Annotated in this window: 105 protein-coding genes, 1 tRNA gene and 1 pseudogene (1 of these 107 cut by a window edge); 65 read left to right on the top strand and 42 right to left on the bottom strand. The window is 68.2% G+C overall.

The window, feature by feature from the left end; genetic code table 11:
- Together FWJ24_RS00535 and hisB are read right to left on the bottom strand one after the other, a co-directional pair.
- Positions 1-270, bottom strand: the 5' portion of a protein-coding gene (locus FWJ24_RS00535) for a DUF2628 domain-containing protein (protein ID WP_150285835.1). It extends 213 nt beyond the left edge of the window; 270 of the gene's 483 nt are visible here — the first part of the coding sequence; the start codon lies at positions 268-270; its stop codon lies off the left edge, out of view.
- A complete protein-coding gene (gene hisB / locus FWJ24_RS00530) occupies positions 270-863 on the bottom strand; it encodes an imidazoleglycerol-phosphate dehydratase HisB (protein WP_150285834.1) in 594 nt (197 codons plus the stop codon). Before hisB ends, FWJ24_RS00535 begins: the two co-directional genes overlap by 1 nt.
- Before the next feature lie 155 nt (positions 864-1,018).
- Here hisB and hslV point away from each other — a divergent pair, with 155 nt between their 5' ends.
- From hslV to pnp, 29 genes and pseudogenes are all read left to right on the top strand, one after another.
- Positions 1,019-1,573 (top strand): ATP-dependent protease subunit HslV, encoded by a 555-nt coding sequence (gene hslV / locus FWJ24_RS00525; RefSeq protein WP_150285833.1) that lies wholly within the window; start codon positions 1,019-1,021, stop codon positions 1,571-1,573.
- The gene (locus tag FWJ24_RS00520; RefSeq protein WP_150285832.1) at positions 1,570-2,652 is read left to right on the top strand and encodes a hypothetical protein; all 1,083 of its coding nucleotides are present in this window, start codon (positions 1,570-1,572) and stop codon (positions 2,650-2,652) included. The genes hslV and FWJ24_RS00520 overlap by 4 nt, the downstream gene beginning before the upstream one ends.
- The gene (gene hslU / locus FWJ24_RS00515; protein WP_150285831.1) at positions 2,649-3,956 is read left to right on the top strand and encodes an ATP-dependent protease ATPase subunit HslU; all 1,308 of its coding nucleotides are present in this window, start codon (positions 2,649-2,651) and stop codon (positions 3,954-3,956) included. The genes FWJ24_RS00520 and hslU overlap by 4 nt, the downstream gene beginning before the upstream one ends.
- A 58-nt stretch (positions 3,957-4,014) precedes the next feature.
- Entirely contained in the window at positions 4,015-5,580 is a 1,566-nt protein-coding gene (murJ, locus tag FWJ24_RS00510) for a murein biosynthesis integral membrane protein MurJ (RefSeq protein WP_150285830.1), read from the top strand.
- Positions 5,581-5,642: 62 nt separating this feature from the next.
- The gene (gene trpS / locus FWJ24_RS00505) at positions 5,643-6,716 is read left to right on the top strand and encodes a tryptophan--tRNA ligase (protein ID WP_246155449.1); all 1,074 of its coding nucleotides are present in this window, start codon (positions 5,643-5,645) and stop codon (positions 6,714-6,716) included.
- A 92-nt stretch (positions 6,717-6,808) separates the two neighbouring features.
- Positions 6,809-7,303: a universal stress protein gene (locus FWJ24_RS00500; RefSeq protein WP_150285829.1), complete on the top strand. Its 495-nt coding sequence runs from the start codon at positions 6,809-6,811 to the stop codon at positions 7,301-7,303.
- Positions 7,304-7,395: 92 nt separating this feature from the next.
- On the top strand, positions 7,396-7,953 hold the full coding sequence (locus FWJ24_RS00495; protein ID WP_150285828.1) for a NifU family protein: 558 nt from the start codon (positions 7,396-7,398) through the stop codon (positions 7,951-7,953).
- A 24-nt stretch (positions 7,954-7,977) separates the two neighbouring features.
- The gene (tsaB, locus tag FWJ24_RS00490; protein WP_150285827.1) at positions 7,978-8,670 is read left to right on the top strand and encodes a tRNA (adenosine(37)-N6)-threonylcarbamoyltransferase complex dimerization subunit type 1 TsaB; all 693 of its coding nucleotides are present in this window, start codon (positions 7,978-7,980) and stop codon (positions 8,668-8,670) included.
- A 10-nt stretch (positions 8,671-8,680) separates the two neighbouring features.
- Positions 8,681-9,217, top strand: coding sequence for a GNAT family N-acetyltransferase (locus tag FWJ24_RS00485; protein WP_150285826.1), 537 nt, complete (start codon positions 8,681-8,683; stop codon positions 9,215-9,217).
- Positions 9,218-9,294: 77 nt separating this feature from the next.
- On the top strand, positions 9,295-9,777 hold the full coding sequence (locus FWJ24_RS00480; protein WP_150285825.1) for a Fur family transcriptional regulator: 483 nt from the start codon (positions 9,295-9,297) through the stop codon (positions 9,775-9,777).
- Positions 9,774-10,637, top strand: a complete 864-nt coding sequence (gene olsA, locus FWJ24_RS00475; protein ID WP_246155447.1) for a lyso-ornithine lipid O-acyltransferase — start codon at positions 9,774-9,776, stop codon at positions 10,635-10,637. Before FWJ24_RS00480 ends, olsA begins: the two co-directional genes overlap by 4 nt.
- A 10-nt stretch (positions 10,638-10,647) precedes the next feature.
- Complete coding sequence (gene miaB, locus FWJ24_RS00470; RefSeq protein WP_150285824.1) at positions 10,648-12,075, top strand: tRNA (N6-isopentenyl adenosine(37)-C2)-methylthiotransferase MiaB; 1,428 nt, start codon at positions 10,648-10,650, stop codon at positions 12,073-12,075.
- Between the two features lie 2 nt (positions 12,076-12,077).
- Positions 12,078-13,127, top strand: coding sequence for a PhoH family protein (locus FWJ24_RS00465; RefSeq protein ID WP_206110782.1), 1,050 nt, complete (start codon positions 12,078-12,080; stop codon positions 13,125-13,127).
- Positions 13,120-13,593 (top strand): rRNA maturation RNase YbeY, encoded by a 474-nt coding sequence (ybeY, locus tag FWJ24_RS00460; RefSeq protein ID WP_150285822.1) that lies wholly within the window; start codon positions 13,120-13,122, stop codon positions 13,591-13,593. Before FWJ24_RS00465 ends, ybeY begins: the two co-directional genes overlap by 8 nt.
- Positions 13,590-14,495: a hemolysin family protein gene (locus FWJ24_RS00455; RefSeq protein WP_150285821.1), complete on the top strand. Its 906-nt coding sequence runs from the start codon at positions 13,590-13,592 to the stop codon at positions 14,493-14,495. Before ybeY ends, FWJ24_RS00455 begins: the two co-directional genes overlap by 4 nt.
- A 198-nt stretch (positions 14,496-14,693) precedes the next feature.
- Entirely contained in the window at positions 14,694-16,334 is a 1,641-nt protein-coding gene (gene lnt, locus FWJ24_RS00450) for an apolipoprotein N-acyltransferase (RefSeq protein WP_166443533.1), read from the top strand.
- Positions 16,335-16,438: 104 nt separating this feature from the next.
- Positions 16,439-16,852, top strand: coding sequence for a helix-turn-helix domain-containing protein (locus tag FWJ24_RS00445; protein ID WP_150285819.1), 414 nt, complete (start codon positions 16,439-16,441; stop codon positions 16,850-16,852).
- A 186-nt stretch (positions 16,853-17,038) separates the two neighbouring features.
- A complete protein-coding gene (metK, locus tag FWJ24_RS00440; protein WP_150285818.1) occupies positions 17,039-18,250 on the top strand; it encodes a methionine adenosyltransferase in 1,212 nt (403 codons plus the stop codon).
- Positions 18,251-18,283: 33 nt separating this feature from the next.
- The gene (gene trmB / locus FWJ24_RS00435) at positions 18,284-18,997 is read left to right on the top strand and encodes a tRNA (guanosine(46)-N7)-methyltransferase TrmB (RefSeq protein WP_150285817.1); all 714 of its coding nucleotides are present in this window, start codon (positions 18,284-18,286) and stop codon (positions 18,995-18,997) included.
- A gap of 184 nt (positions 18,998-19,181) precedes the next feature.
- The gene (locus tag FWJ24_RS00430) at positions 19,182-19,661 is read left to right on the top strand and encodes a carboxymuconolactone decarboxylase family protein (RefSeq protein ID WP_150285816.1); all 480 of its coding nucleotides are present in this window, start codon (positions 19,182-19,184) and stop codon (positions 19,659-19,661) included.
- The gene (locus FWJ24_RS00425) at positions 19,661-20,149 is read left to right on the top strand and encodes an RrF2 family transcriptional regulator (protein WP_150285815.1); all 489 of its coding nucleotides are present in this window, start codon (positions 19,661-19,663) and stop codon (positions 20,147-20,149) included. The genes FWJ24_RS00430 and FWJ24_RS00425 overlap by 1 nt, the downstream gene beginning before the upstream one ends.
- Positions 20,150-20,300: 151 nt before the next feature.
- Positions 20,301-20,985 (top strand): annotated as a pseudogene (gene rimP / locus FWJ24_RS00420) (ribosome maturation factor RimP).
- A 54-nt stretch (positions 20,986-21,039) separates the two neighbouring features.
- Positions 21,040-22,632, top strand: a complete 1,593-nt coding sequence (gene nusA / locus FWJ24_RS00415; RefSeq protein WP_150285813.1) for a transcription termination factor NusA — start codon at positions 21,040-21,042, stop codon at positions 22,630-22,632.
- Between the two features lie 3 nt (positions 22,633-22,635).
- Positions 22,636-23,349 (top strand): RNA-binding protein, encoded by a 714-nt coding sequence (locus FWJ24_RS00410; protein ID WP_150285812.1) that lies wholly within the window; start codon positions 22,636-22,638, stop codon positions 23,347-23,349.
- 93 nt (positions 23,350-23,442) lie between these two features.
- Entirely contained in the window at positions 23,443-26,532 is a 3,090-nt protein-coding gene (gene infB, locus FWJ24_RS00405; protein WP_150285811.1) for a translation initiation factor IF-2, read from the top strand.
- Positions 26,533-26,598: 66 nt separating this feature from the next.
- Complete coding sequence (gene rbfA / locus FWJ24_RS00400; protein ID WP_150285810.1) at positions 26,599-27,027, top strand: 30S ribosome-binding factor RbfA; 429 nt, start codon at positions 26,599-26,601, stop codon at positions 27,025-27,027.
- Entirely contained in the window at positions 27,024-27,986 is a 963-nt protein-coding gene (gene truB, locus FWJ24_RS00395; RefSeq protein ID WP_150285809.1) for a tRNA pseudouridine(55) synthase TruB, read from the top strand. The genes rbfA and truB overlap by 4 nt, the downstream gene beginning before the upstream one ends.
- A 141-nt stretch (positions 27,987-28,127) precedes the next feature.
- Positions 28,128-28,397: a 30S ribosomal protein S15 gene (rpsO, locus tag FWJ24_RS00390; RefSeq protein WP_150285808.1), complete on the top strand. Its 270-nt coding sequence runs from the start codon at positions 28,128-28,130 to the stop codon at positions 28,395-28,397.
- Between the two features lie 322 nt (positions 28,398-28,719).
- Complete coding sequence (pnp, locus tag FWJ24_RS00385; protein WP_150285807.1) at positions 28,720-30,876, top strand: polyribonucleotide nucleotidyltransferase; 2,157 nt, start codon at positions 28,720-28,722, stop codon at positions 30,874-30,876.
- A 98-nt stretch (positions 30,877-30,974) separates the two neighbouring features.
- Here the strand turns inward: pnp and pgi are convergent, their stop codons facing one another.
- A complete protein-coding gene (gene pgi / locus FWJ24_RS00380; RefSeq protein WP_150285806.1) occupies positions 30,975-32,573 on the bottom strand; it encodes a glucose-6-phosphate isomerase in 1,599 nt (532 codons plus the stop codon).
- Positions 32,574-32,795: 222 nt separating this feature from the next.
- Here pgi and pcaC point away from each other — a divergent pair, with 222 nt between their 5' ends.
- The 11 genes from pcaC to ptsN all read left to right on the top strand — a co-directional run bounded on the left by pcaC (position 32,796) and on the right by ptsN (position 42,188).
- On the top strand, positions 32,796-33,182 hold the full coding sequence (pcaC, locus tag FWJ24_RS00375; protein WP_150285805.1) for a 4-carboxymuconolactone decarboxylase: 387 nt from the start codon (positions 32,796-32,798) through the stop codon (positions 33,180-33,182).
- A gap of 82 nt (positions 33,183-33,264) precedes the next feature.
- Positions 33,265-34,044 carry a protocatechuate 3,4-dioxygenase subunit beta gene (gene pcaH, locus FWJ24_RS00370; protein WP_150285804.1) on the top strand — a complete coding sequence of 260 codons (780 nt, stop codon included), beginning with the start codon at positions 33,265-33,267 and terminating at the stop codon, positions 34,042-34,044.
- Positions 34,044-34,610, top strand: coding sequence for a protocatechuate 3,4-dioxygenase subunit alpha (gene pcaG / locus FWJ24_RS00365; protein ID WP_150285803.1), 567 nt, complete (start codon positions 34,044-34,046; stop codon positions 34,608-34,610). Before pcaH ends, pcaG begins: the two co-directional genes overlap by 1 nt.
- A 43-nt stretch (positions 34,611-34,653) precedes the next feature.
- Complete coding sequence (locus FWJ24_RS00360; protein ID WP_150285802.1) at positions 34,654-35,997, top strand: lyase family protein; 1,344 nt, start codon at positions 34,654-34,656, stop codon at positions 35,995-35,997.
- Positions 35,998-36,107: 110 nt separating this feature from the next.
- Positions 36,108-36,722, top strand: a complete 615-nt coding sequence (locus FWJ24_RS00355) for a ribonuclease D (protein ID WP_150285801.1) — start codon at positions 36,108-36,110, stop codon at positions 36,720-36,722.
- A gap of 96 nt (positions 36,723-36,818) precedes the next feature.
- Positions 36,819-37,571 carry an LPS export ABC transporter periplasmic protein LptC gene (gene lptC / locus FWJ24_RS00350; protein ID WP_150285800.1) on the top strand — a complete coding sequence of 251 codons (753 nt, stop codon included), beginning with the start codon at positions 36,819-36,821 and terminating at the stop codon, positions 37,569-37,571.
- A gap of 23 nt (positions 37,572-37,594) precedes the next feature.
- Positions 37,595-38,242 (top strand): LptA/OstA family protein, encoded by a 648-nt coding sequence (locus FWJ24_RS00345; protein WP_206110761.1) that lies wholly within the window; start codon positions 37,595-37,597, stop codon positions 38,240-38,242.
- 136 nt (positions 38,243-38,378) lie between these two features.
- A complete protein-coding gene (gene lptB / locus FWJ24_RS00340; protein WP_150286598.1) occupies positions 38,379-39,173 on the top strand; it encodes an LPS export ABC transporter ATP-binding protein in 795 nt (264 codons plus the stop codon).
- Between the two features lie 179 nt (positions 39,174-39,352).
- Positions 39,353-40,903, top strand: coding sequence for an RNA polymerase factor sigma-54 (gene rpoN, locus FWJ24_RS00335; protein ID WP_150285798.1), 1,551 nt, complete (start codon positions 39,353-39,355; stop codon positions 40,901-40,903).
- 208 nt (positions 40,904-41,111) lie between these two features.
- Positions 41,112-41,672 (top strand): ribosome hibernation-promoting factor, HPF/YfiA family, encoded by a 561-nt coding sequence (gene hpf, locus FWJ24_RS00330; RefSeq protein ID WP_150285797.1) that lies wholly within the window; start codon positions 41,112-41,114, stop codon positions 41,670-41,672.
- A 51-nt stretch (positions 41,673-41,723) separates the two neighbouring features.
- Complete coding sequence (gene ptsN, locus FWJ24_RS00325) at positions 41,724-42,188, top strand: PTS IIA-like nitrogen regulatory protein PtsN (RefSeq protein ID WP_150285796.1); 465 nt, start codon at positions 41,724-41,726, stop codon at positions 42,186-42,188.
- An 8-nt stretch (positions 42,189-42,196) separates the two neighbouring features.
- On the opposite strand, the gene FWJ24_RS00320 is transcribed toward ptsN, so the two are convergent.
- Positions 42,197-42,697: a TIGR00645 family protein gene (locus FWJ24_RS00320; RefSeq protein ID WP_150285795.1), complete on the bottom strand. Its 501-nt coding sequence runs from the start codon at positions 42,695-42,697 to the stop codon at positions 42,197-42,199.
- A 278-nt stretch (positions 42,698-42,975) separates the two neighbouring features.
- Between FWJ24_RS00320 and FWJ24_RS00315 the strand changes: the two genes are divergently transcribed.
- The 3 genes from FWJ24_RS00315 (at position 42,976) to FWJ24_RS00305 (ending at position 46,331) form a co-directional block, all read left to right on the top strand.
- Complete coding sequence (locus tag FWJ24_RS00315) at positions 42,976-44,256, top strand: polyhydroxyalkanoate depolymerase (protein WP_150285794.1); 1,281 nt, start codon at positions 42,976-42,978, stop codon at positions 44,254-44,256.
- Between the two features lie 127 nt (positions 44,257-44,383).
- Positions 44,384-45,097 (top strand): M48 family metallopeptidase, encoded by a 714-nt coding sequence (locus FWJ24_RS00310; protein ID WP_166443531.1) that lies wholly within the window; start codon positions 44,384-44,386, stop codon positions 45,095-45,097.
- Positions 45,098-45,122: 25 nt separating this feature from the next.
- Positions 45,123-46,331 carry a multidrug effflux MFS transporter gene (locus FWJ24_RS00305; RefSeq protein ID WP_166443530.1) on the top strand — a complete coding sequence of 403 codons (1,209 nt, stop codon included), beginning with the start codon at positions 45,123-45,125 and terminating at the stop codon, positions 46,329-46,331.
- Positions 46,332-46,351: 20 nt separating this feature from the next.
- Here the strand turns inward: FWJ24_RS00305 and FWJ24_RS00300 are convergent, their stop codons facing one another.
- From FWJ24_RS00300 to FWJ24_RS00290, 3 genes are all read right to left on the bottom strand, one after another.
- The gene (locus tag FWJ24_RS00300; RefSeq protein WP_150285791.1) at positions 46,352-48,457 is read right to left on the bottom strand and encodes a transglycosylase domain-containing protein; all 2,106 of its coding nucleotides are present in this window, start codon (positions 48,455-48,457) and stop codon (positions 46,352-46,354) included.
- A 122-nt stretch (positions 48,458-48,579) separates the two neighbouring features.
- Complete coding sequence (locus FWJ24_RS00295) at positions 48,580-50,256, bottom strand: thiamine pyrophosphate-binding protein (protein ID WP_150285790.1); 1,677 nt, start codon at positions 50,254-50,256, stop codon at positions 48,580-48,582.
- A gap of 2 nt (positions 50,257-50,258) precedes the next feature.
- The gene (locus FWJ24_RS00290) at positions 50,259-51,470 is read right to left on the bottom strand and encodes a CaiB/BaiF CoA transferase family protein (protein WP_246155512.1); all 1,212 of its coding nucleotides are present in this window, start codon (positions 51,468-51,470) and stop codon (positions 50,259-50,261) included.
- Positions 51,471-51,634: 164 nt separating this feature from the next.
- Between FWJ24_RS00290 and FWJ24_RS00285 the strand changes: the two genes are divergently transcribed.
- The gene (locus FWJ24_RS00285) at positions 51,635-52,276 is read left to right on the top strand and encodes a hypothetical protein (protein ID WP_150285789.1); all 642 of its coding nucleotides are present in this window, start codon (positions 51,635-51,637) and stop codon (positions 52,274-52,276) included.
- Between the two features lie 54 nt (positions 52,277-52,330).
- Here the strand turns inward: FWJ24_RS00285 and amaB are convergent, their stop codons facing one another.
- Positions 52,331-53,899 (bottom strand): L-piperidine-6-carboxylate dehydrogenase, encoded by a 1,569-nt coding sequence (amaB, locus tag FWJ24_RS00280; protein ID WP_166443529.1) that lies wholly within the window; start codon positions 53,897-53,899, stop codon positions 52,331-52,333.
- Positions 53,900-54,074: 175 nt separating this feature from the next.
- Between amaB and FWJ24_RS00275 the strand changes: the two genes are divergently transcribed.
- Entirely contained in the window at positions 54,075-55,274 is a 1,200-nt protein-coding gene (locus FWJ24_RS00275; RefSeq protein ID WP_150285788.1) for an NAD(P)/FAD-dependent oxidoreductase, read from the top strand.
- 26 nt (positions 55,275-55,300) lie between these two features.
- Here the strand turns inward: FWJ24_RS00275 and glpK are convergent, their stop codons facing one another.
- From glpK to FWJ24_RS00240, 7 genes are all read right to left on the bottom strand, one after another.
- Positions 55,301-56,800 (bottom strand): glycerol kinase GlpK, encoded by a 1,500-nt coding sequence (glpK, locus tag FWJ24_RS00270; protein WP_150285787.1) that lies wholly within the window; start codon positions 56,798-56,800, stop codon positions 55,301-55,303.
- A 45-nt stretch (positions 56,801-56,845) separates the two neighbouring features.
- Positions 56,846-57,760: an NAD(P)-dependent oxidoreductase gene (locus FWJ24_RS00265; RefSeq protein ID WP_150285786.1), complete on the bottom strand. Its 915-nt coding sequence runs from the start codon at positions 57,758-57,760 to the stop codon at positions 56,846-56,848.
- Positions 57,761-57,784: 24 nt separating this feature from the next.
- The gene (locus FWJ24_RS00260; RefSeq protein WP_150285785.1) at positions 57,785-58,666 is read right to left on the bottom strand and encodes an NAD(P)-dependent oxidoreductase; all 882 of its coding nucleotides are present in this window, start codon (positions 58,664-58,666) and stop codon (positions 57,785-57,787) included.
- A complete protein-coding gene (locus tag FWJ24_RS00255; RefSeq protein WP_150285784.1) occupies positions 58,663-59,550 on the bottom strand; it encodes a carbohydrate ABC transporter permease in 888 nt (295 codons plus the stop codon). Before FWJ24_RS00255 ends, FWJ24_RS00260 begins: the two co-directional genes overlap by 4 nt.
- A gap of 28 nt (positions 59,551-59,578) precedes the next feature.
- On the bottom strand, positions 59,579-60,505 hold the full coding sequence (locus FWJ24_RS00250) for a carbohydrate ABC transporter permease (RefSeq protein ID WP_425468893.1): 927 nt from the start codon (positions 60,503-60,505) through the stop codon (positions 59,579-59,581).
- Positions 60,506-60,671: 166 nt separating this feature from the next.
- Entirely contained in the window at positions 60,672-62,000 is a 1,329-nt protein-coding gene (locus tag FWJ24_RS00245) for an ABC transporter substrate-binding protein (protein WP_150285782.1), read from the bottom strand.
- Between the two features lie 107 nt (positions 62,001-62,107).
- Positions 62,108-63,166 carry an ABC transporter ATP-binding protein gene (locus FWJ24_RS00240; RefSeq protein ID WP_150285781.1) on the bottom strand — a complete coding sequence of 353 codons (1,059 nt, stop codon included), beginning with the start codon at positions 63,164-63,166 and terminating at the stop codon, positions 62,108-62,110.
- Between the two features lie 182 nt (positions 63,167-63,348).
- On the opposite strand from FWJ24_RS00240, the gene FWJ24_RS00235 reads away from it, so the two are divergent.
- The 5 genes from FWJ24_RS00235 (at position 63,349) to FWJ24_RS00215 (ending at position 70,801) form a co-directional block, all read left to right on the top strand.
- Complete coding sequence (locus FWJ24_RS00235; RefSeq protein ID WP_166443528.1) at positions 63,349-64,131, top strand: FadR/GntR family transcriptional regulator; 783 nt, start codon at positions 63,349-63,351, stop codon at positions 64,129-64,131.
- Between the two features lie 70 nt (positions 64,132-64,201).
- On the top strand, positions 64,202-64,954 hold the full coding sequence (locus FWJ24_RS00230) for an SDR family NAD(P)-dependent oxidoreductase (protein ID WP_150285779.1): 753 nt from the start codon (positions 64,202-64,204) through the stop codon (positions 64,952-64,954).
- A 146-nt stretch (positions 64,955-65,100) separates the two neighbouring features.
- Positions 65,101-68,586, top strand: a complete 3,486-nt coding sequence (pyc, locus tag FWJ24_RS00225) for a pyruvate carboxylase (protein ID WP_150285778.1) — start codon at positions 65,101-65,103, stop codon at positions 68,584-68,586.
- A 78-nt stretch (positions 68,587-68,664) separates the two neighbouring features.
- Positions 68,665-69,996 carry a homoserine dehydrogenase gene (locus FWJ24_RS00220; RefSeq protein ID WP_150285777.1) on the top strand — a complete coding sequence of 444 codons (1,332 nt, stop codon included), beginning with the start codon at positions 68,665-68,667 and terminating at the stop codon, positions 69,994-69,996.
- Between the two features lie 43 nt (positions 69,997-70,039).
- A complete protein-coding gene (locus FWJ24_RS00215) occupies positions 70,040-70,801 on the top strand; it encodes a sulfite exporter TauE/SafE family protein (protein ID WP_150285776.1) in 762 nt (253 codons plus the stop codon).
- Here the strand turns inward: FWJ24_RS00215 and FWJ24_RS00210 are convergent, their stop codons facing one another.
- The 5 genes from FWJ24_RS00210 to fabA all read right to left on the bottom strand — a co-directional run bounded on the left by FWJ24_RS00210 (position 70,802) and on the right by fabA (position 74,446).
- Positions 70,802-71,440, bottom strand: coding sequence for a DsbA family protein (locus tag FWJ24_RS00210; RefSeq protein WP_150285775.1), 639 nt, complete (start codon positions 71,438-71,440; stop codon positions 70,802-70,804).
- Positions 71,437-72,243: an enoyl-ACP reductase FabI gene (gene fabI / locus FWJ24_RS00205; RefSeq protein WP_150285774.1), complete on the bottom strand. Its 807-nt coding sequence runs from the start codon at positions 72,241-72,243 to the stop codon at positions 71,437-71,439. The genes FWJ24_RS00210 and fabI overlap by 4 nt, the downstream gene beginning before the upstream one ends.
- Positions 72,240-72,545, bottom strand: coding sequence for a hypothetical protein (locus FWJ24_RS00200; RefSeq protein WP_150285773.1), 306 nt, complete (start codon positions 72,543-72,545; stop codon positions 72,240-72,242). Before FWJ24_RS00200 ends, fabI begins: the two co-directional genes overlap by 4 nt.
- A gap of 97 nt (positions 72,546-72,642) precedes the next feature.
- Positions 72,643-73,863, bottom strand: a complete 1,221-nt coding sequence (gene fabB / locus FWJ24_RS00195) for a beta-ketoacyl-ACP synthase I (protein ID WP_150285772.1) — start codon at positions 73,861-73,863, stop codon at positions 72,643-72,645.
- A gap of 64 nt (positions 73,864-73,927) precedes the next feature.
- Positions 73,928-74,446, bottom strand: coding sequence for a 3-hydroxyacyl-[acyl-carrier-protein] dehydratase FabA (gene fabA / locus FWJ24_RS00190; RefSeq protein WP_150285771.1), 519 nt, complete (start codon positions 74,444-74,446; stop codon positions 73,928-73,930).
- Between the two features lie 263 nt (positions 74,447-74,709).
- Between fabA and irrA the strand changes: the two genes are divergently transcribed.
- Positions 74,710-75,183, top strand: coding sequence for an iron response transcriptional regulator IrrA (gene irrA / locus FWJ24_RS00185; protein ID WP_281291924.1), 474 nt, complete (start codon positions 74,710-74,712; stop codon positions 75,181-75,183).
- A 27-nt stretch (positions 75,184-75,210) separates the two neighbouring features.
- Here the strand turns inward: irrA and FWJ24_RS00180 are convergent, their stop codons facing one another.
- Positions 75,211-75,789 (bottom strand): SH3 domain-containing protein, encoded by a 579-nt coding sequence (locus tag FWJ24_RS00180; RefSeq protein ID WP_246155446.1) that lies wholly within the window; start codon positions 75,787-75,789, stop codon positions 75,211-75,213.
- Positions 75,790-76,059: 270 nt separating this feature from the next.
- Between FWJ24_RS00180 and FWJ24_RS00175 the strand changes: the two genes are divergently transcribed.
- Positions 76,060-77,055 (top strand): 2-hydroxyacid dehydrogenase, encoded by a 996-nt coding sequence (locus FWJ24_RS00175; protein WP_150285770.1) that lies wholly within the window; start codon positions 76,060-76,062, stop codon positions 77,053-77,055.
- Between the two features lie 3 nt (positions 77,056-77,058).
- Here FWJ24_RS00175 and FWJ24_RS00170 read toward each other — a convergent pair whose 3' ends face one another.
- The gene (locus FWJ24_RS00170) at positions 77,059-78,021 is read right to left on the bottom strand and encodes a complex I NDUFA9 subunit family protein (RefSeq protein WP_246155444.1); all 963 of its coding nucleotides are present in this window, start codon (positions 78,019-78,021) and stop codon (positions 77,059-77,061) included.
- A gap of 60 nt (positions 78,022-78,081) precedes the next feature.
- On the bottom strand, positions 78,082-78,444 hold the full coding sequence (locus FWJ24_RS14680) for a hypothetical protein (RefSeq protein ID WP_206110760.1): 363 nt from the start codon (positions 78,442-78,444) through the stop codon (positions 78,082-78,084).
- 162 nt (positions 78,445-78,606) lie between these two features.
- Here FWJ24_RS14680 and FWJ24_RS00160 point away from each other — a divergent pair.
- A tRNA-Leu gene (locus FWJ24_RS00160) sits at positions 78,607-78,691 on the top strand.
- Positions 78,692-78,758: 67 nt separating this feature from the next.
- Here FWJ24_RS00160 and FWJ24_RS00155 read toward each other — a convergent pair.
- The 5 genes from FWJ24_RS00155 to FWJ24_RS00135 form a co-directional block, all read right to left on the bottom strand.
- On the bottom strand, positions 78,759-79,508 hold the full coding sequence (locus FWJ24_RS00155; RefSeq protein ID WP_150286593.1) for an ABC transporter ATP-binding protein: 750 nt from the start codon (positions 79,506-79,508) through the stop codon (positions 78,759-78,761).
- A gap of 55 nt (positions 79,509-79,563) precedes the next feature.
- Positions 79,564-80,412, bottom strand: coding sequence for an ABC transporter ATP-binding protein (locus FWJ24_RS00150; RefSeq protein ID WP_150285768.1), 849 nt, complete (start codon positions 80,410-80,412; stop codon positions 79,564-79,566).
- A 59-nt stretch (positions 80,413-80,471) separates the two neighbouring features.
- Positions 80,472-81,389, bottom strand: coding sequence for a nickel transporter permease (gene nikC, locus FWJ24_RS00145; RefSeq protein ID WP_150285767.1), 918 nt, complete (start codon positions 81,387-81,389; stop codon positions 80,472-80,474).
- 7 nt (positions 81,390-81,396) lie between these two features.
- Positions 81,397-82,425 carry an ABC transporter permease gene (locus FWJ24_RS00140; protein WP_246155508.1) on the bottom strand — a complete coding sequence of 343 codons (1,029 nt, stop codon included), beginning with the start codon at positions 82,423-82,425 and terminating at the stop codon, positions 81,397-81,399.
- A 75-nt stretch (positions 82,426-82,500) separates the two neighbouring features.
- Positions 82,501-84,114, bottom strand: a complete 1,614-nt coding sequence (locus FWJ24_RS00135) for an ABC transporter substrate-binding protein (protein ID WP_150285765.1) — start codon at positions 84,112-84,114, stop codon at positions 82,501-82,503.
- Positions 84,115-84,346: 232 nt separating this feature from the next.
- Between FWJ24_RS00135 and FWJ24_RS00130 the strand changes: the two genes are divergently transcribed.
- A complete protein-coding gene (locus FWJ24_RS00130) occupies positions 84,347-84,937 on the top strand; it encodes an ActR/PrrA/RegA family redox response regulator transcription factor (protein ID WP_150285764.1) in 591 nt (196 codons plus the stop codon).
- Positions 84,938-84,944: 7 nt separating this feature from the next.
- On the opposite strand, the gene FWJ24_RS00125 is transcribed toward FWJ24_RS00130, so the two are convergent.
- The 6 genes from FWJ24_RS00125 to FWJ24_RS00100 form a co-directional block, all read right to left on the bottom strand.
- Positions 84,945-85,595: a hypothetical protein gene (locus FWJ24_RS00125; RefSeq protein WP_150285763.1), complete on the bottom strand. Its 651-nt coding sequence runs from the start codon at positions 85,593-85,595 to the stop codon at positions 84,945-84,947.
- Positions 85,596-85,704: 109 nt separating this feature from the next.
- Positions 85,705-86,172 (bottom strand): MmcB family DNA repair protein, encoded by a 468-nt coding sequence (locus FWJ24_RS00120; protein WP_150285762.1) that lies wholly within the window; start codon positions 86,170-86,172, stop codon positions 85,705-85,707.
- On the bottom strand, positions 86,169-87,779 hold the full coding sequence (locus FWJ24_RS00115) for a GMC family oxidoreductase (protein ID WP_150285761.1): 1,611 nt from the start codon (positions 87,777-87,779) through the stop codon (positions 86,169-86,171). The genes FWJ24_RS00120 and FWJ24_RS00115 overlap by 4 nt, the downstream gene beginning before the upstream one ends.
- A gap of 167 nt (positions 87,780-87,946) precedes the next feature.
- Positions 87,947-91,102, bottom strand: coding sequence for an efflux RND transporter permease subunit (locus FWJ24_RS00110; RefSeq protein ID WP_150285760.1), 3,156 nt, complete (start codon positions 91,100-91,102; stop codon positions 87,947-87,949).
- Positions 91,103-91,115: 13 nt separating this feature from the next.
- The gene (locus FWJ24_RS00105; RefSeq protein ID WP_150285759.1) at positions 91,116-92,306 is read right to left on the bottom strand and encodes an efflux RND transporter periplasmic adaptor subunit; all 1,191 of its coding nucleotides are present in this window, start codon (positions 92,304-92,306) and stop codon (positions 91,116-91,118) included.
- A gap of 18 nt (positions 92,307-92,324) precedes the next feature.
- Entirely contained in the window at positions 92,325-92,933 is a 609-nt protein-coding gene (locus tag FWJ24_RS00100) for a TetR/AcrR family transcriptional regulator (protein WP_246155443.1), read from the bottom strand.
- 235 nt (positions 92,934-93,168) lie between these two features.
- Between FWJ24_RS00100 and FWJ24_RS00095 the strand changes: the two genes are divergently transcribed.
- Positions 93,169-94,326, top strand: coding sequence for an aminotransferase (locus tag FWJ24_RS00095; RefSeq protein WP_150285758.1), 1,158 nt, complete (start codon positions 93,169-93,171; stop codon positions 94,324-94,326).
- Positions 94,327-94,346: 20 nt separating this feature from the next.
- Here FWJ24_RS00095 and mepA read toward each other — a convergent pair whose 3' ends face one another.
- Positions 94,347-95,333, bottom strand: coding sequence for a penicillin-insensitive murein endopeptidase (gene mepA / locus FWJ24_RS00090; RefSeq protein WP_246155442.1), 987 nt, complete (start codon positions 95,331-95,333; stop codon positions 94,347-94,349).
- A 179-nt stretch (positions 95,334-95,512) separates the two neighbouring features.
- On the opposite strand from mepA, the gene FWJ24_RS00085 reads away from it, so the two are divergent.
- A complete protein-coding gene (locus FWJ24_RS00085) occupies positions 95,513-96,526 on the top strand; it encodes a Bug family tripartite tricarboxylate transporter substrate binding protein (RefSeq protein WP_166443527.1) in 1,014 nt (337 codons plus the stop codon).
- Positions 96,527-96,718: 192 nt separating this feature from the next.
- On the opposite strand, the gene lepA is transcribed toward FWJ24_RS00085, so the two are convergent.
- Positions 96,719-98,524 carry a translation elongation factor 4 gene (lepA, locus tag FWJ24_RS00080; protein ID WP_150285756.1) on the bottom strand — a complete coding sequence of 602 codons (1,806 nt, stop codon included), beginning with the start codon at positions 98,522-98,524 and terminating at the stop codon, positions 96,719-96,721.
- Between the two features lie 230 nt (positions 98,525-98,754).
- On the opposite strand from lepA, the gene FWJ24_RS00075 reads away from it, so the two are divergent.
- Positions 98,755-100,386: a caspase family protein gene (locus tag FWJ24_RS00075; RefSeq protein ID WP_150285755.1), complete on the top strand. Its 1,632-nt coding sequence runs from the start codon at positions 98,755-98,757 to the stop codon at positions 100,384-100,386.
- An 82-nt stretch (positions 100,387-100,468) separates the two neighbouring features.
- Here FWJ24_RS00075 and tal read toward each other — a convergent pair whose 3' ends face one another.
- Both tal and FWJ24_RS00065 read right to left on the bottom strand, forming a co-directional pair.
- Positions 100,469-101,434 carry a transaldolase gene (tal, locus tag FWJ24_RS00070; RefSeq protein WP_150285754.1) on the bottom strand — a complete coding sequence of 322 codons (966 nt, stop codon included), beginning with the start codon at positions 101,432-101,434 and terminating at the stop codon, positions 100,469-100,471.
- Positions 101,435-101,508: 74 nt separating this feature from the next.
- A complete protein-coding gene (locus FWJ24_RS00065; RefSeq protein WP_150285753.1) occupies positions 101,509-102,930 on the bottom strand; it encodes a helix-turn-helix domain-containing protein in 1,422 nt (473 codons plus the stop codon).
- Between the two features lie 212 nt (positions 102,931-103,142).
- On the opposite strand from FWJ24_RS00065, the gene aceA reads away from it, so the two are divergent.
- Both aceA and FWJ24_RS00055 read left to right on the top strand, forming a co-directional pair.
- Positions 103,143-104,432 (top strand): isocitrate lyase, encoded by a 1,290-nt coding sequence (gene aceA, locus FWJ24_RS00060; protein ID WP_150285752.1) that lies wholly within the window; start codon positions 103,143-103,145, stop codon positions 104,430-104,432.
- Between the two features lie 68 nt (positions 104,433-104,500).
- Positions 104,501-104,719: a DUF4170 domain-containing protein gene (locus tag FWJ24_RS00055; protein WP_150285751.1), complete on the top strand. Its 219-nt coding sequence runs from the start codon at positions 104,501-104,503 to the stop codon at positions 104,717-104,719.
- A gap of 51 nt (positions 104,720-104,770) precedes the next feature.
- Here FWJ24_RS00055 and FWJ24_RS14765 read toward each other — a convergent pair whose 3' ends face one another.
- Entirely contained in the window at positions 104,771-105,040 is a 270-nt protein-coding gene (locus FWJ24_RS14765; RefSeq protein WP_246155440.1) for an usg protein, read from the bottom strand.
- 25 nt (positions 105,041-105,065) lie between these two features.
- Positions 105,066-105,200, bottom strand: coding sequence for a hypothetical protein (locus FWJ24_RS14890; RefSeq protein ID WP_281291923.1), 135 nt, complete (start codon positions 105,198-105,200; stop codon positions 105,066-105,068).
- On the opposite strand from FWJ24_RS14890, the gene FWJ24_RS14555 reads away from it, so the two are divergent.
- The 5 genes from FWJ24_RS14555 to mmsB all read left to right on the top strand — a co-directional run bounded on the left by FWJ24_RS14555 (position 105,199) and on the right by mmsB (position 109,227).
- Positions 105,199-105,537, top strand: a complete 339-nt coding sequence (locus FWJ24_RS14555) for a hypothetical protein (RefSeq protein ID WP_166443525.1) — start codon at positions 105,199-105,201, stop codon at positions 105,535-105,537. The two genes, FWJ24_RS14890 and FWJ24_RS14555, sit on opposite strands and share 2 nt — an antisense overlap.
- 92 nt (positions 105,538-105,629) lie before the next feature.
- Positions 105,630-106,541: a cation diffusion facilitator family transporter gene (locus FWJ24_RS00040; RefSeq protein ID WP_150285748.1), complete on the top strand. Its 912-nt coding sequence runs from the start codon at positions 105,630-105,632 to the stop codon at positions 106,539-106,541.
- Between the two features lie 14 nt (positions 106,542-106,555).
- Positions 106,556-107,731 (top strand): acyl-CoA dehydrogenase family protein, encoded by a 1,176-nt coding sequence (locus FWJ24_RS00035; RefSeq protein WP_150285747.1) that lies wholly within the window; start codon positions 106,556-106,558, stop codon positions 107,729-107,731.
- A 3-nt stretch (positions 107,732-107,734) separates the two neighbouring features.
- On the top strand, positions 107,735-108,337 hold the full coding sequence (locus FWJ24_RS00030; RefSeq protein ID WP_150285746.1) for a hypothetical protein: 603 nt from the start codon (positions 107,735-107,737) through the stop codon (positions 108,335-108,337).
- Entirely contained in the window at positions 108,334-109,227 is an 894-nt protein-coding gene (gene mmsB / locus FWJ24_RS00025; protein WP_150285745.1) for a 3-hydroxyisobutyrate dehydrogenase, read from the top strand. Before FWJ24_RS00030 ends, mmsB begins: the two co-directional genes overlap by 4 nt.
- 21 nt (positions 109,228-109,248) lie before the next feature.
- On the opposite strand, the gene hemN is transcribed toward mmsB, so the two are convergent.
- Positions 109,249-110,610, bottom strand: coding sequence for an oxygen-independent coproporphyrinogen III oxidase (gene hemN / locus FWJ24_RS00020; protein ID WP_150285744.1), 1,362 nt, complete (start codon positions 110,608-110,610; stop codon positions 109,249-109,251).
- 101 nt (positions 110,611-110,711) lie between these two features.
- Positions 110,712-111,299 carry a nitroreductase family protein gene (locus FWJ24_RS00015; protein WP_166443526.1) on the bottom strand — a complete coding sequence of 196 codons (588 nt, stop codon included), beginning with the start codon at positions 111,297-111,299 and terminating at the stop codon, positions 110,712-110,714.
- A 180-nt stretch (positions 111,300-111,479) separates the two neighbouring features.
- Here FWJ24_RS00015 and FWJ24_RS00010 point away from each other — a divergent pair, with 180 nt between their 5' ends.
- Positions 111,480-112,766 carry a hypothetical protein gene (locus tag FWJ24_RS00010; RefSeq protein WP_150285742.1) on the top strand — a complete coding sequence of 429 codons (1,287 nt, stop codon included), beginning with the start codon at positions 111,480-111,482 and terminating at the stop codon, positions 112,764-112,766.
- Positions 112,767-112,939: the final 173 nt, after the last annotated feature.

Here is a 112,939-nt window from a genome sequence, read left to right as displayed (position 1 = left end):
GCTCGAACCTTCGAGCGCGAACAGAACCTGCAATGCGAGGACGGCCAGCAGACGCGCCCCGGCAGGGATCGGGAGCAGCGCAATTCCGGCGAGCAGCGCCAGCGTCGCGATTAGCGCCAGCATGCCCCCGCCCCAGTGGCGATGCCGGAAGAGCCAGAACGGTCCGAGCAGAAACGCGCCCCAGCTCCAGCCGTCGCGCACGAAGACGGCGCGTTCGAGCGCCGCCTCGCGCGTGGCCATCGCCGGAAGATGAACCGTGTAGCGTGCCATCAGACCGACAGGGTCCCCTTGGTCGAGGGCACGCGGTCTGCGGCGCGGGGATCGCGCTCCGTCGCGAGCCGCAACACGCGGGCGAGGCCCTTGAACAGGCTCTCGGCGATGTGGTGGCTGTTTGCGCCGTAGAGACACTCGGCATGCAGCGTCACGCCGGCATTGGAGGCGAAGGCCTGGAAGAACTCGCGCACCAGTTCCGAATCGAAGGTGCCGATCTTCTCCGAGGGGAAATCGGCGCGGAAGACGAGGAGGGGCCGGCCGGAAATGTCGAGCGCGACGCGGGCGAGCGCCTCGTCCATCGGCATCAGGCAATCCGCGTAGCGGGTGATGCCGGCCTTGTCGCCGAGCGACTGCCGGACGGCCTGGCCCAGCGCGATGCCGACATCCTCGGTCGTGTGGTGGTCGTCGACATGGGTATCGCCCTCGGCGCGGATAAGGAGATCGATCAGCGCGTGCCGGGCGAGCAGGTGCAGCATGTGATCGAGAAAGCCCACGCCGGTCTCGATATCGGCGCGGCCGGTTCCGTCGAGATCGAGCGCAAGCTGGATCTTCGTTTCGCCGGTCTCCCGCTTCACCTCGGCGCGGCGCATGGCAGGTCCCCTCTCGCGCGGCGGGATCGCCGCAGGCCCCGCGCTTTAGCGAAAAAGCGGGGCAGCGGCAATCGAGGATCGTCGTGTCGCCCGCTTTGCAAACCCGGCGCCGAGCCCCTACATAGCCGGAGCGACCGCCAGATCCGGAGCAGCCCTTGTCCGAACCGCACGCGCCGCCGAGCTGGCACGCCACCACCATCCTTATGGTCCGCAAGGCGGGCCGCGTCGTCATCGGCGGCGACGGTCAGGTCAGCCTCGGCGCCACGATCATCAAGGGCAACGCGAAGAAGGTTCGCCGGCTCGGTAAGGGCGATGTCATCGCCGGTTTCGCCGGCGCCACGGCGGATGCCTTCACCCTGTTCGAGCGCCTCGAAGGCAAGCTCGAACAATTTCCCGGACAATTGACCCGCGCCTGCGTGGAACTCGCCAAGGATTGGCGCACCGACCGTTATCTGCGCCGCCTCGAGGCGATGATGCTGGTCGCGGATGGCAAGACCGGCCTCGTCCTGTCCGGTACCGGCGACGTGCTCGAGCCCGAGGGCGGCGTGATGGGCATCGGCTCGGGGGGCATGTATGCGCTTGCCGCCGCGCGCGCGCTGATCGACACCGAGGCGGATGCCGAGGCGATCGTGCGCAAGGCCATGCGGATCGCCGGCGAGATCTGCGTCTACACGAATGCAAACCTGGTGATCGAGAGCATCGAGGCATGATTTCCGAGGACAGTCTCCGTCTTGCCGTCGCGCGTGGCATTCTGAGCCATGAGCAGGCCGAGGGATTGCGCGCGCTTGCGCGTGAGCAGATGGCCCGCGAATTCGAGCCGGTGCCGGATCACGAGAAGCTGCGCTTCATTTCCGGCTTCGGCGATATCTTCGTCGTCATCGGCATCGGCCTGTTCCTCGGCGCCTCGGGTTATTTTCTCGCCGAGCATGCCGGGGTGATGGCGCTCTGGACCGGGCTCGTGGCGTTGAGCTGGGGGCTCGCGGAGCTGTTCACCCGGCGGCGCCGGATGGCGCTGCCGAGCATCGTGCTGCTGGTCCTGTTCTCGGCCTTCAGCTTCGGCATGCTCAATGCCGGCCTCTCGGAACTGTGGGGCCCGGCCCTGGCCGGAGGGGTGGTGCGCTCCGATCTCGGGATCGACATCGACCGGCCGGGAATCGTCGCGCTCGCCGCCCTGCTCACCTGCCCGCTGGTCGGGCTGCATTACTGGCGCTTCCGCGTGCCGATCACCATCGCCGCCGGCATCGCGGCGCTCGCGCTGTCGGCCTTCGCCTTCCTGTCGGCGCTGGCGCCCGCTTTCATGCTCCGCTCCGGCGGCTGGGTCATCCTGCTGTTCGGCTGCGGCGTCTTCTGGCTCGCGATGCGCTTCGATCAGGCGGATCTGCGCCGCGAGACGCGCAGAACGGACATCGCCTTCTGGCTGCATCTGCTCGCGGCGCCGATGCTGGTGCATTCCTTCATCTCGGTGGTGTTCGGGGGCGTCTCGGAGGTCACGATGGCCAAGGCGCTGGGGCTGATCCTGCTTTTCCTGGTGCTGGCGCTCCTGGCGCTGCTGATCGATCGCCGCGCGATCCTCGTCTCCGCCCTCGCCTATGCCGGCATCGCCTTCGGCACCCTGTTCAGAGAAACCGCGCTGACCAACGCGACGGTTCCCGCCTCGCTGCTGGTTCTGGGCGCCTTCATCCTCGGGCTGAGCTCCGGCTGGCAGCCGCTGCGCCGTGCCGCCCTCGGCCTCGCGCCGCCCGCGCTGCGCGCCCGCCTCCCCGTCGCCGCGAGCATTGCAAATCCATGACCGCCTTTTCCCCCCGCGAGATCGTCTCGGAACTCGACCGCTTCATCGTCGGCCAGAAGGAGGCGAAGCGCGCCGTCGCCATCGCGCTCAGGAACCGCTGGCGCCGCCAGCAGCTCGAGGGGCCGATGCGCGAGGAAGTGCTGCCCAAGAACATCCTGATGATCGGGCCTACCGGCTGCGGCAAGACCGAGATCGCGCGGCGCCTGGCGCGGCTCGCCGGCGCGCCGTTTCTCAAGGTCGAGGCCACCAAGTTCACCGAGGTCGGCTATGTCGGCCGCGACGTGGAGCAGATCGTGCGCGATCTCGTCGAGGTGGGGATCGGCCTGCAGCGCGAGGCGCGACGCAGGGAGGTGCGGGCCAAGGCGCATCTTGCCGCTGAGAACCGCGTGCTCGATGCGCTCGTCGGCCCCACGGCCTCGCCCGGCACCCGCGAGGCCTTCCGCAAGAAGCTGCATGCCGGCGAACTCGCCGACAAGGAGATCGAGGTCGAATTGCAGGGCCAGGCCGGCGGCATGCCGATGTTCGAGATTCCCGGCATGCCCGGCGGGCAGATCGGCGCGATCTCGCTCGGGGACATGCTCGGAAAGGCGCTCGGGCAGCGCGGCCGGCCGCGTCGGCTGACCGTGCAGGAGGCCTATGAGCCGCTTCTCGCCGAGGAAAGCGACAAGCTGATCGATCAGGAGCGCATCGTCGCGGATGCCATCCGGTCGGTTGAGGAGAACGGCATCGTCTTCCTCGACGAGATCGACAAGATCTCGGTGCGCGAGGGCCGGGCTGGCGGCGACGTTTCCCGCGAGGGCGTGCAGCGCGACCTGCTGCCGCTGATCGAGGGCACCACGGTGGCGACCAAGCACGGCCCGGTGAAGACCGACCATATCCTCTTCATCGCCTCCGGCGCCTTCCATGTCGCCAAGCCGTCGGATCTTCTGCCCGAATTGCAGGGCCGATTGCCGATCCGGGTCGAACTGAAGCCGCTCGGCGAGGAGGATTTCCGCCGCATCCTCACCGACACCGAGGCGTCGCTGATCAAGCAATATGTCGCGCTGATGGGCACGGAAGGCGTGACCCTGACCTTCGCCGAGGATGCGATCGCCGCGATCGCGCGCGCGGCCGTCGAGGTCAACACCAATGTCGAGAATATCGGCGCCCGCCGGCTCCAGACGGTGCTGGAGCGCGTTCTCGACGAGGTGAGCTTCACCGCAACCGACCGCGCGGGCGAGACGATCGTCATCGATGCGGCCTGGGTCGAGCGCGAGGTGGGCGAACTCGCCCGCAACGCCGATCTCTCGCGCTTCATCCTTTAGGCCGGTGCCCGCGCAAGCCCCTTGACGGGAGCCGGAGTGCTCCGCAAGGTCCGGTCCGATGTCGCTCGCGCTGCCCTTCACCATTGTCGGTTCGGCGACGCTGGCCTCGCGGGTGACCGGCTTCCTGCGCGATATCCTCATCGCCGCGACCCTGGGCACGAGCGCCATCGCCGATGTCTATGTCGCCGCCTTCCTGATCCCCAACCTCATCCGGCGCATGATGAGCGAGGGCGCGCTCAACGCCGCCATCGTGCCCCGCCTCGCGCGGCTTGAGCAGGAGGGCGGCCAGCAGGCGGCGCGCGGCTTTTCCGATGACGTGCTCTCGCTGCTCAGCGTGGTGGTAGTGGTGCTCGTCATCGTGGCGGAATTCGCGATGCCGCAGATCATGGCGGTGCTCGCGCATGGCTTCCGCGGCGATGGCGCGAAATTCGCCGATGCGGTGCTGTTCGGCCGCATCGCCTTCCCCTTCGTCGGCTTCATCCTGATCGTCGCGCTGATGTCGGCGCTGCTCAATGCGGTGGAGCGCTACGCGATTGCCGCGCTGGTGCCGGTGGTGCTCAACCTGCTGCTGATCGGCGTGCTGCTGGGGCTGCTGGTGATCGTGCCGGCGAGCCAGCGGCAGGCGGGGCTTGTTCTGGTCTCGACCGTGCTGGCGGCCGGCTTCGTGCAGTTCGTCCTGCTCTGGTGGGCGGCGGCGCGCGCCGGCTTCGACATGCGGCTGCGGCCCTGGGATGCGCTCAGGGGGCGGATCGACCCCGCGGCGCGCACCCTGCTGCTGATGGCCCTTCCCGGCATGGTGATCGCGGGTTCCGGTCATGTCCACATGATCGTCGCGAGCCAGTTCGCCTCCTTCGAGCCGCGCGCGATCTCCTGGCTCTATTTCGCCGACCGGCTGTTCCAGCTTCCGCTCGGCTTCGTCGCCTCGGCGGTCGGCGTGGTGCTGCTGCCGCGCGTCGCGCGCGCCCTTCAGCAGGGCGACGCGGCGGCGATCGCGGATGCGCAGAGCGATTCGCTGATCTTCGGCCTGCTGCTGATCCTGCCCGCGGGCATCGGCCTCTATGTCCTGGCCGACCCGATCGTGACGACGCTGTTCCAGCGCGCGGCCTTCACCAGCGCCGACGCCGAAGCAACGGCCGCCATCCTGCGCGTGCTGGCGATCGCGCTGCCGGGATTCGTGCTCGTCAAGATCATCCTGCCGACCTTCCTCGCGCGCGAGCGGATGCAGCTGCCGCTCGCGGCGGTGGCGGCGGCGATCGCCGCCAATGTCGCGGGGGTCTGGCTGCTACGCGACTCTGCGCCCCGCCTCGCTCCGGCCTATGGCGTCGCGATCGGCGCCTGGGCGAACGCCATCCTGCTGATGCTGGCCGTCAACGGCCGATTCGTCGTCCGGCGCGCGACCTATTGGCGCCTCGCCGGCGGGTTTGCGGCCGCGATCGCGATGGGCATCGCCACCGCCTGGCTGGCCGGGTTGTGCGCGCCGCTGCTCGACCCTGCGCGTAGTTTCGCCGTCAAGGGCGCAGCGCTTGCCGGGCTCTGCCTTGCCGGGGTCGCGATCTATCTCGGGCTCGCGCGCGGGCTCGGCGTCATCGACAGGGCGATGCTGCGCCCGCGCCGCGCGGGGTGACGCCGCTTGCCGCCGGGCGGCGAGGTTGCTAAGCCGCGCTCCGCAACAGGACAGGATTTGCCGTGAGCGCCAAGCCGATCTCGCTTCAGCCCTTCGCCCCGCGCGTCTTTTCCGGCGTGCAGCCGACAGGCAATCTCCATCTCGGCAATTATCTCGGCGCCATCAAGCGCTTCGCCGAGCTCCAGCATCGGCATGATTGCGTCTATTGCATCGTCGATCTGCACGCGATCACGCAGGCGCCGGAGGTCTGGGGCGGGCCGGAAGGGCTGATGCGCGCGACCCGCGAGGTGGCTGCCGCTTATATCGCCGCCGGAATCGACACCAAGAAACACATCGTCTTCAACCAGAGCCAGGTCGCGGAGCATGCGGAACTGGCCTGGGTGTTCAATTGCGTCGCCCGCATGGGCTGGGCGAACCGCATGACGCAGTTCAAGGAAAAGGCAGGAAAGGACCGCGAGAACGCCTCCGTCGGCCTGTTCGCCTATCCGATGCTGATGGCGGCCGATATTCTCGTCTACCGCGCGACGCATGTGCCGGTGGGCGAGGACCAGAAGCAGCATCTCGAATTGACGCGCGACATCGCGCAGAAGTTCAACAACGATTTCGGCGACCGGATCCGGGCGCTCGGCCTCGCCTCGGGTGAATATTTCCCGCTCGCCGAGCCGCTGATCGCCGGTCCCGCGCCACGGGTGATGTCGCTGCGCGACGGCACGAAGAAGATGTCGAAATCGGACCCTTCCGATTATTCCCGCCTCAACCTCACCGACGATGCCGATGCGATCGTCCAGAAGATCCGCAAGGCCAAGACCGATCCCGAACCGCTGCCCTCCGAGCCGGAGGGGCTCAAGGGCCGGCCGGAAGCCGAGAATCTCGTCACCATCTACGCCGCGCTCGAAGGCAGCGATCCGGCGGCGGTGCTGCGGCAATTCGGCGGCGGCCAGTTCTCGGCCTTCAAGAGCGCGCTGGCGGACAGGGCCGTGGCGTCCCTGGCGCCGATCGGCGCCGAGATGCGCCGGCTGACCGCGGATCCCGCCGCCATCGATGCCGTCCTGGCCGAGGGGGCAGCTCGCGCCCGCGCCATTGCCGGGCCGGTCATGGCCGAGGTGCGCGAGATCATCGGCTTCATTCGAAGCTAGGATACGCAGCGGAGTATTGCTGCCGGCCGCCTTGCCTCCGGCGCCCGGCTTTGGCACTGTGCCGGCGGCGGGGCGGTGCGACGGGGACTTGCATGGCATTCAGGCGGCGCGCCTATGAGCCGGGTCACCGGCCGAAGATCCTGATCATTATCGACGACACGCCGGAATGCGCGCGCGCGGCCCTGTTCGCCGCCCGGCGCGCCCGCCGGTCCGGCGCCAATATCGTGATGCTCGCGGTGATCGAGCCGCCGGATGGCCAGCCCTGGCTCGGGATCGGCGATCTCATGCAGGCCGAGGCCGAGGTCGAGGCCGGGGAGCGGCTCGACCGGGCGGCGGAGCTGGTCCGCCGCGAGGCCGGCTTTGAGCCGGAGCGCGTCATCCGCACCGGCGCCGCCTCCGAGGAGGTGATGGCGCTGATCGAGGCGGACGAGGACATCGCCATCCTCGTGCTCGCAGCCGGCACGGGCAAGGAGGGGCCCGGCCCGCTCGTCTCGCTGATTGCCGGCAAGGTGGCGGCGAGCTTCCCCGTTCCGGTGACCATCGTCCCCGGCGGGCTGGCGGAGGCGGATTTCGAGGCCCTGGCCTGAGGACATCCATCTTTTCGCCGCCGCAAAGCGGGCCTATGTAGAAATGGCGGCCATGCGGCGATCCTGCATGCGAAGCCGCGCAAGAGGCCGAAATGTTCATCCAGACCGAAGCGACACCCAATCCCGCGACGCTGAAATTCCTGCCCGGACGCGAGGTGCTCGGGGAGGGCACGCGCGAGTTCCGCACCGAGGCCGAGGCCGACGCCTCGCCGCTCGCCCGCGCCCTGTTCTCTATTCCGGGGGTGAGCGGCGTGCTGTTCGGGGCCGATTTCGTGACGGTGACGAAATCGGGCGGTGAATGGCAGCATCTCAAGCCAGCGATCCTCGGCGCGATCATGGAGCATTATCTCGCCGGCGCGCCGATCCTCGCCGAGGGCGCGGCACCGGAGGAGGGGGGCGAGGAATTCTTCGCCCCGGAAGACGCAGAGACGGTGGCGACGATCAAGGAGCTGCTGGAGACGCGCGTGCGGCCGGCGGTGGCGGGCGATGGCGGCGACATCACCTTCCGCGGATTCCGCGACGGTGTCGTCTATCTGACGATGAAGGGCTCGTGCTCAGGCTGCCCGAGCTCCACCGCGACGCTGAAGCACGGCATCCAGAACCTGCTGCGCCATTTCCTGCCGGACGTGCAATCGGTCGAGGCGGCGTGACGCTGCCCGGCCGGGATTGACGCGGTGCGAATCCTCGCCCTCGACACGGCCCTCGGCGCGACCTCCGTCGCGCTCTACGACGCGGCCGCCGATTCGGTGCTCGCGGCCGAGAGCGAGGCGATGGAGCGCGGGCATGCCGAGGCACTGATCCCCATGGTGGCCCGCGCGCTCGCACAGGCTGGCCTCGCCTTCGCAGAGATCGATCGCATCGCGGTGACGATCGGGCCGGGCAGTTTCACCGGCATCCGGATCGGCATCGCGGCGGCGCGCGGCTTCGCGCTCGTCCATCGCCGCCCGGCGGTGGGAATCTCGACGCTTTCCGCCTATGCCGCGCCGCTGATCTTCGGCGCCGAGCGGCATCCCGTTGCCGCGGCGATCGATGCGCGTCACGGCATGGTGTTCTTCCAGGCGCTTAATGTCGCCGGCCGCACCATCGCCGGTCCGGGCCTTTATACGCTCGAGGATGCCGCGCGCCGGACCGGCGACGGCGTGATCGCGTTTGCCGGCAACGCTGCCATGCGGCTTGCGGCCGCCCGCAAGGATGGCGCGGCCGATCCGCGTGCCGGCGCGCTCGTCCAGGCGGCCGCCGCGCCGGATATCGTCTGGGTGGCGCGGCTCGGTGCGGCCGCCGATCCGGCCACCGCACCAGCGCGGCCGCTCTATCTGCGCGAGGCGAGCGTCACGACCTCCGATGGCGCGCGCCTCCGGCGGGCCTGAGGCGCAGCGGATGATCTGGCGCTGGGCCCTGCCCTGGTTCTGGCTCTTTCTTGCGGGAAGCGGCGGTGCCCGTTTCCGCGCCGCGACCATGCTCGATGCGCCGCGCCTCGCGGAGATCCATGCCGAGAGCTTCGCGATCGGCTGGGAACGGCACGAATTCGAGGCGATGCTCGCCGGCGGGCATGTCGCCGATGTCCTGGTGCTGCACGGCCTTCTGGGCGATGTGCTGGCAGGCTTTGCGATCTCCCGGCCTGCGGCGGACGAGGCCGAGCTGCTGACCATCGCGCTCGATCCCGAGATCCGCGGCCGGGGCCTCGCGCGGGATCTGCTGGCCCGGCATCTCGCGCGGGTCCGCCGTGCCGGCGTCGAGCGGCTGTTCCTGGAGGTCGCGGCGGATAACGCGCCCGCCTTGCGGCTCTATCGCGGCGCCGGTTTCGTCGAGATAGGCCGGCGGCGGGGCTATTATGCCGGGCCCGGAGGCCGGAGGGACGCGCTTACCTTCCGGCGCGATCTCGGCGATCTCGATCCCGTGCCGCGCCTCGCGTGAGCGATTGCGCGGCGCTTGCCTTCCCAAGCCGCGCGCCGCTTGCTATGGGCGCCCGGATGACGGGAGGATGACGGCGCATGGCGGAGGCCGAATCCAGCATCGCGGCGCGCTGCCAGGCGCGCGGGCTCCGGATGACGGGCCCGCGCCGCATCATCACGCAGGTGCTCGAATCCGCCGATGATCACCCTGATGTCGAGGAGCTGCACCGGCGCGTTTCGGCAATCGCCCCGAAAATCGCGCTTTCGACCGTTTATCGCACGGTGCGTCTGCTCGTCGATGCCGGGATCCTCGAACGCCACCAGTTCGATGACGGCCGCGCCCGCTACGAGAACGCCAGCCATGAGCACCACGACCACCTGATCGACGTCGCGAGCGGCACGGTGATCGAGTTCCGCTCGCCGGAAATCGAGGAATTGCAGGCCCGGATCGCGCGTGATCTCGGCTACCGGATCACCGGGCACCGGCTCCAGCTCTTCTGCCTTCCACTCGAATCGCCGCCGCCGCGCGGCCGCCGCGCCCCTGCGCGCAAACCTTCGCGAACGCCGTCCCGAAAGCCATGATCGAGACCGCGCCGCTCCCCCGCCGGCTGATGATCGGCCTCAAGCTCGCCGCGCTCGCGCCGGCCTTCCTGCTCGGGCTGCCGGCGCAATGGCTTGCCCTGCGCGTGGCGCCGCCGCTCGCGCGCTGGATGCCGGTGATCTTCCATCGCTACCTGCTGTTCGTGCTCGGCGTGCGGATCGAGCGGCACGGCCGGCTTGACCCGCGCAAGCCGCTGCTGATCGCGGCCAACCATCTGTCCTGGCTCGATATCGTGGTGATCTCGGCGGTTGCGCCGGTCTCCTTCATCGCCAAGAGCGAGGTCGCGACCTGGCCGCTGTTCGGCACGCTGGCGCGACTCCAGCGCTCGGTCTTCGTCGAGCGGCAGCGCCGCGGCAAGACCGGCGAGGTCAACCGCGAGATCGCGGCGCGGCTGCGCGGGGGCGACGCGCTCGTGCTCTTCGCGGAAGGAACCACGAGCGACGGCACCCGCATCCTGCCGTTCCGGACCGCGCTGATCGGCGCGGCGCAGGCGGCGATCGGCGGCGAGGGCGGCGCCTCCCATGTGCAATCGCTGAATATCGCCTATCCGCGGATCGGCGGGTTGCCGGCCGGTCGGGCCGGGCAGCCGCTGATCGCCTGGTATGGCGACATGGATCTCGTGCCGCATCTCAAGGACGTGCTGACCCTGCCGGGGATCGATGTCCGCGTGACCTTCGGTGCGGCCCGGGCGGTCGGGCCGGGCTGCGACCGCAAGGCCCTTGCGCGGGAGATGGAGCAGGAGGTCCGTCAGGCGCATGTCCGGGCGCTGACGGGCCGCGACCCGGCACAAAACCGCATGGCGGGGGCTTCGCCTCTTTCCGAAGCGGGAGCGGCCGGGTAAAGAGGGGCAAATGGTCGATCGCTCCTCCAAAGCCGGAAATGCTGCCCTGCGCGGGACTGCCGCGCCGCGCCGCGTGCATATCAAGTCCTATGGCTGCCAGATGAATGTGCACGACGCCGAGCGGATGGCTGATCTGCTCGCCGGCGAGGGCTATGCCGAGGTGGATGCGCCGGACGAGGCGGATCTCGTCATTCTCAACACCTGCCATATCCGCGAGAAGGCGGCCGAGAAGGTCTATTCCGAACTCGGCCGGCTGAGCGCGATGAAGCGCGCCGGTCGGCCGGACATGCGGATCGCGGTTGCGGGTTGCGTCGCCCAGGCGGAGGGCGCGGAGATCATCCGCCGCCAGCGCGATGTCGATATCGTCGTCGGGCCGCAGAGCTATCATCGCCTGCCGGCGCTTCTGGCCGCTTCGCGTGCCGGCAAGGCGATCGATACCGAATTTCCCGAGGAGGACAAGTTCGCGCATCTGCCGGCGCCGGACCGCCGGCGCCTCGCGACGCGCGGCCCCACGGCCTTCCTCACCGTGCAGGAGGGGTGCGACAAGTTCTGCGCCTTCTGTGTCGTGCCCTTCACGCGCGGCGCCGAGATGTCGCGGCCGGTGGCGGCGCTTCGCGACGAGGCGCGGGCGATGGCGGCCGCGGGCATCCGCGAGATCACGCTGATCGGCCAGAACGTCAACGCCTATCACGGCGATGACGGACAGGGCGGCGCGGCCGGCCTTGCGCGCCTCATCGCGGAGCTGGCGGAAATCGACGGACTCGACCGGCTTCGCTACGCCACCAGCCACCCGCGCGACATGGATGCCGCGCTGATCGCCGCGCATCGCGACAATCCGAAGCTGATGCCCTACCTGCACCTGCCGGTGCAGAGCGGCTCCGACCGGATCCTCAAGGCGATGAACCGCCGGCACGACCGCGATTTCTACCGTCGCATCATCGACGAGACGCGCGCCGCCCGGCCCGATATCGCGCTCTCCTCGGATTTCATCGTCGGCTTTCCCGGCGAAACCGAGGCGGATTTCGAGGATACCATGGCGCTCGTGCGCGAGATCGGCTTCGCTTCGGCCTTCTCGTTCAAATATTCGCCGCGCCCCGGCACCAAATCCGCCGAGGGGCCGGATGACGTGCCGGAGGCGGAGAAATCCGCACGGCTAGCGGCGCTCCAGGCGCTGCTGGCCCAGCAGCAGGGGGCCTTCAACCGCGCCACGCTCGGGCGCGTTGTCGAGGTGCTGTTCGAGAAGCCCGGCCGGCATCCCGGCCAGGTTGCCGGCAAGTCGCCCTATCTCCAGGCGGTGCATGTCGAGGTCGGGCCGGAGGCCGTCCCGGATCATCTCGGCCGTATCCTGCCGGTGGAGATCACGGCCCTGGCATCGAATTCGCTGCATGGCCGCATCGCCGGGCCCGGACTCGGCCGCATCGGAGGAAAAGCCGCGTGACCCTGCGCCTCAGCGAGCCGTCGCGCCTCGCGGCCTCCGTCCAGGCCTCCCTCGAAGGGGTCGAGGAGGCGATCACGCTCGACGACAACCGCGCGGCGAGCCTACTCGTCGGCAATTATGACCAGAACATCGCGCATCTGGAGCGGCGGCTCTCGGTGGTGGCGCATGTCAACGGCAACCGCATCGTGCTCCAGGGCGCGCGCGAGCAGGTCGATCACGCGCGCCGCGTGCTCGAGAGCCTCTATGCCGGCGTTCGGAAGGGGCGGGTGGTCGGGCCCGGCGATATCGACGGCGCGATCGAGGAGACGGCGCTCCAGCGCGGCCTGTTCCCCGATTCGCGGCCGGCGGCGGAGCCCCGCGGCCGCGAGGCCTATGCCGGGTTCGGGCAGGTGGTGACGCGCAAGCGCGGCCCGGTCAAGGCGCGCAACGCCGCGCAGGATCTCTATCTCCGTGTTCTGGCGCGGCACGAGCTTGTTTTCGCCGAGGGGCCGGCCGGCACCGGCAAGACCTGGCTCGCCGTGGGCCATGCGGTGCAGCTTCTCGAGGCCGGCCATGTCGAACGGCTGATCCTGTCGCGCCCCGCGGTCGAGGCGGGCGAGAAGATCGGCTTCCTGCCCGGCGACATGCGCGACAAGGTGGACCCCTATCTGCGGCCGATCTACGACGCGCTCTATGATTTCATGGAGGGGCGCCTCGTCGAGCGCGCGCTCCAGACCAATGTGATCGAGGTCGCGCCGCTGGCCTTCATGCGCGGCCGCACGCTCTCGAACGCGCTGATCCTGCTCGACGAGGCGCAGAACGCGTCCTCGATGCAGATGAAGATGTTCCTCACCCGTCTCGGCGAGGGCTCGCGGATGATCATCACGGGGGATCCGACGCAGGTCGACCTGCCCTCCGGCCAGCGCTCGGGCTTCGCGGAGGCGATCGCGCTGCTTAAGGAGGTCGAGGGCATCGGGCATGTGAAATTCGGCCATCAGCACGTCGTCCGCCATGATCTGGTGCGCCGGATCGTGCAGGCCTATGAGGAGGCTTCGGGCGCGGGCGATGGCTGAGATCGAGATCCTCGTCGAGGCCGCGGGCTGGCGCGACCATGCCGGCGCCGAGGCGCTCGTCGAACGGGCGGCGCTCGCCGCGCTCGCCGGATCGGCGCGGCGCGGCGGCGTATCGGTCCTGCTCGCCGATGATGCAGCCCTGCGCGGGCTGAACCATGCGTTCCGCGGCAAGGACCAGCCGACCAACGTGCTCTCCTTCCCCGCCGCGCCGGTGCCGGGCGATCCGGCGCCGGCGCTCGGCGATATCGCGCTCGCCTACGAGACCTGCGCCCGCGAGGCTGCGGCCGAGGGCAAGAGCCTCGACGCGCATCTCGCGCATCTCGTCGTGCACGGCGTCCTGCATCTGCTCGGCCATGATCATATGACGGAGGCGGAGGCCGACGCGATGGAGGCGGCGGAAATCCGCATCCTGGCCGGGCTCGGCTATGCCGATCCCTATGCCGATGCCGGGCGGAGCACGCCATGAGCCAGGAGGACGGCCCCGAACGCGCATCGGCTTCGCTCCGCGAACGCGAATCCTGGCTCGATCGGTTCAAGACCGCGCTCGGGCTGCGCCCCGCGGCCTCGATCCGCGACGATCTCGAGGATGCGCTCGACGAGAGCGAGGCCGGGGACACCACGGAATTCTCCGCCGAGGAGAAGCGCATCCTGCGCAACATCCTCGACGCGCGCGGCCAGCGCGTACAGGATGTGATGGTGCCGCGCGGTTCGATCATCGCGATCTCCGAGATGGCGACGCTCGCTGAGCTGCGGGCGCGCTTCACCTCCGCCGGGCATTCGCGCCTGCCCGTCTACGGGGAGACGCTCGACGATCCGAAAGGCATGGTGCATCTGCGCGACATGTTCGCGCGCCTCGACGAACTGGACCCGGCCGCGCGTATCGGCGAAATCGGCCTCGTGCGGCCGGTGCTGTTCGCGCCGGGTTCCATGCCGGCGCTCGATCTGCTGCTCGAGATGCAGCGCAAGCGCATCCATATGGCGCTGGTGATCGACGAATACGGCGCGACCGACGGGCTGATCTCGATCGAGGATATTCTCGAGATCATCGTCGGCGACATCGAGGACGAACACGACGTGGTCGAGGATCTCGCGATCGAGATGCTTCCGGGCGGCGGGATTGCGATCAACGCCCAGGCGCCCCTCGACGAGGTGGAGCAACGGCTCGGCATTTCCCTTGCGGTCGAGGGCGAGGATGTGGATATCGGCACGATCGGCGGCTATGTCACCGCCTTTCTCGGCCGCGTGCCCGAGCCCGGCGAAACCGTGACCGCGCCGAACGGGCTGCAATTCGTGATTCTCGAGGGCGATCAGCGACGGATCCGTCGCCTTCAGGTCCTCGATTCCCGCATCGCCGGCGAAGGCGTGTGACGGCGCAATAGTCTAGAATCATTCTCGTTTTTACCGTCACGACCGAAAAGGGGTTTGCAAGCGCGGCCGCGGGCGGTAGCAGTTCTGTTCCATTACGGTTCGAACGGTGGGCGACCGCGCGCGCGGAGCATGCGCGCGAGTTCCGGTGCGGCGTCGATCGGCGGCTGCCAGCGGGGGCAAATGGTTTATTGGCCTGCTATGGCGAGCGGAAATGTCCTGTCGTCGCGGCTGCGCGAGCGGGTTGACGCCGTGCTGCTGCTTGCGGGCTGGAGGCGACTGGCGTTGGCGGTGCTCGCCGGCGCGCTGGCTGCGGCTGCACTGCCGCCGGTGGATGCGTTTCCGGTCTATGCGCTGAGTTTTCCGGTTCTCGTGCTGCTCCTCGATTCGGTTTACGGCGAGGGGCGGCGGCTTCTGCTGTCGTTGCGCGATGCGGCGCTGGTGGGCTGGGGGTTCGGCTTCGGCTATTTCGTCGCCGGCCTGTGGTGGCTCGGCGCGGCCTTCATCGCCGGAGGCGACCAGTTCCTGTGGCTGATGCCGCTCGGCGTGCTCGGTCTGCCGGCCGTGCTGGCGCTGTTCCCGGCGGCCGGGCTCGCGCTCGCGCGGCTCGGCTGGCATGCCGGCCCGACGCGGATCCTGCTGCTTGCGGCTGGGCTCGGCGCCGCGGAATGGCTGCGCGGCACCCTGTTCACGGGGTTCCCATGGAACGGGTTCGGGCAGGCTTTCGCGAATCATCTGCTTCTGGCGCAGATCGTTTCCGTCATCGGCACGGAGGCGCTGGGCCCGGTTCTGGTGGCGATCTTCGCCGCGCCGGTCCTGCTCGTGAGCGGCGGCGGGCTGGCGGCACGCTTTCTGCTGTCGGGCCTTGCCGCGGTAGCCCTGGTCGGGATCGCGCTGTTCGGTGCAGTCCGGCTCGACCCCGTGGGCGGAACACGGGTCGATTTCGAACGGCTGCCCCTGGTCTCGGGCGTCAAGATCAGGATCATGCAGCCGAATATTCCGCAGGATGCCCGCCTCGCGCTGCCGGACGGCGATGCGCTTCTCGCCCGGTTCTTCACGCTGAGCGATCGCGCCAAGGGCGCGCATGCCGCGGGCATCGCGGATGTGACGCATCTGATCTGGCCCGAATCGCCGTTTCCCTTCGTGCTCGAGCGGAATCCGCGCGCTATCGAGGCGATCCGCCGCTTCCTGTCCGCCGGCACGGTGCTGGTGACCGGCGCGGTGCGGGCGGAAGCGACCGGCGATGATTCTCGGCCCATCCGCTTCTTCAATGCGCTGCAGGTTCTCGACCGCACCGGGATCGTGGCGGGATACGACAAGGTCCATCTCGTGCCCTTCGGCGAGTTCCTGCCGGCGGAGGGGCTTCTGCGCCGGCTCGGCCTGCGTGAATTCGTCCGGGAGATCGGCGGTTTCACGCCCGGCGCCGGGCGTCGCGCGCTCGCCGTTCCGGGCCTGCCGGGCGTGACGCCGCTCATCTGCTACGAGGTGATTTTCCCGGCGGAGATCGCCGGGGATACCGGAGACGGCCCGTTTATCAATGTGACAAACGATGCCTGGTTCGGCTATACGTTCGGCCCGTTCCAGCATGTGGCCCAGGCGCGATTGCGGGCGATCGAATTCGGACGTCCGCTGATCCGCGCCGCCAATAGCGGTATTTCGGCCGTGTTCGATCCCTATGGACGAACCATCGCGCAATTGCCGCTCGGAATCGCGGATGTCCTGGACGCGCCGCTTCCGGCTAGCCTTTCCGGCACGGTTCAGCGGCGATTGTCCGGATTTGGTTTCGCTACCGTTATGATTCTTCTTGCCGTTCTCGGGCTTTCTGGCAGAAAATGGCGATGACAGCGTGGAACCGATTCGTGAGCAGGTCAGGGCCGGATCCGATCCGGTCGCTCGCCACGACAGGACGAGGGAGCCTCTGACCGATGGCAGCGGAAGATAACCTGATGAAGAAAGCCCCCAGCCCCGTCGACAGGCATGTCGGGAGCCGCGTGCGCATGCGGCGCATCACCGTCGGCATGAGCCAGGAAAAGCTGGGCGAGGCGCTGGGCGTCACCTTCCAGCAGATCCAGAAATACGAAAAGGGCACGAACCGGATCAGCGCCAGCCGCATGCAGAACATCGCGCAGGTGCTTGGCGTGCCGGTCTCGTTCTTTTTTGACGGCGCCCCGCGCGACGAGGGGCTTGCGATGGCCTCCGGCTTCGCCGAGAACAGCCAGGCGGATTACACGGCCGACATCTTCTCGACCCCCGAGGGCGTGGCGCTGGCGCGCGCCTTCGCCTCGATCGAGGATCCCAAGGTGCGCCGGCGCGTGGTCGATCTGGTGACGACTCTGGTTGAGGGTCAGCGCAAGGCCTGATCGGCGAATCAGGGCCTTTCCGCCACGCATGCGTTTGTTTTCGCGCATTTTGCGTTCTTTTTGTCGAACTTGTTCGATGAAACGCTTGACCGCGCCGACCCGCTGCGCTTAGAGACGCGCCCGGCGATCAGGGCCGCGCCGAATCCGGCGGCGGTCGCGGTTCGCATATCATCCAAGGAGCAGCACGTGGCGCGCACCTCGTATCTCTTCACGTCCGAATCCGTCTCGGAAGGTCATCCGGACAAGGTCTGCGACCGCATTTCGGACGAGGTGGTCGATCTCTTCTTCCGCGAAGCCGCGAAGGCCGGCATGGATCCGGCCCAGGTGCGCGTCGCCTGCGAGACGCTGGCCACGACCAATCGCGTCGTGATAGCCGGCGAGGTCCGCACCTCGCTCGACGACAAGGCGATGAAGTCGAAGGTCAAGTCCGCCGCCCGCAAGGCGATCCGCGCCATCGGCTACGAGCAGGACGGCTTCCACTGGAAGAAGGCCAAGATCGAGGTGCTGCTGCATCCGCAATCCGCGCATATCGCGCAAGGTGTCGATGCAAGCGGCAACAAGGACGAGGGCGCCGGCGACCAGGGCATCATGTTCGGCTATGCCTGCCGCGAGACGCCGGAATTGATGCCGGCGCCGATCTATTACTCCCACAAGATTCTCGAGAACCTCACCGCCGCGCGCAAGGCCGGCGAGAAGGGCTGCGGCGTCCTCGGCCCCGATGCCAAGAGCCAGGTCACGGTGAAATACGAGAACGGCCGCCCGGTCGGCGTGACGCAGATCGTGCTCTCGACCCAGCACCTCGACAGCACGCTGACCTCCGCCGATATCCGCAAGATCGTCGAGCCGGTGATCCGCGAGACGCTGCCGGAAGGCTGGATCGGCAAGGACACGGTCTGGCACGTCAACCCGACCGGCGCCTTCGTGATCGGCGGGCCGGACGGCGATGCCGGCCTCACCGGCCGCAAGATCATCGTGGACACCTATGGCGGCGCGGCGCCGCATGGCGGCGGCGCCTTCTCGGGCAAGGATCCGACCAAGGTCGACCGCTCGGCGGCCTATGCCGCGCGCTATCTCGCGAAGAATGTCGTCGCCGCCGGCCTCGCCGATCGCTGCACGATCCAGCTCTCCTATGCGATCGGCGTCGCCAAGCCGCTCTCGGTCTATGTCGACCTGCATGGCACCGGCAAGGGCAAGGCGGACGAGGCGAAGCTGGAGGCCGTGCTGCCGCAGATCATGGATCTCTCGCCGCGCGGCATCCGCACGCATCTCGGCCTCAACAAGCCGATCTATGCCCGCACCTCGGCCTATGGCCATTTCGGCCGCAAGCCGGCGCGCGACGGCGGCTTCTCCTGGGAGCGCACGGATCTCGCGCAGGCGATCAAGAAGGCGGTTGCGTGACGCGCGGCGGGCGGCTCGGCGGGTTTTCTCGCCATGGGCGCTGACGGACAGGACGGCGGGGATCCGGAACGGGCGCCCCGCCGCCAGCTTTACGGGCGATCGAAGGGCAAGGCGCTGCGCGCGGCGCAGGCAGCGCGGATCGACACGCTGCTGCCGCAGGTCTCGCTCGACCTCGCGGCCCTGACGCCCGATCCCGCCGCCCTCTTCCCGATACGGCCGGAACGCCTGGTGCTGGAGATCGGCTTCGGCGGCGGCGAGCATCTCGCCGCCCGTGCCGAGGCCGAGCCGGATACCGGCTTTCTCGGCGTCGAACCTTTTCTCAACGGCGTCGCCAAGCTGCTTGCCGCCATCGAGACGCGCGGATTGACGAATGTCCGGCTGCTGCGCGGCGATGGCCGCGACGTGCTCGCCGCCCTGCCCGACGGTGCCCTCGACCGGGTCTATCTTCTCTATCCCGATCCCTGGCCGAAGCGGCGGCAGCGCAAGCGCCGGATCGTTGACGAGGCTTTCCTCGCCGCGCTGGCGCGGGTGCTGAAGCCCGGCGGCGAATTCCGGTTCGCCACCGATATCGACGATTATGCCGGCTGGACCCTGGCCCGAATCGCGCGGCAGGACGGGCTCGTCTGGACGGCGCGGACCGCCGAGGATTGGCGCCGGCCATGGCCGGATTTGCACCGCACGCGCTACGAGGAAAAAGCGCTGCGTGAGGGCCGCGTGCCCGGCTATTTCCGCTTCCGCCGCGTCTGACCGGGCCGGCCGCCCCGCCTCCCCCCTCCCGAGATCATCCGCTGTCCGCCCGCTTCCGCGCGCCCTGCCAGGCCGCGGGGAGGTAATGACGCGAGAGGAGCGTTGACTCGTGCTCTTAATTCGGATATCAAACATCCTTGTAGATACTAATTATCCGAATTAAGCCCCGATCCAGGAAATCGCCATGTCCAACCGCCTCGATTACCTCACCGTCGCGCCGAAACTGACCCAGGCCTTCTACCAGTTCACCCTGGCGGCGCATGGCGCCTCCATCGAGGCTGAACTGCGCCATCTCGTCGATATCCGCGCTTCGCAGCTCAATGGCTGCGCATTCTGGGTCGACATGCATATCAAGGAGGCCAAGATCTCGGGCGAGCGCGAACTGCGCCTGCACCACATCGCGGTCTGGCGGGAATCGCCCCTGTTCTCCGCCCGCGAGCGCGCGGCGCTGGAATGGACCGAAGCCGTGACCCAGCTGCCGCCGGGCGGGATCCCGGACGATCTCTATGCCCGCGCGCGCGAGGCCTTCTCCGAGGCGGAAATCGTGGACTTGACGTTCTCGATCATCGCCATCAACGGTTGGAACCGCGGCGCCGTCGCCTTCCGGATGGTGCCGGGCTCGAAGGACGAAACCTTCGGATTGAAAAAGGCAGGCTTGAGCTGATGCAATTGCGCAATCAGGTGGAATGGGCGCTGCACTGCGCGTCGATCCTCGCGATGCTGCCGCCGGGGCACTTCCTTTCCACCCGCGATCTCGCCGAATTGCACGGCGTTCCCAAGGAATATTTGTCGAAGGCGCTCCAGAGCCTGTCGCAGGCCGGCATCGTGGAGAGCACGCTCGGACCCTCCGGCGGCTATCGCCTCGCGCGGCCGCCGGCGGAGATCAGCTTCTTGGATATCGTGACGGCGGTGGAGGGCCGTGTCTCGGCCTTCGTCTGCACCGAGATCCGCCGGAACAATCCCTGCCGGCCGGCCGGGTTCTGCGATGCGCGCCCCTGCATCATCGCGCGTGCGATGTGGGCGGCGGACGAGGCGTGGCGTGCAAGCCTGCGCGGCGTGACGATTGCCGATATCGGCCCGGCGCTTCAGCGCGAGGTTCCGGAAGCCCAGCTGCAAGAGACGATGCGCTGGGTGCTCGAGCGGGCGCGGTGAGCGCGCCGCGCGTCCGGGCGAGGCTTGCCTTCCGGCAAAAAAGCGCTTATGGGAGCGCATCAATCTCGATTTTACGCGGGGTCATACGCGAAAAGGAGAGTGGGCCGGAGACGGACCCGCTTTTTTCATATTGGCCCGGCGAAGGACCGGCATGGACAATCTCGACGAGCCCCGCCTGATCACGGAGACCGGTGTCGCGAGCCGCGTGGCGCGGATCGTCGAGCCGATGATCCGCGGTCTCGGCTTCCGGCTGGTGCGGGTGAAGATCTCGGGGCTCAACGGCTGCACGGTGCAGATCATGGCCGAGCGGCCGGACGGCACCATGGGCGTCGACGATTGCGAGGCCGTGAGCCGCGCCGTCTCGCCGCTCCTCGATGTCGAGGATCCGATCGCCACCGCCTACAATCTCGAACTCTCCTCGCCGGGCATCGATCGGCCGCTGGTCCGTGCCGGCGATTTCTCCCGCTGGATCGGTTATGATTGCCGCATCGAGATGGCGGTCCCGGTCGAGGGACGGAAACGCTTCCGCGGCGCTATCTCCGGTGTCGAGGGCGAGATCGTGATCCTCGACCTGCCGGATGCGCCCGAGGGCGCACCAGACAGCGCCCGACTCGCGATGCGGGAGATGGCGGAGGCGCGGCTCGTCCTGACCGATGCCGTGATTGAGGAATCGCTCCGCCGCGGCAAGGCGGCGGAGCGCACCCTCGCCGCCGGGGAGGAACCCGACCCCGAAGCCGCGATTCTCCCGCCGGTGCCGGCGCCGGCACCGCGCGCGGCGCGGCCGCCCAAACCGCGGCGGATCGATAATCCCGCGCGCAAGCCGCGCAGATAGATAACAGGCTGAACGACAGGAGCCGGCGCCCCGCGGCGCCCGCCCGACGGAGGAAAAGATGAGTGTCAGCGCCAACAGGCTCGAACTTCTCCAGATTGCCGACGCGGTCGCGCGCGAGAAATCGATCGAGCGCGAGATCGTCCTTTCGGCGATGGAGGATGCTTACGCCAAGATCGCGCGCTCCCGCTACGGTTCGGAAACCGATATCCGCGCCGAGATCCATCCCAAGACCGGCGAACTGCGGCTCACCCGGCTGATGCATGTCGTCGAGCAGGTCGAGAACGACAGCCGCGAGATCAGTCTCGCCGATGCCAAGCGCAAGAACCCGAACGCCGCACTCGGCGACACGCTCTCCGAATCGCTGCCGCCGGTGGAGTTCGGCCGCATGGCGGCGCAGAGCGCCAAGCAGGTCATCACCCAGAAGGTGCGCGAGGCGGAACGCGACCGGCAATACGAGGAATTCAAGGACCGCGTCGGCGAGATCATCAACGGCGTCGTCAAGCGCGTCGAATACGGCAATGTCATCGTCGATCTCGGCAAGGGCGAGGCGGTGATCCGGCGCGACGAGCTGATCCCGCGCGAGGTCTTCCGCCCCGGCGACCGGATCCGCTCCTATCTGTTTGACGTGCGCCGCGAGGCGCGCGGACCGCAGATCTTCCTCTCGCGCACGCATCCGATCTTCATGGCCAAACTCTTCATGCAGGAGGTGCCGGAGATCTATGACGGCGTGATCGAGATCAAGGCAGTCGCGCGGGATCCCGGCAGCCGCGCCAAGATCGCGGTGATCAGCCGCGATTCCTCGATCGACCCGGTCGGCGCCTGCGTTGGCATGCGCGGCTCCCGCGTGCAGGCGGTGGTTCAGGAACTCCAGGGCGAGCGTGTCGATATCATCCCGTGGTCGGAGAACGTGGCGACCTTCATCGTCAACGCGCTCCAGCCGGCCGAGGTTTCCAAGGTGGTGCTCGACGAGGAGAGCGAGCGCATCGAGGTGGTGGTGCCGGATGACCAGCTCTCGCTCGCCATCGGCCGGCGCGGGCAGAACGTGCGCCTCGCCTCGCAGCTCACCGGCTGGAACATCGACATCCTGACCGAGACCGAGGAGAGCGAGCGCCGCCAGAAGGAATTCGCCGAGCGCTCGAAGCTGTTCTGCGAGGCGCTCGATGTCGACGAAATGGTCGGCCAGCTTCTCGCCTCGGAAGGGTTCGCGACAATCGAGGAGATCGCCTATGTTGATCGCTCGGACGTGCTGGCGATCGAGGGTTTCGACGCCGAGACGGCGGACGAACTCCAGACCCGCGCCCGCAGCTATCTCGAGCGGGTGGAGGCCGAGCGCCAGGCGCGGCGGCGGGAATTGGGCGTCGAGGACGCGGTAGGCGCGATTCCCGGAATCACCTCGGCGATGCTGGTCGCGCTCGGGGAGAACGGCGTCAAGACGGTCGAGGATCTCGCCGGCTGCGCGACGGATGATCTCGTCGGCTGGACCGAGAAGAAGGGCACCGAGACGCTGCGCTACCCCGGCTATTTCTCCGATCTCGACGTCACGCGCGACGAAGCCGAGGCGATCGTGATGGCGGCGCGCGTCGCGGCCGGCTGGGTCGAGCCGGCGTCCGAGAGCGCCGACGAGGAGACCCACGCGCTTCAGGAAGGCTGATGGATGGAGCCGGACGAGACGGAGGGGGCCCGGGAGGATCGCCGCGCGGTGTCGCGCCGCTGCGCGGTGACCCGCGAAATCCGGCCCATCGACCGGCTTCTCCGCTTCGTCGCGGCGCCTGATGGTGCGCTGGTGCCCGATATCCGCAACCGCCTGCCGGGGCGCGGGGTCTGGATCGGCAATGATCGCGCGCTGCTCGCCGAGGCGATCCGCCGCAAGCTGTTCGGGCGGGCCCTGAAGGCCGAGATCCGCGTGCCGGCCGATCTCGACCGTCAGGTCGCGGGCCTGCTGCGCGCGGATGCGTTGCAGATGCTCGCCCTGGCCAACAAGGCCGGTGCGGTAACGAGCGGTTTCGCGAAGATCGACGGGCTGCGCGGTCCCGTCCTCGCGCTGGTCGAGGCCAGCGACGGTTCCGAGGCCGAGATCGCCCGGCTCGCCGGCCGCATGGCCGGGCGGGGGCCGCGACAGGGCGATCCGCTGGTGATCCGGGTCTTTTCCGCCGAAGAAATAGCACTGTCCTTGGGGCGGGAACATGTGATACATGCCGCGCTTGCGGTGCATCCTGCCGGTTCGGCCTTTCTGGATCGGGCGGCGAGATACGTTGAATTCCTGTCGGGCGGCCCGGCGACGCGTGATGGCGCGACGCCCCCAGGGTCTGACGACGCTTTTCAGGTTCCGCGGAATCTCGGATCGGATGCGGGCGACCCGCATCCGTGACGCGGCCGGCGGATGAACCGATAGCCGGCCGGGCCATTGGGCCCGGCCCGGACCACGAACGGACGAATTCCCTCGTCGAGGACAACGGTACGTATGACTGACAACAAGACCTCGGGCGACAAGACCCTCTCCGCCCCGAAGACGCTGTCGCTGAAGCGTCCGGTGGAGCAGGGCGTCGTCAAGCAGAGCTTCTCCCACGGCCGCACGAAATCGGTCGTGGTCGAGACGGTGAAGCGTCGCCCGGGCACGATGGATCCGCCGACGAGGGCTCCGGTCGTCGAGAGCAAGGCACCCGCGCCTGCCCCGCGCCCCGCTGCGCCCGAGACGCGGCCCACGCCGCCGCAGCCCCGGCTCGGCCTCGGGGGGGCGCAGCAGCGCAACCTGTCCGAGACCGAGCGTGACCGGCTCGCCCACGCCCTGGCAGAGGCCCGCCGCCGCGAGGAGGAAGAGCGTCGCCGCAACGAGGCCGAACAACGCGCCCGGCAGGAGCGCGAGCGGCAGGAGCGCGAGGAGCGCGAGCGTGCCGCGGCGCAGGCCCGCCGCGAGGCGGAGCAGGCCCCGGCGCCCGCGCCCGAAGTCGCGCCGCAGGCTCCTCCCGCCCCGGTCTCCGCGCCGCCGGTCGCGGCGACCCCGAGCATCATGCCGAAGGCGCCCGCCCCGCCGCCCGCGCCGCAAACCTCGGCGCCGCCGGTCGCGGCGCAGCGCCCGAACGCCCATCCGGCGGCGCCGGCATCGCGGATGGCCAATCCGGCCCCGGCAGGGTCCATGCGTCCCGCGGGCCCGGCGGGCGCCGGGCCGCGTCCCGGCGGCCATGCCTCCGGGCAATCGCCGCGCCCGCCCTCCACCTTGCGTGATTTCGGCGAGCGCCCGCCGCGTCTCGACGGCCCGTTCCGCCGCGGCGGCGAGGGCACGGGCCAGGCCCCGCGCGGCGGCGACATGCCGCGGCGCGACGGCAATCGCTTCGACGGACCGCGCTCGGCATCCCCCGGGCCGCGCCCCGGTGGCGCGGGCGGCGAACGCTCGGGCGGAACCCTGCGGCTCGGCTTCGCGCCGCGGCCCGGCCAGGCGCCGGCGCCCGGCTCGCGGCCGCCCGGCGGTCCGCGTTCGCCATCCGGCGGCGCCGCGCTTGGTGAGGATCTCGAGGCGCTGCGTCCCAAGCGCGATATCGGGAACGTGCCGCCGCGTCCGGCGGCGCGCGATCTCGACGAGGATGAGGCGCGCGTCGCCCGCAAGGGTGCCGCCAAGGCCCCCGCGCCGGCGAAGCCGGAGCGCGCCAAGGGTCCGGAAAAATCCCGCGGCCGGTTGACCGTGACCAGCGTGCTCTCGGACGAGGACGAGCGCCAGCGCTCGATCGCCGCGTTCAAGCGCCGCGTCCAGCGCATGAAGGGGCTCGCGGCCAACGAGCCGAAGGAGAAGCTGGCCCGCGAGGTCATCATTCCCGAGACGATCTCGATCCAGGAATTGGCGAACCGCATGTCGGAGCGCGCGGTGGACGTGATCCGCCTGCTGATGAAGCAGGGGGCGATGCACAAGATCACCGACGTGATCGACGCCGACACCGCCCAGCTCGTCGCCGAGGAGATGGGGCATTCGGTCAAGCGAGTCGCCGAGGCCGATGTCGAGGAGGGCCTGTTCGACGAGCCGGACAACGAGGCGGCGATGCTGCCGCGCCCGCCGGTCGTCACGATCATGGGCCATGTCGATCACGGCAAGACCTCGCTGCTCGACGCGATCCGCCAGACCAATGTCGTCTCGGGCGAGGCCGGCGGCATCACCCAGCATATCGGCGCCTATCAGGTCACCTCGCCGCTCGGCGGCAAGATCACCTTCATCGATACGCCCGGCCACGCCGCCTTCACCGCCATGCGCGCGCGCGGCGCGAAGGTGACGGATATCGTGGTTCTGGTCGTCGCGGCGGATGACGGCGTGATGCCGCAGACGATCGAGGCCATCAACCACGCCAAGGCGGCGAAGGTGCCGCTGATCGTGGCGATCAACAAGATCGACAAGCCCGAGGCCAAGCCGGAGCGCGTACGCACCGAGCTTCTCCAGCACGACGTGCAGGTCGAGAGCATGGGCGGCGATACGCTCGAGATCGAGGTCTCGGCGAAGCAGAAGATGAATCTCGACAAGCTGCTGGAGGCGATCCAGCTTCAGGCCGAAGTGCTCGAACTGCGCGCCAATCCCGATCGCGCCGCCGAGGGTTCCGTCGTCGAGGCGAAGCTCGATCGCGGCCGCGGCCCGGTTGCGACCGTGCTTGTCCAGCGCGGCACGCTGCGCACCGGCGACATCGTCATCGCCGGCGCGCAATGGGGGCGCGTCCGCGCGCTCGTCGACGATCGCGGCGCGAATGTCGCCGAAGCCGGCCCGTCGCTGCCGGTCGAGATCCTCGGCTTCCAGGGCGCCCCGGAGGCCGGCGACCGGCTTGCCGTCGTCGAGAGCGAAGCCCGCGCCCGCGAGATCACGGCCTATCGCGAGCGCCAGAAGCGCGACAAGGCGGCGGCGCGCGGCGGCGGCCAGGCGCGCAGCCTTGTCGACATGATGCGGCTCGCCAAGGATGCGGCGGGCAAGAAGGAATTCCCGCTGCTCATCAAGGGCGACGTGCAGGGCTCGGTCGAGGCGATCGCGGCCTCGGTCGAGAAACTCGGCAACGACGAGGTCGCCGCGCGCGTGCTGCACACGGCGGTCGGCGGCATCACCGAATCCGATGTCACCCTCGCCAACACGACGGGTGCGGTCATCCTTGCCTTCAACGTGCGCGCCCATAAGGAAGCCCGCGAGGCGGCCGAGCGCGCCGGCGTCGAGATCCGCTATTACAACGTCATCTACGACCTCGTGGATGATGTGAAGGCGGCGATGTCCGGCCTTCTTGCGCCGACCTTGCGCGAGACCATGCTCGGCAATGCCGAGATCCGGCAGGTCTTCAACATCACCAAGGTCGGCAATGTCGCGGGCTGCGTCGTCACCGACGGCAAGGTCGAGCGCGGCGCCAAGGTCCGCCTCATCCGCGACAACGTGGTGATCCACGAGGGCACGCTGAAGACGCTCAAGCGCTTCAAGGATGAGGTGAAGGAGGTCATGGCCGGGCAGGAATGCGGCATGGCCTTCCAGAATTACGAGGACATGCGCGCAGGCGATGTCATCGAGTGCTTCCGCGTCGAGGAGATCCAGCGGAGCCTGTGATCCGCCGGCCGCCGTGCTTGCGGAGAGGCCGGGGCGACCCGGCCTTTCGACGTTCGAAGGGTTGTCATGGTTCGTCCCGTTTCAGGCCCCGGCCCCTCCCAGCGCCAGCTTCGCGTCGGCGAGCAGGTGCGGCACGCGCTCGCCGAATTGCTGGCGCGCGGCGATGTGCAGGATCCGGAACTCGCCGGCATGCTGATCTCGGTGCTTGAGGTCCGCATGTCGCCGGATCTGCGCCACGGCACCGTGCTGGTCATGCCGCTCGGCGGCAAGGGCGAGGCGGAGGCGGTTGCCGTGCTCAACCGCAATGCCCGCGATCTTCGTCACGAGGTTTCGCGCCGGCTGCGCGCGCTGAAATATTCGCCCGAGCTGCGTTTCCGCGTCGATGACCGCTACGACGAGGCCCAGCGGATCGAGCGCCTGCTGGATTCGGATCGCGTCCGCCGCGACACCGCCGGCAGGGATGCCGACAAGACCCACGAAGAAGACGATTCATGACCGAACCCGGCCCCGAAAAGGCACTCCGCCCCGATCTTCCTCCGCGCCCGAAGAAGCGCGACGTGCATGGCTGGCTGATCCTCGACAAGCCTGTGGGGATGACCTCGACCCATGCCGTCGCGGTCGTGAAGCGGGTCTTCCGCGCCAAGAAGGCCGGCCATGCCGGCACGCTCGATCCGCTCGCCTCGGGCTGCCTGCCGATTGCGCTCGGCGAGGCGACCAAGACCGTCCCGCATGTGATGGATGGCCGCAAGGCCTATCGCTTCACCGTGACCTGGGGTGCCGAGACGACGACCGACGACACCGAGGGGCCGGTCACGAAGACCTCGGATGCGCGGCCCTCGCGCGCCGATGTCCAGGCGCTGCTGCCGCGCTTCACCGGCGCCATCCTGCAGGTGCCTCCGCAATTCTCGGCGATCAAGGTCGACGGCGAGCGCGCCTACGACATCGCGCGCGAGGGCGAGGCCGTGGAACTCGAGGCGCGCGAGGTGCTGATCGACCGGCTGGACGTGATCGCCCATGACGGGGCGACCAGCGTGCTCGAGGCCGAATGCGGCAAGGGCACCTATGTCCGCGCCATCGCCCGCGATCTCGGGCGCGCACTCGGCTGCTTTGGCCATGTGACGGCGCTGCGCCGCACGCGCGTCGGGCCGTTCCTGGAGGCGGATTTCATCGCCGCAGCCGATCTCACCGCGGAAATCGCGGATCCGGCGGAGAGGGAGGCGCATCTGGAGGACCTTCTCGCGCCGGTCGAGCGCGGGCTCGCGGAATTGCCGGCGCTCAACGTGTCCCGCCACGAGGCGGCGCGTCTCCGGCGCGGGCAGAGCGTCATCCTGCGCGGCCGCGACGCGCCGGTCGCGCTCGGGCAGGTCGCGGTGCATTGCGGGTCCGAACTCGTGGCGATCGGCGAGGCCGAGAAGGGCGAGTTGCGCCCGCACCGGGTCTTCAACCTCGGCTAGCGGTTTTGCGCTGGCAATTTCCGCGGTTTCTGCTAATGAGCCGCGTCACGGAGCGGCCGGCACGCCGCCGCTCTTTGTCCTGACCCTGCTGGACGACATCCCGGCCGGGCCGCTTTCCCCCCCGAAGACTGGAGGTTTCCGATGTCGATCACGGCCGAGCGCAAGAGCGCGCTGATTTCCGAATACGCGACCAAGAGCGGCGATACCGGTTCGCCCGAGGTGCAGGTGGCGGTGCTTTCCGAACGGATTGCCAATCTCACCGAGCATTTCAAGACGCACAAGAAGGACAACCATTCCCGGCGCGGCCTTCTGAAGCTGGTCTCGCAGCGCCGCTCGCTGCTGGATTACGTCAAGCGCAAGGACGAAGCGCGCTACCGGGCGCTGATCGAGCGTCTCGGCATCCGCCGCTGAATGCGGCGCCCGGCCCGGTTCAGCGGGCCGGAACATGACGGGAGCCGCGCCACGGCGCGCCTCCCCCCGCGGACCGGGCGCCAGGGGGCGCCGGTCCGGGAGAGCCGGCGAATGCCATGGCAGGATCGCCGGACGCTGGATCCAGAATGCAGCGTCCCGCCGTCTTGCCCATGGGTTCGGGCGGTTCTCCGCGAATGAGACCCGGCACGCCGCCGGCCCGGATCCGCCGGGCCGGTCCTCCGGCGCGGCCGAACCCGAAGGCCGGTTCCCGGCCGCAACGCGAGGCCGGCAGGGGCCGGTTCCCGCCTGAACAGGACAGGACATGTTCGATATCCAGAAGAAGACCATTCAATGGGCCGGCCGCGCGCTGACCCTCGAAACCGGCCGCATCGCCCGCCAGGCGGACGGCGCGGTGTTCGCGACCTATGGCGAAACCACGGTGCTCGCCACCGTCGTCTCGGCCAAGGAGCCGAAACCGGGCGTGGATTTCTTCCCGCTGACGGTGAACTACCAGGAGAAGGCTTTCGCCGCCGGCCGCATTCCGGGCGGCTATTTCAAGCGCGAGGGGCGCCCTTCGGAGCGCGAGACCCTCGTTTCCCGCCTGATCGACCGCCCGATCCGCCCGCTTTTCGTCGAAGGCTACCGCAACGACACGCAGGTGATCGTGACGGTGCTCTCGCATGATCTCGAGAACGATCCCGACATCGTTGCCATGGTCGCGGCTTCCGCCGCGCTCACGCTCTCGGGCGTGCCGTTCATGGGGCCGGTCGGAGCGGCGCGCGTCGGCTATATCAACGGCGAATACGTTCTCAACCCGACGCTCGACCAGATGAAGGATTCGGCGCTTGATCTCGTCGTCGCCGGCACGGGCGAAGCGGTGCTGATGGTCGAGTCCGAGGCGAAGGAACTGGCCGAGGACGTGATGCTCGGCGCGGTGATGCATGGTCACAAGGGCTTCCAGCCGGTGATCGACGCGATCATCGCGCTTGCCGAGAAGGCGGCGAAGGAACCGCGCGATTTCGAGCCGGCCGATCTCTCGGCGGTGGAGAAGGCGGTGCTCGACCTCGTCGAGAAGGATCTCCGCTCCGCCTACCAGATCATCGAGAAGCAGGCGCGCTACGCGGCGGTCGACGCGGCCAAGGCCAAGGTCTTCGCGGCGCTGGCGCCGGAGGGCGGCGAGGCGAAATTCGACAAGGAGCAGCTCAAGACCGTGTTCAAGGAGGTCCAGGCCAAGATCGTGCGCTGGAACATCCTCGACACCAAGAGCCGCATCGACGGGCGCGGGCTGACCGATGTCCGCAAGATCGTCGCGGAAGTGGGGCTGCTGCCGCGCACCCATGGTTCGGCGCTGTTCACCCGCGGCGAGACCCAGGCGCTTGCGGTGGCGACGCTCGGCACCGGCGATGACGAGCAGTTCGTGGACGAGCTGGAGGGCACCCGCAAGGAGCGCTTCATGCTCCATTACAACTTCCCGCCCTATTCCGTGGGCGAAACCGGCCGCATGGGCTCGCCCGGCCGCCGCGAGATCGGCCATGGCAAGCTCGCCTGGCGCGCGATCCACCCGATGCTCCCCGCGCACCACGAATTCCCCTACACGATCCGCGTGGTGTCCGAGATCACCGAATCGAACGGCTCCTCCTCGATGGCGACGGTGTGCGGCACCTCGCTCGCGCTGATGGATGCCGGCGTGCCGCTGAAGGCGCCGGTCGCGGGCATCGCGATGGGCCTCATCCTCGAGGGCGAGCGCTACGCCGTGCTCTCGGATATTCTCGGCGACGAGGACCACCTCGGCGACATGGATTTCAAGGTCGCCGGCACCGAGAACGGCGTCACCTCGCTGCAGATGGACATCAAGATCGCCGGCATCACCGAGGAGATCATGCGCGTCGCGCTGCATCAGGCGAAGGATGGCCGCCTGCACATCCTCGGCAGGATGGCCGAGGCGCTCACCCAGCCGCGCGGCCAGCTCGGGCAATACGCCCCGCGCATCGAGACCATCAAGATCAACCCGGACAAGATCCGCGAGGTCATCGGGTCCGGCGGCAAGGTGATCCGTGAGATCACCGAGAAGACCGGCACCAAGATCGATATCCAGGATGACGGCACGATCAAGGTGGCCTCGTCCGACGGCGACAAGATCAAGGCCGCGCTCAACTGGATCAAGTCGATCGCTTCGGATCCCGAGATCGGCCAGATCTACGAGGGCACGGTGGTGAAATGCGTCGAGTTCGGCGCCTTCGTGAATTTTTTCGGTGCCCGCGACGGCCTCGTCCATATCAGCCAGCTTGCCCCGCGCAAGGTCGCGCAGGTCAAGGACGTGGTGAAGGAAGGCGACAAGGTGAAGGTCAAGTTCCTGGGCTTCGACGAGCGCGGCAAGACCAAGCTCTCGATGAAGGTCGTCGATCAGGAGACCGGCGAGGATCTCGAGGCCAAGCAGAAGGCCGAACGCGAGGCGCAGCGCGCCGAAGCGGAGGAGTGACGCGCTTCAACGATCAGCGTATCCGCATTCCGAGACGCAAGGAGGAGCCCCCGGCAGCGGGGGCTTTTCTTTTGCTGCGCGCTCCGGGGCGGGGCTTGCTATGCCGGGGGCCTGCGCAAGGCCCGCACCAGCCCGGCGGTAGAGCCGTCCAGCGCGTCAAGCCCCTCGCCGGTCGCCACCGGCCCGGCGAGTTTCAGCGCCAGTTCCTTGCCGAGTTCGACGCCCCATTGGTCGAACGGGTTGATGCCGAAGATCGCCGCCTCGACGAAAACCCGGTGCTCGTAGAGCGCGATCAGCCGGCCGAGCGTGCGCGGATCGAGCCGGCGATGCAGGATCGTGATCGAGGGGCGGTCGCCGAGGAAGACGCGGTGCGGATTGCCGCCGGCCTCCTCCAGCGTGCGCCCCAGCATCAGCGCCTGGCTCTGCGCGAGGCAATTCGCGACCAGAATCGGATGATGCGCCGCAAGATGCGGCCCCTCCACCCCCTCCGCGGCCAGGATGAACTCGACGGGAATGATGTCGGTGCCCTGGTGCAGCAGCTGGAAGAAGGCGTGCTGACCGTTGGTGCCCGGCTCGCCCCAGACGAGCGGCCCGGTCGGCATCGTCACGGGCGTGCCGTCGAGCCGGACGGATTTGCCGTTTGATTCCATGTCGAGCTGCTGCAGATAGGCGGGAAAGCGCGCGAGCCGCTGATCATAGGGGATGATCGCGCGGGCGGGATGGCCGCAGACGACGCGATGCCAGATGCCGGCCAGCGCGAGCAGCACCGGCAGGTTCTGTCCGAGTGGCGCGGCGCGGAAATGCGCATCCATCGCCGCCGCGCCGGCGAGGAACTGCTCGAACCGCGCCGCGCCGATGCGGATCATCACCGGCAGCCCGATCGCGGACCAGACCGAATAGCGCCCGCCGACCCAATCCCAGAAGCCGAAGGTCCGCTCCGCCGGGATGCCGAATGCCGCAACCTTGTCGAGCGCCGTCGAGACGGCGGCGAAATGCCGTCCCACCGCGGCCTCGCCGAGCGCCGCGACCAGCCAGCCCCGCGCCGCGCGGGCATTGGTCATCGTCTCGATCGTGGTGAAGGTCTTCGAAGCGACGATGATCAGCGTCGTCGCCGGATCGAGTTCCCGCAGTACCTGCGCGAGATGCGCGCCGTCGACATTCGAGACGAAATGCGCCCGCGGACCGTCCGCAGCGGGCCAGAGCGCCTCCGTCACCATCGCCGGTCCGAGATCGGAGCCGCCGATGCCAAGATTGACGATATCCGTGAACGGTCCGCCAGTGCCGGCGACGGCACCGGAGCGGATCTCTTCCGCGAAGGCGAGGCAGGCCGCACGCACGGCGAGCACATCGGGCATCACGGCCCGGCCCGCGGCATGGAACCCGGCATCGGCTCCGGCGCGCAGCGCGACATGGAGCGCCGCGCGGTTCTCGGTGCTGTTCACGGGCTCGCCGGCGAACATCGCCGCGCGCCGTTCCGGCACACCCGCCGCCTCGGCCAGTGCGATCAGCCGGGCGAGCGCCGCGGCGTCGATCCGGCATTTCGAAAGGTCGAGCAGCAGGTCCTCGAAGGCGAAGGAGAAGCGGTCGAACCGCGCGGGATCGGCGCGGAAAAGATCGGCGATGCGCGTCCCGGCAAGGGCGGCATGGGTCTCGCGCAGGGCGGACCAGGCGGAGGCGAGAGAGGAATCGGAGGGCATGAGGCTTTCTAGGCGGAAAAGATGTCAGCGATGCGAAGGGTCATGCGCGGCCCGGCGCATCTTGTGCGCCTGCCGGGCCGAGCATAAGCGGGTGGTTCCGGAATGCGAGCCCAATCGCACCGGCCGGCGCAGTCCGGCCGGGCGGTCATGTGCGGGATCGCGCAGGACATCTTGGCAAAACGGCAAAATCGTTATTCAATATAACCACACCGGAGACGAATCATGGATCAACGCTTCGAACAGGGCATGCGCACGCGCCGTTCCGTGCTCGGTGACGCGCATGTCGATCGCGCCGAGGCGGGTAAGACCGCGTTCGATGCGGGTTTCCAGCGCTTCATCACCGAGGGCGCCTGGGGCACGCTCTGGTCCGGCGACGGGCTGACCAAGCGCGAGCGCTCGATCGTCACCATCGCGCTGCTCGCCGCGCTCGGTCATCACGAGGAGGTGGCGATGCATGTCCGCGCCACCGCTAGGACCGGGGCGAGCATGGAGGATGTTCGCGAGGCGCTGATGCATGTGGCGGTCTATGCCGGCGTTCCCGCGGCGAACGCCGCGTTCAGGATCGCCAAGGCAACCTATGCCGAGATGGCGGCGGCGCGGGAGAGTTGATCCTGCGCAAGGTGAATGTGCAAAAGCGCCGGCATCCTGCGGGCAAAAAGGCAATAAAATCCATCCGGGAGGACATGCGAGCATGAACGCCAAGATTCAACCGGGCGAAAATCAGCCGGGCAGAACAGCGTGGCAGGGCGATTTCGTCCGGCGTGACCGCGCCTGGCACCCGCCGGCCTACACGCCGGGCTACAAGACCAGCGTGCTGCGCTCGCCGAACTGCGCACTGATCTCGCTCGAACAAGGGCCTGCGGAAAAGACGGGCCCCCGGTTCGCGCGCTCGATGCTGCACGAGTTCGACAACGATCTCACGATCAACTACGCCCGCGCGACCGGCTCGGGGGGCGAGGCGATCGGCGAGCGGATCATCGTGCATGGCCGGGTCACCGACGAATACGGCCGGCCGGTGCCGGAGACGCTGATCGAGGTCTGGCAGGCCAATGCCGGCGGCCGCTATCGCCATGTGAAGGATGGCTACATGGCGCCGCTCGACCCGAATTTCGGCGGGTGCGGCCGGGTCATCACCGATGCCGAGGGGCGGTATTTCTTCCGCACCATCAAGCCCGGCGCCTATCCCTGGCCGAACAACGGCTCCGATTGGCGGCCGGCGCATATCCATTTCTCGATCTTCGGCGAGGCATTCGCGCAGCGGCTCGTCAGCCAGCTCTATTTCGAGGGCGATCCGTTGATCCCGCTCTGCCCGATCGTCAACACGATCCCCGACAAGCGGGCGATCGACAGCCTTGTCGCCCGTCTCGACATGGGCGAGATGCGGCCCTTCGATTGCCTGGCCTACCGGCTCGACATCGTGCTGCGCGGCCGCCAGCAGACCTTCTTCGAGAACCTGACGGAGGGCATGTGATGCCGGTCGAATACCGCAAGGAAACGCCGTCGCAGACCGCCGGCCCCTATGTCCATATCGGCACCGTGCCGGTGGCCTGTGGTATCGCGATGCGCCAGAACGAGCGGCTCGATTCGATCGATGCGCCCGGCCCGCGGATCGTGATCGAGGGGCTTGTCCTCGATGGATCCGGCGCGCCGGTGAAGGATGCGATGATCGAGCTCTGGCAGGCCGATGCGCAGGGCCGTGTCGGCGAGCACGGACTCTGGGGGCGCGCGGTCGCCGATTTCAAGGATGGCCGGTTCTTCTTCCACACCGTGCGGCCGGGGACGCTGCCCTGGCGGGCGGGCCGGATGCAGGCGCCACACCTGACGCTGACGATCTTCGCGCGCGGCATCAACATCCATCTGCACACGCGCGTCTATTTTCCGGAGGATGCGGCGGCGCAGGCCGAAGACCCCGCGCTGAACCGGATCGAGCAGGTCGAGCGCCGCAAGACCCTGATTGCCGAGCGGCTCGGCGACGGCCAATATCGCCATGTGATCCGCCTTCAGGGCGATCGCGAGACGGTGTTCTTCGACATGTAGGCCCGGCCGGCCCGTGTCGGGCAGGCATGGCCGGGGAAATGGCATGGCGGCGTTGGCGCTCGACACTTCGCTCTATGGCGGGCTCCTCGGGGACGCGGAATTCGCGGCCCTCCTCTCGGATGCTGCCGAGATTGCCGCGATGATCCGCGCCGAGAAGGCCCTGGCCCGTGCCCAAGCGCGGCTCGGCATCATTCCCGGTGCGGCTGGCGAGGCGCTCGCCGCCGCGCTGGAGACGGTCGTGATCGATCCTGCCGCGCTGCGGGCCGGCCTGACGCGGGACGGGGTGGCGGTGCCGCAGCTCGTCGCTGCCCTGCGCGGGCAGCTTCCGCCCGAACTCCGCCCCTGGCTGCATTGGGGCGCCACCTCGCAGGATATTTCCGATCTCGCCCTGGTGCTGCGCCTGTCGCTGGTGCTCGACGCCGTCGAGGCGCGGCTCGATGCGTTGATCCGCCGGCTCGCCGGGCTGGCCGATACGCATCGCGCCACGCTCTGCCTCGCCCGCACCCGCACGCAGGCCGCGGCGCCGACATTGTTCGGCCTGCGCGTCGCCAATTGGCTCCAGCCGCTGCTGCGTCATCGCGCGCGGCTCGGCGAGATCCGGCCGCGGCTGCTCGTTGTCCAGCTCGGCGGCGCGGCCGGCACGCTGGCAGCCTTCGGTCCGCAGGCCATCGCGCTGATGGATGCACTCGCCGATGAACTCGGCCTCGGCCGTGCCGTGCCCTGGCACAAGGCGCGCGACCGGATCGAGGAATTCGGCGGGCTGCTCGCGATGATCACCGCGAGCCTCGGCATGATCGGCGCCGATCTCATGCAGCTTGCACAGAGCGAGGTCGCCGAGATCACTTTTGATGGGGCCGGCGGTTCCTCCACCCTGCCGCAGAAGCAGAATCCGGTCGTCGCGGAGGTTCTGGTGGCGTTGGCGCGGTTCGCGGCGCATCAGGTCGGCGCGCTGCATCAGGCGGCGATCCACCCGACCGAGCGCGACGGCGCCGCCTGGACGCTGGAATGGCTCGCCCTTCCGCCCCTGATCCAGGCGACCGGCGCGGCGCTGCGCCAGGCCGGGGAAGCCTTCGGCGATTTGCGCGTCGACACGGCGCGGATGCGCGCCAATCTCGACGCGACGCGCGGGCTTGTCCTCGCCGAGGCGGCGAGCTTCGCGCTCGCGGCGGCCATGCCGCGCGCGGATGCGGCGGCGCGGGTCCGGGAGGCGGTGGCGGCGGTTGTCTCCGGCGCGGCGCCGCATCTTCTCGACGCGCTTGCGGCGGCGGGTGATGCGTCGATCGACTGGGAGGCCTTGCGCGACGGGCGCGTCGGGCTCGAACCGGCCGACCTGCTGATCGCGCGCGTCCTCGCCGAGGCGGAGGCAATGGTCGGCGCCGCCCCGTGAGACGCGAACCGCCGGATGCGCCGGGACAAATTGGCTTCCGCCGCGAATTCCACTAAGGACGACGCCAATCCGCATCGTCGCGGACTTTGAGCCCAACCGGACCTGAATCCATGACCATCCGCCTCCATCGCGGCGATCTGCCGAACCGGATCCCCGCCGGCGCCATCGTCGCCATCGACACCGAAACGCTCGGCCTCGTGCCGCATCGCGACCGGCTCTGCGTCGTGCAGCTCTCGACCGGCGACGGGACGGCAGACGTGATCCAGATCGCGCCGGGCCAGCGTGCGGCGCCGAATCTCGCCGCGATGCTCGCCGACCCCGCGATCCTCAAGCTGTTCCATTTCGCGCGCTTCGATCTCGCGGTGCTGCGGCACGCCTTCGGCGTCATGCCGGCGCCGGTCTATTGCACCAAGATCGCCTCGCGGCTGACCCGCACCTATACCGATCGCCACGGGCTGAAGGACATCACCCGCGAACTGCTCGGGGTCGATCTCTCCAAGCAGCAGCAATCCTCGGATTGGGGCGCCGAAACGCTGAGCGAGGCCCAGCTTGCCTACGCCGCTTCGGACGTGCTCCATCTCCATGCGCTCAAGGAACGGTTCGACACATTGCTCGCGCGCGAAGGGCGGACGGAGCTCGCGCGGGCCTGTTTCGAATTCCTCCCGGCGCGCGCCATGCTCGATCTCGGGGGCTGGCCGGAGGTCGATATCTTCGCCCATAGCTGAGGCAATGGGCGCCGCTCTGGCGCGACGGCCCGGCCTGCGCCATAACTTCGCCATCCTGGCGGGCGCTTGGATGGGCGTCATTCGGCGGAAGGAAGCATGGCGCGGAGCGATCTCGAGATCGGGGCAGGGCCGGAGCGGGCAATGCAGGCCCCGCATCCGCGCGCCCCGGCGCGCCCCGGCGCGCGGCATGCGATCGAAGCGACGCTGCCGCCGCATCTGCGCGGCAACCCGGCCTTCATCGCCGCCGCCCGGCATTCGCGGCGCGTCCGCTTCCTCAAGCGGGCGATCCCGCTCGGAACGGCGCTGGTTCTGGTCGCATTGCTCGGCAAGAGCTTCGTCGGGTTCCTGGGCGGCCTCGACGCCGAGATCGCCGATGTCTCGATCCAGGGCAGCAAGATCGTGATGGACAAGCCGAAGCTCTCGGGGTTCAAGCGCGATGGCCGTTCCTATGAGCTTGTCGCGGCGACGGCGGTGCAGGATCTGAAGACGCCGAATGTCGTCGATCTCAACCGGCTGACGGCGCGCATGCAGACGGGGAATGATGGCTGGGCCGATCTGACGGGCCTGCGCGGCCTCTACGACAGCAAGGACGAGCGCCTTGCGGTCGAGGGCGGTGTCGGCGTCAAGACCGAGACCGGCGTCGATGCCCGGCTCGCCGATGCGCGGATCGACTTCAAATCCGGCACCATCCTCACCGACAATCCGGTGGAAGTGCGGATGACGCAGGGCCAGGTCAATTCTGATCGTCTCCAGGTGCTCGACAATGGCCGGCGGCTGGTGTTCGAGGGGCGCGTTCGCAGCAATTTCGTCAATGCCGCGCCGCCTGGCGGTGATGCGGCGCCGCAATGAGGGTTCGGATCATGATCAGGCCGATGGCGCGCGCCGTTCTGCTTGCAGCAGGCATTCTTGCCGTGCCGGCCTGCGGCTGGGCGCAGGGCGCTGCTGCGCCCCGGCCGCCGACGCCGGCGCCGGCAGCCAAGGGCAAGGCGTCGGGCACGCCCTTCGCCGGGTTCGGGTCGAATTCCAAGGAGCCGATCAAGGTCGATGCGAACAAGCTGGAGGTGTTCGACAAGGAGAATCGCGGCGTCTTCTCCGGCGATGTCGTCGCGGTCCAGGGCCAGACGACCGTCCGCTGTTCGGTGATGACCGTGTTCTATGTCCAGAGCCGCCAGGCTGCCGGAAGCGCGGCCCCCGCCGCGACGCCGGCTGCGGCACCGGCGGCCGGGCAAAGCTCGATCCGCCGCATCGAATGCCAGGGGCCGGTCTCGATCGTCTCGGGCACGCAATCCGCGACCTCGAATTTCATGGTATATGACGCGGAAACGGACACGGTGACGCTGACCGGGCAGGCGGTGATCGCCGATTGCGACAATGTCCAGCGTGGCGAGCGCGTCGTCTATGACGTCAAGACCGGCCGGGCGACCGTCGATGCCGGCGCCAAGGGCCGCGTCCAGGGCATTTTCGTGCAGGGCAGCGACGACAAGAAGAAGACCCCCGGCGAATGCCCGCAGCGCAAGTGATCCTGCGCGCGGAACCCCGCCGCGCGGGCAAGTGACCTTTCCGAAAAACTGGGATAAAGCGGCGATCCGGCGCGGGAAATCCTGCGCATGGCCGGAATCATGGGAGTTGGGCGTGCTGGGCAGGTGGAAGGAGCGGATGACGGGCCGGGCGCCGGGGCCGGCTGCTCCGGCATCCGCACCGGTGCCGCGCGCCGCCAAACCGCCCGCCGAGGATGTGCTCGCCGCGGAATCGCTCGGGAAGACCTATGGCCGGCGCAAGGTGGTCGCCGATGTGAGCCTCAATGTCCGGCGCGGCGAGGCGGTGGGCCTGCTCGGGCCGAACGGCGCCGGCAAGACGACGGTGTTCTACATGATCACCGGCCTCGTTCCCGCCGATCAGGGCCGCATCGCGCTCGACGGGTTCGACATCACCGGCCTGCCGATGTATCGCCGCGCGCGGCTGGGGATCGGCTATCTGCCGCAGGAGGCGTCGATCTTTCGCGGGCTGACGGTGGAGCAGAATATCCGTGCGGTTCTGGAGGTCGTCGAGCCGGACCGGCGCCGGCGCGAGGCGGAGCTTGATTCCCTGCTCGACGAATTCTCGATCGCCCGCCTCCGCCACGCCCCCGCCATCGCGCTCTCGGGTGGCGAGCGGCGGCGCTGCGAGATCGCCCGCGCGCTGGCCGGCCGGCCGAGCTTCATGCTGCTCGATGAGCCCTTTGCCGGCATCGATCCGATCGCGGTCGGCGACATTCAGGATCTGGTGCTGCATCTCAAGGCGCGTGGCATCGGGGTGCTGATCACGGACCACAATGTCCGCGAGACGCTGAGCCTGATCGACCGCGCCTATATCATCCATTCCGGCCAGGTGCTGATGGAAGGCTCGCCCGAGGAGATCATCGCCTCGCCGGAGGTGCGCCGGCTTTATCTCGGCGAGGATTTCCGGCTCTGAATGACTGCACCGGGCCGCCCTGCCCGCTGCGGCAAGTTTCGGCGCAGGCAAGTTTCGGCTTGCGCTTCACGAAAGCGCAAGCAAAGGTCTGCAATAAACGTGCCGAACCGGGCGCCGCCGTCGCCTGATTCGCGAAAGGTGGCTCGGGGCGCGGATTTCGAAAGGGAAATCAGGGGCGGATGTCGATCGGGCCGAAGCTGATGATGCGCCAGAGCCAGGCTCTGGTGATGACGCCGCAGCTTCTGCAGGCGATCAAGCTGCTGCAATTGTCGACCGTCGAACTGCAATCCTATGTCGAGGCCGAACTGGAGCGGAACCCGCTGCTGGAGCGCGACAACCGCGCCGACGATGCGCCGATCGCGCCGGCCGAGGCGGGTCCGGATATCCCCGCAACCGCGGAGCCCGGCGATTGGGCGCGCGAGGAGCTGCCGGCCGACCGCGGCACGCTCGAACGCGAGACCGGCACCGATTTCGAGAACGCCTTTCCCGACGAGGCGGTGCCGGACCAGACCGTGCCCTCGGCCGATTCGCCGTTCTGGAACCTGGCCGGCGGCTCGGGGCGGGGGATGTCGCTCGACGACGACAATCCCAATATCGAGGCCTATGTCTCGGCCGGCACGACCCTGCACGCCCATCTCGAGAACCAGCTCGGCTGTACCGATACCGACGACCTCACCCGCATGATTGCCGGCCAGATCATCGACCGCATCGACCAGACCGGATATCTGACGGAGCCGCTCGACGGGCTGGCCGAGCGACTCGGGGTTCCGCTGGCGCGCTGCGAATTGGCGCTTTCGATCGTCCACGGCTTCGAGCCGACCGGGATCGGCGCCCGCGATCTCGCCGAGTGCCTGCGTCTCCAGCTGCGCGAGCGCGACCGGCTCGACCCGGCCATGGCGGCGCTGGTCGGCCATCTCGATCTGCTTGCGCGGCGTGATTTCGCGGCATTGCGCAAGGTCTGCGGGGTGGACGAGGAGGATCTGGCGGACATGATCGCCGAGATCCGCCGGCTCGATCCGAAGCCGGGCCTTGTCTTCGGCACGGAGCCGATCGAGCCGGTGACGCCGGATGTTTTCGTGCGCCCGGCGGCGGATGGCGGCTGGCAGGTCGAACTCAACGCGGAGGCCCTGCCGCGCGTGGTGGCGAACAAGACTTTCTACGCGCGGATCGCCGGCAAGGGCCGTGAGGGCGGGCAGGACAAGGAGGTTCGCGCCTTCATCGACGAGGCCTGGACCAACGCCAACTGGATCGTGCGCAGCCTCGAACAGCGGGCGCGGACCATTCTCAAGGTCGCGACCGAGATCGTGCGGCAGCAGGACGGATTCTTCGCGCATGGCGTCGCGCATCTGCGCCCGCTCAACCTCAAGACCGTCGCCGACCAGGTCTCGCTGCACGAATCGACCATCAGCCGCGTCACTGCCAACAAGTTCATGGCGACACCGCGCGGCGTGTTCGAGATGAAGTATTTCTTCACCACCGCCATCGCATCCGCCGATGGCGGGGCCTCCGTCTCCTCCGAGGCGGTGCGCTTCCGCATCCGCCAGCTCATCGAGGCCGAGGAGCCAGGCGCGGTTCTCTCCGACGACGCGATCGTCGAAAGGCTGCGCGCGATGGGCATCGAGATCGCCCGCCGCACGGTGGCGAAATACCGCGAGGGGCTGGGGATCGCCTCATCCGCGATCCGCCGTCGCGAGAAGCTCGCGGCGCTGCCGCGCGCCCAGGCCAGCTGAGCCCGCTCCGGACACCTGTTGCAGGGCAGCGAGGCTCGTCGTTGACCGCGCCCGAGGCCGGTCGTAGCCTCGATCCATCGGGCGAATCTGGAAAGGAGAACCACCGGCACAGCGCATTCCCGCCAGCGATCACCGCCGCCGGCCCGTCCGGCACACTCTCTTTCCCGCGCGGCCCAGCGCCGCCGGTTCCAGGCAAAGGTGTAACGTTATGGCCATCCGAGTTTCCGGCAAGAACATGGATCTGGGCGATGTCCTGCGTGGTCAGGCCGAGACCCGTCTCAACGAAGCCATCCGGAAATATGTGGACGCGGGCTATTCCGGGCATGTCACGGTGGCGCGCGACGGGTTCGGGTTCAAGACCGAATGCGCGGTGCATTTCGACCATGGCCCCGTGATGCACGTGACCGGGGAGGCGCCGGACGCCTATCAGAGCCTCGGGATCGCCATCGAGCGGATCGCCAAGCAGTTGCGGCGCTTCAAGCGCAAGCGCGACCGCCACGGCGCCGACCGGGTGAACGGCACGGCCTTGCCCGCCATCTCGGAGATGGAGGATCATCTCGAGGATGACGTGATCGAGGTGACCGGTGCCGGCGCGGCCATCGTCGCCGAGCCGGTCGATTCGGCGCCGACGCATTCGACCACCACTGCGGTTGCCGCCTTCGAGAAGAGCGACGCCCCGGTCCTGGTGTTCCGCAATGCCGGCACCCAGCGCATCAACGTGCTCTATCGCCGGGGCGACGGGCATTACGGCTGGGTGGATATCGGCTGATCGCGCGCGCCGGTGCTGGTATTCCGGCACGGTTTCTGCTTAGAGGACGCCATGACGCTCACGTCTTTCCTCGCGCCCGGATCGGTTTTCGCCGGCATCAAGGGCAATGGCAAGAAGCAGGTGCTCCAGGAGCTCGCGGCGCGCCTGGAGCCGGTCTGCGGCATCGCGGAGCGCGCGATCTTCGAGACCCTCCTCCAGCGCGAGCGGCTCGGCACGACCGGAATCGGCCAGGGGATCGCGATCCCGCACGGCCGGGTCGCGGGGCTGGACAGGCTGGTCGGCCTGTTCGCGCGCCTTGCGCGGCCGGTCGATTTCGAGGCGCTCGACGGCGAGCCGGTCGATCTTGTCTTCGTGCTGCTCGCGCCCGAGGAGGCCGGCGCCGACCATCTTCAGGCGCTGGCCCGGATCGCGCGGCTCTTCCGCGCCCCGACCATTGCCGAGAAGCTGCGGCAGACCGATGACCCCGCTGCGCTTTACGCGATCCTGACGAGCCCCGTGACATCGCGCGCGGCCTGAGCCCGCGCTCAGTGCTTGCCGCTCTCGGAATATTTGTCCGTGATCGCGAGCGCGAGGCCGGAGAGCACGAAGACGACATGGATCCCGACCAGCCAGATCAGGTCGCGGTCGGGGATATTCTTCAGGTTCATGAAGGCCTTCAGCACTTGGATCGCCGAGATTGCGACGATCGACGACATCAGCTTCAGCTTGAGCCCGGTAAAATCGATCTTGCCCATCCAGTCGGGCCAGTCCCTCGTATCCTCGACCTCGATCTTCGAGACGAAATTCTCGTAGCCGGAGAAGATCACGATGATGATCAGCGAGCCGGTCAGCGTCAGGTCCACCAGCGCCAGAACGCCGAGGATCGTGTCCGATTCGCTCACCGTCAGCGCATGGCCGACGAAATGCCATGTCTCCTGCCCCGCCTTGACCAGCAGCACCGCGAGCGCCGCGACGAGCATGACGTAGAAGGGCGCCAGCAGCCAGCGGCTCGCGAAGATGAAATTCTCAAGGATCCGTTCGATCATGGCGAGGTCCTGTCGGCCGGGGGCGCTGGTCCGGCGCTTAGCACCCCGCCCGCGGCGAGGGAAGGGCCGGCGCGGATGGCGCCGCCGTGCCCGGGCCGTCGGCGACGAATTTCGCTGCAACGCAAAAATCATTTGCGCCGTGCATTCCGCACCCCTAAGCTTGATGGTCTGGGCCGAACAGGTCTCTTAACCTGTCGATGCGACATTGCGTCGAGCAGACACGAGATCGTGGTCATGCAGGTCGGCACCATGCGCACGCGGAAAGGATCTTCCCGGGCATGAACAAGAGCGGATATTTCTTCTACGAGGCGGCGCATGCCGTGCTGGGACCGGCGCGCGCGGCGAGCGATGCGGTGCGGCTCTTTTATCGCAACCCGATCAACCCGCTGGCGCATACCGCCTACGGGCGCTCGATCGCCGCGGCCTGCGAATTGTTCGAGCGCACGACGCGCCGCTACGGCAAGCCGACCTTCGGCCTCACGACCACGGAGGTCGAGGGCGAGAGCGTGGAGGTCAGCGAGCGGATCGTCTGGAAGTCGACCTTCTGCAATCTGATCCATTTCGCGCGCGGCCTGCCGCCGCGTCAGCCGAAACAGCCGCGCCTGCTGATCGTGGCGCCGATGTCCGGCCATTTCGCGACCCTGCTGCGCGGCACGGTGGAGGCTTTCCTGCCCACCCATGACGTCTACATCACCGATTGGGTTGATGCGCGGCTGGTTCCGCTCTCGGCCGGCGGCTTCGATCTCGACGATTACATCGATTACGTGATGGCGATGATCCGGTTCCTCGGGCCGGATGTGCATGTGCTCGCCGTCTGCCAGCCGGCGGTGCCAGTCGCGGCGGCGGTGGCGCGGCTCGAAGCCGAGGACGACCCGGCGATTCCGCGCTCGATGATCCTGATGGGCGGGCCGATCGACACCCGCGAGAGCCCGACCGAGGTCAACAAGCTCGCCGAGAGCCGCGGCATCGAATGGTTCCGGCGCAATTGCATCGCGCGCGTGCCCTTCCCGCATCCGGGCTTCATGCGTGAGGTCTATCCCGGCTATCTCCAGCTCTCGGGCTTCATGGCGATGAATATCGACCGCCATCTCACGGCCCATTGGGACATGTTCAAGCATCTCGTCGAGGGCGACGGCGATTCCGCCGAGAAGCATCGCGATTTCTATGATGAGTACATGGCGGTGATGGATCTTACCGCCGAATTCTACCTCCAGACCGTGGATACGGTGTTCGTCCGGCACGCGCTGCCGAAGGGCGAGATGACCCATCGCGGCGTTCCGGTATCGCTCGCCGCGATCCGGCGCTGCGCGCTGATGACCGTGGAAGGCGAGAAGGACGACATTTCCGGTGTTGGCCAGACGCGGGCGACGCATGCGCTCTGCGTCAATCTGCCGCGGGAGAAGCAGCTCTACCATCTCCAGAAGGATGTGGGGCATTATGGGGTCTTCAACGGCTCGCGCTTCCGCAGGCATATTGCGCCGGCGATTACGGATTTCACCCGCGCCCAGGCCGGCGGAACCGTGGCGACGATCCGGCGCAGGCTCGCCGCCGTGCGCTGATTCCGCGCCGGACATTGCGAATCGGGTAGGATATACCCGCGTCGGACCGGCCGGCGGAAGCTCCGGGGGGCAGGTGGCCAATCGGCGTCTTTTCGATCTGTTCAGGCCCCTCGCGCCGGCGCGGTCGATGCCTCCTGCCCTTGCGGTCGAGTGCGACGGCGTTCGGGTCGAGGTCGCGGTCACGGTGCGCGACAACGCGCGACGGATGATCCTGCGGCTCGACCGTCGTTCGCGCCTGCCGACGCTGACCTTACCGCGCGGGGTGAGCCGCGCGAAGGCCGAGCGCTTCCTCGCCGATCACATCGGTTGGCTCGAGAGCCGTTTGCGTGCCGCGCCGGCGCCGCTGCCTTTCGTGGATGGTGCCGTGATCCCGATCCGGGGTGAGCCCTGCCGGATCGCGCACCGCGCGCCGCTGCGCGGGCTGACGCGGATCGAACCCGGCGAAGCCGGGCCTTTGCTGGTCGTCCACGGCGATCCCGCGCAGCTGCCGGGGCGGGTCGAGCGTTTCCTGCGCGGAGAGGCCGAGCGCGACCTGCGCGCTGCGGTGGCGCGGCACGCGGCGGCGGCCGGGGTCGATTACGGACGCATCGCCATCAAGGACACGCTGAGCCGCTGGGGCTCCTGCTCGGCCAAGGGCGATCTCGCCTTTTCCTGGCGGCTGATCCTCGCGCCGCCCGCGATTCTCGATTATCTCGCGGCGCATGAGATCGCACACCGGCTGGAAATGAACCATTCGGCGCGCTATTGGCGGCATGTCGCGCGGCTCTTTCCCGAATTTCGCGCGGCGGAGGCCTGGCTCAACCGCCACGGCCAGAGCCTGCACCTCTATGGCCGCGACTAGCGGCGCCCCCAGCCCCGGATTTCCCTTGCCTGGCTCATCCCCGGTCCGTCACGCCCCCGGCACGCTCGCGCTGACGATCCTGCTCGGGTTCCTCACCGCGCTGGGCCCGCTCTCGACCGACATGTATCTGCCGTCCCTGCCGTCGATCGCCGCCTATTTCGGGCGGTCGAGCGGCGCCGCGCAGCTGACGCTCTCCGCCTATCTCATCGGGTTCGCGCTCGGCCTGCCGCTTTACGGCCCGCTCTCGGACCGGGGCGGCCGCAAGCCGGCGCTGCTCGCGGGGCTGGCGCTCTACGGGCTCGCGAGCCTGTTCGCGGCGGCGGCGCCGAGCCTCGACATCCTGATCGGCTGCCGCCTTCTGCAGGGTTTCGGCGCCGCCGGACCGCTCGTCATTGCCCGCGCGATCGTGCGCGATCTCTACGAGGGCCGCCGCGCCGGGCAGGAGCTGGCACGCATGGGCTCGATCATGGGCGTGGTGCCGGCGATCGCGCCGATCCTCGGAGTCGGGCTCGAACTCGGGTTTGGCTGGCGAGCGAATTTCATCGTCAGCTTCGGCCTGATCCTTGCGCTCGGGATCTGGGCGGCGATGCGGCTGCCCGAGACGCTGAAGGCCCGGCTCGCCGCACCGTTCCGCCTCGGCGCGGTGCTCGGCGGCTTCGGCGGCCTGCTCTGGGACCGGCGCTTCCTGCCCTTCGCCGCGCTCGCCGCCGCGACCTATTCCGGGCTCTTCGCCTTCATTTCCGGGTCGAGCTTCGTCTATCAGCTGCATTTCCGCGTAAGCGAACTCGCCTTCGCCATTGCTTTCGTGATGATGGTGCTCGGCTTCATTTCCGGCGCCTTCATCGTCCAGCGCATCGCGATGCGCACCGAGCCGCGCCATCTGCTGCTGGCGGGCGCGCTGCTGCAGGCCGGTGCCGGGGCGGCGATGCTCGCCGGAACCCAGATTTTCCCGGCCTCGACCCTGGCCCTGACATTGCCGATGATGTTCTACGCGGCTGGAGTCGGCTTCACGCTGCCGCAAAGCATGGCGCTGGCGATGCTGCCCTTTCCGGAGCGTGCCGGCGCCGCCTCCTCGCTCATCGGCATGCTGCAGATGGGCGTGGCGGCGCTGGTTGGCGCCGGGATCGGCGCCGCCATCGATCGCGGCCCACAGGTTCTTGTGCTGGCCATCGCCTGCTGCGGGTTCGCGGCGCTCGCGCTCTATGCCGTGATCCGTCGCCTGCCCCGGGCCTGAGCAAAAGCCAGCCGGCGACGTCAGCGCCCGAACAGCCGCGTCAGCAGGCCGCGCTCCTCGGCGCTCGGTCCGCCGCTCCAGGCGCCGGGATTGTCGCGCCCGGCCATCGGCGGGGGCATGGGCGCCGGCGGCCGCGTCTCGCCGGGCTGAAGCACCGAGACCAGGCCCCCCGCCTCGCCCCCGCCCGGCAGCGGCGCGGGCTTCTGGCCCTGATGCGCACCCTTCATGAAATCCGCCCAGATCTCGGCCGGCAGCCCCGAACCGGACACCTTCCTCATCGGCTCGCCATCGTCGTTGCCGACCCAGATTGCGGCGACGAGGCTTGCGGAATAGCCGACGAACCAGGCATCGCGATGCTCCTGGGTCGTTCCGGTCTTGCCGGCGGCGGGGATGCCGGGCAGCTCGGCCTTGCGGCCGGTGCCGGAGAGCAGCGTCTCGCGCAGCATGCGGTTCATCTGCCCGATCACGGCCGGATCGGCCACCTGCCCAAGCGTCTGCGGCTTGCGGCGGTAGATCACCGCGCCGTCGGTGGTCTTCACTTCGAGAATGGCGTGCGGGATGATGCCCATGCCGCCATTGGCGAAGGCGGAATAGGCGGCCGCCATCTCGATCGGCGAAACCTCGGAGGTGCCGAGCGCCAGCGATTCATTGGCCTTGAGCGGCGAGTGGATGCCGAGGCGCTGCGCCGTGCGCACGACATTGCGCGGGCCGAGTTCCTGGTTGAGCCGCACGACGACGGTGTTGAGCGACATGGCCAGCGCCTGCGTCAGCGTGACGGTGCCGTAATATTCGCGGGTATAGTTCTCCGGCCGCCAGCCGCGGATATTGACCGGGGAATCCTCGCGCAATGTGTCCGGTGTCAGGCCGCGCTCGAGGGCGGTGAGATAGACGAAGGGCTTGAAGGCAGAACCCGGCTGGCGCTTGGCTGCCACCGCGCGGTTGAACTGGCTCTCGCCGTAATCCCGGCCGCCGACCATCGCGCGGACGGCGCCGTCCGGCGCCATGGCCACGATCGCCACCTGCTCGGCATTGAGCTTCGCGCGGCGCGGATCGAACACCGTCGCCACGCTGCGCTCGGCCAGGGCCTGGATCCGCGGGTCGAGCGTCGTGCGGACGACGATGTCCTGCTCGATCGCGCCGATATGGTCGTCGAGCACATCCATCACCCAATCGGCGGCGTAATTGCCGGCGCCAGGCCGGGCACGGCGCTTCGCCTCCAGGGTGTTGGGCTTGGCAAGCCGCGCCTCGGATGCCTTGACATGGCCCTGGGCAACCATCTCCGAAAGCACCAGCGCCGCGCGTTCCGCCGCGCCTTCCGGGTTGCGGTTTGGCGCCAGGCGGGAGGGCGATTGCACCAGACCCGCCATCACCGCGGCCTCGCCGAGGCTCAGCGCTCGTGCCGACTTGCCGAAATAGCGTTGCGCCGCCGCCTCGATTCCATAGGCGCCGGAGCCGAAATAGACGCGATTCATGTAGAGTTCGAGGATCTGATCCTTGGAATAGGTCCGTTCGAGCCACAGCGCCAGGATCGCTTCCTGCACCTTGCGCGACAATGTGCGCTCCTGGGTGAGAAACAGGTTCTTGGCAAGCTGCTGGGTGAGGGTCGAGCCGCCCTGCTGCGCGCGGCCGGAGGTGATGTTCTTGACGAGCGCCCGCGCCAGCCCGAGCGGATCGATGCCGAAATGCTCGCGGAAGCGCTTGTCCTCGATGGCGATGAAGGCCTTGCCGACATAGGCCGGCAATTCGCCGATCGGCACCTGCGAGCCGCCGGTCTCGCCGCGATTGGCGATCAGCGTGCCGTCGGAGGCGAGGATCGCGACATTGGGCGGCCGCTTCGGCACGGCGAGCTGGTCGATCGGCGGCAGCTTGGCGGCAAAATAGCCGATGACCCCGCCGAGGGCGACAAGCCCCCAGAGCCCGAGCACCGCGCTCCAATAGGCGAGCCGCCCGATGAGGCTCCGCCCGCGCTGTCGCCGGCGGCGCGGCGGCTCGGCGCCATACGGGCCAGCGCGCGCCGGTCGGTCCTCGGCCGCGACGCGGAAGGCGCCGCCCGGACCGGATCCGCCGTCGAAATACGGCTCCCGCCGCTCCTTGCCTGCCTGTCGGCTCTGTCGCCCCTTGGCCATCCTCACCCCGGAGAGCGCGCCACCCGCCTGACCATGCGCCTTTCGCGCTTAAGGCGAGGTTAGTCGCCTGCCGGATTGCCGCGCCGATGCGGCCGAATTCCGGCGGAGGCGGTGCGGCGCGCTCATTTTTCCGCCAGGGCTTTCGCGCGGATGGCGGTGATGGTCGTTGCCGGGGTGATCGCTTCCGGATCGATGAGCAGATGCAGGATCGAGGGTTTGCCCGAGGCGCGTGCGCGGGCAAGGGCGGGCGCGAAATCCGCCGTGGTTTCCACCCGCTCGCCATGGCCGCCGAAGGCGCGGGCATAGGCGGCGAAATCCGGGTTCTTCAGTGTCGTGGCCGAGACCCGGCCGGGATATTCGCGCTCCTGATGCATGCGGATCGTGCCATACATGCCGTTGTCGATCACGAGCACGATGATCGCCAGATCGTATTGCACCGCGGTCGCAAAATCCTGGCCGTTCATCAGGAAGCAGCCGTCGCCGGCGAAGCAGACGACGGTGCGCGCGGGGAAGAGCCGCTTCGCCGCCACTGCCGCCGGCAGGCCGTAGCCCATCGAGCCGGAGGTCGGCGCGAGCTGCGTCTGGAAGCGCGTGAAGCGATGGAAGCGATGCAGCCATGTCGCGTAATTGCCGGCGCCGTTGGTCATGATGGCATCCTCCGGCAACACGTCGCGGAGATGGCGCATGACCGCGCCCATCTGGAGCGGGCCGGGAATCGTGCCCGGCTCGCTCCAGGCGAGATAGGATTCGTGGGCGGCCGCGCCGGCACCGGCCCAGTTGAGGCGGTTCGGCGGCTGGAGCCCCTCCAGCGCGGCGGCGAAGCTCGCCGGATCGGCGTGGATCGCCTGCGCTGGCGCATAAACCCGGCCGAGCTCCGACGAATCGGGATGGACATGGACGAGCCGCGTCCCGTCGCCGGGAATATCGAGCAGGGTATAGCCCTGGCTCGGCATCTCCCCGAGCCGGGCGCCGATGACGAGGATGAGATCGGCGTCCTCGAAGCGCCGCAGCAGCGCCGGATTGGGGCCGATTCCGAGATCGCCGGCGAAATTCGGGTGATCGGCCGGAAACAGCATCTGCCGCCGGAACGACACCGCGACCGGCAGGTCGAACCGCGTCGCAAACCGCGCCACCGCCCGCACGGCCGCCTCGTCCCAGCGCGCGCCGCCGAGCAGCACGATCGGCGCCCGTGCCGCCCAGAGCCGCTTCTGAAGCTCCGCCATCTGCGCCAGGCCCGGTGCGGTCGGCGTCGCGATGGTCGCCGGCGCATCGGCGACCCGTGCCGCCTCGGTCAGCATGTCTTCCGGCAGCGCGATCACCACCGGCCCCGGCCGGCCCGACATCGCCACGTGGAAGGCCCGGCTGACGATTTCCGGGATCCGCGCCGGATCGTCGATTTCGGTCGCCCATTTGGCCATCGGGCCGAACACGGCGCGGTAATCGAGTTCCTGGAACGCCTCGCGCTCGCGCATGGCGCGCCCGATCTGCCCGACGAACAGGATCATCGGCGTCGAATCCTGCTTGGCGATATGCACGCCATGCGCGGCATTGGTGGCGCCGGGGCCGCGCGTCACGAAGCAGATGCCGGGGCGGTTCGTGAGCTTGCCGACGGCTTCCGCCATCATCGCCGCCGAACCTTCCTGGCGGCAGACCGTGACGCGGATCGCGGCGTCATGCAGCGCGTCGAGCACGGCGAGATAGCTCTCGCCCGGCACGCAGAAGATGTCGCTGACCTCCTGCCGGACGAGCTGGTCGACGAGAATCCGCGCGCCGGTGCGCGCCACGGGCGAAGCAGGCATGGTCAGGCCTTTTTCCAGTTGGGGTCCGAGAGAACGTCCTGGGAATGCTCGCCGAGCATCGGCGCGGGGCGCGCCGAGGCCTGCGGCCGGCCATCGATCAGGATCGGCGTGCGCAGGCCGGGAACATGGCCGCCCTCGGCCTCCCCATGGACGAGATCGAGGCGCAGGCCGCGATGGATGACCTGCGGATCGGCGAAGACCTCGTCGATCCCGTTGATCGGCCCGGCGGGAACGCCTGCCGCCTCCAGCCGCGCGAGAAGCTCCGCCTTGCCGAGCCGGGCGGTATGCGCCGCGAGCGCCGGCACCAGCGCCGCGCGATGCGCGACCCTGCCGCGATTGGTGGCGTAATCCGGGTTCTCGGCGAGTGCCTCGGCGCCGATCGCGGCGCAGAGCTTGCGATACTGGCCGTCATTGCCGGAGGCGATGATGACATGCCCGTCCGCGACCGGGAACACCTCATAGGGCACGATATTGGGATGGGCATTGCCGAGCCGGCCCGGCGCCCTGCCCGAGACGAGATAGTTCATCGCCTGGTTGCCGAGCACCGCGATCTGGCTGTCGAGCAACGCGCAATCGATCGTCGCGCCCTCTCCGGTCGCGTCGCGACGGCGCAGCGCGGCGAGGATCGCAACGGAGGCATACATGCCGGTGAAGATATCGGCGGTCGCGTAGCCGGCCTTGGTCGGCGGGCCGTTCGGATCGCCGGTGATCGACATCGCGCCGGCCATGCCCTGGATCAGGAAATCATAGCCGGCGCGGGTCGCGTAGGGGCCTTCCTGCCCGAAGCCGGTGATCGAGCAATAGATGAGCGCCGGCCGTTCCGCCCGCAATCCTTCGGCGTCGAGCCCGTATTTCGCGAGGCCGCCGACCTTGAAATTCTCGATCACCACATCCGCCGCGCGCGCAAGTTCGCGGATCGTCGCAAGATCGTCCTCGTTGTCGAAATCCGCCTCGATCGAGCGCTTGCCCCGGTTGCAGGCGTGGAAATAGGCCGCGCCGAGGTCGCCGCCGCCGCGCCTCTCGACGAAGGGCGGTCCCCAGGCGCGCGTATCGTCGCCCGCGCCCCGGCGTTCCACCTTCACGACATCGGCGCCGAGATCGGCGAGCAGCTGGCCGACCCAGGGACCCGCGAGGATGCGGGCGAGTTCGAGTACCTTCAGCCCGGCAAGAGGGCGGTTCGCGGCATCGGCCGCCGGCATCGTCGCGTGCGTCATGCTCAAGGGAGGACCACATCGTGCGATCCACCGCAAGGGGATATCCGGCCGCCGGCGCTTCACGCCTGTCTGCCGCAAGCGTGATCAAACGTGGTTTTTCTTCCGCGTTCCGTTGCCGCATCGTCAGGGGGCCGGCGGGGTCCGGCACAGCAACGGGGGAGACCATGCAGAACACGATGACCGGCGGCCCCGCGGCCGTCTTCGCGATGCCGGCTGCGCGCACGATCGTCAATCTCATGCTCGGGGGGCTGGTCGGCCTTCTGGTTTGGGAAATCTGGGCGCGGGTCCTGACCAAGGCCGTGCTCGGCTACCCGCTGGAGCCCGCCGGGCTGATCGATGCGTTGTTCCAGCACAATCTCGGCCTCACGGTGCCGTGGCTGCTGCGCGAGGCGCTGCATTACGCCGTCGGGATCATCGGCTATCCGGTCGCCTATTACCTGATCTCGCGGCTGGTGCCGCGCTGGGGTTTGGTGCTCGACGCGGTCGTGCTGGCGACCTTCGGCTTGGCAATGGCGCGGCTTATCGCGGCCGGCGCCTTCACGCCGCTGCATTTCATGTTCCTCACGGCCGTGCTGGCGCTGCTGGCAAGCCGCTTCATCAACCGTTCGCCGGGCCTTGCCGATGCGATCAGCTGGGGGAATTTCACCTGGTTCAACGCACTCGGGCTGATGGCGCCGCTCGGCGGATTGTCGTTCTACCTGCTCGGCGAGGGCGGGGATCTCTCCTATATGAGCTTCGCCGGGCACGTGATCTACGGTGCACTGGCGGCCCTCGTCTTCGAGCATCGCGAGCGGCGGGCGGGCTAGAATCACGGGCGTCTTCCGATCGATCGGCATTTGCTTGATCGGAAGACGCCCGGCTCATGCCTCGACCTCGAACCGCACGCCCTGCGCCAGCGGCAGGGCGTCGCCGTAATTGATCGTGTTGGTCGCGCGCCGCATATAGGCCTTCCAGGAATCCGATCCGGCCTCGCGGCCGCCGCCGGTTTCCTTCTCGCCGCCGAAAGCGCCACCGATCTCGGCGCCGGAGGGACCGATATTGACATTGGCGATGCCGCAATCCGACCCCGCCGCCGACATGAACCGCTCCGCCTCGCGCATATCGCGCGTGAAGATCGAGGAGGAGAGCCCCGCCCCGACGGCGTTGTTCAGGCGGATCGCCGTGTCGAGATCGTCGTAGCGGGTGACATAGAGGATCGGCGCGAAGGTCTCGTGCAGCATCGGCCCCTGCTGCTCCGCCATCTCGACCAGCGCCGGGCGGACATAGAAGCCGCCGGGGCCGATTTCGGTCACGCGCGTGCCGCCATGGATCGTGGCGCCGAGCGCCCGCGCCGCCGCGAGCGCGGTCTCCATGCCGCGAAACGCCGTCTCGTCGATCAGCGGGCCGATCAGCGTGTCCGGCTCGCGCGGATCGCCGACTTTCGCCGAGGCCCAGACGCGGACGAGGCGCGGAACGAGCGTCTCGTAGAGCGAGCGATGCACGAACAGCCGCCGCAGGGTGGTGCAACGCTGGCCGGCCGTGCCCATGGCGGCGAAGGCGATCGCGCGCAGCGCGAGATCGGGATCCGCGGAGGGGGTGACGATCGCGGCATTGTTGCCGCCAAGTTCGAGCAGCGCCCGCGCGAAGCGTTCGGCGAGCTTCGGGCCGACCCTGCGGCCCATGGCCGTGGAACCGGTGGCCGAGACCAGCGGCACGCGCGGATCCGCGACCAGGGCGGCACCCGTCTCGCCGCCGCCGAGCACGATCTCGCACAATCCGTCAGGGATGGCGCCGTTGCCCTCCGCCTCGAACCGCGCGGCGGCGCGCTTCACGATCTCGCCGACCGCGAGCGCCGTGAGCGGCGTCTTCTCCGACGGTTTCCAGATCACGGGATCGCCGCAGACGAAGGCGAGCGCCGCGTTCCAGCTCCAGACCGCGACCGGGAAATTGAATGCCGAGATCACGCCCACCGGCCCGAGCGGATGCCAGGTTTCCATCATCCGGTGGTTCGGGCGCTCGGTGGCGATCGTCAGCCCGTAAAGCTGGCGCGAAAGGCCGACCGCGAAATCGCAGATATCGATCATCTCCTGCACCTCGCCGAGGCCTTCGGAGGTGATCTTTCCGGCCTCGATGGTGACGAGATGGCCGAGTGCGGCCTTGGCCCGCCGCAATTCCTCGCCGATGAGGCGAACGAACTCGCCGCGGCGCGGCGTCGGCACCAGCCTCCATTGCTCGAACGCCGCGACCGCGCGTGTCACGGCCGCCGCGACCGCCTCCGGGTCGTGATCGTCCAGCGCCGCGATCTCCTCACCGGTGATCGGCGAGCGCACGGCCCGCGCACCGCCGGCGAGGCGGGCGGGGTCGATGCCGAACCCTTCGAGAATCGTCATCGCCTCTTCCTTCGGCGCATGGAGGATCGAGGCGAGTTCCCGCTCGAGAAAGTTGGTCATGGGGCAATCCTGTCTGTGCTCGGCGAGGCGGCCGTTTACCCCAGCCTAGCCGATGGAACGGGGAAGGAAAGCGGTGAAACGCGGAATGATCGGGGAGCGGATAGCGGAATCCGCTTGAATATCCGGATGAAGGCGCGAAAAGAACGGCCGGGCCGGTTCGTCTGCGGGAGGGTGCATGTCCGAGACCTTCGATGTCGTGATCGCCGGCGGTGCGGTGACGGGATCCTCGCTCGCCTGGCATCTCGCCAGCCATCCGGGCTTCGCGGGCCGTGTGCTCGTGATCGAGCCGGACATGACCTATCAGCGTTCGGCTTCGGCGCTCTCCGCCGGCTCGATCCGCCAGCAATTCTCGCAGGGCGTGAACATCGCGATCTCGCTATATGGTATCCGCTTCCTGCGCGCGATCGGCGAGACCCTCGCCGTCGGCGACGAGCGGCCGGATATCGGGCTCCGGGAAGGGGGCTATCTCTATCTCGGCGGCGAGGATGCGCGCGCGAGTTTCGCGGCCGGCAATGCCCTGCAGCGGGCGCAGGGCGCCGATATCGCATTGCTCACGCCGGAGGCTCTCGCCGCGCGCTTTCCCTATCTCGCAACCGGCGATCTCGCGATCGGATCCTACGGCGTCAGCGGCGAGGGCTGGTTCGACGGCTACGGGCTGATGCAGGCTTTCCGGCGCGCGGCGCGCGCGAAGGGCGTCGCCTATCGGCAGTGCCGGGTGACGGGTTTCGAGCGCGCGGGACGCCGGATCACCGCGATCCTGCTCGAGGATGGCACGCGGATCGGCTGCGGCCATGCCGTCAACGCGGCCGGCGCCTCCGGCGCGCGGGCGCTCTGCGCTGCGGCAGGCTTCCCGGTGCCGGTCTATGCCAAGAAGCGCTCGGTCTTCACCTTCACGGCCAGGGGCGCGTTTCCGGCGCATCCGCTGATCATCGACACAACCGGAATCTGGTGGCGGCCGGAGGGGCATGGCGCTGCGGAACAGGCTTTCATCGCCGGTTATTCCCCCGACGAGCCGGAGGAGAGTGATCATGCGGCGGATTTCGAGGTCGATTGGCCGCTGTTCGAGGAGGTGATCTGGCCCGCGCTCGCGAACCGCATTCCGGCCTTCGAGACCATCCGCCCCGGCCGTGCCTGGGCCGGGCATTACGACATGAACCTCCTCGATCACAATGCCATCGTCGGGCGGCTCGGCGATCTCGACAATGCCTATCTCGCCTGCGGGTTTTCGGGCCATGGCCTCCAGCAGGCGCCGGCGATCGGGCGCGGGCTCGCCGAACTGATCGTCGAGGGCCGTTATGCGAGCCTGGATCTTGCAGATCTCGGGTTCGAGCGCATCGCCGCGCGGCGGCCGCTGCGCGAGCACAACGTCATCTGACTTTGGCCGTCATCTGACTTGGGCCGTCAGCGCGGCGCGGTCAGGGTGCGTCGCACCGCATCCTTCCACAACGCGAGGCGGCGGGCGCGGTTCGGCGCCGTCATCGCCGGCGTGAAGCGACGGTCCAGCGCCCATTTGCGCGCGAATTCCGCCGGCGCGGGATAGATTCCCGCCTGAAGCCCGGCGAGATAGGCGGCGCCGAGCGCCGTCGTCTCTGCCACGACCGGCCGGTCGACCGGCGCGGCGAGGAGATCGGCGAGGCGCTGCATCGTCCAGTCGGAGGCGACCATGCCGCCATCGACGCGCAGCACCATCGAGCGCGCCTCCGCGGCGGCCCAATCGGCCTGCATCGCCGCGATGAGGTCATGGGTCTGGAAGGCAACGCTTTCGAGCGCCGCCGCCGCCAGTTCCGCCGGGCCGGTGGCGCGCGTGAGGCCGAACAGCGCGCCGCGCGCCTCGGCATCCCAATAGGGCGCGCCGAGCCCGACGAAGGCCGGCACCAGGACGACATCCTGGTTCGGATCGGCGCGCTGTGCGAGCGCGCCGGTCTCGGCGGCGGCGCGGATGACGCCGAGCCCGTCGCGCAGCCATTGCACGGCGGCGCCGGCGATGAAGATCGAGCCTTCGAGCGCGTAATGCCGCGTGCCGTCGAGCTGGTAGGCGATCGTTGTCAGCAGCCGGTTCCGTGATGCGACGGCCCGGGTCCCGACATTGAGCAGCGCGAAACAGCCGGTGCCATAGGTCGATTTCATCATGCCCGGTTCGAAGCAGGCCTGCCCGACAAGCGCCGCTTGCTGATCCCCCGCGATGCCGAGAACGGGGATCGCGGCGCCGAACAAGTCCGGCTCGGTCTCGCCGAACCGGCTCGCGCAATCGCGGATTTCCGGCAGCAGCGCCATCGGCACCTCGAACAGCCGGCACAGGCCCTCGTCCCAGCATCCGGTATGGATGTCCATCAGCATCGTGCGCGAGGCATTGGTGGCGTCGGTCGCGTGCACCCGGCCGCCGGTCAGCCGCCAGAGCAGGAAGCAATCGATGGTGCCTGCGGCGAGTTCGCCGCGCAGCGCCGCCTCGCGCGCGCCGGGCACGGCATCGAGGATATGGGCGATCTTGGTGGCGCTGAAATAGGGGTCGAGCAGCAGCCCGGTCTTGCCGCTGATCTCGGGTTCGAGCCCCTTGTCGCGGAAGCTCGCGCAGAGCGGCGCCGTGCGCCGGTCCTGCCAGACGATGGCGCGATGGATGGGCCGGCCGGTCGCGCGCTCCCAGACAATGACGGTCTCGCGCTGGTTGGTGATGCCGATCCCGGCGATCGCGGTTGCGGCGAGGCCGGCTTTCGCAATCGCGTCGCGGCAGGTCGCGACAACCCCGCGCCAGATCTCCTCGGGATCGTGCTCGACATGCCCGGAGGCCGGGTAATGCTGGGCGAATTCCTGCTGCGAAACCGCGATCGGCCGGAGATCGGCATCGAACACGATCGCGCGGCTTGAGGTCGTGCCCTGATCGATCGCGAGCACGGCATGGGTCATGGGGTCTTTCTCCTGGATGGCCGGACGGCCCGCGTGGCGGGCGCCTCAATCCTTCTTCTTGGGCGCGTATTTCGGAAGCCCGCTTGCGCGCGCAACGAAATCCGCGAGGAAGGGCACGTAATCCTCGCCCATCCCCGCCTTCACGGCCTGGCCGAACAGGTTCTTGGTGGCCGAGGAAATCGGGTTGGGCATCTGGACCGAATCGGCCATGGCGTCGACATAGCGCATGTCCTTGAAGGCATTGGCGAGCGTGAACTTGTGGCTGTCGCGGTTGCCCTCGAGCGCGTAGCCCATAAAGGTCTGGTAGAAGCCCGAATCCATCCGTCCGCCGCGGATCACCCGGTCGAGTGTCTCCGGCTCGACGCCGTTGGCGCGGCCGATCGCCAGCGCCTCCGCGAAGATCGCCGCATAGCCCATCGCGATGAAATTGTTCAGGAGCTTCACCTTATGCCCGGTGCCGACCGGGCCGAGATGGACGATCTTCGCCGCCCAGGCGGCGATCGCCGGCTCCACCCGCCGGAAGATCTCGGGACTTGCGCCGACCATGGCGGTCAATTGCCCGGTCTCTGCCTGGGCCGGCGTGCCGCCGAGCGGTGCATCGACCAGCGTGACGCCGATCTCCGCGAGTTCGTGTGCCAGCGCCTCGGTCGAGACCGGGTTGGCGGTCGAGCAATCGACGACGATCAGGTCGGGACGCGCACCCTCGCGGATGCCGTCAGGGCCACGGATGACCGTCTCGACGACCGAGGAATCGGTGACACACAGGAAGATGATGTCGCTTGCCTCGGCGAGCGCCTTCGCGCTCTTCACCTCCCTGGCGCCGCGCTGCACGAGATCCTCGACCGGGGCGCGGTTGCGGTTGCCGAGCACGGCGAGCGGGAATCCCTTCTCCAGGATGTTCTTCGCCATGCCGTGGCCCATGAGCCCGACCCCGATGAAGCCGATTCGCTCCTTCGTCATGCGCTAACCTCCGGAATGTGGAAATCAATCGGTCCCGTTGAGCGCACGATAGGCGCGGATCACCTGGCTGTCATCGGCCAATCCGTGGCCCGCGCCGGATGCGGCGAGGAACATCTGATGCGCCGAGGCCGCGAGCGGCAGCGCCACCTTCGCGGCGCGTCCGGCATCGAGAACCAGCGAGAGATCCTTGACGAAGATATCGACCGCGCTCGTGACCGGCGGCTCCGCCTGCAGCATGCGCGGCCCGCGATTGCTGAGCATCCAGCTCGCGGCGGCGGATTGGCCGAGAATCCCGAGCACGAGGCCGGGATCGAGCCCGGCCTTCTCGGCGAGCGCGAAGGCTTCCGCCGCCACCGCGATATGCACGCCGCAGAGCAGCTGGTTGATGGTCTTGACCATCGCGCCGTCGCCGGCGCGCTCGCCGACATGATGGAGCTTGTCGCCGAGCGCGGCGAGGATCGGCCGTGCCGCCGCGAAATGCGCCTCCGGGCCAGCGGCCATGATGGTGAGCGTGCCGGCCTCGGCCCCCACCGTGCCGCCGGAGACTGGCGCATCGAGGAAGCGGCGTCCGCTCGCCTCGACCATCGCGGCGATCTCCCTTGCATCCGCCGGCGCGCAGGTCGCCATGAGGATGACGAGCGCATCCGGGTCGAGTGCCTGAAGCGCCCCGGTTTCGAGCAGTGCCGCGCGTGCCTGGCCGGCATTGACCACCATCAGGATCAGCGCCTCGGCGCCGGCGCAGGCTTCCGCCGCCGTGAGCATCGAAACGCCGCCCTGCGCCTCGTGCGCCGCGAGCGCCTTCGGGTTGAGGTCGAAGCCCTGCACGCGGAATTGCGCCTCGACAAGGCGCCGCGCCATCGGCAGCCCCATGGCGCCGAGGCCGATGAAGGCGAGGGTGCGCGTCATTCCTTCACCGCGCCCGTCATCGCGCTCACGTAATATTCGACGAAGAACGAGTAGAGCACCACGAGCGGCAGCGAGCCGACCAGCGCGCCGGCCATCAGCGAGCCCCATTTATACTGGTCGCCATCGGTAAAGGCGGTGACGATCGCCACCGGCACGGTCTTCTTGTCCTGCGTGTTGATGAAGGTAAGCGCGTAGATGAATTCGTTCCAGCACAGGGTCAGGCAGAAGATCCCGGCCGAAATCAGCCCCGGCACCGCCAGCGGCAGGATGATCTTCGTCAGGATCTGCCACCGGGTGGCGCCGTCGATCAGCGCGCATTCCTCGAGTTCATAGGGAATGGTCTTGAAATAGCCCATCAGCAGCCAGGTCGAGAACGGGATCAGGATCGTCGGATAGGTCAGGATCAGGGCGAACGGGGTGTCGAACAGCCCATATTGATAGATCACGGTCGAGAGCGGGATGAACAGGATCGAGGGCGGCACGAGATAGGAAAGGAAGATCAGCCCCCCCACCATCTGCGCGCCGGTATAGCGGATGCGCACGATGGCATAGGCGGCAAAGACGCTCGCCACCAGCGCGAGGATCGTCGCGATGACCGAGATGAACATGGTGTTCCACAGCCAGAGCGGATAATGCGTCTCGAAGAGCAGCGCGCGGATATGCTCGAAGGTCGGCTGGAGGGTGAAGAGCGGGTTGTGCCGGTCGAGATCGAGCAGATGTTCCTTCGGCTTCACCGCGGTGATCGCCATCCAGTAGAACGGGAACAGCAGCACGACGACGATCAGCAGCAGCGGCAGATAGAGCGTCACCAGCCGCGACAGGCCGGTGTCGAGATAGCTCATCCCTTCCGAATGGTCCTCGCGCGCGAGCGTCGCATCGGCCATGGCATATCCCTCCGGTTCGCTGGCGCCGTCAATCGTTGTTGTCCGAGCCCTGCTGCCACTTGCGGCGCTGGAGCCCGAACCAGGAGATCATGATCGCCCCGAGCAGGAAGGGGATCATCGCAGTGGAGATCGCCGCGCCTTCGCCGATGCGGCCGCCGAGAATCGCGGTGTTGTAGCTCATCGTCGCCATCAGCTCGGTGGTTCCCGCCGGGCCGCCATTGGTCAGCACCTTGATCAGCTGGAAATCGGTGAAGGTGAACAGCACCGAGAAGGTCATCACCACCGCGATGATCGGGGTCAGGATCGGGTAGGTGACATGGCGGAACATCTGCCATTTCGAGGCGCCGTCGAGCGTCGCGGCCTCATAGAGCGAGGGCGACACGGTCTGGAGCCCCGCCAGCAGCGTGATGGCGATGAAGGGCACGCCGCGCCAGACATTGGCGAAGATGACGCTCAGCCGGGCGTTCCAAGGGTCACCGAGGAAGTCGATGTTTCCGGAGATCAGCCCCCATTTTCGCAAGCCCCAGGAGAGCACCGAGAATTGCGGGTCGAAGATCCACCAGAAGGCGATCGCCGAGAGCACCGTCGGCACGATGAAGGGAACGAGGATGATCGCCCGGATGAAGGCCTTGAAGGGCAGGTGGTTGTTGAGAAGGATCGCCAGATAGAGGCCGATCGCGAATTTCAGCACGCTGGCAACGAAGGTGTAGAACAGGGTGTTGAACACCGCGAGCTGGAATTTCGAATCGCCGAGGATCCATTCGTAATTCTCGAGGCCGACGAAGACGCCGCCGCGCCCGATCCGCGCATCGGTGAAGCTCAGCCAGATGCCGAGCCCGAGCGGATAGACCAGGAACAGGATCAGGAATGCGGCTGCCGGCAGCATGAACCAGAAGCCGAGCATGTTGCGGTCCGTCATCCGCTGCGCCCAGGACCGTTCGAAAACGCGCGGCATAGGCGCGGAAATCGCGGCATCGCTCATGATGCGGCTTCCTCCTGTTGCAGGGCGCGCCGGGCGCCCCTTTGTCGCGGAATGCAGCCAGGCCTGCCGCAGCCGGCCGGGTTCTCGCGTCTCTTCGGGAGATGAGACACGGCCGGGCCGCCCGGCCGTGTCCTTCGCCTCAGCGGTAGATGCGCCGCGCCTGGCGCTCCGCGACCGCGATCGCGTCCTTCGGGCTCGACGAGCCGGCACAGACGGCCGCGAACATGTCGAGGATCAGGAAATCCGCGAGCGCCGAGGCCGCCTTCTCGCCCACCGAGCCGAGATGGCCGGCGAGCAAGGTGCGGCGGCCGGCATCCTTGCAAAGCGTGAGCTTGGGATCGGATGTCCAGACCTTGTTGGCATCATAGGCATTGAGCGGATGCGACAGATAGGCGACCGCCCCTTCGAGCCAGGGATTGTAGTTCTGCGCCTCCATGGTGAAGGCGAGGAACGCCTTCACCGCGTTGGGGAATTTGGAATAGCGCATCCCGAGCATCGGGTAGCAGATATGGAACTCGGTCGGCCGGCCGACAGGGCCGACGGGCCAGTTGGCGTGGTTCATGTCGGCCGCGATCTCCTTGAGCTTCGCGTCCTTGTCGGCCCCGGCCTTGGCGGCGGCGTAGATCGAGACGCCGTTATTGGTCACGGAGATTTCCCCGGCCAGGAACGCCTTGTTGTTGAAGGCGTCGTTCCAGGAGGCGGTGCCCGGCGCGAAATGCGTCGAGAGTTCCTTGACATATTCGAGCGCCTTCAGCGTCTCGGGCGAGTTGATGATCACCTTGTCGTTCTTGTCGACGAGGTTGCCGCCATGCGCCCAGAGCGCCCAATGCACCCAGGCATTGCCGTCGCCCGAAGCGCGGCCGAGCGCGAACCCGCCGGGTGTTCCCTTGGCCTTCAGGTTCTTCATGAGATCCATGAAGCCGCCGAGATCGCCGGGGAAGGTCTTGTGGCCGGCGGCCTCGATCATCGACTGTCGATAGTTGATGATATTGGCGTTATAGCCGACAGGAATGGCGATCCACTTTCCTTTCGACGTGCCGTAGGCTTTCGCGGAATCCATCCAGCCGCCGTATTTCTTGCCGAGATAGTCCGCGACATCGGTCACGTCCATGCACTTCTCGGGGAAGAGATGGGGCAGCGAATAGAGGCCCCAGAAGAGATCAGGTCCCTGGTTGGTATTGGCGGCGACTGACGCCTTGGGCTGCACGTCGTCGAGCGATTCGTTGATGACGCTGACCGGCACGCCGGTCGCCTTGGTAAAGGCTTCGACGAGCTTCATGAATGCGTCTTCCTCGGATTGGACGAAGCGCTTCCAGCGCAGGAGCTGGAGCTTGGCGCCGGCCTCCGGCTTCCATTGCGCGCCCTGCGCCCAGGCCCGCGCCCATTCGGTGAGGCCGGAGCCCGCGAGCATCGCGCCGGCGCCGAGCGCGGCCGACCCTTTCAGAAATCCACGGCGATTGGTGGTCATTCCTCGTTTCCTCCTTTGTGCGGCCATGTCGGCCAGCCCCCGTTTTCGGGTGGCTTCGGACGGCGATTCCGGGCTCGCCGTTCCGTTTTCGTGGGTCTTCCGCCCGCTCAGGCGTTGAGGCGCCTCCCGGTTTCGGCGTCGAAGAGATGGGCGTTGGCGAGCGTGGGCACGATGGGGATGGTTTCGCCCGGGCGGGCGGAAAGCCGCTCGCGGAAGACGGCGATCATCTCCTGCCCGCCGGTGCGCAGCACGACCTGCGTCTCGGAGCCCGTCGGCTCGACCACGATCACCTCGGCCGGGATGCCCTGGGCATCGATGCGGATATGCTCCGGGCGGAGCCCGTAGACGACCGGACGCCCCGCGCTGGCCGCCGGCGCGGAACCGACCGGCAGCGTGAACCCGCCCTCGGCGGCGAAGCCCTGCCCGTCGATGTGGCCCTTGACGAAGTTCATCGCCGGCGAGCCGATGAAGCCCGCGACGAACAGATTGTCCGGCCGGTCGTAGAGATCGAGCGGCGCCCCCATCTGCTCGACGATCCCGTCATGCATGACGACGATCTTGTCGGCCATGGTCATGGCCTCGATCTGGTCATGCGTGACATAGACGGTGGTGGTTTTCAGCCGCTGATGCAGCTCCTTGATCTCGGTGCGCATCTGCACGCGCAGCTTCGCGTCGAGATTCGAGAGCGGCTCGTCGAACAGGAAGACCTGCGGATCGCGGACGATCGCCCGGCCCATCGCCACGCGCTGGCGCTGGCCACCGGAGAGCTGGCGCGGGTAACGGTCGAGAAGATGGGTGAGGCCGAGGATCTTCGCCGCCTTCTCGACCCGTGCCGCCATCTCGGCCTTGTCGGCGCCGCGCAGCTTCATCGAGAACGCCATGTTCTCCGCCACCGTCATGTGCGGATAGAGCGCGTAATTCTGGAACACCATCGCGATGTCCCGCTCCTTGGGCGGGACATTGTTCACCACCCGGTCGCCGATCGCGATCTCGCCCGAGGTGATGTTCTCGAGCCCGGCAATCATCCGCAGCAGCGTCGATTTCCCGCAGCCCGAAGGTCCGACCAGGATGACGAATTCCCCGTCGGCGATGTCGATCGACACCCCGTGAATGATCTCGACCGCCCCGAAGGCTTTCCGGACATCCCGGATTGTCACAGAAGCCATCAACCCCTCCCGAACGCGACCTTTTCCGGGCCGCCCGCGGCATGCAGCGGCCGGATGCCGGTGGCGCGGCCCGGCGGCAGGCGCTGACCCGCCCAACCTCCGATTGCCAGCGCATGAAAAAGTCATACTATATTTCAGACCTGTCAAGAGCGGCGTGGCGGCCGCGACCGGTTGAGGGCCCGATGAAGGATGATTTCGCCACGCGCGTGGGCAAGGCCGGCCGCGATTCGCTGTTCGCGCAGGTCACCCAGCGGCTTGCGGTCGCCATCGTGTCCGGCGCCCTGCCGGCCGGCGCGCTCGTGCCCAACGAGGAGGATCTGCGCGCCGAGATCTCGGCCTCGCGCACCGCCTATCGCGAGGCGGTACGGTTTCTCGCCGGCAAGGGGCTGATCGAGGCGCGGCCGCGGCGTGGAACCCGGGTCGCGCCGCGGGATGTCTGGCATCTGCTCGACCCCGACGTTCTGCGCTGGTCGCTGGCTTCGGCGGCGGACGAGAATTTCATCCGCGACCTGTTCGAACTGCGGGCGCTGGTCGAGCCGGGATGCGCGAAAATTGCTGCATTGCGAAGAACATCGGGGCAGCTTGCGCGGATCGAAGCCGCGCTGGAGGGCATGATCGAGACCCCGCCCTATACCGAGGCGGCGATGCGCCACGACCTCGCTTTTCACGATGCCCTGTTCGAGGCCTCCGGCAACGCCGCGATCGCGGCGCTCAAGGATGTGGTCGCGACGACGCTGCTCTGGTCGCTGCGCATGCAGCGCATGCAACCCATCGAGCATTTCGTGGTGCCGCTTTCGGATCATCGCCGCCTGGCGGAGGCGATCCGCCGGCAGGATGGCGAGACGGCCGAGCAGCTCTCGCGGATCCTGGTCGCGGATGCGCTGCGCGCCACGCTGGCCGCCTTCCGGCGGGCCGGCGCGCCCGGCCGGGCGCGTGCGGAAAGCAGGGAGTTTGCCGCCGAATAGGCGACAAAATAATAATACTATTATGGCGGACATGTTGAAATCCGCCGCAGGGAGCACAGGAGGGGTCCGCATGCTGGTCAAAGGTCAGGTCGCCATTGTCACGGGCGCGGCGTCGCGGCGCGGGCTGGGTCTCGCCGCCGCACGGCTCCTTGCCGAGCATGGTGCGCGGGTCGCGATCCTCGATATCGATCTCGACGCCGCGCGCGAGGCTGTGCGCAGCCTCAAGGGGCGCGGCCATTTCGCGCTGCGCTGCGACGTCACGCGCCGTGCGCAATGCGAGAAGGCCGCCCAGCGCGTTCTGGCGCGGCATGGCCGCATCGACATCCTCGTCAACAATGCCGGCATCACCTCGCCGCAGCGTCTGATGGAGGTCGACGACGCAACCTATGACCGGGTTTTTGATATCAACATGCGCGGCACGCTGCACATGACCCAGGCCGTGGTGCCGGCGATGCGGTCGCAGAAATCCGGCTCGATCGTCAACATGTCTTCCGTCTCCGCACAACGCGGCGGCGGCGTGTTCGGCGGCTCGCATTATTCCGCCGCCAAGGGCGCGGTGCTCGGCTACACCAAGGCTTGCGCGCGCGAACTCGGCCCGGACAATATCCGGGTCAACGCCATCTGCCCCTCGATGATCGACACCGACATCACCGGCGGCGCGCTGACGCCCGAGCGGCGCGCCGAGATCCTGAAATCGATTCCGATGGGGCGGATCGGAACCGCGGAGGAGGTTGCCGGCTGCGTTCTGTTTCTCGCCTCGCCGCTCTCGGCCTATGTCACCGGCGCGGAGATCGACATCAACGGCGGCAGCCATATCCATTGAGCGGCGGGTTGCCGGCGCAGGCATTCCGCATCAGGATGCCCGGCATGCGCAAAACGCAATTCTCACCGGGTCGACTCCGGCGAACGCGTCTTTGAATACGCGGAAGCTGTGTCATGCTGCGATGCGGCGGGACGGGGGAGTTCGAGATGCCGGTGCGTCGATTGCTGGTTGCCAACCGTTCGGAGATCGCGATCCGGGTCTTCCGTGCCGCGACCGAACTCGGCATCCGCACGATCGCCATCTATGCGGAGGAGGACAAGCTCTCCCTCCATCGCTTCAAGGCGGATGAGGCCTATCTCGTCGGGCGCGGCCCGCATCTCGCGAAGCCGCTCGGCCCGCTCGAAGCCTATCTCTCGATTTCCGAGGTGATCCGCGTCGCGCGCGAGGCGAACGCGGATGCCATCCATCCCGGCTATGGCTTTCTTTCGGAGAGCCCGGAATTCGCGGAAGCCTGCGCGGAAGCCGGAATCCTGTTCATCGGCCCCTCGCCCGAGACGCTTCGCCAGCTCGGCAACAAGGTCGATGCGCGCAACCTCGCGATCTCGGTCGATGTGCCGGTGATGCCGGCGACGCCGCCGCTCCCGGACGATGCCGAGACCATCCTGCGGCTTGCGGCGGGGATCGGCTATCCGGTGATGCTGAAGGCGAGCTGGGGCGGGGGCGGCCGCGGCATGCGCGCGATCGAGAGCGAGGACCAGCTTCTCGACGCGGTCTTCACCGCCAAGCGCGAGGCGCGCGCCGCCTTCGGCAAGGACGAGGTCTATCTCGAAAAGCTGGTGCGCCGCGCCCGCCATGTCGAGGTGCAGATCCTCGGCGACCGGCACGGCAATCTCGTCCATCTCTTCGAGCGCGATTGCTCGATCCAGAGGCGCAACCAGAAGGTCATCGAGCGCGCGCCGGCGCCCTATCTCGACGCGGCGACGCGCCAGGCGCTCTGCGGTGCCGCCCTGCGCATCGGCCGCGCCACCGATTATGTCGGCGCCGGCACGGTCGAGTTCCTGATGGATGCCGATACCGGGAAATTCTACTTCATCGAGGTCAACCCGCGCATCCAGGTCGAGCATACCGTGACCGAGGTCGTGACCGGCCTCGACATCGTCAAGGCGCAGATCCGCATCCTCGAAGGCGGCGCCATCGGCCAGAAGGGCGAAGACGGCGCCTGGAAGATCGGCATCCCCGATCAGGCCGGCATCCGCCTCGACGGTCATGCCCTGCAATGCCGGATCACCACCGAGAACCCCGAGAACAATTTCATCCCCGATTACGGCCGCATCACCGCTTATCGCGGCGCGATGGGCTTCGGCATCCGCATCGACGGCGGCACGGCCTATTCCGGCGCGATCGTGACGCGCTTCTACGATCCGATGCTCGAGAAGATCACCGCCTGGGCGCCGACGCCGGCGGAGGCCATCGCCCGGATGGACAGGGCGCTGCGCGAATACCGCATCCGCGGCGTGGCGACCAACCTCACCTTCCTCGAGGCGGTGCTGGGGCATCCGAAATTCCGCGCCGGGGAATATACGACGCGCTTCATCGACGAGACGCCGGAGCTCTTCACCCAGGAGCGGCGCAAGGACCGCGCGACCAAGCTTCTGACCTATATCGCCGATGTCACCGTGAACGGGCATCCCGAGACGCGCGAGCGGCCGCGCCCGCCGGCCGATGCGCGGGCGCCGGAAGTGCCGCGCTTCGCCGCCGCATCCGAAGCGGATATCGTTTCCGGCACGCGCCAGAAGCTCGACGAACTCGGCCCAAAGGGGTTCGCCGAATGGATGCGCGGCGAGCGGCGCGTGCTCATCACCGACACGACCATGCGCGACGCGCATCAATCGCTGCTCGCGACCCGCATGCGCACCTTCGACATCGCCGCGATCGCGCCGGCCTATGCGCGCGGCCTGCCGCAGCTCCTCTCGCTCGAATGCTGGGGCGGCGCGACCTTCGATGTCGCGATGCGCTTCCTCCAGGAGGATCCGTGGGAGCGGCTGCGGCTGATCCGCGAGCGGGTGCCGAACATCCTCACCCAGATGCTGCTGCGGGGCGCGAACGGCGTCGGCTACACCAATTATCCCGACAATGTGGTGCGGGATTTCGTCGATCAGGCGGCGAAGGCGGGCATGGACCTGTTTCGCGTCTTCGATTGCCTCAACTGGGTGGAGAACATGCGCGTCGCCATCGACGCGGTGCTCCGCTCCGGCCGGCTCTGCGAGGGCGCCATCTGCTATACGGGCGATATCCTCGACCCCAACCGCGCCAAATACCCGATCCGCTATTACGTCGACCTGGCCAAGGAACTAGAGAAGGCCGGTTGTCACATTCTCGGCCTCAAGGACATGGCGGGGCTACTCAAGCCGGCCGCGGCGCGCATCCTCGTCAAGGCGCTGAAGGAGGAGGTCGGGCTGCCGGTCCATTTCCACACGCATGACACGTCCGGCATCGCCGCCGCCTCGATCCTCGCCGCGGTGGAGGCCGGGATCGACGCGGTGGATGCCGCGATGGATGCGATGTCCGGCACCACCTCGCAGCCCTGCCTGGGCTCGATCGTCGAGGCGCTGGCCTTCACCACGCGCGGCACCGGGCTCGATCCGGAGGCGATCCGCCAGATCTCGTTCTACTGGGAGGCGGTGCGCACGCAATACGCCGCCTTCGAGAGCGATCTCAAATGCGGCGCCTCGGAGGTCTATCTGCACGAGATGCCGGGCGGGCAGTTCACCAATCTCAAGGAGCAGGCGCGCGCGCTGGGGCTCGAGACGCGCTGGCACGAGGTCGCGCGCGCCTATCGCGCCGCAAACGATCTCTTCGGCGACATCGTCAAGGTCACGCCCTCCTCGAAAGTGGTCGGCGATCTCGCGCTGATGATGGTCAGCCAGGGGCTGTCCGCGGAGGATATCCGCGATCCTGCCCGCGACGTCGCCTTTCCGGCCTCCGTGGTCGAGATGCTGCGCGGCGATCTCGGCCAGCCGCCGGGCGGCTGGCCCGCCGATCTCCAGAAGAAGGTGCTCAAGGGCGAGAAGCCGATCACGGTGCGGCCGGGCTCGCTGCTCGAGCCGGCCGATTTCGACGCCGCGCGTGCCGAACTCGAACGGCGGATCGGCCGGCCGGTCGATGACGAGGACCTTGCCTCCGGCATGATGTATCCGAAGGTCTTCACGGATTTCGCCGTACTCCAGGAGCGCTACGGCCCGGTCTCGGTGCTGCCGACCCCGATCTTCTTCTACGGCATGAAGCCGGGCGATGAGGCCAATATCGAGATCGAGCGCGGGAAATCGCTGATCATCCGCCTCCAGACGATCGGGGAGACCGATGAGGACGGTCAGGTCCGCGTCTTCTTCGAACTCAATGGCCAGCCGCGCATTATCAAGGTTCCGAACCGCGCGGCGGCGGCCAAGGTGGTGGCGCGCCGCAAGGCCGAGGAGGGCAATGCCCGCCATGTCTCGGCGCCGATGCCGGGCTCGGTCTCGGCGATCGCGGTCGAGACCGGGCAGGCGGTGAAGGCCGGGGATGTTCTGATGACGCTGGAGGCGATGAAGATGGAAACCGCCATCCACGCCCCGGCGGATGGCAGGGTCGCCGAAATCCTCGTCAAGCCGCATGCCCAGGTCGATGCCAAGGATCTGCTGCTCGTTCTGGCCTGAGCCCCGCGGCATCGTTTTCGATTGACAGGCGGGCGCGAAACGTCTCCCTCCGGATCGGATGGCAACGGGAAGGCCGGCATGACGGGGGGAAATCCGAGCAATGTCGCCGCGCGCGGGCTCGCGGCGGACCTTGCCGCGCGCGAGGCCGAGGGCCGACCGATCCGGGTGGGGATCGTCGGATGCGGCGAGATGGGCACCGATCTCGTGACGCAGATCGCGCGGATGCGCGGCCTGCGCGTCGCGGCCATCGCCGATCGCAGCGGCCGCAACGCGCTGGAGGCGATCCGCATCGCGCGGCATGATCCCGGCATCGCCGCGCCGGTCGACGGGTTGCCGGCGCTGGATTCCGCCATCGAGGCCGGGCGCATCGCCATCATCGACGACGCGCATGTCATGCTGCGCTCGGGCCTCGTTGATGTCGTCATCGACGCGACCGGCCGGCCCGCCGCCGGCGCCGAGATCGGGCTCGCGACGATCCGCGCCGGAAAGCATCTCGTGATGATGAATGTCGAGGCGGATGTCACCATCGGGCCCTATCTGAAGGCCGAGGCGGACAAAGCCGGCGTCGTCTACACGATCGGCGCCGGCGACGAGCCGACCGCGACGATGGAACTGATCAATTTCGTCACCGCCCTCGGCTATCCGGTCGTCGCCGCCGGCAAGGGCAAGAACAACCCGTTCAATCCCGATGCCGTGCCGGACGATTACCGCGAGGAGGCGCGGCGCCGGAACATGAATCCGCGCATGCTGGTCGAGTTCGTGGACGGCTCGAAGACCATGGTGGAGATGAGCGCCATCGCCAACGCCACCGGCCTCGTGCTCGACGTGCCGGGCATGCACGGCCCCGAGGCGACGCTCGAGACCCTCGACACGGTGCTGGTGCCGGTGGCGGATGGCGGCATCCTCTCCCGCAAGGGCGTGGTGGATTACACCTTGGGCAAGGGGGTTGCGCCCGGCGTCTTCGTCGTCGCGGAGATGGAGCATCCCCGCCTCCGGGAGCGGATGCACGACCTGAAGATGGGCGGCAAGGGGCCCTATTACACCTTCTATCGCCCGCACCATCTCACGAGCCTCGAAGTGCCGCTCTCCGCGGCGCGCGCGGTGCTTCACGGCCAGGCGGAGATGTTTCCGCTGCCACGCCCGGTGGCCGAGGTCTGCGCGCGCGCCAAGCGCGACCTGAAGCCGGGCGAGATCCTCGATGCCATCGGCGAAACCTGCTACCGCTCCTTCGCGATGATGGCGGAGGAGGCCCGCGCCGCCCGCGCCTGGCCGGTCGGGCTCCTGCATGGCGGCCGAGTCACGGCGCCGATCGCCAAAGGGGCGCTGATCACCCGGGACCGGGTGGCGCTCGATGAGGAGGCGCCGCTGATGCGCATGCGCATGGCAATGGAGGCGGCGCTGTGGGGATGATTCCGGCGCTCGCCACCCGGGAGCAGGAGGGGAGGGCGCGGCGATGACGTTCCTGCCGCCGGGTGTCGACGGGCTCACCGCCGCGCTGCTGATCGCGGTTTCGTTCCTCACCTCGGCGCTCACCGCTGCCTTTGGGATCGGCGGCGGGGTGGCGATGCTCGGCGCGCTGGCCGGCACGGTGCCGCCGAATGTCATCGTTGCGGTGCATGGCGTGGTCCAGCTCGGCTCCAATCTCGGCCGCGCGATTCTGCAACGCCGGCACGCGAACTGGCCGCTCGTCCGCCAGTTCGTGATCGGCGCGGGCATCGGCGTCGCATTCGGGGCGCTGATCTTCACCAGCGTGCCGGAGCGGGCGCTGCTGGCGCTGATGGGGCTTTTCATCCTGATGATGGTCTGGGTGCCGAAGCCGCGCATCCCCGGCCTCGAACGGACGGGCATGCTCGTCGGCGGCGCCATCTCCTCCGTTCTGACGATGTTCGTTGGCGCGACGGGGCCCTTCATCCAGGCGGTGCTGATGCAATACCGCCTCGACCGCAGGGGCATCATCGCCAATCAGGCGGTGATGATGACGATCCAGCACGGGCTCAAGGTCATTGCCTTCACGGCGATCGGCATCGCGCTGGTGCCGTGGCTGCCGCTGATCGCGGCGATGATCGTCGCGGGCTTCGTCGGCACCGTGCTTGGAACGCGGCTGCTCAACCGGATGTCGGAGGCCCTGTTCCAGGCGGTTCTCAAGGCGCTGCTGACGCTGATCGCGCTCGATCTGCTGCGCCGCGCGGCGGGGATCCGCCTTCCGGGTCTGTGATCAGCCGCAGACGGCGCGCTCGCAGCGGCGGAAGGCGTCGATCGCCGCCTGCTTGGCCGCCCGGTCGAGGAAGCCGGCGAATCCGTCCCGCCCGACGAGATAGGAGGGGGTTGCGACGAAGCCGAGCTGCTGGCCGAGCCGGGAAGCCGCACGCATCGCCGCGGTCACGGGGTCGGAATCGGCATCTGCGAGCAGCCGCGCGCGCTCGGCGCCGTTCCGCTGCGCCACCGCGATCGCCTGCTCGGCGCCGATGACCCCGCGCTGCTGGAAGAGCTGTTCATGGAAGGCGAGATAGCGCTCCGCGCGCTGACGCGAGAAGGCGAGCGCCACCCGCGTCGCCCCGATCGAGGGAATGCCGAGCACGGCGTAATTGACGAGCACGATCGCGAGATCGCGATTGGCCTCGAGCAGCGGCCGGATATCCCGGGCGGTGCGGCGGCAGAAGCCGCAATTGTAATCGAAGAACTCGTAGAGCGTGATATCGGGCTGCGCCGCGCCGAGCCGGACGCTGCCCTGCAACCGGTCGAGATCGGCGATCAGCTCGACCGGGACGGGGTAGAATTCGTTCGCTCCGGCCGGTCGGCCGGCCAGGGGCAGCGATGCCAGGCCGCCGAGCAGCGCGCGCCGGTCGAGCCTCATTCCAGCTCCTCGCCGCGCATGTCGGCGGCGCGGGGCATTTTCATGATGTTGTAGCCGCTGTCGACATAATGGATCTCGCCCGTGACCCCACCCGAGAGGTCCGAGAGGAGATAGAGCGCCGAGCCGCCGAGTTCGTCGAGCGTGATCGGCCGCCCCAGCGGCGAATGCCGGGTCTGGTAGGCGAAGGTGAAACGCGCATCGCCGATCCCGGCGCCGGCGAGCGTGCGCACCGGCCCTGCCGAGATCGCATTGACGCGGATGCCCTCGCGCCCGAAATCGGCGGCGAGATAGCGCACCGAGCTTTCTAGCGCCGCCTTGGCGAGGCCCATGACGTTGTAATTCGGCGAGACGCGGCTTGCGCCGCCATAGGTGAGGGTGAGGAGCGCGCCGCCATTCGGCATCATTGCTGCTGCGCGTTTGGCGATCTCGGTGAAGGAGAAGCACGAGATCACCATGGTGCGGGTGAAATTCTCGCGGCTCGTATCCGCATAGCGGCCCTTCAGCTCGTTCTTGTCCGAGAAGCCGATAGCATGGACCACGAAATCGAGGCTTCCCCATTCGGCCTTGAGCCGGTCGAACACGGCATCGACGGATGCGACATCCTCGACATCGCATGGGAGCACGAGCGCGGAGCCGACGCTTTCCGCCAGCGGCTTCACGCGTTTGCCGAGCGCCTCGCCCTGATAGGTGAAGGCGAGGCTCGCGCCATGCGCGGCGAGCGTGCGGGCGATGCCCCAGGCGATCGAGTTCTGGTTCGCGACTCCCATGACGAGGCCGCGCTTGTTGTGCATGAGCTGGGTCATTCGGTATCGGGCCGCCTGTCCGTCCTGTTCCGGGCGCGCCGCCGGCCCCGGTTCTCCCAGAGGTCGGTCGATGTCAGCAGGATGATCGACGACATCACCAGCACCGCCGCGATCTTCGCCACGGTGATGAAGAAGGCATAGCCATAGAGATAGCCGGCCCAGCCGAAGACGATCACCACATTGGCGAGGAAATAGTATTTTGCATCCGGATAGCCGAACACCGCATCGCGCAGCATCGGGCCGATGAGCGGCAGATGGTAGAACAGGCCGACGGGTCGCGGCGCGGCGGCTTCCGAATGCATGGTTCCCTCACAGAGGTTTCATCACCGCCGCGCCGGTCTCCGGCGGCGGTGCGCAGAGCCTAGCCCTGCGCGGTGAAGATGGGAAATCCCCAGCGCATCACGCCTCCGGATGCTTGAGCACGATGGTCGCGTTGGTGCCGCCGAAGCCGAAGGAATTGCTCATCACATGCCCGAGCTTCGCGTTGTCGACGCGCGCCCGGAGGATGTTCATGTCGGCCATTGCAGGGTCGATCTCCTCGATATGCGCGCTTTTCGCGATGAAGCCGTTCTGCATCATGATCAGCGAGTAGATCGCCTCCTGCACGCCGGTGGCGCCGAGCGAATGGCCGGTGAGCGATTTGGTCGCCGAGATCGGGATCGCGGCCGCATCCTTGCCGAACACCTCGCGGATCGCCTCGATCTCCTTGATGTCGCCGACCGGGGTCGAGGTGCCGTGCGGGTTGATGTAATCGATCGGCGCCTTGATGCCTTCCAGCGCCTGGCGCATGCAGCGCACCGCGCCCTCGCCGGAGGGCGCCACCATGTCGTAGCCGTCGCTCGTCGCGCCATAGCCGACGATCTCGGCGAGGATCTTCGCGCCGCGCGCCTTCGCCATCTCGTATTCCTCGAGCACAACGACGCCGGCGCCGCCGGCGATCACGAAGCCGTCGCGGTTCTTGTCATAGGCGCGGGAGGCGGTGGAATCGTTGTAGCCGGTCGACATCGCACCCATCGCGTCGAACAGCACGGAGAGCGACCAGTCGAGTTCCTCGCAGCCGCCGGCGAAGACGCGGTCCTGCTTGCCCCATTGGATCAGTTCATAGGCATTGCCGATGCAATGGTTGGAGGTCGCGCAGGCGGAGGAGATCGAGTAGTTCACGCCCTTGATCTTGAACCAGGTCGCGAGCGTCGCCGAGGCGGTGGAGGACATCGCCTTCGGCACCGCGAACGGGCCGACGCGCTTGGAATTACCGCTCTCGCGCGCCTTGTCCACCGCCTCGACCAGCGTCCGGGTCGAGGGGCCGCCGGAGCCCATCACGATGCCGGTGCGCGGGTTGGAGATTTCCGCCTCCTCGAGCCCGGCATCGCGGATCGCCTGTTCCATCGCTACCTGGTTCCAGCCCGAGCCGCCGCCATGGAAGCGCATCGCGCGGCGATCAAGCACGGTGGCGGGGTCGAGCGTCGGCTTGCCGTAGACCCGGCTGCGGAAGCCGTGTTCCTCGAATTCCGGGGCGTAGGATATCCCGGATTTGGCTTCGTGCAGGGAGGCGGTGACCTCCTGCGTGTTGTTGCCGATGGACGAGACGATTCCCATCCCGGTGACGACGACGCGACGCATCGGTTTCCGCTCCCCTGTTCGACCGGGCATTCTCTTCAGGAAATGGCGACGCCCCGCCGCCGGTTCAAGCCTTGAACAGGCCGACGCGCAGATCCTTGGCCTCGTAGATCCGCTTGCCATCCGCCTCGAGCCAGCCATCGGCGATGCCGAGCACCAGCTTCGAGCGGAAGATGCGCTTGAGATCGATGCCGTAGACGACCCGCCGGACCGTCGGCAGTACCTGATCGGCGAATTTGACCTCGCCGACGCCGAGCGCACGCCCGCGCCCCGGCTCCCCGAGCCAGCCGAGGAAGAAGCCGACGAGCTGCCACATCGCGTCGAGGCCGAGGCAGCCCGGCATCACCGGGTCGCCCTTGAAATGGCAGGGGAAGAACCAGAGATCGGGCTTGATGTCGAGTTCGGCACGGACCTCGCCCCTGCCATGGGCGCCGCCGCTTTCGGAGATCCGGTCGATCCGGTCGAACATCAGCATCGGCGGCAGCGGCAATTGCGCGTTGCCCATGCCGAACAATTCACCCCGGCCGCAGGCCAGGAGGTCGTCATAGCTGAAGCTCGAACGCCGCGCGCCCGCCTGTTCCGTCATTTCCGTCTTTTCGCCTCGCTGCCCGCGGCCGATGCGGGAACCTGTCATAAATCGGCCAAACACGCTTCCGTCTAGTCCAAATCTGCGCCGGGCTGAACTGAAAATTCGTCGAACTTCGCGTTTCCGACCGCTCCGGGCTGCCATCCGGTCTTAGCCTTAACGGCCCGGGGCCACGCAGGGAACTTGTCCTGCGCCGGCCAAGGGACTATCTGTGGAGCATTCGGATGCGAGGTTGAAGGCCGGGCATGGCGCGGATGGTTTCGTTGATCCGGGGAGCGGAAGGCGCGGCGGGCGAGGACAAGCGCCCGAATCCGAGCCTCGCGGGCTGCCCGGTCCATGATCTGAAGGAGCGGCTGCGCTCCGTCGGGCTGCGGCCCACCCGGCAGCGCGTGGCGCTCGGCTGGCTGCTGTTCGGGCGCGGCGCCCGCCATCTCTCTGCCGAGACGCTCTACGAGGAGGCACAGCGCGCCCGCGTGCTCGTGAGCCTGGCCACGGTCTACAACACGCTGAACCAGTTCACCCAGGCCGGACTGCTGCGCGAGATCGCGATCGACGGCAACCGCACCTATTTCGACACCAATGTCTCCGACCATCACCATTTCTTCGTGGAGGGCGAGGGGCTCCTCGACATCCCGGCGCATGATATCGAGGTCTCCAACCTGCCGCCTCCGCCGGAAGGGATGACGATCGAGCGGGTGGAGGTGGTGATCCGCGTCCGGCGCACCACCCTGTCCTGACGCACCGCCCTGTCCTGAGGCGCGGCGCTATTTGATCTGCTCGTCGGGATAGACACCCCAGACCGCATCCTTGCGCACATAGCCGGAATAGCCGTCGACGCTGACCTTGCACCAGGCAAGGGTGCAGGTCTCGACATTCGCGATCACGCCCGGCTGGAGCCGCGCGACCACCGCGCTTGATTCGCTGTCATCGCGATAGAGGGGCTGCTCGCCGGAAGTCCGGCCGGCGCGGATCAGCACCGTGCGGCGGTTCGAGAGCCGCCCGAAATAGACCCATCCTTCCGTCGATTCGGAATCGCGCACCCGCCGCCAATGCTCATGTTCGCCGGTGACCTCGACCGGCAGGCCCTCGCGCTTGAAGACCCATTTGATGCGGTGATCCTTGCTCGGTCCCTCCCGCATCGGTGTGTCCGAGGGCTTGAGGCTGACGAAGCGCGGGATCGGCAGTTTGGTGACCGAGCCGATGCTGCCCGTCTCCTGGGCTTGCGCCCATCCGCCGGCGCCGGAAAGCGGCAGGGCGAGGCCGGCTAGGATCGGTCCGGCGAGGATCCGGCCGGCAAGCGCCAGGATGAAACGGTGCCGGGCGAGCGGCCGGACGATCATCATCAAAGAGCCTCCTGTCGGTTTCCCTGCCGGGTCTCCCCGCCGGCTGCCGGTGCCGCCGCATTGCGGCATGGCGATGGCCGATGCGCCGGATGCAACCTTTGTTTTTGTCGAACGGGCTTAACGTCCCGTTATCCCCGGCGCCGGCGCCCGGCGATTTGCCTCCGCGCCAAGCTGCTTTAAAGATCGGAACCGATGCGCTAGGCAGGCTGGCCCATGCGCCTTTCATCCATGCGCCTTTCGTCCACGCGCCTTTCGTCCCGGGAACCGCCGATGAACCGCGAGAAGCCGCTCGTCATCCTCACCCGCCGCCTTCCGGAAGGGATCGAGACGCGCATGGCCGAACTGTTCGATCTCGAGCGCAACCTTGCCGATACGCCGATGCCGCGCGAGGCGCTCGCCGAGGCGCTCGGTCGCGCCCGCGTTCTCGTGCCGACCGTGACGGACCGCATCGACGCCGCCCTGATCGAGGCCGCAGGCCCGCAATTGAAACTGATCGCCCATTTCGGCAACGGCACCGACAATATCGACGTCGCCGCCGCGATGCGGCGCGGCATCACGGTCACGAACACGCCCAATGTCCTGACGGAGGACATGGCGGATTTCACCATGGCGCTGATCGTCGCGGTGGCGCGGCGCTTTGTCGAGGGCGTGCGGATCATCCCTGCCGGACAATGGCACGGCTGGTCGCCCGGCTGGATGCTCGGCCATCGCATCCACGGCAAGCGGCTCGGCATCATCGGCATGGGCCGGATCGGGCTCGCGGTGGCGCGCCGGGCCCGCGCCTTCGGCCTCCAGGTGCATTATCACAACCGCCGCCCGGCCGCGAAGCGGATCGAGGAGGAGGTCCAGGCGACCTACTGGGATTCGCTCGACCGCATGCTCGCGCGGATGGATATCGTCTCGATCCATTGCCCGCATACGCCGGCGACCTTCCACCTGCTATCGGCGCGGCGGCTGCGGCTCCTGAAGCCGGAGGCGATCCTCGTCAACACCGCGCGCGGCGAGATCGTCGACACCGAGGCGCTGGCCGACATCCTCGAACAGGGGCTGATCGCCGGCGCGGCGCTCGATGTCTATGAGCACGAGCCCGCGGTTTCACCGCGCCTGCTGCGCCTCGCCGAGGCTGGCAAGGTGGCGCTGCTGCCGCATATGGGCTCCTCGACGGTCGAGAGCCGCAACGAGATGGGCGAGAAGGTCATCATCAACATCAAGACCTTCATCGACGGCCACGCGCCGCCGGACCGCGTCCTCGCGCTGCCGGGCTGAGCCTCACGCGGCCTGATCGCGGCTGAACTGGCCGTGCCGGCGATAGGCGTAGAGATAGCCGGGCACGATTGCCTCGATCCCCGTCGGCGTGATGCCGAGCCCCTCGAGCGTGCGGCCCTCGGCGATCGCCCTGGCGCTGACGATGTTGTCGCGCTCGAGCAGGGTTACCTGATCGACGGTCAGGAGCGGGTTCGGCAGCATTTCGAGCAGGCGTGCCTGCCATTTCGCGAGGCTGAAGGGCAGCGGCACCAGCGGCCGGGCGCGGCCGGTCTCGGCGAGGATGTATTCGAGGATCGCGCGGAAGCTCAGGATCGCCGGACCGCCGAGTTCATAGATCGTGCCGGGCCGCGCCCCGCCTTCGAGCGTCCGCGCCGCGGCTTCCGCGACATCGCCGACATAAACCGGCTGGAACCGCGTCTCGCCGCCGCCGATCAGCGGCAGGACCGGCGCGAAGCGCGCGAGCCCGGCGAAGCGGTTGAAGAACTGATCCTCCGGGCCGAACACCACCGAGGGGCGCAGGATGACCGCATCGGGGACATTCGCGAATACCGCCGCCTCGCCCTGCGCCTTGGAGCGCGCATATTCCGACGGCGAGGCCGCATCGGCGCCGATGGCCGAGAGGTGAACGAGATTGCCGATCCCGGCCCGCTTCGTCTCCTCGGCGACGATGCGCGCACCCTCGGCCTGCACGCTCGCGAAGCGCTGCCGCCCGCTCTCGAACAGGATGCCGACGAGATTGACGACCGCATCCGCGCCCTCGATCGCCCGCGCCACCGAATCGCGATAGCGCAGATTGGCCTGCACGGCGTGGATCTGCCCGACGGCGCCGAGCGGCTGCAGATGCCCGGCGAGATCCGGCCGCCGCGTCGCGGCACGGATGCGCCAGCCGCGCCGCGCGAGAACCCGCACAAGATGCCGCCCGATGAAGCCGGAACCGCCGAAAACCGTCACGAGCTGCTGTGCCATGATCATCCGATCCTTGCCGATATCCGGGGCCTGTCTAGTCAAATCCCCGGCCGCGATCAATCAGCGCCGGGCCTTGTCGGCCCGCCTCGCCCGCCGCACCGCGCCGAGCGGCGCCGGCACCAGTTGCGTGAGCCGGCGCCTGCCCGCCGCCGGCGGATCGCGCGGCTCGATCATCATGATCGCACCGCCCATGGCGACGCTCGCGAAGGTGACGATGCTGCCGCCGGCGAGCAGGGCCAGCGCCAGCAGCCCCTCGGCATCGAAGCCGATCAGCCGGCGCAGATGGCCGAGATCGAGCGCCAGCACGCCGGCGACGAAGGCCAGGCCGAGTGCGCCGCCCCAGAGCGCGTTGCCGAGCAGCAGCGCGAAGAGCGGGTCGCGGCGCCGCGCGCCGGGCGATTCGGGAGTGGAGCGGGTGTTCATCGGCGTCTCCTCAACGGCCGGGCCGGGCTGGGCGGATCAAAGCGAAGTCTAGCGCCGAGTCCGGCCATGTTAAGCGGAAATGAGTGAACCACGATGTCGCGGGCCTGTCCTTGCGCCGGGGCGGTTGACAATCGGCGCGACGCTCGCCATGAGACGCGGGTTGCCCAGGTGGCGGAATTGGTAGACGCGCTGGTTTCAGGTACCAGTGGTGAAAGCCGTGGAGGTTCGAGTCCTCTCCTGGGCACCATCTATCCCGTGATAATCAATTTATCCCGTGATAATCATTTGTCCCGCGATATGAGCCTGCGATGCGGTCACGCCGCGCCGGCGCCGAGGCTCACGCGCCGCGAGGCGGCGACCAGCTCGCGGGTATAGGGGTTGCGGCCGCCGGTTTCCCGCAATTCCGCGATATCCGCTTCCTCGACGATCACGCCCCGGTTCATCACGCCGACACGGCCGCACATATGCCCGACCACCGCGAGATTGTGGCTCACGAGCAGCATGGTCAGGTCGCGCCGGCTTTTCAGATCCTGGAGCAGGTTCAGCACCTCGGCCTGGATCGAGACGTCCAGCGCCGAGGTCGGTTCGTCGAGCAGCAGCACGCTCGGTTCGAGGATCAGCGCGCGGGCGATGGCCACGCGCTGGCGCTGCCCGCCGGAAAGCTGGTGCGGGTAGCGGAACCGGAACCCGCCATCGAGCCCGACATCGGCGAGCGCGCGTTCGATCCGCCGGTCCGCATCGCCGATTCCGTGGATCGCCAGCGGCTCGGCAAGGATCGCGTCGATCGTCATGCGCGGATGGAGCGAGCCGAACGGATCCTGGAACACCATCTGCACCTGCCGGAAGAAGCTCTTCGGCGGCCGGTGCCGCAGGGCCGCGCCGGCGATTCCGACGCGTCCGCTCCAGCTCGGGTTGAGGCCCGAGAGCACACGCAGCACTGTGGATTTCCCGGAGCCCGATTCGCCGACGAGCCCGTAACTTTCTCCCGCCGCGACGCGGAAGGATACGTCCTTCAGCACATGCGCGCTGCCGAACCGGACATTGAGCCCCTCGACCCCGATCATCGGCGCGGGTCCGTTGTCCGGCATCGCGGCCTTCTCCGATCCTGTCCGCAGCATATCAGGCCTCCGTCCAGGCCGGGTCGCGCGTGAGTGTCGCGAGCCGGGGCTTGGGAAGGTCGAGATCCGGCAGGCAGCCGAGCAGACCGCGCGTATAGGGGTGGCGCCCCTGGTGCAGGGACCGGGCGTCGAGCGTTTCCATCACCCGCCCGGCATACATCACGATCACGCGGTCGCAGAAGGCCGAGACGAGCGGCAGGTCGTGGCTGATGAAGATCAGGCCCATGCCGCGCTCCGTCACCAGCCGGTCGAGAATGTCGAGGATCTGCGCCTGGACGGTGACATCCAGCGCCGAGGTCGGCTCGTCGGCGATCAGCACGTCGGGCTCGCCGATCAGCATCATGGCGATCATCACGCGCTGCCCCATCCCGCCCGAAACCTCGTGCGGATAGAGGTCGTAGACCCGGCCCGGCTCGCGGATCTGCACCGCCTCGAGCATGGCCAGCGCGCGTTCCCGTGCCTCCGCCGCGCCGGCCCGGTGATGGGTGCGATAGGCCTCGGCGATCTGCCGGCCGACGCTCATCACCGGGTTGAGCGAGAATTTTGGGTCCTGCAGCACCATGGAGATGCGCCGCCCGCGCAGGGCGCGCCGGCGGGCGCGGTCCATTGTTGCAAGGTCCTCGCCGCGGAAGGCGAGCCGGTCCGCCAGCACCTCGCCGGGCCAGGGCACGAGATCGAGGATCGCCCGGCCGGTCATGGATTTGCCCGAGCCCGATTCGCCGACGATGGCGAGCTTCTCGCGACCGAGCGTGAAGGAAAGGCCGCGCACCGCCTCGACGATCCGCGTCGGGGTGTGAAACCGGACGCGGAGATTGGCGATCTCGATCAGCGGGGTGGTTTCAGGGGGCATTCCGGGTTCCTGTCAGGCTCTGCCGGGTTTGTCGCGCCGGGGTCTCATCGCGCCGGGATTCATCGCGCATCGAGCACGTCGCGCAGGCCGTCGCCGAGCAGGTTGAAGCCGAGCGCGACGAGGCAGATGGCAAGGCCCGGGAAGGTCGCGACCCACCATTGGTCGAAGATGTATTCGCGCCCCGACGCGATCATCGCGCCCCATTCCGGCGAGGGCGGCTGCGCGCCGAGCCCGAGAAAGCCGAGCCCGGCCGCGGTGAGGATGATGCCGGCCATGTCGAGCGTGGTGCGCACGATCACCGAGGGTACGCACATCGGCACCACATGCCGCAGCACCACGCGCAGATGCGAGGCGCCCTGGAGTCGCACCGCGGCGATGTAATCGGCGTTGCGGATCACCATGGTCTCGGCCCGCGCCACGCGGGCATAGGGAGGCCAGGCCGTGCAGGCGATGGCGATCACCGCGTTCTCGATTCCCGGCCCGAGCACGGCGACGAAGGCCAGCGCCAGCACCAGACGCGGAAAGGCGAGAAAGATGTCGGTGAGCCGCATCAGCACCGTGTCGACCACGCCACCGAAATAGCCCGAGAGCGTGCCGATCAGCAGCCCGATCGGCCCGACCGAGATCACCACCAGCAGCACGATCGCGAGTGTGATGCGGGTTCCGTGCAGGATGCGGCTGAAAATGTCGCGACCGAGCGCGTCGGTGCCCATCCAATGCGCAGCCGAGGGCGGAAGCAGCCGCTGACCGAGATTCTGCGCCAGCGGATCATGGGGCGCGATCCAGGGGGCCAGCGCCGCCACCGCCAGCAGCGCCACCACGATGACAAGTCCGATCAGCGCCAGCGGATTGGCGCGCAGCGCCCGCCATTGCCGATAGAATTGCCCGAGCTGGGCCTGGCGGCGCGAAGCCGGGTTCTCTGCGGTGAGATAGGCGCGCAGGCCGCGCGCCGGGGCGGAGGTGGGGGATGTGGTCATGCCGGTCTCATCGCGCCCGAGGATCGACGGCGCGCGCGAGGATGTCCGTCAGGATGTTGATCCCGACGAAGATCAGCCCGACAACGATCGTGCCGCCGAGAACGGCGTTCATGTCCGCATTCAGAAGCGAATTGGTGATGTAGCGCCCGAGACCGGGCCAGGCGAAGACGGTTTCCGTCAGCACCGAGCCCTCGAGCAGGTTGGCGTAGGAGAGCGCGATCACGGTCAGCAGCGGCACCAGCGCATTCCGCAGCGCGTGGCCCCAGACGACCCGCCCCTCGGAAAGGCCCTTCACCCGCGCGGTGATGACGTAATGCTGCTGGAGTTCGGTGATCATGAACGAGCGCGTCATGCGGCTGATATAGGCGGTGGAGAACAGCCCCAGCACCGCCGAGGGCAGGATCAGATGCGAGAAGGCGTTGCGGAACGCCTCCCATTCGCCCTGGAGCGCGCAATCGAGCAGCAGGATACCGGTGATCGGGGTGACGAAATCCTGATAGCTGATCGCGATCCGCCCCGGCCCGGAGACCCAGCCGAGCTTGGCGTAGAACACGAGCAATCCCATCAGCCCGAGCCAGAAGATCGGGATCGAATAGCCGAACAATCCGATGAACCGCGCGACATGGTCCTGCCAGCGCCCCTGCCGGGTCGCGGCCAGAACACCGAGCGGGATGCCGAGCGTCACGCCGATCAGCGTGCCCAGCGTCGCGAGTTCCAGCGTCGCCGGGAAGACGCGGCGGATATCGTCGATGACGAGATTCGATGTCAGTACTGAGCGGCCGAAATCGCCGCTGAAGACCTTGCCGAGATAGATCCAGAACTGGACGATGACCGGCTTGTCGAGCCCCATCTCGCGATACGCGCGCTCATAGACCTCCGGTCGCGCATTGTCGCCCACCACCGCGAGGACCGGATCGACCGGCATCACCCGTGCGATCAGGAATGTCACGGCGAGCAGGCCGAGAATGGTGACGGCGATCGTCACGCCCTCGCGCAGCACGGCATGCGAAAGGCGCCCGAACCGGGAACCGAGTATCCTGTCCAAACGCCACCCCCAGGCAGGCAAACGGCCGGCCGGGTTCACCCGGCCGGCCATGCGGCCTTCTTGCACTTATTTCTTCTCGATCGGGTAGTAGAAATTCGTGTCGGAGGTCGGCCCGATCACGAAGCCGGACACGCCCTTGCGGAAGGCGGCGACCTCGATCTGCTGGAACATGATCACGAAGGGCGAGGTCTTCTGGTGCTCGCGCTGGATCTCCTCATAGACCGCCTTGCGCTTTGCGGCATCGGTTTCGAGCACATTGGCCTGGGTTTTCTTGGTCATGTCCGGGATGTCCCAGGCATTGCGCCAGGCGAGGGTCTTGGATTTCGCATCGTCGGAATTGTCGACATTGATCGCGAAGGTCTCGGCATTGGTGTGCGGATCGAGATAATCCGGCCCCCATTGGCCGATATAGATGTCATGCTGGCGGGCGCGATACTTGGTCAGGGTCGCCTTGCCGTCGCCGGGGATCAGTTCGAGCTTGATCCCGGCCTGCGCCCAGCTCGCCTGGATCGCCTGCGCGATATCGGTGAAGGGCGCGACATTGCGCACATCCATCGTGACGGTGAAGCCGTTCGTGACACCGGCCTTGGCGAGCAGCTCCTTCGCCTTGGCGACGTCGAACTTATAGGGCTTGTCGGTGATCGCGCCGAGGAACCCCTTGGGCAGGAAGCTCTGGTGCTGCTGGAACGTGCCCTGGACGATGTTCTTCTCGATCGCCTCGTAATCGACGAGCCATTTCAGCGCCTCGCGCACTTCGGGCTTGGCGAAGTTCGGGTTCTTGGTGTTGAGGCCGAGATAGAGGATGTAGCCCTTGTCGCCCTGCGTTGTCTCGATATTGGCGTTGGCCTTGATGGCGGTCAGCGCGTCCTTGTGCAGGTTGCGGGCGAAATCGACATCGCCCTTCTCGAGCAGCAGGCGCTGCGAGGCCGGCTCGGCGACATGGCGGACGATGACGCGGCGGTTCTTCGGCGCGCCCTTCCACCAATTGGCGTTGGCTTCGAGAGCATATTGCTCGTTGGCGCGCCAGGCGCGGAGCTGATAGGCGCCTGTGCCGGCGGAATTGGCCTTCAGCCAGGCATTCCCGAAATCACCGTCCTTCTCGTTCGCCTTCACGGTCTTGGAATCGACGATCGAGGCGACGCCCGAGGTGAGGCAGTTGAGGAAGAAGGTCGGGGCATAGGGCTTGTCGACCGTCATCACCACCGTGAGGTCGTCCACCGCCTTCACCCGCTCGAGGACATTGTCCTTGGAGAAGCCGAACTGGGTGAGGATGAAGCCGGGCGATTTGTTGAGCGTCACCGCGCGCTGGATCGAATAGACGACATCGGCGGCCGTGAACGGGTTGCCGGAATGGAACTTGACGCCCGGCCGCAGTTTGAACGTGTAGGTCTTGCCGTCGGCGCCGACGCTCCAGCTCGTCGCGAGATCGCCGACCAGCGCGTTGCCGTTCTTGATGTCGACGCCGATCAGCTTGTCATAGATGTTCGTGACCGCCTCGACGCCCGAGAATTCGAAGGCCTCCGCCGGATCGAGCGAGATGATGTCGTCGATCTGCTTCGCCATCACCACCGTGTCTTTCGGCGTCTGGGCGCCGGCGGGGAGGATGGGGGTGAAGGCGGTCGTGGCCAGCAGGGCTGCCGCAGCCAGCACGGCGCGGCGCGTGGTGAATGTGAATGTCATGGAATGCTCCCGCAAGAAGGTCGCGGCCGGTGAGGCCCGCCTGCGCGCATCAGATTGCCGTCTTGCACGCTTGTCAATGTCGCATCTCCCGGCAAGGAGGCGGCGCCGGCCGCCTTGCTGGAACGGTTCTCATCCGATCGCAAAGCCGCTGCGTAGATGAAGCTGCAAGGGCCGTGCCGCGCTGGTCGCGGCGCCTGGCTCAGGTCCGCATGGGGCGGGCCGGGAGGACGAGATGGATATTCGCACCGATAGCATCCCCGGTTCGGCGCCGCCCGAGCGGCGCGTCGGGGCGGCGTCCGAAACGGAATCGCTGCTGATCGTGGATAATGATCGCCCGCTGGTCGGGCGCCTCCGGCGCGATCTCGAGGCGCGCGGCTACGCGGTCACGGCCGCCGAAACCCTCGCGGAGGGGCTTCAGCACCTCCAGCTTCGCGCGCCGGATTGCGTGATCCTCGAAGCGCGGTTGCCCGATGGCAGCGGGCTCGAGCTGATCGCCGCGCTCAGGCGCCGCCGGCCGGATGCGCGCGCCATCGTGCTCACGGGCTTCGGCAACATAGCCAATGCCGTGGCCGCGATCAAGGGCGGCGCCTGGGATTACCTGTCGAAGCCGGTCGATCTCGAGGATCTGCACGCTGTCCTGCGTGGCGAGGGCGTCTTGCGACCGCCGATCGCCGAGAGGCCGATGTCGGCCGACCGCGTGCGCTGGGAGCATATCCAGCGTGTCTTCGAGGCCTGCGAGCGCAATGTCTCTGAAACGGCGCGGCGGCTGAACATGCACCGCCGCACCCTGCAACGCATTCTGGCCAAACGCGCGCCGCGCTGAGCGGCGATCAGATCGTCTGCGCGCCACCCTGGGCCGGGCGCGGCGCCGGCGCCTTGGGCGGCATGCCGTCTCCGAACGGGTTGGGCGGCGCCACCGGCGGACTGGGCGGCCTGCCCGAACCGAATGGATTCGGCGGTGCGCGGCGGCTGAAATCGTTGGCGCAGCGCAGGAGCGTCGCGAGCATTTCCGAGGTATCGGTCAGCCGGAAGGCGAGCGTCTGTCGTTCGGCGGCGACGCGCAGCATCTGCCCGTTGCGGAAGGCGACGAACAGCGCGTCGGTGGCCGGCAGGAAGACCTGCGCGAGCTTGTTGGTCTTGGCGAGCGCCTCGCCGCGGATGCGTGGCCCGTCATCGACCCAATATTCCACCGGGTAGCGCGTGCCGGGCGCGAATTCCCAGGTCGGGCTGGAAAAGCCCATGCTCCAGGCCTTTTCGCTCGTCACCGAGAACAGCAGCGTGATGCCGCTCTGGTAGCGCGCGCTCGCCGCACAATGCGAGAAGGCGCCGGTCTTGTCGTTGGAGAATGCGCCGCCCTGCCAGTTGTTGACGCGGAGCTTGGCGATCTCGGCCGCCTGTCCGGCGCTGGCGCCGAGGCCAAGCGCGGCGAGGCCGAACGCGGCGAGCAGCCGGCCGACGGGGTTCGGTCCTGTTCGTTTCATGCGCATGCCGCCTCCCTTGATCTGCCGGCGCGGGCCGGTATCGGCGCGCCACCATAACCGCGCGGCGGGTCCGAACCCAAGCCCATTTGACATTGCGCCGCCGGGCGGCTCAGAACGCGGGCGGGACGAGGGCCTCGGGGTCGAGAAGCCCGGCGAGCCGCGTCGCCGCGAGGCGGGCGAGGGTGATCGTCAGCGCCTTGCGGGTCGGCGCCGGCAGGGCGCGCCGCCCGTCCTCGCGCAGGATCTCCGCGCCGAATCCGTCGCACAGGATCAGACCCGCCTCTGCGGGGAAGATCGATGCCGGTACATCGACATGGCTCGCAAAATAGAAGCGATCGCAGAACCCGAGATATTCCCGCCATTTCGCGTCGCTCCGGAAATCGGCGATCGAGGACTTGATCTCGACGATCGTGATCTCCCCCGAGCGACCGAGCGCCACGAGATCGGCGCGCCGCCCGTTCGGCAGCGGCACTTCGGGGATAGCGCACAGGCCGCGCTGAAGGAAATGCCGCGTCAGTCCGCGCGCCAGGAGCCTGGCCACGGGCTCCGGCCCGGCATCGCCTTGGGCGTTGCTCACCGCGTATCCGCGAGGATCATCTCGGCGCCCTTCTCCGCGATCATCAGGACCGGGGAATTGGTATTGCCGGAGGTGATCGTCGGCATCACCGAAGCATCGACCACCGAGAGCCCCTCGACGCCGATCACCGCCAGCCGGGCATCGACAACGGCATCCGGATCGTCGCTCCGCCCCATCCGCGCCGTTCCGACAGGATGGAAGATCGTGGTGCCGATATCCCCGGCCGCCGCGGCGAGTTCGGAATCGCCGGTCAGATGCGCGCCCGGCCGGTATTCCTCCGGCCGGTAACGGGCCAGCGCCGGCTGCCCGACGATCCGCCGCGCGAGACGCAGCGATTCCACCGCGACCTGCCGGTCCTCGTCGGTCGCAAGATAATTCGGAGCGATGCGCGGCGGAGCGAAAGGGTCTGGCGATGCAAGCTGCACGGTGCCGCGGCTTGTCGGCCGAAGATTGCAGACCGAGGCGGTGATTGCCGGGAACGGGTGCAGCCCGCCGCCGAACGTGTCGAGGCTCAGCGGCTGGACATGGAACTGCACATTGGCGGTCGCGAAGCGCGGGTCGGATTTCGCGAAGATCCCGAGCTGCGAGGGCGCCATGGTCAGCGGGCCACGCCGGAACAATGCGAATTCAAGGCCCATCAGCGCCCGGCGGAACAGATTGGCGTAATCGGTGTTGAGGGTTCGGACGCCCGAAACGCGCCAGACCGGCCGCAATTGCAGATGGTCCTGGAGGTTCCGCCCGACGCCGGGGCGCGTGGCCAGCGGCGCGATGCCGAATTCGGACAGCGCGGCCGGATCGCCGATCCCGCTGAGCATCAGCAGCTTGGGCGAGGCGATGGCCCCGGCCGCGAGGATCACCCGCCGCCGCGCCCGGACCTCGCGCGATTCCCCGCCCTGCCGGAAGCGGAGCCCGGCCGCGCGCCGCCCCTCGAACAGCACGCGCTCGGCTTCGGCGCCGGTGAGGATCGTCAGGTTCGGCCGGTTGCGGACGGGATCGAGAAAGCCGCGCGCCGCGCTCCAGCGCAGCCCGCGCCGCTGGTTGACCTGGAAATAGGACGAGCCCGCATTGTCGCCGCGGTTGAAATCGTCGGTCCTGGGAATGCCGGCCTCGGCGGCGGCGTCGCGGAAGGCGTCGAGGATCTCCCAGCGGAGCCGCATCTCCTCGATCCGCCATTCGCCGCCGGCGCCGTGCAGGGCATCCGGCCCGGCATAATGATCCTCGTGCCGCCGGAAATAGGGCAGGACCTCGTCCCAGCCCCAGCCGGGGAGGCCCATCTGCTGCCATCCATCGTAATCGGCGGCCTGGCCGCGCATATAGATCATGCCGTTGATGGCCGAGCAGCCGCCCAGCACCTTGCCGCGCGGATAGAGCAGCGCGCGGCCGTTGAGCCCGGCGCAGGGCTCGGTCCGAAACAGCCAATCGGCGCGCGGATTGCCGATCAGGAACAGATAGCCGACCGGAATGTGGAACCAGATATAGCGGTCGCTGCCGCCCGCCTCGAGGAGCAGAACGCGCCGCGCGGGATCGGCGCTCAGGCGGTTGGCCAGCAGGCAACCGGCCGTGCCCGCCCCGACGATGACGTAATCGAAGGTCTCACCTGCATCCATGCCGTCTGCCCGCCCGTCTCAGCCCTGTGCGCCGCATCTGCCCTGTGCGTCTGCGGGCAGGCTAAGGAGGCGGGCGGGGAGCGGCAAGCGGCGAATCCGCCCCATTGTTCTGCGAAAATCGAACGAGGGGCGCGGGATCACGGCGCGCCCCTTCGATCGGCGCAGAGCTATTCCGCCGCCTGCGGCAGGGCGAGCGCCGGCGCGGGCGGCGGCGGCACGCTCTGCCGCCCGGCTCCGTCCGCCGCCTCGGCACGGATTCGCTTGCGAAACCAGAAGGCGTAGAGCGCCGGCAGGAACAGCAGCGTCAGGAAGGTGGCCACGAACAGCCCGCCCATCACCGTCACCGCCATCGGGCCCCAGAAGGCCGATTGCGTCAGCGGCACCATGGCGAGGATCGCCGCCATCGCCGTCAGCACGACCGGCCGGGCGCGGCGCACCACCGATTCGATGATCGCCTCGCGCAGGGGCAGCCCGCGGTCGAGATCGTGCTGGACCTGATCGACGAGGATCACCGAATTGCGCATGTCCATGCCGGAGAGCGCGATCAGCCCGAGCAGCGCCACGAAACCGAACGGCAGGCCCGAGAGGTTGAGCGCCAGCGACGCGCCGATCAGCCCGAGCGGGGCGCTCATGAACACCAGGAACAGCTTGGAGAAGCTCTGGAGCTGGATCATGAGCAGCGTCAGCATCACGATGAACATCACCGGGAACAGCTTGAAGATCGAGGCGTTGGCCTTGGCGCTCTCCTCGATCGCCCCGCCGATCTGGAGTTGATAGCCGGGGGGGAGGCTCTCGCGCAGGGGACCGAGCGCCTTCCAGATCTCGTTGGTGACATCGGGTGCCTGCACGCCGTCGATGATGTCCGAGCGCACGGTGATCGACATGTCGCGGTTGCGCCGCCACAGGATCGGCTCCTCGGCCTCGTAGGCGATCCGCGCCACCTGCGCCAGCGGCACCGGCACGCCGTTGCGGGCGATGAGCGTGAAATCGGCGAGCTTCGACGGGTCGAGCCGTTCCGCCGGCACGGCCCGCGCCACGACCTGCACCTGTTCGGTGCCGTCGCGCATCACCGTGATCGGCGCGCCGGACACCAGCGTCTGGAGGCTCTGCGCGATGGCGCTCGGGTCCAGCCCGAAGGCGCGCGCCCGGTCCTGGTCCACCACGAGGCGGATCGAGGGCATGCGCTCGTTCCAGTCCAGATGCGGATCGACGGCCTTGCGGTTCCGCTGCATCTCGTCGCGCACCTGGTAGGCGATGCGCCGGACCTCGTTCGGCTCGGTGCCGACGACGCGGAACTGCACCGGGAAACCGACGGGCGGGCCGAAATTGAAGCGGTCCACGCGCACCCGCGCGCCGGAAAGCGCGCCGGCGCGGATGCTGGCCTCCAGCCGCCCCTTGATCCGCTCGCGCGCCTTCACGTCCTTCGAGAGAATGACGATCTGCGCGAAAGCCTCGTTCGGCAGCACCTGGTTCAGGCCGAGCCAGAAGCGCGGCGAGCCCTGGCCGATATAGGTCGTGGCATGGATGACGTCCGGGTCCTCCTTGAGCAGCGCCTCGGCCTCGCGCGCGATTCCGGTCGTGGCCGTGATCGAGGAGCCCTCCGGAAGCCGCATTTCGAGGAAGAGTTCAGGCCGCTCCGAGAGCGGGAAGAATTGCTGCGGCACGCGGGTGAAGCCGACGATCGCCGCCGCGAAGACGCCGAGCATGACGAGGATCGTCAGGCCGCGATGGTCGACGCACCAGCTGACAAGGGCGCGCAGGCGGGAATAGAGAGGGGTATCGTAGAGCGAGGCATGATGATGGCCGCCGGCCTGCGCCGGATCACGCGCGCGCTTGCCGAAATCCGGCAGCAGCATCACCCCGAGATAGGGGGTGAAGATCACCGCCACGAACCAGGAGGCGATCAGCGACAGGCCGACGACGACGAAAAGCGAGCCGGTATATTCGCCGACGGCCGAATTCGCGAGCCCGACGGGCAGGAAGCCCGCGGCGGTTACGAGCGTGCCGGTGAGCATGGGGAAGGCGGTTGAATCCCAGGCATAGGCCGCGGCCTTCACCCGGTCCCATCCCTCCTCCATCTTCACGATCATCATCTCGACGGCGATGATCGCGTCGTCGACGAGCAGGCCGAGCGCGATGATCAGCGCTCCGAGCGAGATGCGGTGCAGGTCGATCCCGAGGAATTCCATCGCGGTGAAGATCACCGCCAGCACCAGCGGCACCGAGGTCGCGACGACGATGCCGGTGCGCCAGCCGAGCGACAGGAACGACACCGCCAGCACGATGGCGAGCGCCTCGATGAAGGCCTTCACGAATTCCTTGACCGAATCCGCCACCACTTTCGGCTGGTTGGCGATGCGGTCGATCGTGAAGCCGACCGGCAACTCCGCCTCGAACGCCGCCAGCGCCTTCTCGATATTCTCGCCGAGGGTCAGGACATTGGCGCCCTTCTGCATCACCACCCCGACGCCGATCGCCGGCCTGCCGTTCTGATGGATGATGAAATCGCTCGGATCCTCGAAGCCGCGGGTGATGCTGGCGATGTCGCCGAGCCGGAACGAGCGCCCGCCCGCCTCGATCGGGATCGCCGCCACCGCCGCCACGCCGTCGAGCGCGCCGGTGATGCGCAGCGGGATGCGCTGCGCCGCCGTCTCGAAGGTGCCGGCGGGGTTCACCGCGTTCTGCCGCGCCACCGCGTCGAAGATCGCCGAGGCCGGCACGCCGAGCGTCGCGAGCTTGGCATGGCTGAATTCGACGAAGATCCGCTCCTCCTGATGGCCGTAGACGTTGACCTTGACGACATCCGGCACCTTGAGCAGCGCGCGCTTGAGATCCTCGGCGACCCGCTTCATCCGAGCGTAATCGGCGCCGTCGGAGGTGATCATGGTCAGGATCGAATCGACGTCGCCGAATTCGTCGTTGACATTCGGGCCGACGATGCCGGCGGGGAGATCGGGCTTCAGATCGCCGAGCTTCTTGCGGAGCTGGTAGAAGAGTTCCGGCACCTGCCGCGCCGGCGTGTAATCCTTGAACTCCATCTGCATCGCCGCGAAGCCGGGCTTCGCATAGGTGATGACGCGGTTGAAATAGGCGAGTTCCTGCAACTTCTTCTCGATCCGGTCCGTCACCTGCTCCTGCATCTCGCGCGCGGTCGCGCCGGGCCAGGCGACGGTGATCGTCGCGACCTTGATCGTGAAGGACGGGTCCTCGGCGCGGCCGAGCCGGAGATAGGACAGCGTCCCCGCAAGCCCGATCACCACGATGAGGAACAGGACGAGCGCCCGATGGCGGACCGCCCAGGCCGAAAGATTGAAGCCGTGCATGATATGCCTCGTTTCAGCCGAGCCGGGAATCGTCGAGCGTGCGGACCTTCTGCCCGGCCCGCAGCGTGTGCACGCCGAGCGTCACCACGCGCGCGCCCTCGTCGAGGCCGGCGCCGATCACCGCCTCGCGCGCGTCGAAGGAGAGGAGCGTCACCGGCGTCAGCGCCAGCACCCCGCTCGCCGGATCGACGACGAAGACATGCGGGCCGTTGCCCTGGTCGAGGATGGCCGAGAGCGGCACGCGGATCGCCGAGGCGGCCTCGGACGGCGCAAGCGTGAGCGTTGCCGTCATGCCGAGCGGCGAATCGGCCGGGAGCCCGTCGAGCTGGAACCGCGCCTGGAAGGTGCGCGTCGCGGCATCGGCGTTCGGCGTCAGCTCGCGCAGGGCGGCGGGGTAGGGCCGGGCCGGCTCCGACCAGAGCGCGGCCTCGGCGCGGGCCTGGCGGGCGAAGGCCAGATCCTGCTCCGGCACCGCGACCTGCACCTCGCGCGCGCCGTCGCGGGCGAGACGGATGATCGCCTGGCCGGCCGCGACCACCTGGCCGGCCTCGGCGGAGAGCGCGATGACGATGCCGTCATGCTCCGCCTTCAGCACGGCATAGGATTGGCTGTTGACGGCGAGCTCCACCTGCCGCTCGGCGCGGGCGACGCGGCCCATCGCCTCGGCGACGGCTGCGCGCTGCCGGTCCGCCGCCTGATCGGTCGACCAGCCCTTGGCGCGCAATTCGGCGATTCGGTCGCGTTCGAGTTCGGCCTGCCGGGCGGAGGCCCGCGCCGCAGCGAGTTCCGCCTCGGCGGATTCGCGCGCAAGACGCAGATCGGTCTCGTCGAGCACGGCGAGCGGCGTGCCGGCACGTACGCGGTCCCCCACCTGCACGTGGCGCTCGGCGAGCTTGCCGCCGACGCGGAAGCCCTGATCGGCCTCGACGCGGGCGCGGATCGTGCCGACGAGCACGCGCGGCTGCTGGAGCCTCTCGCGCTTCGCCACCCGGACAAGCACCGGCCGGGTCGGGTCCGCTGCCGCCTGGCTGGCAGCGGGCCGGACCTCCGGGCGGCTCGCAAGCGCCCAGCCGGCCGCACCGCCGCCGGCGAGGACGAGCAGGGCGATCGGCGCCGCGCGGCGCAGGAAGCGGCGCCCGCGTGGCGCGGCAGCGGCGGATTCGGCAGCGGCAGTGGCGGGGGAGGTCGTCTCGGGATCAGACATGGCGGCCTCGGGGCGGGATCAGGGGCGGAGGGCGGCGATGATGAGGTCGGCAAGCGCCAATGCGCTTGAATCCATCTCGGCGAAGGTCGAGCAGCGCGAGCAATGCGCGATCATCGTCGGGTGGAAGATCTTGAGGCCGGCGTCGAAGGCGGTCGCGGCGAAGGCTTCCGGATCGACGGCGCGGAATTCTCCCGCGGCGATGCCGTCGCGGATGAGTTGTGCGAGGAAGGCCTCCATCTGGGCGCAATGGGCCTCGATGGCCGGCCAGTTCTCCTCCATCGCCGCCTCGACCATGTCGTGCAGGCGATGCTCGTGGATCAGCGTCGCGCGGTTGTGCTGGTGGAGGGCGAGGAAGAAGATCCGCAGCCGTTCGGCCGCCGGCAGCGGCCGCGCCACGATCTCGGCGACGAGTGCGCGGGTCTCCTCCGCCAGCTTGGCGCAGATCGCATTATTGATCGCGTTTTTCGAGGGAAAGAACCGGTAGATATTCGCAGGCGACATGCCGAGCGCGGCGGCGATGTCGGCCACCGCCGTCTTGCTGTAGCCGAGGCGGCGGAAATGCTCCTCGGCGACGGTGATGATGCGCTCGCGCATGTCCTCGGCGGAAATTCTCTGGCGGACATTCACGGGCGGGTGCCTCCAGGATGACAAGTATTATGTGATAAAAATCATATTTCATCACTCAACAGATAATGTCAAGTCCGCTTACAATGTAAATGATATTTACATTAATTATTTCTGTCAAGCAGTCCGGCAGCCGCTCTCGCGCAGCATCCGGCGTGATGGTTGCGTCGCGGCCGGCTTGTCTCTAGGGAGCGGCTCCGGAACCGGGCGATGGCGCCCGGGCAGGGAGGGCGCGTGGATGGCGGGCGGGTTCAATCCGGTCTTCGCCGGGCTGCCGACGACGATCTTCGAGACGATGTCGCGGCTTGCGCGCGAGCATGATGCCGTCAATCTCGGCCAGGGCTTTCCGGATGATCCCGGCGCGGAGGATATCCGTGCCCGCGCGGCCGAGGCGGTGAGAAGCGGCTGGAACCAATATCCGCCGATGATGGGGCTTCCCGAGCTGCGCCAGGCGGTTGCGGCGCATTTCGCCCGGCACCAGGGCCTTGCGCTCGACCCCGAGCGCGAGATCATGATCACCTCCGGCGCGACCGAGGCGATCGCCGGCGCGCTGCTGGCGCTGATCGAGCCCGGCGACGAGGTGGTTCTGTTCCAGCCGCTCTACGATGCCTATCTGCCGCTGGTGCTCCGGGCCGGCGGCGTGCCGCGCTTCGTGACGCTGAAGCCGCCGGAATGGCGCTTCACGGCTGAGATGCTGGCGGCGGCCTTCTCGCCGCGCACCAAGCTCGTGCTGTTCAACAACCCGCTCAACCCCGCCGGAACGGTGTGCCCGGCGCCGGACCTGGCGATGCTCGCGCATTTCGTGATGGCGCATGACGCCTACGCGGTCTGCGACGAGGTGTGGGAGCATGTCGTGTTCGACGATCACCGCCACATGCCGCTGATCGCGCTGCCGGGCATGCGCGAGCGGACGGTGAAGATCGCCTCGGCCGGCAAGATCTTCTCGCTCACGGGCTGGAAGGTCGGGATGGTGATGGCGGCGCCGGATCTGATGCGGGTGCTCGCCAAGGCCCATCAATTCCTCACCTTCACCACCCCGCCCAATCTCCAGGCGGCTGTCGCCTACGGCCTCGGCAAGGAGGACGGGTTCTTCGCGGCCATGCGGGCGGATTTCCAGGCCGCGCGCGATTACCTCGCCGCCGGGCTCCGCGATCTCGGCTTCACGGTCCTGCCCTCGGCCGGCACCTATTTCCTCAACATCGACATCGCGCCGCTGGGCGAGACGGACGATGCCGCCTTCTGCCAGCGGCTGGTGCGCGAGCGGGGCGTTGCGGCGATCCCCGTTTCGGCCTTCTATGCCGAGGACCCGGTGCGGCATATCGTCCGGCTCTGCTTCGCCAAGCGGCGCGCGACGCTCGATGCGGCGCTGGAGCGGCTGGCGGCCCTGCGCGGCTAGGAATGCGCCGGCGCCGGGCGCTATTTCGCGACCGCGATCGCGCGGCATTCGTCCGGGAGATCGTCGAGCGTCCAGGGCTTCGGCGGCGGCTTCGGCTTGCCCTGTGTCCCGGGCGGCGGTTTCGGGCGGTTCATCGCGGCATATTGCTTCTTCAGCCAATCCTGCAATTCGACGCCACAGCCGTCCTCGTCGGCCGGGAGCGGCTGGTCGACGCAGCTTGCGTCGCCGGCCGGGCAGGCGATGCGGATGTGGAAATGGTAATTGTGGCCCCACATCGGCCGCACCTTCGAAAGCCAGGCCCGGTCGGTGCCGGCATCCCGGCACAGCGCCACCTTGATGGCCGGATTGACGAAGATCCGCGCCACCGCCTTCTCCCGTGCCGCGAGCCGGATCAGGGCGAGATGCGCGGGCGTATAGGCCGCCGGGTCGACATCCATCCAATCGGGGCGGACGATGTTGGTGGCGCTCATCGTTTCGCGTTCCTCGCGGCTGAGGCGCCGCGCCGGCATCGGCGTCAGCCAGAGATCGGCGTCGAGCCCGATCTGGTGCGAGGCATGGCCCGTCAGCATCGGCCCGCCGCGCGGCTGCGAGATGTCGCCGACGAGCAGGCCCGGCCAGCCCGCCTCCTTCGGCGCGCGCCGGGCGAGGCGCTCGACGAGCGCGATCAGCTGCGGGTGCCCCCACATGCGGTTGCGCGACAGGCGCATCACCTGCCAGGTCTCGCCATCGACCGGCAGCGCCGTGGCGCCGGCGAGGCAGCCGCGCGCGAAGGAGCCGATCGCCCGCGCCGCGAGCGGCGCCGGGCCGGGCGCGGTGCCGAAGATCCGTTTGGCAGCGTTATGCGGAAGCTGCGAGAGAACCTTGGCGCGGCGCGCCATTTCCTCGGTCTCGGTCTGCTGCGCGCGCGCCGGCGTCGCCACCAGGAGCAGCGCCGCGCCCAGGGTGGCACGCAAGGCCATGCGCGCCACAATGCCCGAGAACGGGTTCAACCGCATCCTGCCTGTCATTCCGCCCCGCCCGTCCGTCTCGTCGCATGCCGATCCCCGACATATTCTGGCAGGGAATGGTTAACCGGAAAATGGACTTCCGGCCATGCCGGGGCGCTTCCCAAATGCCGGAACTCGGCTACGCTCACCCCAACCCGATGCATCGTGCGGGAAGAGCCGATCGGGGTGGAGGAAACGGCATGGACAAGCGGATTGCGAGGATGACGGGTTGCGGGCCGAACCGCCGGGAATTCGGCGCCGGGCTGCTGGGGTTCGGGGTAACGATGGCGCTGTCGCACCCGCTGAGCGCGCAGGCGGCCTGGCCCAAGGGCGGCACGCTCAAGCTCGTCGTGCCCTTCCCGCCCGCCGGGGCGACGGATGTGATCGGCCGCGTCGTCGCCGAGAAGCTCACCGGGCTCTGGGGCGCGCAGATTGTCGTCGAGAACAAGGGGGGTGCCGGGGGCAATATCGGCACCGATACCGTCGCCAAGGCCGCGCCCGACGGCAACACGATGCTGATCGTCTCGGTCGGCATGGCGACCAATCCGTTCCTCTACAAGGCGCTGAGCTATGATCCGGTCCGGGATTTCGCGCCGGTCTCGCTGCTTTGCCTGGTCCCGAACATCATGATCGTGCCGCCGAACCACCCGGCGGCAACGGTGGCGGATTTCGTCCGCCTCGCCCGGGAGAAGCCCGGCACCTTCACCTTCGGCTCCTCGGGCATCGGAACCTCGGTCCATCTCTCGGGTGAATTGTTCCAGAAGCTCACCGGCGTGAAGATGGTGCACGTGCCCTATCGCGGCACGGCGGAGGCGAAGAACGACCTGATCGCCGGGCGGCTCGATTGCATCTTCGACAACATCACCGCCGCCCTGCCGCAGGCGCGCGGCGGCCAGGTGAAGGCGCTGGGGATCACCACCGCCCGGCGCTCCAAGCTCGCGCCGGACCTGGCGCCGGTGAACGACACCGTGCCGGGCTTCGACGTCTCCTCCTGGTTTGCCGTCTTCGTGCCGGCGAAGACGCCGGCGTCGATCGTCGAGAAGATGAACGCCGACATCAAGACCGCGCTTGCCGATGCGGCCGTCGCCGAGAAGCTCGGCAAGCTCGGCGCCGAGATCGTCGGCTCAACCCCCGGCGAACTCGCAGCCTTCCTCAAGGGGGAGAGCGACAAATGGGGCTCGCTGATCAAGGAGATCGGGGTCTCGGCGGGGTGACGGGGAGCCCTGAATTTTTGACGCATTCGGCTATGGATCCGGGCTGGGTCGGCCGGTTCCGGCCCGCTTCGGAGGGGGGGCGCGTACGACCTTCTCGATCATGGTCCGCATCTGACCGCATAATCCCGGTGATCCGGCAGATCCGATGCTCGGATCTTTTCCGCGTGCCGAACCCGCGCAAGCCCGCCGGCGTCAGCCGTCCATCTTCAGCGCGGCGATGAAGGCTTCCTGCGGGATTTCGACCTTGCCGAACTGGCGCATCTTCTTCTTGCCCTCCTTCTGCTTGTCGAGGAGCTTGCGCTTGCGGCTGATGTCGCCGCCATAGCATTTGGCGGTCACGTCCTTGCGCAGCGCGCGGATCGTCTCGCGCGCGATGATCTTGCCGCCGATCGCCGCCTGCACGGGGATCTGGAACAGATGCGGCGGGATCAGATCCTTCAGCTTTTCGCACATCGCGCGGCCGCGGCTCTCGGCGCGGGTGCGGTGGACGAGCATGGCGAGCGCATCGACCGGCTCGGCATTGACGAGGATCGAGAGCCGCACGAGATCGCCCTCGCGGTAATCCGTGATCTGGTAATCGAAGGAGGCATAGCCCTTCGAGACCGATTTCAGGCGATCGTAGAAATCGAACACCACCTCGTTGAGCGGCAGATCATAGACGACCATGGCGCGCTTGCCGACATAGGAAAGGTCGATCTGCGCCCCGCGCCGGTCCTGGCAGAGCTTGAGGATCGCGCCGAGATAATCGTCGGGCGTGAGGATGGTGGCGCGGATCCACGGCTCCTCGATGCGCTCGATCTTCATCACGTCCGGCAGGTCGGCCGGGTTGTGAAGTTCGATCTCCTCGCCGTCGCGCTGGATGATGCGGTAGACGACGCTGGGTGCGGTTGCGATCAGGTCGAGGTTGAATTCGCGGGTCAGCCGCTCCTGGATGATCTCGAGATGCAGGAGCCCGAGGAAGCCGCAGCGGAAGCCGAAGCCGAGCGCGGCGCTGGTCTCCATCTCGTAGGTGAAGCTCGCATCGTTGAGGCGCAGCTTGCCCATGGCGGCGCGCAATTCCTCGAAATCCGCCGCATCGACCGGGAAGAGCCCGCAGAACACCACCGGCTGCACCGGCTTGAAGCCCGGCAGCGCCTCGGCGGTCGGACGCTTCTCCTCGGTGATCGTGTCGCCGACGCGGGTATCCGCCACTTCCTTGATCGAGGCGGTGATGAAGCCGACCTCGCCGGGGCCGAGCGCGGCCATGTCGACCATCTTCGGCGTGAAGACGCCGACGCGATCGACCTCGTAGGCGGCATCCGTGCCCATCATCTTGATGCGCATGCCCTTCCTCAGCCGCCCGTCGACGACGCGGACGAGCACGACGACGCCGAGATAGACATCATACCAGCTGTCGACCAGCATCGCCTTGAGCGGCGCCTCGGCATCGCCCCGGGGCGGGGGCAGGCGCGTGACGATTGCCTCCAGCACGCCCTCGATGTTGAGGCCGGTCTTGGCCGAGATCGGCACGGCCTGGGAGGCGTCGAGCCCGATCACCTCCTCGATCTGCTCCTTGACGCGGTCCGGCTCGGCGGCAGGCAGGTCGATCTTGTTCAGAACCGGCACGATCTCGTGGTCGGCATCGAGGGCCTGGTAGACATTGGCGAGCGTCTGCGCCTCCACTCCCTGCGAGGCATCCACCACGAGGAGCGAGCCTTCGCAGGCCTTCAGCGAGCGCGAGACCTCGTAGGCGAAATCGACATGGCCGGGCGTGTCCATCAGGTTGAGGATATAATCCTTCCCGTCCTGCGCGCGGTAGGTGAGGCGCACGGTCTGCGCCTTGATCGTGATGCCGCGCTCGCGCTCGATCTCCATGTTGTCGAGCACCTGATCGACCATCTCGCGCTCCGAGAGCCCGCCGGTCTTCTGGATCAGCCGGTCGGCCAGCGTCGATTTGCCATGGTCGATATGCGCGACGATGGAAAAGTTGCGGATATTGGGGATCGCTTCGGTTGTCATGCCCCGCGAGATAGCCAAGGCGCGGCAAATGTCCAACGAAAACGGCGCCGATCGTGCCGGCGCGGCCCGAAGCCGCGCCACAACCTGTGCGCGGGCGCACGGCGGGAACGCGCTCCCGCGCGCAGGATAAGGGCCGATCCGGGGGCGGACAGGCCGCCTGGGACCGTCGAATCGGTTCCAAAAATCCCAGGATCTGCTATGAAGGCGGGCATTCGGAAGAGGGTGTTGTCATGGTCACCGCAGCTTTCCAACGGGTCGTTCGGGCATTGGCGGTGCCGGCGCGCGGGATGGCGCTGGCCCTGGCGGCTTTGCTCGGGTTTGCATCCATCGTGTCGGCGCAGGAGGAGCGGCGCGTCGCGCTGGTCATCGGCGTCGGCGCCTATCAGAACGTCCCGGCGCTCGCCAATCCGGTGCCGGATGCCCAGGCGGTCTCGGCGCTGTTCAAGTCGCTCGGCTACGAGGTGATCGAGGCCTACGACACCGATCTCATCGCCATGCAGCGCACGATCAAGACCTTCCGCGAGCGGCTCGACGGCGCCAGGGCGGCGGTTTTCTACTACGCCGGCCACGGCATCGCGGTGAAGGACGACAACTACATCCTCCCGGTGGATGCGAAGCTTTCCAAGGAATCGGATGTCGATTTCAACACCGTGCCGCTGCGCTTCATCGTCAACCAGATGGAGCAGGAGAGCAAGGTCAACATCGTCCTGCTCGATGCCTGCCGCGACAATCCCTTCGAGGAGCAGCTCAAGCGGTCGCTCGGCACGCGCTCGGCCATGGTCGGGCGCGGCCTCGCGGCAATCGACACCAACGCCACGCACGGGCTGCTGATCTCCTTCGCCACCTCGCCGCGCAATGTCGCCTATGACGGCACGTCGAACTCCAACAGCCCCTTCACCCGCGCGCTTCTCAAGCACATCCCCGAGCCCGGCGTGCCGATCAGCGTCGTGATGGACCGCGTGCGCGAGGACGTGTTCCGCGCAACGAACGAGAAGCAGCGGCCCTGGGTCAACACCTCGATCATCGGCGAGTTCTTCCTCAACCCGCGGCCGCGCGCGCCGCAGGCAATGGTGGCGGCGAACAGCGCCGTTCCGCTGCCCGCCGCGGCCACGCCCGCCGCGCTCGCCGCGCCGGCCCAGCCAACGGCGCAGCCGGGCGCCGCCGCGGCCGAGGTCGCCTTCTGGGATTCGGTGCAGAAGGCCGACCGGCTCGACGAATATAAGGCCTATCTCGCCGCCTATCCGGCAGGCATCTTCGCCGGCCTCGCCCGCACCCGGATCGAGAACCTCCAGAAGGCGGGCCCCGGCCGCGCGCTGCGCCCGGTCGGCGATACCAGCGTCGCCGGCACCGCGACGACCGAGAACAACCTCAAGCTCGGCGCCGACGCGGTGCGTGAGACGACCGACCGCCTCCGCCTCGCCGGCTTCGATCCCGGCGCCGCCGCGGCCAAGTTCGGCCCCAAGGCGCGCGCTGCGATCACAGCCTGGCAGAAGGCGCAGAAATATCCTGATACCGGCTTCTTCACCGAGGCCCAGCGCAACGCGCTGCTGAACGCGACCGACGAGCAATATGCACGCTGGAAGAACGCCCAACCGATGACGCCCGCCAGCGCCGGCAAGGCCGCGGCCAACAAGCAGGCGGAGCGCCCGGCCAAGCGCTCGATCCAGGAAGCGCAGCGCCAGCGCCGCGACCAGCGCGCCGGCGAGGATCGCGAATACGATGTCGAGCCGACCCCGATCGCCCGCAACCGCCGTCGCGCCCCGGTCGAGGATGGCGGCGGGAGCAGCGCCGGTTCGACGCTCGGCGCCGCGATCCTGGGCGGTGTGATCGGCGGGGCGATCGGCGGCGGCTTCCGCCGCTGAGGCGCCCCGCCCGGCCGGGCCCGTTTCGCGGGGCCGGCTTTCCACGGATCGTCGCGCTTCCGGCCCCTGTTCGGGTCAGGCCTCAGGCATCGAGCCGCGCGCCCACAAGCGCCCGCAGCTTGGCGAGATCGGCCGCGAACAGGCGGATGCCCTCGGCGAGCTTCTCGGTCGCCATCGCGTCTTCGTTGAGCGCCCAGCGGAAGGCGGCCTCGTCAACCGCGATCCGGGCCGGTTTCGCATCCCGCGCCGCCGCCTCCGGGTCGAGCACCCGGACGAGCCTGCCCTCGTCCTTCGCGAGCTGATCGAGCAGGGCAGGGGCGATCGTCAGCCGGTCGCAGCCGGCCAGCGCCTCGATCTCGCCGAGATTCCGGAACGAGGCACCCATCACCACGGTGCCGAGGCCATGCGCCTTGTAATAGGTGTAGATCCGGCGGACGGAGAGCACACCGGGATCGGTCTCGGCGGTATAATCCTGCCCGGTCGATTTCCTGTACCAGTCGAGAATGCGGCCGACGAAGGGCGAGATCAGGAACGCGCCGGCTTCTGCCGCCGCCGCCGCCTGCACGAGGCTGAACAGCAGGGTGAGATTGCAGTCGATCCCCTCCTTCTGGAGCGTTTCGGCGGCGCGGATTCCCTCCCAGGTCGCGGCGATCTTGATCAGGATGCGCTCGCGCGGCACGCCGCGCGCCGCATAGGCGGCGATGATCGCGCGCGCCTTCTCGATCGTCGCGCGCGTGTCGAAGGAGAGGTCGGCATCGACCTCGGTCGAGACGCGGCCCGGCACGCGCCGCGTCAGTTCGGCGCCGAAGGTCACGGCCAGCCGGTCGCAGGCGGCGGCGATCCGCGCCGCCCGGTCGCCGCCCTGGCCGGCCGCCCAGCGCACCGCCTCCGCGACATGGTCCTGATAGGCCGGCATCTCGGCCGCCTTGAGGATCAGCGTCGGGTTGGTGGTGCAATCCGTGGGGCGATAGGCCTCGATGGCGGCCATGTCGCCGGTATCGGCGACGACGACGGTCATGGCCTTGAGCTGGTCGAGTTTCGAGGGCATGGCGGGACTCCGGCAGGGCTCGTCTTCCCTCGCCCGCCGCGCGGCACGGGTCAAGCCGGCAGACCGGCGCCCGGCTATCCGGCCGCCGAATAGGTCGAGAGCCCGCGCCGGTTCTCGTCGATCACCAGCCGCTGCGCGAGCGCGGGCATCGCGCGGTCGGCGCAATCGCTGCGCGGGCAGGTGCGGCACGAGACCCCGATCGGGGTGACGATCTGCGGGTCGTCGAGATTGAGCCCGTCAGCATAGACGATCTCGCGCGCATGCGTGAGCGGGCAGCCGAGCCCGATCGCGAGCTGCCCGGCGCGCTGCGGCAGCCCGCCGCGCATCACGATCCGCCCGGCCGGGGTTACGGTGCGGGCGACGCAGAAGAAGGCGCCGCCATCCGGCATGCGCGAGACCTGGACGCGCAGCATCCCCGGCGTCGCGAAGGCGTCGTAGACGTTCCAGCGCGGGCAGGCGGCGCCGAAGCGCGCGATATGGATGCCCGAGAGCGAGAATCGCTTCGAGATGTTGCCGGCGATATCGACCCGGATGAGGTGGAACGGAACCCCTTCGGCGCCGGGGCGCTGCAGCGTCGTCAGCCGGTGGCAGACCTGCTCGAACGAAAGCCCGAACCGGTGCTGCAGGGTCTGGATGTCGTAGCGCGTCGCGCGTGCCGATTCGAGAAAGCGGTCATAGGGGCTCATCACCGCCGCCGCGAAGTAATTGGCGAGCGCGGAGGCCGCGAGCTTGTCGGCCTCAAGGCTCGTGAACTTGCCGCCGGAAACCGCCTGATCGATCTCCTTGCGGAAGCCGAGAAAGGCGATCTGATGCGCGAGCTGGAAGGTGCGGCTCGGCAGTGGCAGCAGTTCCGAGAGCTGGAGCCGGCGCGTCAGCGGATTGTAGAGCCGCAGCAGGCCCTGCATCGCTTCCGCCGGTGCGATCTCGACATCGACCGCGAAGCGCGCGTTGAGCACTTTCACGAGGTCCTGCTGGAGCGTGAACAGTGCCAGCCCGTTTTCGAGCCAGAGCTGCTCGGCGGCTTCCTCCAGTTCGGGGAAATGGTTGCGGCGGTGCTGGAGGAAGTCCGTCACCTCCTCCGAGGGCAGTGCGCTCGGTGCGGCCTCGGGATCCGCCGCAAGGCCGGCATCGCCCGCCCCGCCACGGCGATAGGCCTGATAGAGGGCGACGAAGGCGCGGCCCAGCGCCGGCAATTGCGCGACGAGCTCGCGCACGTCGGAGGTCTTGACATCGGCGGATTCGAACAGCGGATCGGAGAGCGCCTCCATGAGATCGGTCTGGAGCCGCTCGTCGCTCTCGCCGCCGAGGCTCGCGAGATCGAGCTGGAACTTCTCGGCGAGCTTGAGCAGCACCGTCACCGTCACCGGGCGCTGGTTGCTCTCGATCAGGTTGAGATAGGAGGGCGAGATCCCGATCTCGCCGGCCATCTGCGCCTGGCTCAGGCGCCGCTCCTGGCGCAGCCGCCGCAGCTTGCCGCCAATCCGCATCGCTTTCATGGAACCTCCACAGATTTTACAATTTACAACATTACAAATGTCATGCTGTCAAGAATTTTCGTAGTTTCTCACGTTAATCCAATCGCTTATTGCGCATGCGAACGCATTCTGCGAGTTTCGGACCATGTGAAGGCTTGTAAATCCCTGCACGGGGTGGCGCCCATGGCGCGGCGACCGGCAGGAAGGGCCTCACGCCCGCGAAAGGAACACCCATGTCGACGACGAACGCCCCCTACGCGCCGCAGAACAAGCGGGATTTCACCCCCGCCGATGTCGAGAAGCTGCGCGGCTCGTTCCAGATGGAATTCACGCTTGCGAAGATGGGCGCCGCGCGGCTGCGTCATCTGCTCGCCAATCGGCCCTTCGTCCGCACCCTCGGCGCGTTGACCGGCAACCAGGCCATGCAGCAGGTGAAGGCCGGGCTCGAGGCGATCTATCTCTCGGGCTGGCAGGTCGCGGCGGATGCCAACAATGCCGGGCAGATGTATCCCGATCAGTCGCTCTATCCTGCCTCCTCGGTGCCGGATGTCGTGCGCCGCATCAACAACACGCTGCGCCGCGCCGACCAGATCGCGCATCTCGAAGGTGACAAGTCCACCTATTGGATGGCGCCGATCATCGCCGATGCGGAGGCCGGGTTCGGCGGGCCGCTCAACGCCTTCGAATTGATGAAGGCGATGATCGAGGCCGGCGCCTCGGGCGTGCATTTCGAGGACCAGCTCGCCTCGGAGAAGAAGTGCGGCCATCTCGGCGGCAAGGTGCTGGTGCCGACCCGGACCTTCCTGCGTACGCTCAATGCGGCGCGGCTTGCGGCGGATGTCTGTGGCGTCGACACCGTGCTTCTCGCCCGCACCGATGCGCATGCCGCCAACCTCATCACCTCGGATGTCGATGATTACGATCATCCCTGGATCGATCGCGATTCGCGCACCGACGAGGGCTTCTTCCGCCTCAAGCAGGGCAACAAGCACTCGGTGGAGCACGCGATCGCGCGCGGCATCGCCTATGGCGCCTATGCCGACCTCGTCTGGTGGGAGACCTCGGAGCCCGATCTGGGCGAGGCGCGCGAATTCGCGGCCGAGTTCAAGCGGCATTATCCGGAGAAGTTCCTCGCCTACAATTGCTCGCCCTCCTTCAACTGGCTCAAGAAGATGAGCGTGGCGGAGGCGACGAAGTATCAGGAGGAGATCGCGGCGCTGGGCTATCGCTACCAGTTCGTGACGCTTGCCGGCTTCCACTCGCTCAACCTCTCGATGTTTGAGCTGGCCAAGGGCTATTCCACCCGCGGCATGGGCGCCTATTCGGAGATGCAGCAGCGCGAATTCGCGGCGCAGGACCAGGGCTTCACCGCCGTCCGCCATCAACGCGAAGTCGGCACCGGCTATTTCGATGCCGTGGCCATGGCGATCAGCCAGGGCAAGTCCTCGACCACCGCCATGGCCGGCTCGACCGAGACCGAGCAGTTCCACGGCGACAAGCCGAAAGCCGTCGCGGCGGAATGACGGCGCGATGATCCGGGCCGCGGGGCTCCCCGCGGTCCGGGATTAAAACCGGAAGACGGAGCAAGGCCATGCCAAAGCAATACTGGGTGATCGGCGGCGAATATCAATGCGTGGAGTTCCAGGAGGTCGTTCCCGGAACGGCACGCGTCTTCGGCCCGTTCCGGACCTATGACGAAGCGAACCAGATCTGGCGCGAACGTTCGCTTGCGAGCCGGTCCTCGGCGACGACGCGCTACTCGATCGTCGCCTCGACGCCCAACCCGGCCAAGCAGCCGGTGGCGGCGTGAAACCGGGCCGGCGCAGCGTGTGCCTGCGCCGGCCGTGCCGCAGCCCGGCGGCTAATGCAGCCGGAATTCCGCGCCGACCGCTTTCATCTCCGCCGGCGTGATCAGCCGGTTATGCGCGACCCGCACCGAGTGCAGCGCGCCCTCGATCTCCCGCTTCCAGAAATCGATGAAGCGCGTCAGGACCGGAAAATCCGGAAACAGATCGTAATCCTGCCAGATGAACTCCTGGAGCAGTGCCGGATGATCCGGCAGCCGGTAGAGGATGTTGGCGGTCGTCAGCCCATAGCCTTCGAGCTGGCGGCGGAAATGCGGATCGGTCACGGGCACCTCCGGAAAGGGATGATGATCACGACATTTCGCCGCCTGAATTGTTTCCGCGAAGTTGACAAATCGCCGCGCTGCGGACAAAAAGAATAGAATATTCAATTTGTTGGCAGCGATAAGCAACTGCTGCCAGCAATCCAGCTCCGGAGTCGTCCATGTCGTTCCTCCTCGTGCCCCTCGTCGTGGCGGCGCGCCTGCCGATCCTTGCCGCCGAGGCGTTCCGCCTGGCGCAGGGCCGCCCCGCGGCATCCGGGACGATGCCGGAAGCGAGCCGCATGGTCGCCGAGAAATTCGCGGCCGCGCAGGAAGGGTCGGCCGCGGCCCTGGCCGAACTCACCCGGCTCAACCTCGAAATGACGCTGCGGCTGTTGCGCGGCGATTCCCATGGCGTCGCGCGTCTCGCGAACGGGGCGCCGATGCGGTTTGCGCGGGCGGCGCTGCGGCCCGGCCTGCGCCGCGTCCGCGGCAATGCCCGGCGGCTGCTCGGCGCGTGATCGTCTTTCGCCCGGCTTGACCCGCCGGAGCGTCTCGCGCATGGCTCCCGCGGGGCCTGAACCCGGCCGGGGCGGCGATCGTGGAGACGGATGTGAACGGGCAGGGTGCGCGGGCGGCGAATCAGGCGGAACGGCTCGCCCTGGGCTCGATCGCAATCGGCCTCGCGGTTCTGGGGTTGAAATTCGCCGCCTGGCGATTGACGGGGTCGGTGGCGCTGTATTCCGACGCGCTCGAATCGACCATCAATGTCGTCGCGGCGCTCGTGGCCTTCGGCGCCTTGCGGCTGAGCGCCAAGCCGGCCGATGCCAACCACCCTTACGGCCACCAGAAGATCGAATATATCGCCGCCGTCTTCGAAGGCGCGCTGATCCTGCTCGCGGCGCTGGCGGTGCTGCACGCGGCCTATCAGGCCTTCCTCGCGCCGCGCGCCGTTGTCCTCGATCCGCTCGGCATCGGGCTCAATATCGGCGCCGGGCTGATCAACGGCGCCTGGAGCATGGTGCTGATCCGTCGCGGCCGGGCGCTGCGCTCGCCGGCGCTCATCGCCGACGGCCGGCACCTGCTCGCCGATGTGATCTCCTCCGCCGGGGTGCTGGCGGCGCTGGTCCTCGTGCTCGTCACGGGGCTCGACTGGCTCGATCCGGCGTTGGCCTGCCTCGTTGCGCTCAACATCCTCTGGTCGGGCTGGGGGTTGATGCAGAGCTCCTTCTCCGGGCTGATGGACGAAGCCGCCGCGCCGGAGGAACTGGGCCGCATCCGTGCGGTGATCTCGGCGCAGGCGCAGGGCGCGATCGAGGCGCATGACCTGCGCACCCGCCATGCCGGCCGGCTGACCTTCATCGAGTTCCATCTCGTCGTGCCGGGCGAGATGCGGGTCGATTGCGCGCATGATATCTGCGATCGTATCGAGGCGGCCTTGCGCGCCGAGATCGAGGGCGCTTCAATCACCATCCATGTCGAGCCGGAGAACAAGGCGAAGCACCAGGGAATCGTGGTGCTCTGACGGGAGGAACCACCATGCTTGATCGCAGCGGGTCGTCGGACCCGCACCCCGCCTTCGCGCTCGGTGAGGACGATCTCGCGCTTCGCGACATGGCGCGCGCCTTCGGCCGCGAGGAACTCGCCCCCCGCGCGGTGGAATGGGACGAGACGAAGCATTTTCCCGTCGAGACGCTGCGCGCCGCTGCCGCGCTCGGCATGGGCGCGCTCTATGTCCGCGAGGAGAACGGCGGCACAGGCCTCAGCCGGCTGCAATCGGCGCTGATCTTCGAGGCCCTGGCGGAGGGCTGCCCCTCGATCGCGGCCTATCTGTCGATCCACAACATGGTGCTCGGCATGATCGACCGGTTCGGCACGCCCGAGCAGCACCGGCGCTTCCTGCCGGCACTCGCGAATATGGCGCATCTTGCCTCCTATTGCCTCACCGAGCCCGGCGCCGGCTCGGATGCCGCCGCGCTCAAGACCCGCGCCCGCCGCGAGGGCGAGCATTACATCGTCGATGGCGTGAAGCAGTTCATTTCCGGCGCCGGCGCCGCCGAGATCTACGCCGTGATGGCGCGGACCGGCGAGCCCGGTGCCAGGGGCATCTCCTGCCTGCTGGTCGAGAAAGGCACGACCGGTCTCTCCTTTGGCGCCAACGAGCGGAAGATGGGCTGGAACGCCCAGCCGACGCGGCAGGTCATCCTGGAAGGGTGCCGCGTCCCGGTTGCCAACCGGATCGGCGCCGAGGGCGAGGGATTCGCGATCGCCATGGCCGGGCTCGACGGCGGACGGCTCAACATCGCCGCTTGCTCGCTCGGCGGCGCGCAGGCGGCGCTTGCGCGCGCGCGCGCCTACATGGCGGAGCGCGAGGCGTTCGGGCGCAGGCTCCAGGATTTCCAGGCGCTGCAATTCCGGCTCGCCGACATGGCGATCGATCTCGAGGCCGCGCGGGTGATGCTTTACGCCGCCGCCGCGGCGCTCGACCGCCGCGAACCCGACGCCACCATCCGCTGCGCCGCCGCCAAGCGCTTCGTCACGGAGACCGCATCGCGCGTCGCCAATGCCGCGCTCCAGCTCCTCGGCGGCTACGGCTATCTCGCCGAATACGGGATCGAGAAGATCGTGCGTGACCTGCGCGTGCACGAGATTCTCGAGGGCACCAACGAGATCATGCGGCTGATCGTCGCGCGGTCGCTCGTCGAGCGCGGGTGAGCCATGCCGGCCTGGCTGTTCGACAACCCTGTCGCGCTCGTGGGCGCCATCGCCGTCATCTGGTTCGCGCTGCGCTTCCTCGTGGCGCCGAAACGCGGCGCGCCGGGCCTGCGCGGCATGTTCGCGCGTGAGAAGCCGGCCGTGATCGAGGGGATGGGGCGGGCCGCGATCGGCACGCTCGTCGAGGAGACGCGGCGCTTCGCGCTCGCCGAGCCGGGTCTGCGCGGGTTGATCCTCGCCGGGCCTTTTGCCGCGCGCAGGGCGGACCAGCGCTCGGTGGTGACCTTCATCCTCGTGGCGGAGGATCCGGCCGCCTATGCGGATTCCGGTTGGCTGACGCGCTGGGGATATCCCGCGCAGGATCACCCGGTGCTTGAGGCCGTCCCGCTGCCCCCGGAAGCCGGGCGCGGCCTGACGATCCGCATGCGCGGGGCGCCCGTTGTCATTGTTCATGTGGTGCGCTTCGACCAGCTCGATCCGCCGCCCGGCCTTGCCGCCGCGCTCGTGGCGGGCTCCGAAACCCTCGACGATCCTTCCGGCCTCGCAGAGAAGCTGCGCCGGCACTGGGTCGATTTTCTCAACCATACGAAGGGACAGGCGGCATGACGCGCATCGCTTTCATTGGGCTCGGCAATATGGGTGGGCCGATGGCCGGAAATCTGGCCGGGGCCGGGCACGCGGTGGTCGGGTTCGACCTCGCGTCGGAATCCTGCGCCGCTGCCGCCGCCTCGGGCGTCGTGATCGCGGAGAATGCGCGGGCGGCTGTCGAAGGCGCGGAGATCGTCATCACCATGCTGCCGGCCGGCCGGCATGTGCGGGCCGTCTGGTCCGAGATCATCCCCGTCCTGGCGCCGGGATCGCTGTTGATCGATTGCTCGACGATCGATGTCGAGAATGCCCGTGCGGTCCATGCGCTTGCCGCCGCAGCAGGGCTCTCGGCGCTCGATGCGCCGGTCTCGGGCGGGGTCGGCGGCGCGAAGGCCGCGACCCTGACCTTCATGGTCGGCGGCACGGAAGCCGCCTTCGCGGCGGGGCAGCCGGTGCTGGCGGCCATGGGCAAGCGGATCGTGCATTGCGGCGCCGCCGGCGCCGGGCAGGCGGCGAAGATCTGCAACAACATGATCCTCGGCATCTCGATGATCGCGGTCTGCGAGGCTTTCGTCCTCGCCGAGAAGCTCGGTCTCTCGCATCAGGCCCTGTTTGATGTCGCCTCCACCTCCTCGGGCCAGTGCTGGAGTCTGACGAGCTATTGCCCGGTGCCGGGCCCGGTGCCGGCGAGCCCCGCCAACAACGCCTACCGCCCCGGTTTTGCCGCGGCCCTGATGCTCAAGGACCTGCGCCTCAGCCAGGAGGCGGCGGGCGCGGCCGGCGCCGCGACCCCGCTCGGTGCCACCGCGACCGAACTCTATGCTCGTTTCGCCGAGCACGCGGCCGACACCGATTTCTCCGGCATCATCGCGATGCTCCGCGATTCCGGCGCGGCGAACGCGCCCTGACGCCGGCAGCCCGGCCCCCGGTCACAGGGCGGTGGAATGGCGGGCGCTGCCGCGTGGCAGGTAGGCGTCGAACCGCGCGGCGATCAGCCGCAGGAACGGCCGGCCCGCCTCGTTGACGCGGAAGCCGGATGGCATGCGCTCGACAAAGGCGGCGTCCTCGCTCGCGAACAGGGCCTCGATTTCCGGTTCGAGCCGCGCCGCGAGTTCGCCGTGCCGGGCGCGCAATGCCGCGAGATCGAGCGATAGCCGGCACATCAGGCTCTCGATCGCGTCGCGGCGCAGGCGATCCTCCGGGCCGATGGCGAATCCGCGTGCCACCGCAAGGCCATGCGACCCGATGCTGCGCTCATAGGCCTGCCCGCCGGGAATGTTCTGGATGAAGCCCTGCGGCAATTGGCCGATTGCCGAGGCGCCGAGCCCGATCAGGCTGTCGGAATCGTCGGTCGTATAGCCCTGAAAGTTGCGCCGCAGCGTGCCGGTCTCGGCCGCGACGGCGAGCGGATCGCGCGGCAGCGCGAAATGGTCGATGCCGATGCGGTGATAGCCCGCGATCACCAGCCGCTCGGCGGCGCGCTCCGCGCTCTCCGCCCGCTCGGCCATGCCGGGCAGCGCCTCGGCGGGGATCAGCTCCTGGTGCTTCTTCATCCAGGGCACATGCGCGTAGCCGAACAGCGCGATCCGGTCCGGGCGCATCGTCAGTACGGCGTCGAGCGAGGCCAGCATCTTGGCTGTCTCCTGGTGCGGCAGGCCGTAGAGCAGGTCGATGTTGAGCGACCCGACGCCGCGCAGCCGCAGCGCCTCGACCACGGCCCGCGTTTCCTCGAAGCTCTGGAAGCGGTTGATCGCCGCCTGGACCTTGGGGTCGAAATCCTGCACGCCGATGCTCGCGCGCGTCAGCCCCGCCTCTGCGAGCGCGTCGAGGCGCGCGTCGTCCATGCCGCGCGGGTCGATCTCGACAGCGAAATCGCAGGCGCGATCGACCTGGAACGCGCCGAGCAGCGCCGCATTGAGACGCACGATATCGCGCGGCGCGAGCAGGGTCGGCGAGCCGCCGCCCCAATGGATATGCGTCACGCGCACGCCGTCGGGCAGCAACGCGCCGATTGTCTGGATCTCCTGGATCAGCCGGTCGAGATAGCCCGAGACGGGCGTGTAGCGCCGGATCATGCGGGTATGGCAGCCGCAGAACCAGCACAGCGTGTCGCAGAAGGGAATGTGGAGATAGAGCGAGAGCCGCGTGCCCGAAGGCATGGCCCGCAGCCATTCGCGATAGGTAAGGTTGCCGATCTCGGCCGAGAAATGCGGCGCGGTCGGGTAGCTCGTATAGCGCGGCACCTGCGTCGCGAGGCGCGCGATCTCGTCGGGGTTGAATCTCAGGGTCATGCCGCCCCCCGCCTCAAGCACCGCGTCCGGCGCGGTTTGTGGAAGCGTGGTTTCCTAGCGCGGCATGCCGGCCTTGTCCTTGTCCGAAGTCAAAGACGGATTCAGCCCGGCCAGCGGGAGAACACCTCCGTCAGCGTCGGCTTGGGCCGCTGCGGCGGCCAATCCGTCGGTGTCCCGAGCGCGACGAGCGCGGCGAGATGTTCGTGACGGGCGAGTGCGAATCCCTCCCGCATCGCCCGCGTGTCGAGGAAGCGCCCCGAGCGGATCGCGGCAGCGAAGCCGAAACCCTGGGCCGAGAGCAGCATGTTCTCGAGCGCGCAGCCCACGGCAAGCCATTGATCGCTGGCGGTGATCTTGGGATGGTCCGCGTCGATCCGGGCGACGAGCGCCAGGATCGTCGGACCCTGATGCGCCTTCTCGCGCGCCCGCTCGATCTCGGCCGCCGCAAGATGCGGCTCCAGTTCGAGCGCGGCGGCGGCGAGCAGATCGGCCAGCCTCTCCCGGCCATCGTCGGCGATCTCCAGGAACCGGAACGGCACGAGCCGCCCGTGATCCGGCGCGCGGGCGGCCGCGAGCACGATCGCCGCCCGCACCGCGGCGTCCGGGCCGGGTCCGGCGAGCGCGCGTGCATTGCCGGAGCGCCGCGCAAGCAGCGCCTCCTGCACCGGATTCGTCGGAGTTTCGGCCATCTTCGTGCCCTGTCTTTCGCTTTGCCGTGGCTCTTCCGCGCAAGTAGCGCCCCGGACCACGCGCGGCAAGCAGGGCGAAGCGGACACGCGTGCCGGAATTGTCACAAGTGTTGCGACGCGCATACAGCCCCGGCGGACGATTCTCGCGTAACGTCGCCTGCAACCAGGATTTGTCCGAGCATGCGCATCCAGACCGGCGACCGATCCCTGACCAACAACTCCGAGCGCGACCCGGCCGTCGCGGCGGCGGCCATGCTGCTGCGGCTCGGTTTCGCGATCTTTGCCATCGTGCTGCCGAGCGCGATCCTGATGTCGCGCTGGGTGATCGTGGTGCTCGTACCGATCGGGGCGATCCTGATCATCCTCTCGGCGGTGCTGCGCGGCGACCCCTTCCGCGTGCTGCGCGATCTCGCCCGCTCGCTCTGGAGTGTTCCGGGCCTGACCGGGCTGGGCCTCGTCCTCTGGGCCTTCCTGTCCCTCGGCTGGACGGGTCAGCCCGGCGCGGCGGCGGACAAGATCTTCAAGACCGTGGGGGTCGTCGTGCTCGGGCTGCTGGCGATCCACGCCCTTCCGGCGCGCATGCGCGCCACCAACCTGCACCTGATCACGATCGGTGTCGCGCTGGGGGCCTTGCTGATCCTCGCCTCGGTCGTCGCCCAGGCGCTGGGCCTTGCGCTGTTACGCTTTCCCTCCGGCACGCCGGGGCGCACCGCGATCATGCTGACCTGCCTCGGCTGGGCGGCGGCGGCCTGGCTGATGATCAAGGACCGGCGCCTGCTGGCGGCGATCCTGATCATTCTGGTTGCGGGCGTGGCCCTGTTCGGGCCGACCACCAACGCGATCGCACCGATGGTCGTGGGGATGATCGTTTTTGCGCTCGCCTGGTCGTCGCCGGAACGCGTCGGCACGGGGCTCGGAACCCTGGCCGCGGCGATCATCCTGCTCGCGCCGTTTGTCGCGCTCGCTGCGCGGCTCCTGGCCAATGTCTTCGGTTTGCCGAGCGACGGCAGCCTCGCGCAGTTCGGCGCCTGGTGGGGCCATGCCGCAGCCGAGCCGCTGCGGTTGATGACCGGTTGGGGGTTCAACGCCGCGCATGCGGCGCGGGAGGCGGGGCAGATGCCGGTGACGGTTCCGATCTCGCTCCTCACCGATACCTGGTACGATCTCGGCCTGCTCGGCGCGATCGGTTTCGCGATCCTCGTCTTCTCGGCGATGCAGGCGGCGGGGCGATCGGGGCTCGAGGTCGCGCCGCTCGCGCTGGCCGGGCTCGCCGCAGCCTTCACCTATGCCGTGATCGCCATCGGCGCGATCCAGACCTGGTGGATGAACGGCATGATGGTCTTCGCCGTGGTGCTGCTTTCGGTCGAGCGCGGGCGCTACCGCACCGTGCGGCCGCGCGCCGCCCTGCGCGGCACGGCGCAGCCGGCGGCGCCGGGCGAGGTGACGGACGGGGCTTCCGCGCGCTAAGCGGTTCTCGCGCGCTCGGGCTGGCATGGGCCCGCGATTGGCGCTAGCTTGCTGCCTGCTTTTCCTGTCAACCCGGGTTCCCCATGCAGATCGATCCGCGCATCCTGGCGCTGAAGGAGGAGGTCACCTCCTGGCGCCGCGACATCCACCGCCATCCGGAGATCCTCTACGCG

Source organism: Rhabdaerophilum calidifontis, from assembly GCF_008641065.1.
Classification (GTDB): Bacteria; Pseudomonadota; Alphaproteobacteria; order Rhizobiales; family Beijerinckiaceae; genus Rhabdaerophilum; species Rhabdaerophilum calidifontis.
This window is presented reverse-complemented; position numbering and strand designations above follow the sequence as displayed.

Bases quoted from the DNA above. Each gene is read 5' to 3' on its own strand.
- hisB (WP_150285834.1), bottom strand. From the start codon at position 863: ATGCGCCGCGCCGAGGTGAAGCGGGAGACCGGCGAAACGAAGATCCAG.
- FWJ24_RS00520 (WP_150285832.1), top strand. From the start codon at position 1,570: ATGATTTCCGAGGACAGTCTCCGTCTTGCCGTCGCGCGTGGCATTCTG.
- hslU (WP_150285831.1), top strand. From the start codon at position 2,649: ATGACCGCCTTTTCCCCCCGCGAGATCGTCTCGGAACTCGACCGCTTC.
- murJ (WP_150285830.1), top strand. From the start codon at position 4,015: ATGTCGCTCGCGCTGCCCTTCACCATTGTCGGTTCGGCGACGCTGGCC.
- FWJ24_RS00500 (WP_150285829.1), top strand. From the start codon at position 6,809: ATGGCATTCAGGCGGCGCGCCTATGAGCCGGGTCACCGGCCGAAGATC.
- FWJ24_RS00495 (WP_150285828.1), top strand. From the start codon at position 7,396: ATGTTCATCCAGACCGAAGCGACACCCAATCCCGCGACGCTGAAATTC.
- FWJ24_RS00485 (WP_150285826.1), top strand. From the start codon at position 8,681: ATGATCTGGCGCTGGGCCCTGCCCTGGTTCTGGCTCTTTCTTGCGGGA.
- FWJ24_RS00480 (WP_150285825.1), top strand. From the start codon at position 9,295: ATGGCGGAGGCCGAATCCAGCATCGCGGCGCGCTGCCAGGCGCGCGGG.
- olsA (WP_246155447.1), top strand. From the start codon at position 9,774: ATGATCGAGACCGCGCCGCTCCCCCGCCGGCTGATGATCGGCCTCAAG.
- miaB (WP_150285824.1), top strand. From the start codon at position 10,648: ATGGTCGATCGCTCCTCCAAAGCCGGAAATGCTGCCCTGCGCGGGACT.
- ybeY (WP_150285822.1), top strand. From the start codon at position 13,120: ATGGCTGAGATCGAGATCCTCGTCGAGGCCGCGGGCTGGCGCGACCAT.
- FWJ24_RS00455 (WP_150285821.1), top strand. From the start codon at position 13,590: ATGAGCCAGGAGGACGGCCCCGAACGCGCATCGGCTTCGCTCCGCGAA.
- lnt (WP_166443533.1), top strand. From the start codon at position 14,694: ATGGCGAGCGGAAATGTCCTGTCGTCGCGGCTGCGCGAGCGGGTTGAC.
- FWJ24_RS00445 (WP_150285819.1), top strand. From the start codon at position 16,439: ATGAAGAAAGCCCCCAGCCCCGTCGACAGGCATGTCGGGAGCCGCGTG.
- trmB (WP_150285817.1), top strand. From the start codon at position 18,284: ATGGGCGCTGACGGACAGGACGGCGGGGATCCGGAACGGGCGCCCCGC.
- FWJ24_RS00430 (WP_150285816.1), top strand. From the start codon at position 19,182: ATGTCCAACCGCCTCGATTACCTCACCGTCGCGCCGAAACTGACCCAG.
- FWJ24_RS00425 (WP_150285815.1), top strand. From the start codon at position 19,661: ATGCAATTGCGCAATCAGGTGGAATGGGCGCTGCACTGCGCGTCGATC.
- nusA (WP_150285813.1), top strand. From the start codon at position 21,040: ATGAGTGTCAGCGCCAACAGGCTCGAACTTCTCCAGATTGCCGACGCG.
- FWJ24_RS00410 (WP_150285812.1), top strand. From the start codon at position 22,636: ATGGAGCCGGACGAGACGGAGGGGGCCCGGGAGGATCGCCGCGCGGTG.
- infB (WP_150285811.1), top strand. From the start codon at position 23,443: ATGACTGACAACAAGACCTCGGGCGACAAGACCCTCTCCGCCCCGAAG.
- rbfA (WP_150285810.1), top strand. From the start codon at position 26,599: ATGGTTCGTCCCGTTTCAGGCCCCGGCCCCTCCCAGCGCCAGCTTCGC.
- truB (WP_150285809.1), top strand. From the start codon at position 27,024: ATGACCGAACCCGGCCCCGAAAAGGCACTCCGCCCCGATCTTCCTCCG.
- rpsO (WP_150285808.1), top strand. From the start codon at position 28,128: ATGTCGATCACGGCCGAGCGCAAGAGCGCGCTGATTTCCGAATACGCG.
- pnp (WP_150285807.1), top strand. From the start codon at position 28,720: ATGTTCGATATCCAGAAGAAGACCATTCAATGGGCCGGCCGCGCGCTG.
- pgi (WP_150285806.1), bottom strand. From the start codon at position 32,573: ATGCCCTCCGATTCCTCTCTCGCCTCCGCCTGGTCCGCCCTGCGCGAG.
- pcaC (WP_150285805.1), top strand. From the start codon at position 32,796: ATGGATCAACGCTTCGAACAGGGCATGCGCACGCGCCGTTCCGTGCTC.
- pcaH (WP_150285804.1), top strand. From the start codon at position 33,265: ATGAACGCCAAGATTCAACCGGGCGAAAATCAGCCGGGCAGAACAGCG.
- pcaG (WP_150285803.1), top strand. From the start codon at position 34,044: ATGCCGGTCGAATACCGCAAGGAAACGCCGTCGCAGACCGCCGGCCCC.
- FWJ24_RS00360 (WP_150285802.1), top strand. From the start codon at position 34,654: ATGGCGGCGTTGGCGCTCGACACTTCGCTCTATGGCGGGCTCCTCGGG.
- FWJ24_RS00355 (WP_150285801.1), top strand. From the start codon at position 36,108: ATGACCATCCGCCTCCATCGCGGCGATCTGCCGAACCGGATCCCCGCC.
- lptC (WP_150285800.1), top strand. From the start codon at position 36,819: ATGGCGCGGAGCGATCTCGAGATCGGGGCAGGGCCGGAGCGGGCAATG.
- FWJ24_RS00345 (WP_206110761.1), top strand. From the start codon at position 37,595: ATGGCGCGCGCCGTTCTGCTTGCAGCAGGCATTCTTGCCGTGCCGGCC.
- lptB (WP_150286598.1), top strand. From the start codon at position 38,379: ATGACGGGCCGGGCGCCGGGGCCGGCTGCTCCGGCATCCGCACCGGTG.
- rpoN (WP_150285798.1), top strand. From the start codon at position 39,353: ATGTCGATCGGGCCGAAGCTGATGATGCGCCAGAGCCAGGCTCTGGTG.
- hpf (WP_150285797.1), top strand. From the start codon at position 41,112: ATGGCCATCCGAGTTTCCGGCAAGAACATGGATCTGGGCGATGTCCTG.
- ptsN (WP_150285796.1), top strand. From the start codon at position 41,724: ATGACGCTCACGTCTTTCCTCGCGCCCGGATCGGTTTTCGCCGGCATC.
- FWJ24_RS00320 (WP_150285795.1), bottom strand. From the start codon at position 42,697: ATGATCGAACGGATCCTTGAGAATTTCATCTTCGCGAGCCGCTGGCTG.
- FWJ24_RS00315 (WP_150285794.1), top strand. From the start codon at position 42,976: ATGAACAAGAGCGGATATTTCTTCTACGAGGCGGCGCATGCCGTGCTG.
- FWJ24_RS00310 (WP_166443531.1), top strand. From the start codon at position 44,384: ATGCCTCCTGCCCTTGCGGTCGAGTGCGACGGCGTTCGGGTCGAGGTC.
- FWJ24_RS00300 (WP_150285791.1), bottom strand. From the start codon at position 48,457: ATGGCCAAGGGGCGACAGAGCCGACAGGCAGGCAAGGAGCGGCGGGAG.
- FWJ24_RS00295 (WP_150285790.1), bottom strand. From the start codon at position 50,256: ATGCCTGCTTCGCCCGTGGCGCGCACCGGCGCGCGGATTCTCGTCGAC.
- FWJ24_RS00290 (WP_246155512.1), bottom strand. From the start codon at position 51,470: ATGACGCACGCGACGATGCCGGCGGCCGATGCCGCGAACCGCCCTCTT.
- FWJ24_RS00285 (WP_150285789.1), top strand. From the start codon at position 51,635: ATGCAGAACACGATGACCGGCGGCCCCGCGGCCGTCTTCGCGATGCCG.
- amaB (WP_166443529.1), bottom strand. From the start codon at position 53,899: ATGACCAACTTTCTCGAGCGGGAACTCGCCTCGATCCTCCATGCGCCG.
- FWJ24_RS00275 (WP_150285788.1), top strand. From the start codon at position 54,075: ATGTCCGAGACCTTCGATGTCGTGATCGCCGGCGGTGCGGTGACGGGA.
- glpK (WP_150285787.1), bottom strand. From the start codon at position 56,800: ATGACCCATGCCGTGCTCGCGATCGATCAGGGCACGACCTCAAGCCGC.
- FWJ24_RS00265 (WP_150285786.1), bottom strand. From the start codon at position 57,760: ATGACGAAGGAGCGAATCGGCTTCATCGGGGTCGGGCTCATGGGCCAC.
- FWJ24_RS00260 (WP_150285785.1), bottom strand. From the start codon at position 58,666: ATGACGCGCACCCTCGCCTTCATCGGCCTCGGCGCCATGGGGCTGCCG.
- FWJ24_RS00255 (WP_150285784.1), bottom strand. From the start codon at position 59,550: ATGGCCGATGCGACGCTCGCGCGCGAGGACCATTCGGAAGGGATGAGC.
- FWJ24_RS00250 (WP_425468893.1), bottom strand. From the start codon at position 60,505: ATGCCGCGCGTTTTCGAACGGTCCTGGGCGCAGCGGATGACGGACCGC.
- FWJ24_RS00245 (WP_150285782.1), bottom strand. From the start codon at position 62,000: ATGACCACCAATCGCCGTGGATTTCTGAAAGGGTCGGCCGCGCTCGGC.
- FWJ24_RS00240 (WP_150285781.1), bottom strand. From the start codon at position 63,166: ATGGCTTCTGTGACAATCCGGGATGTCCGGAAAGCCTTCGGGGCGGTC.
- FWJ24_RS00235 (WP_166443528.1), top strand. From the start codon at position 63,349: ATGAAGGATGATTTCGCCACGCGCGTGGGCAAGGCCGGCCGCGATTCG.
- FWJ24_RS00230 (WP_150285779.1), top strand. From the start codon at position 64,202: ATGCTGGTCAAAGGTCAGGTCGCCATTGTCACGGGCGCGGCGTCGCGG.
- pyc (WP_150285778.1), top strand. From the start codon at position 65,101: ATGCCGGTGCGTCGATTGCTGGTTGCCAACCGTTCGGAGATCGCGATC.
- FWJ24_RS00220 (WP_150285777.1), top strand. From the start codon at position 68,665: ATGACGGGGGGAAATCCGAGCAATGTCGCCGCGCGCGGGCTCGCGGCG.
- FWJ24_RS00215 (WP_150285776.1), top strand. From the start codon at position 70,040: ATGACGTTCCTGCCGCCGGGTGTCGACGGGCTCACCGCCGCGCTGCTG.
- FWJ24_RS00210 (WP_150285775.1), bottom strand. From the start codon at position 71,440: ATGAGGCTCGACCGGCGCGCGCTGCTCGGCGGCCTGGCATCGCTGCCC.
- fabI (WP_150285774.1), bottom strand. From the start codon at position 72,243: ATGACCCAGCTCATGCACAACAAGCGCGGCCTCGTCATGGGAGTCGCG.
- FWJ24_RS00200 (WP_150285773.1), bottom strand. From the start codon at position 72,545: ATGCATTCGGAAGCCGCCGCGCCGCGACCCGTCGGCCTGTTCTACCAT.
- fabB (WP_150285772.1), bottom strand. From the start codon at position 73,863: ATGCGTCGCGTCGTCGTCACCGGGATGGGAATCGTCTCGTCCATCGGC.
- fabA (WP_150285771.1), bottom strand. From the start codon at position 74,446: ATGACGGAACAGGCGGGCGCGCGGCGTTCGAGCTTCAGCTATGACGAC.
- FWJ24_RS00180 (WP_246155446.1), bottom strand. From the start codon at position 75,789: ATGATGATCGTCCGGCCGCTCGCCCGGCACCGTTTCATCCTGGCGCTT.
- FWJ24_RS00175 (WP_150285770.1), top strand. From the start codon at position 76,060: ATGAACCGCGAGAAGCCGCTCGTCATCCTCACCCGCCGCCTTCCGGAA.
- FWJ24_RS00170 (WP_246155444.1), bottom strand. From the start codon at position 78,021: ATGGCACAGCAGCTCGTGACGGTTTTCGGCGGTTCCGGCTTCATCGGG.
- FWJ24_RS14680 (WP_206110760.1), bottom strand. From the start codon at position 78,444: ATGAACACCCGCTCCACTCCCGAATCGCCCGGCGCGCGGCGCCGCGAC.
- FWJ24_RS00155 (WP_150286593.1), bottom strand. From the start codon at position 79,508: ATGATCGGGGTCGAGGGGCTCAATGTCCGGTTCGGCAGCGCGCATGTG.
- FWJ24_RS00150 (WP_150285768.1), bottom strand. From the start codon at position 80,412: ATGCCCCCTGAAACCACCCCGCTGATCGAGATCGCCAATCTCCGCGTC.
- nikC (WP_150285767.1), bottom strand. From the start codon at position 81,389: ATGACCACATCCCCCACCTCCGCCCCGGCGCGCGGCCTGCGCGCCTAT.
- FWJ24_RS00135 (WP_150285765.1), bottom strand. From the start codon at position 84,114: ATGACATTCACATTCACCACGCGCCGCGCCGTGCTGGCTGCGGCAGCC.
- FWJ24_RS00130 (WP_150285764.1), top strand. From the start codon at position 84,347: ATGGATATTCGCACCGATAGCATCCCCGGTTCGGCGCCGCCCGAGCGG.
- FWJ24_RS00125 (WP_150285763.1), bottom strand. From the start codon at position 85,595: ATGAAACGAACAGGACCGAACCCCGTCGGCCGGCTGCTCGCCGCGTTC.
- FWJ24_RS00115 (WP_150285761.1), bottom strand. From the start codon at position 87,779: ATGGATGCAGGTGAGACCTTCGATTACGTCATCGTCGGGGCGGGCACG.
- FWJ24_RS00110 (WP_150285760.1), bottom strand. From the start codon at position 91,102: ATGCACGGCTTCAATCTTTCGGCCTGGGCGGTCCGCCATCGGGCGCTC.
- FWJ24_RS00105 (WP_150285759.1), bottom strand. From the start codon at position 92,306: ATGTCTGATCCCGAGACGACCTCCCCCGCCACTGCCGCTGCCGAATCC.
- FWJ24_RS00095 (WP_150285758.1), top strand. From the start codon at position 93,169: ATGGCGGGCGGGTTCAATCCGGTCTTCGCCGGGCTGCCGACGACGATC.
- mepA (WP_246155442.1), bottom strand. From the start codon at position 95,333: ATGACAGGCAGGATGCGGTTGAACCCGTTCTCGGGCATTGTGGCGCGC.
- FWJ24_RS00085 (WP_166443527.1), top strand. From the start codon at position 95,513: ATGGACAAGCGGATTGCGAGGATGACGGGTTGCGGGCCGAACCGCCGG.
- lepA (WP_150285756.1), bottom strand. From the start codon at position 98,524: ATGACAACCGAAGCGATCCCCAATATCCGCAACTTTTCCATCGTCGCG.
- FWJ24_RS00075 (WP_150285755.1), top strand. From the start codon at position 98,755: ATGGTCACCGCAGCTTTCCAACGGGTCGTTCGGGCATTGGCGGTGCCG.
- tal (WP_150285754.1), bottom strand. From the start codon at position 101,434: ATGCCCTCGAAACTCGACCAGCTCAAGGCCATGACCGTCGTCGTCGCC.
- FWJ24_RS00065 (WP_150285753.1), bottom strand. From the start codon at position 102,930: ATGAAAGCGATGCGGATTGGCGGCAAGCTGCGGCGGCTGCGCCAGGAG.
- aceA (WP_150285752.1), top strand. From the start codon at position 103,143: ATGTCGACGACGAACGCCCCCTACGCGCCGCAGAACAAGCGGGATTTC.
- FWJ24_RS00055 (WP_150285751.1), top strand. From the start codon at position 104,501: ATGCCAAAGCAATACTGGGTGATCGGCGGCGAATATCAATGCGTGGAG.
- FWJ24_RS14555 (WP_166443525.1), top strand. From the start codon at position 105,199: ATGTCGTTCCTCCTCGTGCCCCTCGTCGTGGCGGCGCGCCTGCCGATC.
- FWJ24_RS14890 (WP_281291923.1), bottom strand. From the start codon at position 105,200: ATGGACGACTCCGGAGCTGGATTGCTGGCAGCAGTTGCTTATCGCTGC.
- FWJ24_RS00035 (WP_150285747.1), top strand. From the start codon at position 106,556: ATGCTTGATCGCAGCGGGTCGTCGGACCCGCACCCCGCCTTCGCGCTC.
- FWJ24_RS00030 (WP_150285746.1), top strand. From the start codon at position 107,735: ATGCCGGCCTGGCTGTTCGACAACCCTGTCGCGCTCGTGGGCGCCATC.
- mmsB (WP_150285745.1), top strand. From the start codon at position 108,334: ATGACGCGCATCGCTTTCATTGGGCTCGGCAATATGGGTGGGCCGATG.
- hemN (WP_150285744.1), bottom strand. From the start codon at position 110,610: ATGACCCTGAGATTCAACCCCGACGAGATCGCGCGCCTCGCGACGCAG.
- FWJ24_RS00015 (WP_166443526.1), bottom strand. From the start codon at position 111,299: ATGGCCGAAACTCCGACGAATCCGGTGCAGGAGGCGCTGCTTGCGCGG.
- FWJ24_RS00010 (WP_150285742.1), top strand. From the start codon at position 111,480: ATGCGCATCCAGACCGGCGACCGATCCCTGACCAACAACTCCGAGCGC.